Source organism: Pseudomonas delhiensis, assembly GCF_900187975.1.
GTDB lineage: Bacteria > Pseudomonadota > Gammaproteobacteria > Pseudomonadales > Pseudomonadaceae > Pseudomonas > Pseudomonas delhiensis.
Genome location: NZ_FZPC01000010.1, coordinates 55,720 through 169,242, shown reverse-complemented (window position 1 = coordinate 169,242; position 113,523 = coordinate 55,720). Strand labels below are relative to the sequence as shown.

Annotated in this window: 104 protein-coding genes and 1 other RNA gene (2 of these 105 cut by a window edge); 54 read left to right on the top strand and 51 right to left on the bottom strand. The window is 65.4% G+C overall.

Annotated elements, in window-relative coordinates; all coding sequences use genetic code 11:
• Both CHC02_RS11290 and CHC02_RS11285 read right to left on the bottom strand, forming a co-directional pair.
• A protein-coding gene (locus CHC02_RS11290) for an ABC transporter permease subunit (protein ID WP_089391563.1) crosses the window boundary here: on the bottom strand, positions 1-378 show its 5' portion. Its footprint begins 357 nt before the window's first position; only the first 378 of its 735 coding nucleotides appear in the window; it begins with the start codon at positions 376-378; the stop codon falls past the left edge of the window.
• Positions 375-1,298, bottom strand: a complete 924-nt coding sequence (locus CHC02_RS11285) for an ABC transporter ATP-binding protein (RefSeq protein WP_089391562.1) — start codon at positions 1,296-1,298, stop codon at positions 375-377. Before CHC02_RS11285 ends, CHC02_RS11290 begins: the two co-directional genes overlap by 4 nt.
• Before the next feature lie 299 nt (positions 1,299-1,597).
• Between CHC02_RS11285 and plsB the strand changes: the two genes are divergently transcribed.
• The 25 genes from plsB to CHC02_RS11170 all read left to right on the top strand — a co-directional run bounded on the left by plsB (position 1,598) and on the right by CHC02_RS11170 (position 30,219).
• The gene (gene plsB / locus CHC02_RS11280) at positions 1,598-4,090 is read left to right on the top strand and encodes a glycerol-3-phosphate 1-O-acyltransferase PlsB (protein ID WP_089391561.1); all 2,493 of its coding nucleotides are present in this window, start codon (positions 1,598-1,600) and stop codon (positions 4,088-4,090) included.
• Positions 4,091-4,285: 195 nt separating this feature from the next.
• On the top strand, positions 4,286-4,753 hold the full coding sequence (locus tag CHC02_RS11275) for a low molecular weight protein-tyrosine-phosphatase (RefSeq protein WP_089391560.1): 468 nt from the start codon (positions 4,286-4,288) through the stop codon (positions 4,751-4,753).
• A 13-nt stretch (positions 4,754-4,766) separates the two neighbouring features.
• Positions 4,767-6,995, top strand: coding sequence for a polysaccharide biosynthesis tyrosine autokinase (locus CHC02_RS11270; protein WP_089391559.1), 2,229 nt, complete (start codon positions 4,767-4,769; stop codon positions 6,993-6,995).
• Between the two features lie 95 nt (positions 6,996-7,090).
• Positions 7,091-7,591, top strand: a complete 501-nt coding sequence (gene rfaH, locus CHC02_RS11265; RefSeq protein ID WP_089391558.1) for a transcription/translation regulatory transformer protein RfaH — start codon at positions 7,091-7,093, stop codon at positions 7,589-7,591.
• Positions 7,592-7,878: 287 nt separating this feature from the next.
• Positions 7,879-9,150, top strand: a complete 1,272-nt coding sequence (locus CHC02_RS11260; RefSeq protein WP_089391557.1) for a lipopolysaccharide biosynthesis protein — start codon at positions 7,879-7,881, stop codon at positions 9,148-9,150.
• A gap of 15 nt (positions 9,151-9,165) precedes the next feature.
• Positions 9,166-10,164, top strand: a complete 999-nt coding sequence (gene pseB, locus CHC02_RS11255; RefSeq protein WP_089391556.1) for a UDP-N-acetylglucosamine 4,6-dehydratase (inverting) — start codon at positions 9,166-9,168, stop codon at positions 10,162-10,164.
• Entirely contained in the window at positions 10,164-11,324 is a 1,161-nt protein-coding gene (pseC, locus tag CHC02_RS11250; protein ID WP_089391555.1) for a UDP-4-amino-4,6-dideoxy-N-acetyl-beta-L-altrosamine transaminase, read from the top strand. Before pseB ends, pseC begins: the two co-directional genes overlap by 1 nt.
• Positions 11,321-12,022 (top strand): pseudaminic acid cytidylyltransferase, encoded by a 702-nt coding sequence (gene pseF, locus CHC02_RS11245; RefSeq protein ID WP_089391554.1) that lies wholly within the window; start codon positions 11,321-11,323, stop codon positions 12,020-12,022. The genes pseC and pseF overlap by 4 nt, the downstream gene beginning before the upstream one ends.
• Positions 12,022-13,104, top strand: a complete 1,083-nt coding sequence (gene pseG, locus CHC02_RS11240; protein ID WP_089391553.1) for a UDP-2,4-diacetamido-2,4,6-trideoxy-beta-L-altropyranose hydrolase — start codon at positions 12,022-12,024, stop codon at positions 13,102-13,104. Before pseF ends, pseG begins: the two co-directional genes overlap by 1 nt.
• A gap of 12 nt (positions 13,105-13,116) precedes the next feature.
• Positions 13,117-13,626 carry a UDP-4-amino-4,6-dideoxy-N-acetyl-beta-L-altrosamine N-acetyltransferase gene (gene pseH, locus CHC02_RS11235; protein WP_089391552.1) on the top strand — a complete coding sequence of 170 codons (510 nt, stop codon included), beginning with the start codon at positions 13,117-13,119 and terminating at the stop codon, positions 13,624-13,626.
• On the top strand, positions 13,627-14,682 hold the full coding sequence (pseI, locus tag CHC02_RS11230; RefSeq protein ID WP_089391551.1) for a pseudaminic acid synthase: 1,056 nt from the start codon (positions 13,627-13,629) through the stop codon (positions 14,680-14,682). It abuts the gene before it with no gap.
• 30 nt (positions 14,683-14,712) lie between these two features.
• Entirely contained in the window at positions 14,713-16,077 is a 1,365-nt protein-coding gene (locus CHC02_RS29905) for a hypothetical protein (protein WP_139210181.1), read from the top strand.
• The gene (locus tag CHC02_RS29900; protein WP_139210180.1) at positions 16,025-17,305 is read left to right on the top strand and encodes an O-antigen ligase family protein; all 1,281 of its coding nucleotides are present in this window, start codon (positions 16,025-16,027) and stop codon (positions 17,303-17,305) included. Before CHC02_RS29905 ends, CHC02_RS29900 begins: the two co-directional genes overlap by 53 nt.
• Complete coding sequence (locus tag CHC02_RS11225) at positions 17,302-18,450, top strand: glycosyltransferase (protein ID WP_089391593.1); 1,149 nt, start codon at positions 17,302-17,304, stop codon at positions 18,448-18,450. Before CHC02_RS29900 ends, CHC02_RS11225 begins: the two co-directional genes overlap by 4 nt.
• A 92-nt stretch (positions 18,451-18,542) precedes the next feature.
• Positions 18,543-19,643: a glycosyltransferase gene (locus CHC02_RS11220; RefSeq protein WP_089391550.1), complete on the top strand. Its 1,101-nt coding sequence runs from the start codon at positions 18,543-18,545 to the stop codon at positions 19,641-19,643.
• A 74-nt stretch (positions 19,644-19,717) separates the two neighbouring features.
• Positions 19,718-21,127: a mannose-1-phosphate guanylyltransferase/mannose-6-phosphate isomerase gene (locus CHC02_RS11215; protein ID WP_089391549.1), complete on the top strand. Its 1,410-nt coding sequence runs from the start codon at positions 19,718-19,720 to the stop codon at positions 21,125-21,127.
• A gap of 64 nt (positions 21,128-21,191) precedes the next feature.
• Positions 21,192-22,211, top strand: coding sequence for an NAD-dependent epimerase/dehydratase family protein (locus tag CHC02_RS11210; RefSeq protein ID WP_089391548.1), 1,020 nt, complete (start codon positions 21,192-21,194; stop codon positions 22,209-22,211).
• A 38-nt stretch (positions 22,212-22,249) separates the two neighbouring features.
• Positions 22,250-23,665: an undecaprenyl-phosphate glucose phosphotransferase gene (locus CHC02_RS11205; RefSeq protein WP_089391547.1), complete on the top strand. Its 1,416-nt coding sequence runs from the start codon at positions 22,250-22,252 to the stop codon at positions 23,663-23,665.
• A 181-nt stretch (positions 23,666-23,846) separates the two neighbouring features.
• The gene (locus CHC02_RS11200) at positions 23,847-24,119 is read left to right on the top strand and encodes a hypothetical protein (RefSeq protein ID WP_089391546.1); all 273 of its coding nucleotides are present in this window, start codon (positions 23,847-23,849) and stop codon (positions 24,117-24,119) included.
• Positions 24,120-24,258: 139 nt separating this feature from the next.
• The gene (locus CHC02_RS11195; protein ID WP_089391545.1) at positions 24,259-25,365 is read left to right on the top strand and encodes a polysaccharide biosynthesis/export family protein; all 1,107 of its coding nucleotides are present in this window, start codon (positions 24,259-24,261) and stop codon (positions 25,363-25,365) included.
• A gap of 24 nt (positions 25,366-25,389) precedes the next feature.
• Positions 25,390-26,049: a YjbF family lipoprotein gene (locus CHC02_RS11190; protein ID WP_089391544.1), complete on the top strand. Its 660-nt coding sequence runs from the start codon at positions 25,390-25,392 to the stop codon at positions 26,047-26,049.
• Positions 26,046-26,813 (top strand): capsule biosynthesis GfcC family protein, encoded by a 768-nt coding sequence (locus CHC02_RS11185; RefSeq protein WP_089391543.1) that lies wholly within the window; start codon positions 26,046-26,048, stop codon positions 26,811-26,813. The genes CHC02_RS11190 and CHC02_RS11185 overlap by 4 nt, the downstream gene beginning before the upstream one ends.
• A complete protein-coding gene (locus CHC02_RS11180) occupies positions 26,810-28,894 on the top strand; it encodes a YjbH domain-containing protein (RefSeq protein ID WP_089391542.1) in 2,085 nt (694 codons plus the stop codon). Before CHC02_RS11185 ends, CHC02_RS11180 begins: the two co-directional genes overlap by 4 nt.
• A gap of 130 nt (positions 28,895-29,024) precedes the next feature.
• Positions 29,025-29,429 (top strand): YbaY family lipoprotein, encoded by a 405-nt coding sequence (locus CHC02_RS11175; protein ID WP_089391541.1) that lies wholly within the window; start codon positions 29,025-29,027, stop codon positions 29,427-29,429.
• Positions 29,430-29,541: 112 nt separating this feature from the next.
• Entirely contained in the window at positions 29,542-30,219 is a 678-nt protein-coding gene (locus CHC02_RS11170) for a DUF4197 domain-containing protein (RefSeq protein WP_089391540.1), read from the top strand.
• A 285-nt stretch (positions 30,220-30,504) separates the two neighbouring features.
• Here the strand turns inward: CHC02_RS11170 and CHC02_RS11165 are convergent, their stop codons facing one another.
• Both CHC02_RS11165 and CHC02_RS11160 read right to left on the bottom strand, forming a co-directional pair.
• Entirely contained in the window at positions 30,505-31,632 is a 1,128-nt protein-coding gene (locus CHC02_RS11165) for an aromatic ring-hydroxylating oxygenase subunit alpha (RefSeq protein WP_089391539.1), read from the bottom strand.
• Positions 31,633-31,649: 17 nt separating this feature from the next.
• Positions 31,650-32,249, bottom strand: coding sequence for a TetR/AcrR family transcriptional regulator (locus CHC02_RS11160; RefSeq protein ID WP_089391538.1), 600 nt, complete (start codon positions 32,247-32,249; stop codon positions 31,650-31,652).
• Between the two features lie 102 nt (positions 32,250-32,351).
• On the opposite strand from CHC02_RS11160, the gene CHC02_RS11155 reads away from it, so the two are divergent.
• Positions 32,352-33,185, top strand: coding sequence for a crotonase/enoyl-CoA hydratase family protein (locus CHC02_RS11155; protein ID WP_089391537.1), 834 nt, complete (start codon positions 32,352-32,354; stop codon positions 33,183-33,185).
• Between the two features lie 415 nt (positions 33,186-33,600).
• Here the strand turns inward: CHC02_RS11155 and CHC02_RS11150 are convergent, their stop codons facing one another.
• Both CHC02_RS11150 and CHC02_RS11145 read right to left on the bottom strand, forming a co-directional pair.
• On the bottom strand, positions 33,601-36,672 hold the full coding sequence (locus CHC02_RS11150) for an efflux RND transporter permease subunit (protein ID WP_089391536.1): 3,072 nt from the start codon (positions 36,670-36,672) through the stop codon (positions 33,601-33,603).
• A gap of 6 nt (positions 36,673-36,678) precedes the next feature.
• Positions 36,679-37,782 (bottom strand): efflux RND transporter periplasmic adaptor subunit, encoded by a 1,104-nt coding sequence (locus CHC02_RS11145; RefSeq protein WP_089391535.1) that lies wholly within the window; start codon positions 37,780-37,782, stop codon positions 36,679-36,681.
• Between the two features lie 97 nt (positions 37,783-37,879).
• Here CHC02_RS11145 and CHC02_RS11140 point away from each other — a divergent pair, with 97 nt between their 5' ends.
• Positions 37,880-38,512, top strand: a complete 633-nt coding sequence (locus CHC02_RS11140; protein WP_089391534.1) for a TetR/AcrR family transcriptional regulator — start codon at positions 37,880-37,882, stop codon at positions 38,510-38,512.
• A gap of 440 nt (positions 38,513-38,952) precedes the next feature.
• Here the strand turns inward: CHC02_RS11140 and CHC02_RS11135 are convergent, their stop codons facing one another.
• From CHC02_RS11135 to ppc, 7 genes are all read right to left on the bottom strand, one after another.
• The gene (locus CHC02_RS11135) at positions 38,953-39,738 is read right to left on the bottom strand and encodes a class I SAM-dependent methyltransferase (protein WP_089391533.1); all 786 of its coding nucleotides are present in this window, start codon (positions 39,736-39,738) and stop codon (positions 38,953-38,955) included.
• Positions 39,739-39,785: 47 nt separating this feature from the next.
• Positions 39,786-40,613, bottom strand: coding sequence for an isocitrate lyase/PEP mutase family protein (locus CHC02_RS11130; protein WP_089391532.1), 828 nt, complete (start codon positions 40,611-40,613; stop codon positions 39,786-39,788).
• 50 nt (positions 40,614-40,663) lie between these two features.
• Positions 40,664-41,524, bottom strand: coding sequence for a DUF72 domain-containing protein (locus tag CHC02_RS11125; protein WP_089391531.1), 861 nt, complete (start codon positions 41,522-41,524; stop codon positions 40,664-40,666).
• Positions 41,521-41,877, bottom strand: a complete 357-nt coding sequence (locus tag CHC02_RS11120; RefSeq protein ID WP_089391530.1) for a hypothetical protein — start codon at positions 41,875-41,877, stop codon at positions 41,521-41,523. Before CHC02_RS11120 ends, CHC02_RS11125 begins: the two co-directional genes overlap by 4 nt.
• A 64-nt stretch (positions 41,878-41,941) precedes the next feature.
• Complete coding sequence (gene tsaB, locus CHC02_RS11115) at positions 41,942-42,616, bottom strand: tRNA (adenosine(37)-N6)-threonylcarbamoyltransferase complex dimerization subunit type 1 TsaB (RefSeq protein ID WP_089391529.1); 675 nt, start codon at positions 42,614-42,616, stop codon at positions 41,942-41,944.
• An 87-nt stretch (positions 42,617-42,703) separates the two neighbouring features.
• Entirely contained in the window at positions 42,704-43,351 is a 648-nt protein-coding gene (adk, locus tag CHC02_RS11110; protein WP_089391528.1) for an adenylate kinase, read from the bottom strand.
• A gap of 160 nt (positions 43,352-43,511) precedes the next feature.
• Positions 43,512-46,148: a phosphoenolpyruvate carboxylase gene (gene ppc / locus CHC02_RS11105; RefSeq protein WP_089391527.1), complete on the bottom strand. Its 2,637-nt coding sequence runs from the start codon at positions 46,146-46,148 to the stop codon at positions 43,512-43,514.
• 195 nt (positions 46,149-46,343) lie between these two features.
• On the opposite strand from ppc, the gene CHC02_RS11100 reads away from it, so the two are divergent.
• Positions 46,344-46,691: a pilin assembly protein gene (locus CHC02_RS11100; RefSeq protein WP_089391526.1), complete on the top strand. Its 348-nt coding sequence runs from the start codon at positions 46,344-46,346 to the stop codon at positions 46,689-46,691.
• 152 nt (positions 46,692-46,843) lie between these two features.
• Here the strand turns inward: CHC02_RS11100 and cadR are convergent, their stop codons facing one another.
• Positions 46,844-47,311, bottom strand: coding sequence for a Cd(II)/Pb(II)-responsive transcriptional regulator (cadR, locus tag CHC02_RS11095; RefSeq protein WP_089391525.1), 468 nt, complete (start codon positions 47,309-47,311; stop codon positions 46,844-46,846).
• 85 nt (positions 47,312-47,396) lie between these two features.
• Here cadR and CHC02_RS11090 point away from each other — a divergent pair, with 85 nt between their 5' ends.
• From CHC02_RS11090 to lptF, 3 genes are all read left to right on the top strand, one after another.
• On the top strand, positions 47,397-49,655 hold the full coding sequence (locus CHC02_RS11090; protein WP_089391592.1) for a heavy metal translocating P-type ATPase: 2,259 nt from the start codon (positions 47,397-47,399) through the stop codon (positions 49,653-49,655).
• A gap of 183 nt (positions 49,656-49,838) precedes the next feature.
• Positions 49,839-50,240: a DUF4398 domain-containing protein gene (locus tag CHC02_RS11085; protein ID WP_089391524.1), complete on the top strand. Its 402-nt coding sequence runs from the start codon at positions 49,839-49,841 to the stop codon at positions 50,238-50,240.
• Positions 50,241-50,285: 45 nt separating this feature from the next.
• Positions 50,286-51,065: a lipotoxin F family OmpA-related lipoprotein LptF gene (gene lptF / locus CHC02_RS11080; protein ID WP_089391523.1), complete on the top strand. Its 780-nt coding sequence runs from the start codon at positions 50,286-50,288 to the stop codon at positions 51,063-51,065.
• A 510-nt stretch (positions 51,066-51,575) separates the two neighbouring features.
• Here lptF and CHC02_RS11075 read toward each other — a convergent pair.
• From CHC02_RS11075 to CHC02_RS10995, 17 genes are all read right to left on the bottom strand, one after another.
• The gene (locus CHC02_RS11075) at positions 51,576-52,094 is read right to left on the bottom strand and encodes an O-acetyl-ADP-ribose deacetylase (RefSeq protein ID WP_089391522.1); all 519 of its coding nucleotides are present in this window, start codon (positions 52,092-52,094) and stop codon (positions 51,576-51,578) included.
• Between the two features lie 46 nt (positions 52,095-52,140).
• Positions 52,141-52,473: a PA3694 family proteiin gene (locus CHC02_RS11070; protein ID WP_089391521.1), complete on the bottom strand. Its 333-nt coding sequence runs from the start codon at positions 52,471-52,473 to the stop codon at positions 52,141-52,143.
• Entirely contained in the window at positions 52,470-53,390 is a 921-nt protein-coding gene (locus tag CHC02_RS11065) for an alpha/beta hydrolase (protein WP_089391520.1), read from the bottom strand. Before CHC02_RS11065 ends, CHC02_RS11070 begins: the two co-directional genes overlap by 4 nt.
• 52 nt (positions 53,391-53,442) lie before the next feature.
• Complete coding sequence (locus CHC02_RS11060; protein ID WP_089391519.1) at positions 53,443-54,747, bottom strand: flavohemoglobin expression-modulating QEGLA motif protein; 1,305 nt, start codon at positions 54,745-54,747, stop codon at positions 53,443-53,445.
• Positions 54,744-55,307 carry a hypothetical protein gene (locus CHC02_RS11055; protein ID WP_089391518.1) on the bottom strand — a complete coding sequence of 188 codons (564 nt, stop codon included), beginning with the start codon at positions 55,305-55,307 and terminating at the stop codon, positions 54,744-54,746. Before CHC02_RS11055 ends, CHC02_RS11060 begins: the two co-directional genes overlap by 4 nt.
• 53 nt (positions 55,308-55,360) lie before the next feature.
• Entirely contained in the window at positions 55,361-56,074 is a 714-nt protein-coding gene (locus CHC02_RS11050) for a TetR/AcrR family transcriptional regulator (protein WP_089391517.1), read from the bottom strand.
• A 365-nt stretch (positions 56,075-56,439) separates the two neighbouring features.
• A complete protein-coding gene (gene lysS, locus CHC02_RS11045) occupies positions 56,440-57,945 on the bottom strand; it encodes a lysine--tRNA ligase (protein ID WP_089391516.1) in 1,506 nt (501 codons plus the stop codon).
• 116 nt (positions 57,946-58,061) lie between these two features.
• Positions 58,062-59,157, bottom strand: a protein-coding gene (gene prfB / locus CHC02_RS11040) for a peptide chain release factor 2 (RefSeq protein ID WP_109935223.1) whose coding sequence is annotated in 2 segments (ribosomal slippage) — positions 58,062-59,084 and positions 59,086-59,157 — 1,095 coding nt in all. Because the reading frame shifts where the segments join, the coding sequence is not laid out codon by codon here.
• 78 nt (positions 59,158-59,235) lie between these two features.
• Positions 59,236-60,258 (bottom strand): response regulator, encoded by a 1,023-nt coding sequence (locus CHC02_RS11035; RefSeq protein ID WP_089391515.1) that lies wholly within the window; start codon positions 60,256-60,258, stop codon positions 59,236-59,238.
• A gap of 36 nt (positions 60,259-60,294) precedes the next feature.
• A complete protein-coding gene (gene cheB, locus CHC02_RS11030; RefSeq protein WP_089391514.1) occupies positions 60,295-61,302 on the bottom strand; it encodes a chemotaxis response regulator protein-glutamate methylesterase in 1,008 nt (335 codons plus the stop codon).
• Between the two features lie 267 nt (positions 61,303-61,569).
• Positions 61,570-63,849 carry a hybrid sensor histidine kinase/response regulator gene (locus CHC02_RS11025; protein ID WP_089391513.1) on the bottom strand — a complete coding sequence of 760 codons (2,280 nt, stop codon included), beginning with the start codon at positions 63,847-63,849 and terminating at the stop codon, positions 61,570-61,572.
• Entirely contained in the window at positions 63,846-64,514 is a 669-nt protein-coding gene (locus CHC02_RS11020; protein WP_089391512.1) for a chemotaxis protein CheW, read from the bottom strand. The genes CHC02_RS11025 and CHC02_RS11020 overlap by 4 nt, the downstream gene beginning before the upstream one ends.
• Entirely contained in the window at positions 64,507-65,748 is a 1,242-nt protein-coding gene (locus tag CHC02_RS11015) for a CheR family methyltransferase (protein ID WP_089391511.1), read from the bottom strand. Before CHC02_RS11015 ends, CHC02_RS11020 begins: the two co-directional genes overlap by 8 nt.
• On the bottom strand, positions 65,745-66,245 hold the full coding sequence (locus tag CHC02_RS11010; RefSeq protein ID WP_089391510.1) for a chemotaxis protein CheW: 501 nt from the start codon (positions 66,243-66,245) through the stop codon (positions 65,745-65,747). The genes CHC02_RS11015 and CHC02_RS11010 overlap by 4 nt, the downstream gene beginning before the upstream one ends.
• Entirely contained in the window at positions 66,220-67,839 is a 1,620-nt protein-coding gene (locus CHC02_RS11005) for a methyl-accepting chemotaxis protein (protein ID WP_089391509.1), read from the bottom strand. The genes CHC02_RS11010 and CHC02_RS11005 overlap by 26 nt, the downstream gene beginning before the upstream one ends.
• Positions 67,840-68,011: 172 nt before the next feature.
• Positions 68,012-68,755 (bottom strand): YkgJ family cysteine cluster protein, encoded by a 744-nt coding sequence (locus CHC02_RS11000; RefSeq protein ID WP_089391508.1) that lies wholly within the window; start codon positions 68,753-68,755, stop codon positions 68,012-68,014.
• A 101-nt stretch (positions 68,756-68,856) separates the two neighbouring features.
• On the bottom strand, positions 68,857-69,798 hold the full coding sequence (locus CHC02_RS10995) for a class I SAM-dependent methyltransferase (RefSeq protein ID WP_089391507.1): 942 nt from the start codon (positions 69,796-69,798) through the stop codon (positions 68,857-68,859).
• A 213-nt stretch (positions 69,799-70,011) separates the two neighbouring features.
• Between CHC02_RS10995 and CHC02_RS10990 the strand changes: the two genes are divergently transcribed.
• Positions 70,012-72,375 (top strand): DNA polymerase II, encoded by a 2,364-nt coding sequence (locus tag CHC02_RS10990; RefSeq protein WP_089391506.1) that lies wholly within the window; start codon positions 70,012-70,014, stop codon positions 72,373-72,375.
• 204 nt (positions 72,376-72,579) lie between these two features.
• Here the strand turns inward: CHC02_RS10990 and CHC02_RS10985 are convergent, their stop codons facing one another.
• Positions 72,580-74,202, bottom strand: coding sequence for an MFS transporter (locus tag CHC02_RS10985; RefSeq protein ID WP_089391505.1), 1,623 nt, complete (start codon positions 74,200-74,202; stop codon positions 72,580-72,582).
• Positions 74,203-74,319: 117 nt separating this feature from the next.
• Complete coding sequence (locus tag CHC02_RS10980) at positions 74,320-75,978, bottom strand: GMC family oxidoreductase (RefSeq protein ID WP_089391504.1); 1,659 nt, start codon at positions 75,976-75,978, stop codon at positions 74,320-74,322.
• 116 nt (positions 75,979-76,094) lie between these two features.
• Here CHC02_RS10980 and CHC02_RS10975 point away from each other — a divergent pair, with 116 nt between their 5' ends.
• The gene (locus CHC02_RS10975) at positions 76,095-76,988 is read left to right on the top strand and encodes a LysR family transcriptional regulator (protein WP_089391503.1); all 894 of its coding nucleotides are present in this window, start codon (positions 76,095-76,097) and stop codon (positions 76,986-76,988) included.
• A 181-nt stretch (positions 76,989-77,169) separates the two neighbouring features.
• Here the strand turns inward: CHC02_RS10975 and CHC02_RS10970 are convergent, their stop codons facing one another.
• From CHC02_RS10970 to CHC02_RS10950, 5 genes are all read right to left on the bottom strand, one after another.
• Positions 77,170-77,745: a hypothetical protein gene (locus tag CHC02_RS10970; protein ID WP_089391502.1), complete on the bottom strand. Its 576-nt coding sequence runs from the start codon at positions 77,743-77,745 to the stop codon at positions 77,170-77,172.
• An 85-nt stretch (positions 77,746-77,830) separates the two neighbouring features.
• Entirely contained in the window at positions 77,831-78,385 is a 555-nt protein-coding gene (locus CHC02_RS10965; RefSeq protein WP_089391501.1) for a P-loop NTPase family protein, read from the bottom strand.
• Positions 78,386-78,604: 219 nt separating this feature from the next.
• Positions 78,605-79,087 (bottom strand): serine protease inhibitor ecotin, encoded by a 483-nt coding sequence (gene eco, locus CHC02_RS10960; RefSeq protein ID WP_089391500.1) that lies wholly within the window; start codon positions 79,085-79,087, stop codon positions 78,605-78,607.
• Between the two features lie 129 nt (positions 79,088-79,216).
• Positions 79,217-79,942 (bottom strand): DUF533 domain-containing protein, encoded by a 726-nt coding sequence (locus tag CHC02_RS10955; RefSeq protein ID WP_089391499.1) that lies wholly within the window; start codon positions 79,940-79,942, stop codon positions 79,217-79,219.
• 95 nt (positions 79,943-80,037) lie between these two features.
• The gene (locus CHC02_RS10950; RefSeq protein ID WP_089391498.1) at positions 80,038-80,760 is read right to left on the bottom strand and encodes a tellurite resistance TerB family protein; all 723 of its coding nucleotides are present in this window, start codon (positions 80,758-80,760) and stop codon (positions 80,038-80,040) included.
• A gap of 299 nt (positions 80,761-81,059) precedes the next feature.
• On the opposite strand from CHC02_RS10950, the gene CHC02_RS10945 reads away from it, so the two are divergent.
• From CHC02_RS10945 to CHC02_RS10910, 9 genes are all read left to right on the top strand, one after another.
• On the top strand, positions 81,060-81,971 hold the full coding sequence (locus tag CHC02_RS10945) for a LysR family transcriptional regulator (RefSeq protein ID WP_089391497.1): 912 nt from the start codon (positions 81,060-81,062) through the stop codon (positions 81,969-81,971).
• 164 nt (positions 81,972-82,135) lie between these two features.
• Positions 82,136-83,602 carry a gamma-aminobutyraldehyde dehydrogenase gene (locus tag CHC02_RS10940; RefSeq protein WP_089391591.1) on the top strand — a complete coding sequence of 489 codons (1,467 nt, stop codon included), beginning with the start codon at positions 82,136-82,138 and terminating at the stop codon, positions 83,600-83,602.
• Between the two features lie 119 nt (positions 83,603-83,721).
• Positions 83,722-84,867 carry a putative ABC transporter substrate-binding protein YdcS gene (gene ydcS / locus CHC02_RS10935; protein WP_089391496.1) on the top strand — a complete coding sequence of 382 codons (1,146 nt, stop codon included), beginning with the start codon at positions 83,722-83,724 and terminating at the stop codon, positions 84,865-84,867.
• Positions 84,868-84,928: 61 nt separating this feature from the next.
• A non-coding RNA gene (locus CHC02_RS30940) (sX9 sRNA) lies at positions 84,929-85,004 on the top strand.
• Positions 85,005-85,098: 94 nt separating this feature from the next.
• Entirely contained in the window at positions 85,099-86,127 is a 1,029-nt protein-coding gene (locus tag CHC02_RS10930) for an ABC transporter ATP-binding protein (protein WP_089391495.1), read from the top strand.
• A gap of 1 nt (position 86,128) precedes the next feature.
• Positions 86,129-87,079 carry an ABC transporter permease gene (locus CHC02_RS10925; RefSeq protein WP_425262381.1) on the top strand — a complete coding sequence of 317 codons (951 nt, stop codon included), beginning with the start codon at positions 86,129-86,131 and terminating at the stop codon, positions 87,077-87,079.
• The gene (locus CHC02_RS10920; RefSeq protein WP_089391494.1) at positions 87,069-87,875 is read left to right on the top strand and encodes an ABC transporter permease; all 807 of its coding nucleotides are present in this window, start codon (positions 87,069-87,071) and stop codon (positions 87,873-87,875) included. Before CHC02_RS10925 ends, CHC02_RS10920 begins: the two co-directional genes overlap by 11 nt.
• An 86-nt stretch (positions 87,876-87,961) precedes the next feature.
• Positions 87,962-89,386 carry a gamma-aminobutyraldehyde dehydrogenase gene (locus CHC02_RS10915; RefSeq protein ID WP_089391493.1) on the top strand — a complete coding sequence of 475 codons (1,425 nt, stop codon included), beginning with the start codon at positions 87,962-87,964 and terminating at the stop codon, positions 89,384-89,386.
• A gap of 40 nt (positions 89,387-89,426) precedes the next feature.
• The gene (locus tag CHC02_RS10910; protein ID WP_089391492.1) at positions 89,427-89,903 is read left to right on the top strand and encodes an ester cyclase; all 477 of its coding nucleotides are present in this window, start codon (positions 89,427-89,429) and stop codon (positions 89,901-89,903) included.
• Positions 89,904-90,180: 277 nt separating this feature from the next.
• On the opposite strand, the gene CHC02_RS10905 is transcribed toward CHC02_RS10910, so the two are convergent.
• The 4 genes from CHC02_RS10905 to CHC02_RS10890 form a co-directional block, all read right to left on the bottom strand.
• Entirely contained in the window at positions 90,181-91,218 is a 1,038-nt protein-coding gene (locus CHC02_RS10905) for a zinc-dependent alcohol dehydrogenase family protein (protein WP_089391491.1), read from the bottom strand.
• A gap of 77 nt (positions 91,219-91,295) precedes the next feature.
• The gene (locus CHC02_RS10900; protein ID WP_089391490.1) at positions 91,296-91,625 is read right to left on the bottom strand and encodes a hypothetical protein; all 330 of its coding nucleotides are present in this window, start codon (positions 91,623-91,625) and stop codon (positions 91,296-91,298) included.
• 135 nt (positions 91,626-91,760) lie between these two features.
• The gene (locus CHC02_RS10895) at positions 91,761-92,867 is read right to left on the bottom strand and encodes an NADH:flavin oxidoreductase/NADH oxidase (protein ID WP_089391489.1); all 1,107 of its coding nucleotides are present in this window, start codon (positions 92,865-92,867) and stop codon (positions 91,761-91,763) included.
• A 96-nt stretch (positions 92,868-92,963) separates the two neighbouring features.
• On the bottom strand, positions 92,964-93,296 hold the full coding sequence (locus tag CHC02_RS10890; protein ID WP_244160898.1) for a ferric uptake regulator family protein: 333 nt from the start codon (positions 93,294-93,296) through the stop codon (positions 92,964-92,966).
• Positions 93,297-93,493: 197 nt separating this feature from the next.
• Between CHC02_RS10890 and CHC02_RS10885 the strand changes: the two genes are divergently transcribed.
• Genes CHC02_RS10885 through CHC02_RS10875 form a run of 3 tightly spaced genes read left to right on the top strand, consistent with a single transcriptional unit; the run spans position 93,494 to position 95,504 of the window.
• Entirely contained in the window at positions 93,494-94,663 is a 1,170-nt protein-coding gene (locus CHC02_RS10885; protein WP_089391488.1) for a PepSY-associated TM helix domain-containing protein, read from the top strand.
• Positions 94,664-94,668: 5 nt separating this feature from the next.
• Positions 94,669-95,199, top strand: coding sequence for a thiamine pyrophosphate-binding protein (locus CHC02_RS10880; RefSeq protein WP_089391487.1), 531 nt, complete (start codon positions 94,669-94,671; stop codon positions 95,197-95,199).
• Positions 95,196-95,504 carry a hypothetical protein gene (locus tag CHC02_RS10875; protein ID WP_089391486.1) on the top strand — a complete coding sequence of 103 codons (309 nt, stop codon included), beginning with the start codon at positions 95,196-95,198 and terminating at the stop codon, positions 95,502-95,504. Before CHC02_RS10880 ends, CHC02_RS10875 begins: the two co-directional genes overlap by 4 nt.
• 9 nt (positions 95,505-95,513) lie before the next feature.
• Here CHC02_RS10875 and CHC02_RS10870 read toward each other — a convergent pair whose 3' ends face one another.
• Together CHC02_RS10870 and CHC02_RS10865 are read right to left on the bottom strand one after the other, a co-directional pair.
• A complete protein-coding gene (locus tag CHC02_RS10870; RefSeq protein ID WP_089391485.1) occupies positions 95,514-96,263 on the bottom strand; it encodes an AraC family transcriptional regulator in 750 nt (249 codons plus the stop codon).
• A 66-nt stretch (positions 96,264-96,329) separates the two neighbouring features.
• Positions 96,330-97,220: an ATP-binding protein gene (locus CHC02_RS10865; protein ID WP_089391484.1), complete on the bottom strand. Its 891-nt coding sequence runs from the start codon at positions 97,218-97,220 to the stop codon at positions 96,330-96,332.
• An 81-nt stretch (positions 97,221-97,301) separates the two neighbouring features.
• Between CHC02_RS10865 and CHC02_RS10860 the strand changes: the two genes are divergently transcribed.
• The 8 genes from CHC02_RS10860 to cmoB all read left to right on the top strand — a co-directional run bounded on the left by CHC02_RS10860 (position 97,302) and on the right by cmoB (position 105,562).
• On the top strand, positions 97,302-98,108 hold the full coding sequence (locus CHC02_RS10860; protein WP_089391483.1) for an AraC family transcriptional regulator: 807 nt from the start codon (positions 97,302-97,304) through the stop codon (positions 98,106-98,108).
• Between the two features lie 55 nt (positions 98,109-98,163).
• Entirely contained in the window at positions 98,164-100,563 is a 2,400-nt protein-coding gene (gene lon / locus CHC02_RS10855) for an endopeptidase La (protein WP_089391482.1), read from the top strand.
• Positions 100,564-101,167: 604 nt separating this feature from the next.
• Complete coding sequence (locus CHC02_RS10850) at positions 101,168-101,563, top strand: protease inhibitor I42 family protein (protein WP_089391481.1); 396 nt, start codon at positions 101,168-101,170, stop codon at positions 101,561-101,563.
• Positions 101,564-101,660: 97 nt separating this feature from the next.
• A complete protein-coding gene (locus CHC02_RS10845; RefSeq protein WP_089391480.1) occupies positions 101,661-102,323 on the top strand; it encodes a lysoplasmalogenase in 663 nt (220 codons plus the stop codon).
• 7 nt (positions 102,324-102,330) lie between these two features.
• Positions 102,331-103,080, top strand: coding sequence for a substrate-binding periplasmic protein (locus CHC02_RS10840; RefSeq protein ID WP_089391479.1), 750 nt, complete (start codon positions 102,331-102,333; stop codon positions 103,078-103,080).
• 86 nt (positions 103,081-103,166) lie between these two features.
• A complete protein-coding gene (locus CHC02_RS10835) occupies positions 103,167-103,739 on the top strand; it encodes a hypothetical protein (RefSeq protein ID WP_089391478.1) in 573 nt (190 codons plus the stop codon).
• A gap of 117 nt (positions 103,740-103,856) precedes the next feature.
• Positions 103,857-104,597 carry a carboxy-S-adenosyl-L-methionine synthase CmoA gene (cmoA, locus tag CHC02_RS10830; RefSeq protein ID WP_089391477.1) on the top strand — a complete coding sequence of 247 codons (741 nt, stop codon included), beginning with the start codon at positions 103,857-103,859 and terminating at the stop codon, positions 104,595-104,597.
• Positions 104,594-105,562 carry a tRNA 5-methoxyuridine(34)/uridine 5-oxyacetic acid(34) synthase CmoB gene (gene cmoB, locus CHC02_RS10825; protein WP_089391476.1) on the top strand — a complete coding sequence of 323 codons (969 nt, stop codon included), beginning with the start codon at positions 104,594-104,596 and terminating at the stop codon, positions 105,560-105,562. The genes cmoA and cmoB overlap by 4 nt, the downstream gene beginning before the upstream one ends.
• A gap of 295 nt (positions 105,563-105,857) precedes the next feature.
• Here cmoB and pdxJ read toward each other — a convergent pair whose 3' ends face one another.
• From pdxJ to lepA, 7 genes are all read right to left on the bottom strand, one after another.
• The gene (gene pdxJ / locus CHC02_RS10820) at positions 105,858-106,601 is read right to left on the bottom strand and encodes a pyridoxine 5'-phosphate synthase (RefSeq protein WP_089391475.1); all 744 of its coding nucleotides are present in this window, start codon (positions 106,599-106,601) and stop codon (positions 105,858-105,860) included.
• Positions 106,594-107,298 carry a DNA repair protein RecO gene (gene recO, locus CHC02_RS10815; protein ID WP_089391474.1) on the bottom strand — a complete coding sequence of 235 codons (705 nt, stop codon included), beginning with the start codon at positions 107,296-107,298 and terminating at the stop codon, positions 106,594-106,596. Before recO ends, pdxJ begins: the two co-directional genes overlap by 8 nt.
• A gap of 52 nt (positions 107,299-107,350) precedes the next feature.
• Entirely contained in the window at positions 107,351-108,265 is a 915-nt protein-coding gene (gene era / locus CHC02_RS10810) for a GTPase Era (protein ID WP_371921190.1), read from the bottom strand.
• The gene (gene rnc / locus CHC02_RS10805; RefSeq protein WP_089391472.1) at positions 108,252-108,941 is read right to left on the bottom strand and encodes a ribonuclease III; all 690 of its coding nucleotides are present in this window, start codon (positions 108,939-108,941) and stop codon (positions 108,252-108,254) included. The genes era and rnc overlap by 14 nt, the downstream gene beginning before the upstream one ends.
• Positions 108,938-109,315, bottom strand: coding sequence for a DUF4845 domain-containing protein (locus CHC02_RS10800; protein ID WP_089391471.1), 378 nt, complete (start codon positions 109,313-109,315; stop codon positions 108,938-108,940). Before CHC02_RS10800 ends, rnc begins: the two co-directional genes overlap by 4 nt.
• 138 nt (positions 109,316-109,453) lie before the next feature.
• The gene (gene lepB / locus CHC02_RS10795) at positions 109,454-110,308 is read right to left on the bottom strand and encodes a signal peptidase I (RefSeq protein WP_089391470.1); all 855 of its coding nucleotides are present in this window, start codon (positions 110,306-110,308) and stop codon (positions 109,454-109,456) included.
• Between the two features lie 5 nt (positions 110,309-110,313).
• On the bottom strand, positions 110,314-112,113 hold the full coding sequence (gene lepA / locus CHC02_RS10790; RefSeq protein ID WP_089391469.1) for a translation elongation factor 4: 1,800 nt from the start codon (positions 112,111-112,113) through the stop codon (positions 110,314-110,316).
• Positions 112,114-112,433: 320 nt separating this feature from the next.
• Between lepA and CHC02_RS10785 the strand changes: the two genes are divergently transcribed.
• Positions 112,434-113,523: the start of a TonB-dependent receptor gene (locus tag CHC02_RS10785; RefSeq protein ID WP_089391468.1), read on the top strand. 1,400 nt of this gene lie beyond the right edge of the window; the window shows 1,090 of its 2,490 coding nt (coding positions 1-1,090); the start codon lies at positions 112,434-112,436; the stop codon falls past the right edge of the window.

Here is a 113,523-nt window from a genome sequence, read left to right as displayed (position 1 = left end):
CTCGCCCAGGTAGTTGACCGTGAGCACCATGGGGAAGGTCAGCAGCAGGGCGATGCCGGCGAACACCCAGGCGGCGAGGAACTTGCCGGTGACCGCCTCGAAGCGGGTGACCGGCAGTGTCATCAGCAGCTCGATGGAGCCGGACTTGCGCTCCTCGGCCCACAGGCGCATGGCCAGCGCCGGGATGAGGAACAGATAGAGCCAGGGGTGGAAGTTGAAAAAGGCTGTCAGATCCGCCTGGTTACGCTCGTAGAAATTGCCCAGGTAGAAGGTGAAAACCCCTGACAGGACCAGGAAGATGACGATGAAGACGTAGGCCAGCGGGGTGGCGAAGTAGCTCGCCAGCTCGCGCCTGAAGATCACCGGCAACTGCTTCATGCCGCTTCCCCCCTGGTCAGGCTGCGGAACACCTCGTCGAGGCGGCCGCGCTCCACGTCCAGTTCGCGGATGCGCCAGCCACGCTCGGCGATCAGCGCGTTCACCTGCGGGAAGATCACCTCGCCCGGCCTGGCCAGCAGCGTCAGGCTGCGCTCCAGCGGGTTCTCCTCCAGCGCCGCCACGCCCGGCAGGGCGGCCAGGGCCGCGCGGTCCAGCTCGTCGTCGGCGACCAGGGTCACCGCCTGGTGGTAGCGCGAGCGGCTTTCCAGCTCGAAGGGCGTGCCGTCGGCCAGCAGGCGGCCGTTGGCGATCACCACGGCGCGGGTGCAGACCGCGGTGACCTCCTCGAGGATGTGGGTGGAGATGATGACGATGCGGTCCCGCGCCAGGCCGCGGATCAGCTCGCGGACCTGGTGCTTCTGGTTCGGGTCGAGGCCGTCGGTGGGCTCGTCGAGGATCAGCACCCGCGGGTCGTGGAGGATCGCCTGGGCCACGCCGACGCGGCGCTTGAAGCCCTTGGAGAGGGTCTCGATGGACTGCTCGCGGACGCGCTCCAGCTCCAGTTGCCCGACCACCCGCGCCACCCGCTCGCGCTTCTGCGCGCCGCGGTAGCCGCGCACCTCGGCGATGAACTCGAGGAAAGCGCGCACGCGCATGTCGCCATAGCAGGGCGCGCCCTCGGGCAGGTAGCCGATCAGGCGCTGGGCCTGCAGGGTCTGCGTCTGGATGTCGAAACCATGGATGCTCGCGGTGCCCGAGGTGGGCACGAGGAACCCGGTGAGCATCTTCATGGTGGTGGACTTGCCGGCGCCGTTGGGGCCGAGAAAGCCCAGGACTTCCCCCGGTTGCACACAGAAGGACAGGTCGTCCACCGCGGTGTGCTGCGCGAATCGCTTCGTGAGTCTGCTTATTTCGATCATTTCTCTCACCGTTGCGCCAAGAGCCGCCTCGACACTCGCAACACGCAGTGGAGACAGGCTCCTACAAATGCCGCCGGGACTATAGGAACCGACGGATGGCAGTGCAAGATGGAGACTGTGACGAAAAAGTACGTCGTCGTGCATGAAATTTTTTTCAGGAATGCTGCCATCCTTTCAGGCAGAAGGCGCCGCGGCCGGTCCCGGGCCAGCCTCCCCGCCCTTTTGCCGGCGGTGCCGTTGCGGCACACTAGCGTCCGCTTGGTCGCCACCGAGCCCCGTTAAACTGCCTGCGAGCCCGTATGCCCCGTTACCCGTTCCGCCGCTTCGGTTTTGGCGTCCTGCGCCGCCTGCTCTACCTCTGGGTGCGCTCGGAAACCATCAACCAGTCGTCCCTGAGCCTGAAGATCGACCGCAGCAAGCCGGTGCTCTACGTGCTGCAGCAGCCTTCGGTGAGCGACCTGGCGGTAGTCGACACGGAATGCCGCAAGGCCGGCCTGCCGCGCCCGGTGATGCCGGTGGCGGTGGGCAGCAGCATCGAGCCGGCGGCCTTCTTCTACCTGACGCCGGAGCCCGACTGGCTCGGCCGCCAGGACAAGCGCGGGGCGCCGCCGGCGCTGGTGCGGATGCTCGCGGCCATCGGCCAGAACGGCGTGGACGATGCGCAGATCGTCCCGGTCAGCGTGTTCTGGGGGCAGTCCCCGGACAGCGAGAAGAGCGCCTGGAAGCTGCTGTTCGCCGACAACTGGGCGGTGACCGGGCGCCTGCGCAAGCTGGCGCGCATCCTCATCCTCGGGCGCAAGACGCGGGTGCAGTTCTCCGCCCCCATCCACCTGCGCGAGCTGGTCGACCAGGGCAAGGGCCAGGAGCGCACCCTGCGCATGGTCCAGCGCATCCTGCGGGTGCACTTCCGCAACCAGAAGACCGCGGTCATCGGCCCGGACCTCTCGCACCGCCGCACCCTGGTCAAGGGCCTGCTGCGCGCGCCCCTGGTGCGCCAGGCGATCCAGGAAGAGGTCGACACCCAGCACATCACCCAGGAAAAGGCCGAGGCCCTGGCCCTGCGCTACGCCAACGAGATCGCCGCGGACGTGTCCTACCCGGTGATCCGCTTCCTCGAAGTCACCCTCACCTGGTTCTGGAACAAGCTCTACGAGGGCGTGCGGGTCAACCACATCGAGCGCGTGCAGGACGTGGCCCAGGGCAACGAGATCGTCTACGTGCCCTGCCACCGCAGCCACATCGACTACCTGCTGCTGTCCTACCTGCTGTTCCGCAACGGCCTGACGCCACCGCACATCGCCGCCGGCATCAACCTCAACATGCCGGTGGTGGGCTCCATCCTGCGCCGCGGCGGGGCCTTCTTCATGCGCCGCAGCTTCAAGGGCAACCAGCTGTACACCGCGGTGTTCAACGAGTACCTGCACACCCTGTTCAGCCGCGGCTTCTCCACCGAATACTTCGTCGAAGGCGGCCGCTCGCGCACCGGGCGCATGCTCCACCCGCGCACCGGCATGCTCGCCATCACCCTGCGCAGCTTCCTGCGCGACTCGCGCCGGCCGATCGTCTTCGTCCCGGTGTACATCGGCTACGAGCGCGTGCTCGAAGGCCGTACCTACCTGGGCGAGCTGCGCGGCGCGGCGAAGAAGAAGGAGTCCATCTTCGACCTGTTCAAGGTGGTGAGCGCGCTGCGCCAGCGCTTCGGCCAGGTGTGGGTGAACTTCGGCGAGCCGATCCACCTGGACGGCTTCCTCGACCAGCACGAACCCGGCTGGCGCAAGCAGGAACTGGCGCCGGAATACCGCCCCGCCTGGCTGCCGGACGCCACCAACCAGTTGGCCCGCGAAGTGGCCCGCCACCTCAACGACGCGGCGGCCATCAACCCGGTCAACCTGGTGGCCCTGGCGCTGCTCTCCACCAGCCGCCTGGCCCTGGACGAACGCGCCCTGGAACGCGTGCTCGACCTCTACCTGGCGCTGCTGCGCAAGGTACCCTACTCGCCCAGCGCCACCCTGCCCGACGGCGACGGCAAGGCGCTGATCGAATACGTGAAGAGCATGAACCTGCTGTCCGAACAGAAGGACGCCCTGGGCCGCATCCTCTACCTGGACGAGCAGAACGCCGTCCTCATGACCTACTACCGCAACAACGTCCTGCACGTGTTCGCCCTGCCGGCGCTGATCGCCAGCTTCTTCCAGAGCAACGCGCGGATCAGCCGCGAGCAACTGCTGAACTACACCCGCGCGCTCTACCCCTTCCTGCAGCAGGAACTGTTCATCCGCTGGGACCTGGACCAGCTCGACGCCGTGATCGACCAGTGGCTGGCCGCGCTGGTGGAGCAGAACCTGCTGAAGCAGGACGGCGACGCCTACGTGCGCCCGGCCCCCAGCTCGCGCGAATACGTGCTGCTGACGCTGCTGGCCCGCGCCATCACCCAGACGCTGCAACGCTTCTACATGGCCATCGCCCTGCTGCTCAACGCCGGCCAGCGCCAGCTCGGCGCCGAGGAGCTGGAGAACCTGTGCACCGTCATGGCCCAGCGCCTGTCCATCCTCCACGGCCTGAACGCCCCGGAGTTCTTCGACAAGACGCTGTTCCGCAACTTCATCCAGGCCCTGCTCGAACAGCGCGTGCTGCGCAAGGACGAGGCAGGCAAGCTGAGCTACCACGAGAAGCTCGGCGAAGTCGTCGAAGGCGCCGCCAAGCGGGTGCTGCCGGCGGAGATTCGCCTGTCGATCCGGCAGGTGGCGTTGGAACGGCCGCCCCAGGAGGCCCCTCAGGCAAACGCCGAATAGGCATCCCCCCTCCCCGCGGACAGCCAGCCGACAAACGGCTGTCCGCGCTGTAAGGCAGCAATGGCATAGCACATGGCCATGTCTGGAAGAATCTGAAACTCGTCACATTCCGATTGCCAGCCTTGACTCAGAAAGCCCCGACTCTTACATTCCCCGCCTTCATACATGCACGTCTGTAGGATCAAGGAAGTCCCTGTGTTCAAACGGATTCTGGTCGTCTGCGTCGGCAACATATGCCGCAGCCCTACCGCAGAACATCTGTTGCGCCAGCGCCTGGCCGGCAGCGACATCCTGGTCAGCTCCGCTGGCCTCGGCGCCTTGGTCGACAAACCCATCGAAAAACATGCCCTGGCCGTTCTCCAGCAACACGGCGAGGAGCCGCACGAACACCGTGCCCGCCAACTGACGTCCAGCCTGCTGCGCGAATCCGACCTGGTCCTGGTCATGGAAAAGCGCCACCTGCAAGGCGTCACCCAGATCGCCCCGGAAGCCCGCGGCAAGACCTTCCTGCTCGGCAAGTGGCAGGAAGACCTGGAAATCCCCGACCCCTACCGCCAGAGCACCGCCGTGTTCGAGCACGCCTACGCGCTGATCGAACAGGGCGTCGACGCCTGGGCCAAACGCATTCGCCCGAACCGCCAAGCCTCACTGACGAAGAAGTAAAAGAAGCACGCCCATGCAACAGCAAGCCCCGGTAGCCATTCACGACAAAGACGATGACGAGATCGACCTGCTGGGTCTGCTCGGCACCCTGATCGACCACAAATGGCTGATCGCCGGCATCACCGCGGGCTTCATGGCCGTGGGCGTTGCCTATGCGCTGCTGGCTACGCCGATCTATCGATCGGATGCGATCGTGCAGGTGGAGCAGAAAAAGCCCAGCATTCCCGGGCTATCGGATATGGGCGACCTGCTGGGGGCGCAGTCGGAGGCCATTACAGAGATTCAGCTGCTGACTTCGCGCGCGGTCATCGGCAAGGCGGTGGATAATCTCAAGCTGAATATCGTGGTGGAGCCGTCGCGGTTTCCGGTGATCGGGGGCTTCCTGGCCCGACATTTCAGTCCGGAAACTCCGGATGAAATCGCGACACCGCTGTTCGGCCTGAGCCGTTTTGGCTGGGGTGGGGAGGAGCTGAAGGTCTTCCAGCTCGATGTGCCGACTGCTCTGCTGGAAAAAACTCTCACGCTGATCGCTGGCGAGAATGGCACCTATACCCTGCTGGACGATGACGACAATGTGCTTGTCGAGGGCAAGGTAGGCGAAGCCTATGACCAGCATGGCGTAAAAATCCAGGTCGAGGCGCTGCATGCCAACCCCGGCACGCACTTCAATGTAACGCGCGAACGCCGCCTGACCACCATCCTGCGCTACCAGGACAACCTGAACGTCGCCGAGACCGGCAAGGAGTCCGGCATCATCAGCCTGTCGCTGGAAAACGACGAACCGGCCCGCGCCCTGCAGGTACTGGATGAAATCAGCAAGCTCTACGTCCGGCAGAACGTGGAGCGTGCTTCCGCGGAGGCAGCTTCCAGCCTGGAATTCCTGCGCGGCCAACTGCCCGATGTACGCCGCGAGTTGGAAAAGGCTGAGGATGCCCTGAGCGCCTATCAAACCAAGTCCAAATCCGCGGACATCAGCCTGGAAACCAAGGCCCTGCTCGACCAGATTGTGGCGCTGGACACCAACATCTCCGAACTGAAACTGCAACAAGCGGAAATGGACCGCAAGTTCACTCGCCAGCACCCGGCTTACCAAGCCCTGCAGACCCAGATCGGCGAATTGACTTCGAAACAGAACGGTCTCACCCACAAAGTCGAAGGTCTACCGGAAACCCAGCAGGAACTGTTGCGCCTGACTCGCGACGTTGAAGTCAGCACCGCCATCTACACCCAACTGCTGAACAAGGCCCAGGAGTTGGACGTCATGCGCGCGGGCGCGGTAGGTAACGTCCGCATCATTGACTCCGCGGATGTCGATATCACTAAGCCGGTCAAACCCAAGAAAGCCATGATTGTCCTAGTAGCCACGCTACTGGGCCTGTTCTTCGCCGTCGGCCTGGTCCTGCTGCGCAAGGCATTGAATCGCGGTATCGAAACGCCAGACGCCATCGAGCAACTGGGCCTGCCCGTCTATGCCTCGATCCCCTACAGCGTTCTGCAGAAGGCCGAGGAAGACAGACGCGACAAGGGCCGTGGCCGCGCAGCCAAGGCAGCTCCTCTGCTCGCCATCAGCCACCCCACCGACCTGGCCATCGAGTCCCTGCGCAGCCTGCGCACCAGCCTGCACTTCGCCATGCTGGAAGCCGGCAACAACCGCCTGATGATTTCCGGCCCCAGCCCCGCGGTGGGCAAGACCTTCGTTTCCTCCAACCTGGCAGCCGTCATCGCCCAGACCGGCCAACGCGTGCTGCTGGTGGACGTGGACATGCGCAAGGGTTACCTGCACAAGGTGCTCAATAGCGGGGAAGAAAATGGTCTGTCCGACATCCTGGTCAAGCGCTGCGACCTCAATACCGCTGTACGCACCACCGAGATCGAGGGATTCCACTTCATCCCGCGCGGCCAGATCCCGCCGAACCCGTCCGAACTGCTGATGCACCCCAATTTCACGGCCTTCCTCGAAGAGGCCAGCCAGCATTTCGATCTGGTGATCCTGGATACTCCGCCGCTGCTGGCGGTCACCGACGCAGCCATCGTCGGCCGTCAGTCCGGCACCAGCCTGATCGTCACCCGCTTCGGCCTGAACCCGGCACGGGAAATCGAATTGACCATCCGCCGCTTCGCACAGAACGGCATCGAACTCAAGGGCGCCATCTTCAACGGCGTAGAGAAACGTGCCTCGGCCTCCTACGGCTATGGCGGCTACGGCTATTACCACTACGAATACAAATCAGACAAAGCCTGATTGAGGAAAGGCCAGGGAAGGCCTTATCCATATACCCGTCCGCATAGCGGGCATCGGAAAGCCGCAGGAGCAGTCAGTCCTGCAACGAGGGAATCATGCCGGACGCAACCGGAAAACGCTGGTACCTGGTCCAATGCAAGCCGCGCCAGGCCTTGCGCGCCCAAGAAAATCTGGAGCGCCAAGGATATCAGTGCCTTCTTCCATTACTCCAACTGGAGCGACTGCATCAGGGATGTTTGCAGCAGCACTCCGAGCCACTCTTCCCAGGTTATCTCTTCATTCATCTAGATAGGGTAGAAGATAACTGGCTGCCTATTCGCTCTACTCGCGGAGTGAACCAAATAGTCAGCTTTGGTGGTCGCCCGACGCCTGTTCCGGAAGACATCATCGACTCGTTGCGTCAGCCCAGAACGATCATCACGCCCGCTCTCACTCCAGGTGAGCGAGTATCGATCAACGATCCTGGCTTGTCGCACCTGGACGCCATATTTCTAGAAAACGACGGGGAAGGAAGGGTCCTTCTTCTACTCAAGCTGCTTCAGCGCGAAGTGACAATCACTGTGCCACTTTCTCGAATCGAAAAGTCTATCATCTGAGCGGTTAGATGTTCGAGCAGCAAGTTTATCTAATGCAAACCATCAACATTTTTATTTATTCACCGGGAACCTCTGAACAGAAAACCAGATCAGAAATTAGTCGTATTTTCAAATCCTAAAGAGATAGCTCTCTATCTCACTGGTATTCAGGCGCAAGCCCGGCCCGATTGCCGTTACATACCGATATACAGAGTCCTCAGGAAATTGACCAAAAATCCTGGGGCGGTAGCGTGCCAAATCCCTCTGATTCACAATCGGACCTATGCGCAAAATCCGCTGAGATGTCAATGCTGAACGAAAAACTCAAGCGTTTGTGCAACGTGGGGCTTCGCGGCTCGACACTTGCCAGCAAATTTTTACTGGTTTTTTTCCTCGCGCGCCTATTATCGCCCGCAGAGCTAGGGCTGTTTGGTTTGCTCAGTGCAACCATAGGTTATTCACTTTATATACTGGGGTTCGACTTCTACACCTTCTCCACTCGAGAAATATTGAAGGTTCCCAAAAGTCAAAGAGGCTCCATACTCAAGAACCAAGCCAGTATCTTCCTGGTCCTCTACATCATCGCCCTGCCTCTCCTGAGCATTGTTTTTATCAAAGGACTTCTTCCTTGGAAGTATGCCGCCTGGTTCTTTACTCTAGTCGTCCTTGAGCACTTAACTCAGGAGCTTGGCCGCCTGCTCATCGCAGTCTCCGAGCAACTTGCGGCGAGCATTATCCTATTCCTTCGGCAAGGTATTTGGCCAATTTTGGCCGTTGCGGCCATGTCTTTTTCAAAAGATCTACGCACGCTGGATTTCATTCTCGCAGCTTGGTGCATCGGTGCCACATTCGCACTCCTGCTAGGTGTTTTCATACTGTTCAGGGCCGGGTTGAGTGGTTGGTCGGCAAAAGTCGATTGGCAATGGATCTTGCGAGGTCTGAAAGTATCCAGCGCTCTGCTGGTTGCGACCCTGGCCATTCGGGGGGTACTGACTCTGGACCGTTACTGGGTCCAGTCTCTGTCCGGGTTTGAAGTGCTTGGCGCTTATGTGCTTTTCATCAGCATAGGCAATGCCCTGATGTCGTTCCTCGATGCAGGTGTTTTCTCGTTTGTTTACCCTGAACTGATCAAGGCTTGGCATTCCCGTGACATCCCGAAGTTCCGAGCAGAGCTGGCAAAGCTGGCAGGGCAGACCACAATCGTAAGCGCCCTATTCTTCGGCATAGCATTACTGGCTATCGAACCATTGCTCCATTGGCTGGGAAAAGATCTCTACATCACCTATCAATCCATTTTCCCCTGGACTTTGCTAGCCACGACACTCTATGGCGTCGGGATGATTCCTCACTATGCACTATATGCAATGGGGTATGACAGATCGATAATTTATAGCCATCTACTTTCCCTACCTCTGTTCACGGCGAGCGCCTGGTTGAGTTCAAACTACTCAGCAACATTAGCCGTTCCCATATCAGTATGCGGAACTTTCCTTTTCATACTGCTCTGGAAGTCGGCTTCATTATTCCTCCTCAGATACGAAATTTCCTCCCAAAACGCTTCGAACACAGCTAAGGCATAAGCCAAGGATACATAAATGCTCCAAAACAAAACCATTCTCGTCACTGGCGGTACCGGTTCTTTCGGCAATACCTTCGTACCGATGACTCTAGCCAAGTACAATCCCAAGAAAATCATCGTCTTCTCCCGCGATGAGATGAAACAATGGGAAATGGCCAAGAAATTCCAAGGTGACAACCGCGTTCGCTTCTTCATTGGGGACGTCCGTGACAAAGAGCGCCTCTACCGTGCTCTGGATGGTGTCGATTACGTTGTCCATGCCGCGGCCACGAAAATCGTTCCCACAGCGGAATACAACCCTTTCGAATGCGTAAAGACCAATGTCATGGGTGCCATGAACCTGATCGATGCCTGCATCGATAAAGGAGTGAAGCGCGTGGTGGCACTTTCGACCGACAAGGCCAGCAGCCCCATCAATCTGTATGGCGCAACCAAACTGGCTTCGGACAAGCTATTCGTTGCTGGCAACTCCTATTCTGGAGCTCATGACAGCCGGTTCTCTGTCGTCCGCTATGGCAACGTAATGGGATCACGCGGCTCGGTAATCCCGTTCTTCATGTCCATCAAGGACAAAGGTGTCCTGCCTATCACCGACGAGCGCATGACTCGCTTCATGATTTCGCTGGAGGAAGGTGTCGAGCTAGTCTGGCATGCCTTCGAAGATATGGAAGGCGGCGAAATCTACGTGAAGAAGATTCCGTCAATGAAAGTCACCGACCTGGCCCGAGTGGTCGCTCCGGAGGCGACCCAGGAAGTCATCGGCATCCGTCCCGGCGAAAAGCTGCATGAGCAGATGATCAGCGCTGAAGACGCCTATTACACCTACGAATATCCCGAGCACTTCAAGATCCTACCAACGATCAATAACTGGGCGACTTGCGAGAAGCGTATCAAGAACGGCAAGAAGGTGCCCGAAGGTTTCGTCTATGCCAGTGACAACAACTCCGAATGGATGAGCGACGAAGCTCTCAGCGCTTGGATCGACCGCAACTTCGATAAGATCGGGAGTATCTAATGATTCCCTATGGCCGTCAGGAGATAACCCAGGCAGACATTGATTCGGTAATCGAAGTCCTGCGCTCTGACTTTCTGACCCAAGGCCCGATGGTGCCGCGCTTTGAACAAAGCGTGGCCCAGCATGTAGGCGCCCAGCACGCGTTGGCAGTCAACAGCGCGACCTCCGCGCTCCATATTGCGTGCCTGGCTCTGGGGCTGGGTGATGGCGATGTTCTCTGGACGTCTCCTATAACCTTCGTTGCCTCGGCAAACTGCGCCCTGTATTGCGGGGCTCAGGTCGATTTTGTAGATATCGACCCCAGAACTTACAACCTTTGCCCCAAGGCGCTCGCCAGGAAACTCGATCAAGCCGAAGCCGCGGGTAAATTGCCGAAGATTGTGGTTGCTGTGCATTTATGCGGCCAGCCTTGCGACATGGCGGCAATCCACAAGTTGGCGCAGCGCTACGGTTTCAAAGTGATCGAAGACGCGTCCCACGCTATCGGCGGCAAGTACCGCGGCGAGTTCATCGGCAATGGTCGCTACAGCGATATCACCGTATTCAGCTTCCATCCGGTGAAAATCATCACCACAGCCGAAGGTGGAATGGCGCTCACGAACGATGCGCAGCTTGCGCAACGCATGGCCTTGCTGCGTAGCCACGGTATCACTCGCGATCCCTCGCAGATGACACACGAAGCCGATGGCCCCTGGTACTACCAGCAGATCGATCTGGGCTTCAACTATCGGATGACCGAATTACAAGCAGCCCTGGGGGTATCCCAGATGCAACGTCTCGACGGCTACGTCGCTCGTCGACATGACCTGGCTCGCCGCTATGACGAATTGCTGGCGGATCTGCCGGTAGTCACACCATGGCAGCATTCGGATAGCTACTCCGGACTGCACCTCTATGTCATTCGGCTGAAGCTCGAAGAGTGCTCCCAAAGCCATCGGAAGACCTTCGAGAAGCTCAGGGACGCCGGAATCGGCGTGAACCTGCATTACATCCCGGTCCACACCCAACCTTACTATCGCGAACTGGGTTTCAAGTTTGGCGACTATCCGGAAGCCGAGCAGTACTATCGGGAAGCGATCAGCCTGCCGATGTACCAGACTTTGAGCGAAGAGCAGCAGGATCAAGTCGTTGCGGCTCTACGTCAGGCAGTCGGAGCATGAAGCTAGCGGTGATCCCTGCCCGCGGAGGCAGCAAGCGGATTCCAGGCAAGAATATTAAACAATTCTGCGGAAAGCCAATGATTGCCTGGTCGATCGAAGCGGCCATTCGAAGTAAATGCTTCGATAAGATAGTAGTTTCGACCGATGATCCCCAAATTGCTCGGATATCAGTTCAGTATGGCGCAGAAACTCCTTTCATGCGTCCTAATGAATTATCTGATGACTATACCGGCACGACTCCAGTGATCCAGCACGCCATTAAATGGCATCAACAACACGGACTGTTTCCGGATAAAGTTTGCTGTATCTATGCAACAGCGCCGTTTATAAGCCCAATAGACCTGAACAAGGGATTGGAGATATTGGAGCGACAGAAAGTCGAATATGTATTTTCTGCCACAACCTATCCCTTCCCAATCCAGCGAGCGATTCGTTTGGACTCTAACGGCCGAGTAGAAATGCTCAACCCTGATCATTTCAAAACTCGCTCCCAGGACTTAGAAGAGGCCTATCATGACGCAGGCCAGTTCTACTGGGGTCGAGCGAATGCCTGGCTAAACGAACGAATAATCTTCAGCAACACCTCCAAAGTCATATTACTTCCTAGCCATCGGGTACAGGATATCGATACACAGGAGGACTGGTATCGAGCCGAGTGGATGTTTAAATCCTTGCAGGCCGAGACGAGCTCCCCCTGATGAATATTGTCTTTCGTACCGATGCCTCGCTAAAAATGGGCTCTGGACACTTGATGCGCTGTCTTACATTGGCGGATGCATTAAAAGCCCAAGGAGCTCACTGTCATTTTATCTGCCGCGAACATCCAGGTCATTTGAACAATTTCGTCTTAGAGCGAGGGCATAGTCTTCATGTGCTTCCGTTCATTGCCCGGAATATGCTGGATGATCCATTTGTTCCAGTACACGCTGGATGGCTAGGAGCGCCTTGGTACGAAGACGCTGAACAGACTGCCGCTGTGCTCGAAACTGTACAGCCAGACTGGCTTGTGGTCGATCACTATGCCTTGGAAAAACGCTGGGAACAGGAGGTCTCAAGGCACTGCAACCGCCTGATGGCACTGGATGATCTCGCCGACAGAAGCCATTATTGCGATCTACTTCTTGACCAAAGCCTGGGACGAACCTCTGAGGATTATCACGGACTTATCCCTGATGCCTGCCGTTTACTTCTGGGACCAAGTTATGCCCTTTTGCGGCCGAAGTTCAGTGAATTACGTGCCCGAAGCCTAGCAAGCAGAAAGAATCGCTCTTTGAGTAAGATTCTTATCAGCATGGGGGGCGTCGACGCCTCCAATGCAACTGGGATGGTTTTGCAGGTGCTGGGTTCTATTGTCGATCCTAATTGGCAAATACAGGTCGTCATGGGAGCTAACGCTCCATGGCTATCAGATGTCTGCCACCAAGTAGAACTGATGCAATGCTTCACTCAACTGCTGGTCAATACTCCAGATATGGCCAGCCTAATGAGCGATGCGGATATTGCAATTGGCGCTGCAGGGTCCACAAGCTGGGAACGCTGCTGCCTAGGGCTACCCACTATCATGTTGATACTAGCTGAAAATCAACGCTTGATTGGCCAGCGCTTGCACGAAGCGGGTGCAGCATTTCTGATTCCCTCCATTGAACAGATTCCTGCCCTTCTACCGATATATGTGGAAAATCTTCACTCCCCTGAAGAGCTTACACGAGCCTCGAAGAACGCAACTGTCTTTGTCGACGGCATTGGCACACAACGCGCAATAGAAGCAATGATGAAATAAACGGAGTTCTCCATGGAGCGTCTTCGAAAACTAACCGAGGCTGATTTACCTTTAACTTTAAATTGGCGGAATACCCCCTCAATCAATCGATACATGTTCAATCAGAACATTATCGAGATGTCAGAGCATACCCAGTGGTTCCGTCGTGCTATCGAAGACCCAGCACAAACTTTGCTTATATTTGAGCAGCGAGCAAAGCCCGTTGGGTATATGAACTATACCCAACGATCAAAGGGAGCTATCGTAGAATGGGGATTCTATGTAGCGCCTGACGCGACTAAAGGCACAGGGACAAAGATGGCCCTATGCGCACTACAATATGCATTTGAAGAAATTAAACTTCAAAAAGTTTACGCCCAAGTACTTTCTTACAATTATGCGTCAATAAAACTTCATAACAATCTCGGATTTCAAAATGAAGGAATCCTTCGAAAGCAGCACTTCGATGGCGTGAACTATCACGACATCTACTGTTTTGGATTGTTTGCAGACGAGTGGCGGCAAACACAAGGAAGCCATTAAATGAAAGCTATTCCCAATATCAGTATTGCCGGGCGTCGTATTGCTGAGGACTGCCCTCCTTACGTTATTGCAGAACTATCCGCGAATCACAATGGAAAGCTGGAAACTGCATTAAAAATCATAGAAGAAGCACACAAGGCTGGAGCAGACGCAATAAAGCTTCAGACCTATACGGCCGACACAATTACTTTGGATAGTGACGCAGACGAATTTAAAATCCATGGAGGGTTATGGGGTGGAAAAACGCTCTATCAGCTCTATCAAGAGGCTCATATGCCATGGGAATGGCATCAACCGCTATTTGAATATGCACAAAAACTAGGAATCACCATCTTTAGCTCGCCCTTTGATAATACAGCAGTTGATTTACTGGAAAGCCTTAATGCGCCCGCATACAAAATAGCCTCCTTCGAAGCAGTAGACTTGCCACTAATAAAGTATGTGGCGGGCACAGGCAAGCCAATGATCATTTCTACCGGCATGGCTGATGCTGAGGAAATTGAAGAAGCTATTCAGGCAGCAAGAGATGGTGGCTGCAAGGAGCTAGCAATACTGCATTGCGTAAGTGGATATCCAGCCCCCCCAGAAGACTACAATCTTCAGACCTTAGTTGACATGAAAAATCGCTTTGGATTAGTCACAGGCCTTTCAGATCACACTCTAGACAATATCACCGCCATTACAAGTGTTGCCCTAGGCGGATCCATTATTGAAAAGCACTTTACCCTCAACCGAAACAATGGTGGACCAGATGATAGCTTTTCTCTGGAGCCTAGCGAACTTAAAGAACTTTGCAAGAATACCAAAATTTCTTGGTCTTCTTTGGGAAGGATTGATTATGGCCGAAAATCAAGCGAGATTGATAATGTCAAATTCCGGAGATCTCTATATTTTGTAAAAAATTTAGAAGCAGGTGATATGATAACAGCCGACTCAGTCAGAAGTGTTCGACCTGGTTATGGACTTGCGCCCAAGTATATGAAAGAGGTAGTTGGGAAATCTGTGAAAAAGAAAACTCTACCCAATACACCAGTATTACCTGGCGATTACGAATAACCCAACCGACACGGACAGAGTTTTAGCCAAATGAAAGTCTGCTTTATTGCAAACTATCAAAAGACACTATTCTTTTACAAAATATCAGAGCAACTAAAAAAAAATGGAATAGAAATATTCTGGATATCGGCAAATAAACAACAAGCTGTTGAGCTAGAGAAAAACTCTCCCAAAGAAAATATACTCCTCATAGACAAGTCCTTACTCGACACAGAGAATCTTCCTATAGATGACTTTAAAATAAAAGAGCTAGTACATGGAGATCGCTGCTTAAAATATGAAAACTGGGGAATTAACTATCTAAAAAAAATTCAGTCCCCTATATATAATTTTATAAAACAAAAAGAAATAAATCTTGTCATCGGAGAAATCACTTGGGCTCATGAAATACTTATACTTAGAATTATAAAAAGCAGAGAAGAATTAAACGCAAAGTTTTTGAACCCTCACACCATTCGAATACCGTCTGACAGATTTGCCTTCTTTACAGATGAATTCCAGTCAAAAATATTTGAAATAGAAAAAGAAACCTCAATTCATACAACACCAACTGAAATCAAAGTCTCAGCACCAGACTATCTACAATTAAACAATACTCTCCTTAAAAAATCCAGAACCTTTAATCATCGAGCCAAGAAGCTATATAATTTTATAACACGCTGGAAGAAAGACTTTAATGATCCAACCCTTACGACCTCACACTTAAGAACACTAACAAAAAGAATAAAGGAAGAATTAAACAAGGAATTATATAGATTTATACCTAGAAAGAAATTCGATGAAAGCATAAGAAACGAAAAATATGTTCTATTAACCCTTCACAAACAACCCGAAGCATCTATCGATGTTATAGGTCGGTACTATGAAGATCAAGAGGTCAATATAACCAATATATCAAGATCGCTACCAGATAACTGGAAACTTTTAATAAAAGAGCATACGAATGCAATCGGGGATAGAAGTATCTTCTTCTTCACTCGTTTACTTAGAGACCCCGCGATAGTCTTGATTGATGAGAACGAGAGCTCACTAAACATTATTGAGAACGCTCAGTTAGTCATAACTGTATCTGGTACTGTAGCTTACGAAGCAGCTATGAAGGGGATTCCTAGCGCCACATTCGCTGATACATTTTTCAACAAACTAGGTCTTTGTAAGAAACTGACACTAGAAGATCTTAGAAATAGTGATATCCCAGAGCTAATTGAACATATAAAGGAATCAGAGAGTAAATCCCATGAATTCAAGAACTGGATACTAAGAAATAGCTTCGAGGGCATAATATCCGATCCGATATCAAATCCGAAATGTATAACAAGCCACAACATCGAGAAAGTATCTGATGCAATTCTTACAGTCGGCAGAGAAATTATACCCTCAGCACGCATACAATAAAAAACCCAAAACAAAAGTATATCCAGAAGACATTCTTTCGGCCCTTATATTATTATTATCACCAATTGCCAACCTTTCTTTACAAGCAACTTCACTAGGAATATTTGGCGCGTCAGCCTCAGCCCCCTTTGTAGGTCTATTATTTTTATTTATTTCGTATAGAAGCCTAAGCAAGGGAATAATAAGACGCGAAACAGCAATAATTATAACCTACGTCATTGTGATATCAACTTTATACCTGCTATTCACTCCACAACAAACAAAAGATGAAACAACATTACTAAAAGCAATAAAAATACTCATTTTTTACACTCTTAGTACATCTCTAGTGTTAACAAAAAATCGAAATTACTCTATTTTAAAGCTTGGAGCATGGGGCGGGTTACTTTTATGCGTGGCGTCAACGCTACCAACTCTTTCGGATATTAGTTTTCTTAATTACGAAGGGAGCAGTGAAGGCCGCCCAAGGGGGCTTACAATGGAAGCAAGTCATTTTGCTTTTATTTCTGGATCTCTAGCCCTAATAATCTTTTCCCTTGATCCAAGAACTATCAACAAAGTCATTGCCTCTTTAATTGGCGCACTACTTCTGATTTACAGCCAATCGAAAGCTGGAATTGTATTGTATGTCGCTGGTTTTTATATACTACTTACCATACAAGCAAAGAGCAAAAAATACATAGTAATTACATCAGCACTGATTCTCATCACTAGTTATATTGCCATATCCTACATTCTCCCCTACATCTTGGGAAGAATATCAATCGATATGGATAATTATACATCTACAGCAACACGAACCATTGGATTCATGAGTGGGATATATATAGCATTACACAATCCATTCGGCGTAGGTTTTGGTGCCTATTTGAATGAATACCTATCATCTATCCCTTATGTGATCCGCCTAGCCAGACCATATCTTCCATATCTAGATTACTCAGAGGTTATTGGATATACCACACAGCAAACAACAAAATCCATTAGCACAAAATCATTCCTATCAGACTCTATAATATACTTCGGAATCCCTTTCGTTTTCTTCCTTTTACTAAAAACCCGAAAAATAATTTCGAATATACTCAGAAACAGAAAGTCACACCTTATACCTGGATTTTTCTTTATTATTTCTTCGCTCTCATTCTGGAGTACCGGTATAGGCTTTTATCCAGCATTTATATTGATTTCCATCACAATTAATCTCTCTCAGGACAATAATAAATCATGAAAATACTTATTGTTGCTGGCGATTCTCCGTACCCAGCAAATCATGGAGGTCGCGTAGACATATTTGAACGGTTAAAAGTGATTTCAAAAACATACGGAAGAGAAAATATAGACATAATTATAACAGGCAATGAACTTACCACGGAGACAAACAAAGAGCTAAAAAAATATTGTCATGGAATACTGGTCTCACCTAGAAACACTGGCATTAGCGCTACACTTTCCCTAACTCCATTTCAAGGAAAATCTAGAGCATCTCTAAAAGATCTAACCCCCTTACGAGACCAGTATGACATAATGATTCTTGAGGGAGACTATGTTTTTCCCATTCTAGACAACCCTAGAATTAACTGCAAAACCCCCCTGCTTAGAAGTCATAACATTGAAAGCAAATATTTTTATAACTTATTCAAAGCGGACACCACTTGGAGAAAAATATTTTACCTTTCAGAATCAATAAAATTTTACATCCAAGAGAAGAGAGAAACTTACAAAAACATAAAAAAACTCTACATATCGAAAAAAGAGAATCAAATCCACGGAAATAAAGAGTATTGGCTTCCAACACCAGTCGATGTAGATGGTATTTTAGAGCGTACTACCTTCCCACAAGGGGAAGATGTTCTTTACATTGGCTCTCTTTTTATGCCAAACAATATATTTGGCCTTCGCTGGTATCTGGAAAAGGTACATCCAACCATAGAAAGTAGTTTACCTAACTACAGACTTCACATAGCAGGAAATACTCGTGACCATGAGATCACTTGGCTTAAAAATTACAAAAATATAGAAATCTACCCTAACGCTTCAGACGAGATGCTAGAGTCTCTATATAATAAATGTTCACTTTTTGTGTCCCCAATATTCCACGGAGCAGGAGTAAAAATAAAAAATATTAACGCTCTAGCTTCAGGAATCCCCGTTATCACGACAACCGTTGGAAATGAAGGTACCGGACTTTCCCCTAAACATCATATTTTTATTTCGGATACACCAGAAAATTTTATAAATACAACAATTCGGCTATTGACTCAAAAGCAAGAGGCCTATCAGCATCTACAGGCAGCACAGAATTTTATTAAAGAGCACTATGCAGCCCAAAGAATTTCACACTATATAGAGCAAACCACTTCATCAAAGGCGTAATTTTCCAAGTTCAAAATATTTAGATAAAGTCCCATAGAAAACCACCAAGCCATCACACTTCAATTCGCGCCTCACACTCATCAAGGATATAAATGAAAGTCGCAATAGTTCACTATTGGTGGCTCAGTAACCGAGGCGGCGAGGCAGTTTGCTCCGCCATTGCCGAAATTTACCCAGAAGCAGATATATTCATTCATGTCTGCGATGAAGATCTGGTGCGCAAAACGTTACCGAGCAACTTCAAAGGGCAGATCAAGACGACATTTATTTCGCGACTCCCTGGTGCCCGTAAACATTATCAGAAGTACTTACCGCTCATGCCACTTGCCTTGGAGCAATTAAATCTCACCGAGTATGACCTAATCATCAGCAGCGAGTCTGGACCGGCAAAAGGTGTCATTACTCGTCCCGACGCGTTGCATGTTTGTTACTGCCACTCTCCCATGCGCTATGTCTGGGACATGTACCATGAATATCTCTCGGGGACAGGGCGACTCATACGCATGCTGTTCCCAGCTATAGCTCATTGGTTACGAATGTGGGATAAACTTTCAGCAGACAGGGTGGATCACTTCATTGCGAATTCAAGATTCGTCGCATCACGCATCCAGAAGTTCTATCGTAGGCAGGCTGAAGTTATCTACCCACCAGTAAACGTATCTGAGTTCAGCTATTCCGAGGAACGAGGCGACTTTTATCTCTGCCTGGGTCAACTTGTGGCATATAAACGCGCCGACTTGGCCGTAGAGGCCTTCAATAAGTTGGGCTTACCTTTGATAGTGGTGGGAGAAGGCGAATTATTCAACACGTTGAAAGAGATAGCTAATTCTAATATCACGTTGATGGGACGTCAGTCGTTCCCAATTATCAAAGATCTACTTCAGCGTTGTCGTGGTTTAGTATTTCCAGGCTTGGAAGACTTTGGCATCGTCCCCGTCGAAGCAATGGCTGCCGGCGCACCAGTTATTGCTTACGGTAAAGGTGGTGCCTTGGATACGGTAGTCCATGGAAAAACGGGTGTTCTTTTCCATGAGCAGAGCATTGATGCATTAGTCCAGGCAGTGCGTCAATTTGAAGCAGGAAATTTTGAATTCGCCTCGGCCGAACTGCATCAGCATGCAAAAACCTTCGAGAAAAGAAAATTCCAACAGCGCGTCAAAGACTTTATTGACAAGGCCTTGGCCACAACCTGAACCCTTCCTGTCAAGACAATATAAAAATACTCGCCCATACTAACAATGAGTTATGGGACTAAAGGACTATACAGATGATACTCCCCGTCATCATGGCCGGTGGAGCTGGTTCCCGGCTCTGGCCGCTTTCTCGGCAATTAAACCCTAAGCAGTTCCTTCCCTTGGCCGATGCCCAGCTCACCATGCTGCAAGCCACTATCCAACGCCTGAAAGGGCTGGATACCAGCCAGCCTCTCCTGATCTGTAATGAGCAACATCGTTTCCTCGCTGCAGAGCAGATGCGGCAAATAGGAATGGAAAACACTCGTATCTTGCTTGAGCCCGCAGGCCGCAATACAGCCCCCGCGATAGCCCTGGCTGCTCTGCAGATCGTAAGTGAAGCCATTGATCCAATTATGCTTGTATTGGCCGCAGATCACCTAATTCATGATATCGACGCTTTCCAAACAGGAATCCTCACTGCTCTCCCTCTTGCCATCGCAGGTAAGCTGGTCACGTTTGGTATCGTCCCAAGACATCCGGAGTCAGGTTACGGATATATCGAGAAAGGTGACAGGTTGGCTCCAGATGTTTATACGGTCAGCCGCTTTGTTGAAAAACCAGATCTCTCGGTCGCATGCGATTACGTTGCGAGTGGCAACTACTGTTGGAACAGCGGTATGTTCATGTTTCGAGCGGGCCGCTATTTGGAAGAGCTCCAGCGTTTTCAACCGGATATTCTAGAGGCCTGTCGCAAAGCTATCGAGGGCGGTCAGCAAGACTTGCACTTCACACGTATCGACTGCGATGCATTCCTCGCCTGTCCAGAAGACTCGATTGATTATGCGGTTATGGAAAAGACTTCCGATGCGGTCATGGTGCCATTAGATGCGGGTTGGAGTGACATTGGTTCTTGGTCTGCATTATGGGATGTCAGCGCAAAAGATAGTGATAACAACGTTTTCAAAGGTGATGTTCTCGGACAGAATACGCGCGGCACATACGTTTACGCCGACAGTCGTCTCGTGGCAACCGTGGGTGTCGAAGACTTGGTGATCGTTGAGACCAAGGATGCGGTGCTCGTCGCACACAAGGACAAAGTTCAGGAAGTAAAAAACATCGTCGAGCGGATAAAGCGTGACGGCCGCAGCGAGCACATCAACCATCGCGAGGTGTATCGCCCCTGGGGCGTATATGACTCGATCGATAGCGGCCATCGCTACCAAGTCAAGCGTATAACCGTACAGCCGGGCGCCAAGCTCTCCGTACAAATGCATCATCATCGCGCTGAACACTGGATAGTAGTCAGCGGCACGGCGAAAGTTACCAACGGTAATGAAACCTATCTAGTGACTGAAAACCAGTCTACTTATATCCCGATTGGCCAGGTTCATGCTCTTGAAAACCCCGGAGTGATCCCCTTGGAACTTATCGAAGTGCAATCCGGTTCCTACCTAGGTGAAGACGATATCGTCCGCTTCGAAGATAAATACGGGCGAGCCTGATCCAAAGCTCCCAGTCATTACTTAATGCGAGCCGCATAGCTCCCATCACTCCCGCAGGTTCCCAATGCGTAGCGCTGTCATCTTCGGAGGCTCCGGCTTTATTGGCGTTTTTTTCGCCAAGCAATTGCTCTCCACAGGATCCGTTGAAAAGGTGTATTTGTTCGACAAGGAACAGGTCGCGGAAAAACCTTTTGCCTATCGCACCCGGCTGGTGCGAGAGTCTGATGGAATCGTCGAAATTCATGGCGACGTTCGTCATCCCATCAACTGGGTACCGACTGAACCAGTAACACTCATCGCAAACTTCGCGGCCGTGCATCGCGAACCAGGGCATGAGGATATCGAATACTACGAAACCAACCTGCTTGGTGCGCAACACGTCTGTGATTGGGCTGAACAAGTACGTTGCAATGAAATCATCTTCACCAGTTCAATCTCGCCTTATGGCCCAAGTGAAGAGCAGAAAGATGAGTGCTCTCTTCCTGCTCCAGTAACTGCCTATGGTGGTTCGAAGTTGGTCGCAGAAAAGATGCATCAGACCTGGTTAGCAGCTGACATGGAAAGGCGTCATCTCGTCATCGTACGGCCCGGCGTGGTGTTCGGACCAGGCGAAGGAGGGAATGTATCTCGTCTGATCAAAGCGGTGATCCATCGTTATTTCTTCTACATGGGAAATCGTGATACCCGAAAGGCGGGTACCTATGTGAAAGAACTATGCTCGGCCATGTGGTGGATGCTGGAAAGGCAAAAGGCCCAAGGAGAACACTTCTCCCTGTTCAACATGTCGATGAATCCTGGCCCTTCGATCCAAGACTATGTCGATACTGTTTGCCAGGTTGCAAACATAAAACGCAAGATACCAGCGATTCCGTATCCACTGCTCCTAGCTGCTGCATATGGTATCGACCTGGTTGCTCGTCCTCTCGGTATTCAGCACCCCTTCAGCCCGGTTCGCATCCGCAAGCTGGTGCGCTCCAACAATATTCATCCCGGCCGCCTAGTCGAACAGGGTTATCCCTATCAGTATGATCTGAAGTCAGCATTTACTGATTGGAAATCCTCTGCTCCCGAGGAGTGGTACTAATTTCTGATAGCAGAATCGAGTTCCAGAGGAAATCAAAGATGAATGGCATGGACCGTGGAATTCTTCGCCCCCATCAAGCCACTATTTCCGTATTGCAAAAATTGCTCGACCTGTTCGTGATCTGCGCTGGAATGGGTGTCGTGATCATTGCAAATGACAACCCAACGGAAAGTGCCCCAATTATCGCCTCGTTGCTGGCACTAGTGATTTTTTATCTGCTTGGTGACTTCGGGCAGTTGTATGCGTCATGGCGGGGCGAACGAATCCGCGAAGAACTCCGCAAGGTAGGAGGAGTGTGGGCAGTTAGCTTTGTTGGTGTATTCATGGCGGACTACTTCATGGCCGCCCCCCCTCTTCTGAGCGATTCGGCTCTGCTCCAGTGGTTCTCGCTAGTCTTGGCTGGACTATGCGGCTATCGCGTTCTCCTACGCATTGGCCTGCATGCTCTGCGCCGTCGCGGCTTCAACACCCGCTCGGTGGCCATCGCTGGTGCCGGCCCCTTAGGCCAGCGCTTGGCCGCTAACATCGCTGGCGCTCCCTGGATGGGTCTAGATCTGCTCGGTTTCTTCGATGACAAGCACCGCGAGCCGGTTCGTTTAGGCAAGAGCCAAATCAAACTGCCCATTTCGGGCGGACTGGAGGCGCTGGTCGAGCAAGCCCGTGCGGGTGACATTGATCGCGTCTACATCACACTACCGATGCGCAGCGAGGCACGTATCAAGTGGCTGGTGAACCAGCTCAGCGATACCACCGCCTCGGTCTACATTGTTCCCGACATATTTGTCTTTGAATTGCTGCATGCACGCAGCCAAAACATCAACGGCGTACCCACAATCAGCATCTTCGATAGCCCAATGACTGGAGCAAATACCGTGGTCAAGCGCTTGGAAGACATCATCCTGTCGATGCTAATCCTCTGCCTGATTGCCGTACCGATGCTGCTGATCTCCGCCGCCGTGAAGCTCAATTCCCCCGGCCCGGTGTTCTTCCGCCAAAAGCGCTACGGCATCGACGGCCGCCCCATCGAGGTATGGAAGTTCCGCAGCATGCGGGTCATGGAGAACGGCTCCGACATAGTGCAAGCCACCCGAGGGGACAACCGCATCACCTCTGTTGGCGCCTTCCTTCGCCGAACCTCACTCGACGAACTGCCGCAATTCATCAATGTGCTCTTGGGCGACATGTCCATCGTCGGTCCGCGTCCGCACGCCGTAGCGCACAACGAACAATACCGCGGCCAGATTAGCAGCTACATGCTACGTCACAAGGTCAAGCCGGGGATCACCGGCTGGGCGCAGATTAATGGCTGGCGCGGTGAAACTGACACGCTGGACAAGATGCAGAAGCGCGTCGAACACGACCTTGCCTATATCCACAATTGGTCCCTGTGGTGGGACCTGAAAATCGTTTTTCTCACAGTGTTTAAGGGATTTATTCACAAGAACGCCTATTGAGAGAACAGAAGGCTGAAGAGTTCCGGAACTCCCCATTAACCAAACCGTGGATCCTGGAAAGCCGAAGGCTTGGCAGGATTCAATGTCTGCAATGGTGCCGGGCTTTTCTGCTTGCACTGGCTTCGTGCCAGCCTTAACCTTCCTTCTTTACTGAAGGAACGACCCCACAAGGAGTCTTAACGTGAAAAAACTGCTGACGTTCGCCGCCCTGGCGACCCTGAGCACGTCGCTGCTGGCGGCGGAAGCACCGGCCGACGCGCCGGCTTCTTCCGAGCCGCTGACCCTGTCTACCCCGGTTGCCGGCGGTGTCACCGTAGGTGGCGCCATCGGTATCGGTGCTGCCGTAGTGGCAGCCGGCGTTGCCGCTTCCAACAGCGGTGGCGGTGGTGGCCATGACGGCACTCCGGGAACTACTGGCACCACCGGTACCACTGGTACCACCGGCACTCACTGATATCAGTCTGTAGCCGCTGAACCCTGCCGCCACGTCATAGCGGCGGCAGGGTTTACCTCATTCCGTTTCCTATCAATTCCGTTCACGGCTCCCGGTCTTCAGGGTGTTGCCGTCTCGGCTTGCTGCGTAGTTCTTTCCCATGATCCGCTCTTTATCCGTTGCCGTTGTCGCCGCTCTTTCGCTCCAGGGCTGCATGTTCGCCCCTGGCCAGAATATGGACACCAGCCGCATCGTTCGCGATGACTCCGCCGAGAGCAGCCGCGTCGAGCTGGTGCAGATCACCCCCAAGCTGCTGGCGGTGAACGCCGCGACGGAGACTGGGAGCCAGGTGCCGGCCGAGTTGCTGGCCTACCATCCGCAGGACTACCAGATCGGGCCAACTGATGTTCTCTACATCACCGTCTGGGACCACCCAGAACTGACTGCGCCTTCCGGCCAACAACAGCAGATTGACGCCAACGGTCGTCTGGTTCGCCCTGACGGCACCTTGTTCTATCCCTATATCGGCACAGTCAAAGTCGCAGGTCGAACCATCGAGGAAGTGCGCTCGGAAATTTCCAGCCGCCTATCCCAGTATGTGGAAAGCCCGCAAGTTGACCTGGCGATCATGCGCTTTTCCAGCCAGAAGGTGATCCTCAGCGGCGCCTTCGGCAAAGCCGGCCCGCAGGCCATCACCGCTACCCCGCTCAGCCTGATGGAAGCGGTCAGTACCGCAGGTGTCAGTACCGGTTCCGCCGACCTCTCCAACATGGTCCTCAAGCGCGCTGGCCGCGAGTACAAGCTCAACCTCGACGCGCTCAACGACCAACAGCAAAGCCAGCTGTATAGCGTCTACCTGAAGGACGGCGACCAGATCTACCTGCCCTACAACGACCGCAAGAAGGTCTACCTGATGGGCGAGGTGAACAGTCCGCGCGCTATCACCTACAAGACCAAGTACCTGAACCTGGCCGATGCCTTGGGCAGTGTCGGCGGCCTGAACCAGGCCAGCTCCAACGGCAAGGCCGTCTATGTGATTCGCGGCGTCGAAGACCTGGAGCGCGAACCCGCCAAGGTCTTCCAACTGGACGCCCAATCGCCTACCGCTTTCATCCTCGCCCAGCGCTTCAACCTGGAGCCGCAGGATGTGGTCTATGTCGGCCCGGCTGGCGTTACCCGCTGGAACCGCTTCATCAGCCAGTTGGTGCCATCTACCACCATTCTTGGTACTGGTGCCAACATCAAGAACGACCTGAACGACGAATAAACCACCGAACTCAGGTCAACCGACGTGAAACTCCTCCAATTCGCCGCCCTGGCCGGGGCGGCCTTGTCGCTATCCGCCTGCAACCCTCTGATGCAGGCGTCGTGGGACACCCTGCGCGCAGCCACCCAGGGCCCGAAGCCGCTTGAGCTGACCCAGGCCCAGGTGGATGCGGTGCCCTACTACCAGATCAAGCTGCAGACCCAGGGCGGCGAAGCCGTGATGGCGCTGGTGCGCCAGCAGGGCGACCTGCAGTACTGGCTCGCCTCTACCCGCCAGGTGCTGATGATGCGTGACGGCCTGGTGGTACGCACCACCGGCTTTGGCGACAACCTCGCCGGCACGCGTCTGGGTACCGACTCGCCCTTCCATACCGGCCTGCACAAGCTGGCGGATGGGCAGCGCAGCGAGCGCTGGATCGACCTGGCGAGCGGTTATCGCCTGGGTATTCCCGTGCAGAGCAGCTTTCACAAGGTTGGCCTGGAGCGCGTAAGTATTCTCGAGCGCGACTACGACCTGCTGCGCGTCGATGAAGACATCCGCGCGCCCCTGCTGGGCTTCAGCGCCACCAACAAATACTGGGTCGACCCCAGGGACGGCTTCGTGATGCAAAGCCTGCAACAGGTCACACCCGATCTGCAGGTTGCGATCACCCAACTGCGCCCATATCGGGGGGCAGGCAAATGAGCATTCGCCTTCTCGCCCTGATTAGCCTGCTGCTGGTCGGCCCCGCCATGGCCGGCGACTCCGTCGAAGTTCGCGGCGATGCGGCCAAGCCCGGCCCCGTGGCTATCACCCCGACGACCCGCCTCGCCGACGTCTTCCGTGCCACCCAGGTCAATGCCGAGGGCTATTGGCTGGGTGCCGCGTGGCTGCAGCCGAAGCTGCTGCCGGAGCAGAAACGCCTGAAGGCCGGCATTCTGTTCGACCTGTCCATGCTGCAACAGAAAGCCCTGCTGGACGATCAACCCGCGCTTTCCAGCCTGGCCAAGCGCCTCTACGACCAGGTCGCCAGCCAGCCGGTCAGTGGTCGGCGCCTGCACCTGATGGACCCCGTCGAGGTGGAAGTCACCCCGGCGCAGAACAGCCTGGTGTCACCTGGCGACATTTTCATTTTCCCCACCCGGCCAAGTGCGGTCCGTGTGCTGGGAGCCGTGGCGGCCGACTGCTACCTGGCCTATGTGCCGATGCAACAGGCACGGGACTATTCCGCTGCGTGCCCGTCGCTGCCGGAAGCCGATCCCGACTATGTCTATCTGATCCAGCCGGACGGCCAGGTCAGTCACCTCGGCATCGCCCTGTGGAACCTCCAGGACAGCCAGCCCGCTGCGCCGGGTGCGACCATCCTGGTACCGATCAAGGCGGCCGGGCCGGATAGCCCCGTCCCGCAGCTGAATGAAGAAATGGCCCAATTCATCGCCACCCAACCGTTGTCCGAGGTGGCGCAATGAAGCTCCGCTATTCCCTCTGCCTGCTGCTGCCATGGACCATGGCCCACGCGGAGCCTTACCACAGCCGCAACGACTTCGGCGTGATGGGCTTGCTGCAAACGCCTAGTGCACGCATGGCCAAAGCAGGCGAGGTCGCTATTACCGCCAACCGCGTCGACCCTTATTCACGCTACAGCTTTTCGCTGCAGCCTTTCGACTGGCTGGAAACCTCGTTCCGCTATACCTCCATCAGCAACCGCGACTATGGCCCGGAAAGCCTCAGCGGCGACCAGAGCTACAAGGACAAGGCGGTCGACGCCAAGCTCCGCCTGCTCCAGGAAAGCCGCTGGTTGCCGGAAGTGGCCCTGGGTGCGCAGGACATCGGTGGTACCGGCCTGTTCTCCAGCGAATACTTCGTTGGCAACAAACGCTTCGGCAACTTCGACCTGAGCCTGGGCGTAGCCTGGGGCTACTTGGGCAATCGGGGCGACTTCGACAACCCACTGGGCTGGATCGACGACAAGTACGACACCCGTCCGGAAGCCACCGGTACCGGTGACTTCAGTACCAGTTCCTACTTCCGCGGCTCGCCGTCATTGTTCGGTGGCGTACTCTGGCAAACGCCCTGGGATCGTCTGTCGGTAAAACTGGAATACGACGGCAACGACTACAAGAGCGAACCCCAGGACAACAACCAGGACCAAAGCTCCCCCATCAACCTGGGCCTCGTCTTCAAGGCCAGCGACTCAGTAGACCTGACCGCCGGCTGGGAACGTGGCAACACCGCCATGTTCGGCATCACCCTGCACACCAATTTCGCTTCCCGCTCGGCGCCGGCCAAGACCTTCGACCCGCCGGCCGAGCCGCTGCCGGCCAAGGCGCCGGACCTGCATCCGGACCAGGTCGACTGGGCGAACGTGTCCAGGCGCCTGCAGAACAACGCCGGCTACAAGGTCGAGCGCATCGCCCAGCGCGACAAGGAAATCGTCGTCTACGGCGAGCAGACCCGCTACCTCTACCCGCCCAAGGCGGTGGGGCGCGCGGCGCGCATCCTCGACAACAGCGTGGATGACGACATCAAGTACTTCACCGTCGTGGACAAGCGCTACGACCTGCCGATCACCGAGACCAGCGTGCCGCGCGAGACCTTCCGCGAGGTGGTGAACAACGACCGTCCGCTGGACGACCTGCGCCGCGGCACCGAGAGCAACTGGCCGCTGCCGCACCAGGAAAAGGTGCTCTATACGCAGAAGCCGGATCCATTCAGCTACGGCCTCGGCCTGGGCTACAAGCAGAACGTCGGCGGCCCTGACGGCTTCCTGCTCTACCAGTTCTCCGCCGACCTGAACGGCGAATACCGCTTCACCCCGGATACCTGGTGGAGCGGCTCGCTCAGCGCCAACCTGCTGAACAACTTCGACAAGTTCAAGTACGACGCGCCCAGCAACCTGCCGCGCGTGCGCACCTACCTGCGCGAGTACTGGACCACCTCGGACGTGACCATGCCGACCTTCCAGCTGAACAAGGTCAAGCGCCTGGACGAGGACATGTACGGCATGGTCTACGGCGGCTACCTGGAGTCGATGTTCGCCGGCGTCGGTGGCGAGCTGCTGTATCGCCCGCTCAACGAGCGCTGGGCCATCGGTGGCGACCTCAACTACGTGCGCCAGCGTGACTTCGAGCAGGACTTCGGCCTGCGCGACTACAAGGTGCTCACCGGCCACGTCACCGGCTACCTGAAGACCGACTTCCAGGACGTGCTGGCCGCCGTCAGCGTGGGCCGCTACCTGGCCCGCGACTGGGGCACCACCATCGACCTGTCCCGCGAGTTCAGCAACGGCGTGCGCTTCGGCGGCTGGGTGACCCTCACCACCGCCTCCAAGGAAGAATACGGCGAAGGTAGCTTCGACAAGGGCATCTACGTGTCGATCCCGTTCGACGAGATCATGAGCAGCTCGACCATGCGCCGCGCCAACCTGGCCTGGGCCCCGCTGACCCGTGACGGTGGTGCGCGCCTGGGCCGCAGCTACTCGCTGTATACCCTCACCGACGGGCGCAACGTCGACATGTTCGACGGCAGCTTCAGCAAGATCACCGAGTGAGCCCCAGCCCCGCCGCAACGGCGGGGCTGTTTGCCGCAAATCAGCGAAACCTGCGTTTACAACCCCCCTCGCAACCTTTGCGCCTAAGCTGTGTCGGATGACGTCCGTTATATCCGGAAGGAATCCGCCGATGAAGCTCACCGCCCTCCCCCTCCTGCTCATGGCCGGCGTGCTCGCCGCCTGCGCTTCCAACTCGCCTTCGCAGCATGCTTCGCTCAGTGGCGAGGTGTTCTACCTGCAGCGCATCGCGCTGCCGCCGGGTGCGCAGGTTTCGGTGAGCCTGCAGGATGTTTCCCTGGCCGATGCGCCGGCCGTGGAGCTGGCCTCGCAGACGCTGCCCGGCGGCCAGCAGGTGCCGGTTGCCTTCAAGCTCGATTACGACCCGCAGCAGGTCAAGCCTGGCCACAGCTATGCGGTCAGCGCGCGCATCGAGAATGCCGGCAGGCTGCTGTTCATCAGCACCGAGCGCCATGGCGTCAAGCTCGACGGCAGCGATCCGCAGCCGCTGCGCATCCGCGTCGACGCGGTGCGCTGATCCGTCCTCCCGCGGCCGGGTTCCGTTGCCGGCGCGGGCTCGCTAAGCTTGTCCCTTCGTCCTTCGCCGAGGCCCTCGGCGAAGGTTCCGCCCCGCCCCACAAGGAATCCCGATGCTGCGTTTCACCGCCCTGCTGGCCGGCGCCCTGCTGTCCGCCAATGCCTTCGCCCTGTCCCTCGCCAACCTCAGCCAGGCCGACGCCAGCGGCGGCCTCAAGGATGCCCTGAGCCAGGGCGCGCAGATCGCCGTCAAGCAGTTGGGCAAGCCCGGCGGCTTCAATGACGACCCCGCCGTGCGCATCGAGCTGCCGGGCAAGCTGGGCAAGGCCGCCAAGGTGATGAAGCAGTTCGGCATGGGCGCCCAGGTCGACCAGTTGGAAGCCAGCATGAACCAGGCCGCCGAGGCCGCCGTGCCGCAGGCCCAGGCGCTGCTGGTGGATGCGGTGAAGAAAATGACCGTGCAGGACGCCAAGGGCATCCTCGCCGGCGCCGACGATTCCGCCACCCAGTACCTGGAGCGCAGCAGCCGCGAACAGCTGCGCCAGCGCTTCCTGCCGATCGTCAAGCAGGCCACCGACAAGGTCGGCCTGGCCAAGCAGTACAACGCCTTCGCCAGCCAGGCCGCGGCCTTCGGCGTGGTCGATGCCAAGGATGCGAACGTCGAGGGCTACGTTACCGAGCAGGCGCTGGATGGGCTGTTCAAGGTGATTGCCCAGCAGGAGAAGGGGATTCGCGAGAATCCGGCGGGGGCGGCTACCAGTCTGGCGAAGAAGGTTTTCGGGGCGCTCTGAGGCCTGCGGAACTCGCGAAGGGTGTTTCCCGGTTGCATCGTCGTATCGGGTGGCTTCGCGCCCTCACCCCGGCCCTCTCCCGCAAGCGGGAGAGGGGGCTGTCCTGAGTTGCCTGGTAGACAGGCGTCATCCGGTGACGGCTGTGCGTTCCTGGAACCGTAGGAGCGGATTTATCCGCGACAGCCATGCACGGGCTCAGCCCATCGCGGACGGAGTCCTACCCCGCCACCGCTGTCCCACCTGTAGGAGCGCGCCCTGCGCGCGATTCGCGGGCAGGGCCCGCTCCTACAAGCCCTGCTCCAGGCTCTGGTGGAACCACCGCAGCGCCACCTCGTAGGTCCCGTGCCACAGGCGTTCGCTGGCGCCGGCGCGGATGCCGTTCTGCACCCGCGTCGCCATGGCGAAGTCTTCTTCCAGGGCAGCGTAGAGGATTTCGTTGTTCTTCTCGAAATAGCGCTGCGCCTTCTCCGTCTGCGGCTCCTCCGGCAGCAGTGTGTGGCTGAGCACCCGCGTGGCCAGCGGGCCGTCGGGGAATACGCTGGAGAAGTCGATGTGGTCCGGCTCCACCAGCACCAGGGTGTTCGGCCACAGCAGGTACAGCAGGTTGCCGTGGCGGCGCAGGTCCCATTGCTCTTCCGGCTGCCCCTGCAGCTCGCGCAGGTTGCGTTTCACGTAGTAGTTGCGGATGTGCCGGCCGAAGCGCTCGAAGCTGCCCAGGTTGGGCCAGAACAGGTGGTCGATGGTGGCCTGGTGGGCCTTGGCCACGTGGTAGTTCTCCAGGAAGGTGTCCACCGTCAGCTTCCAGTTCACCGGGCGGCGAATGTCGCGCGGGTCGAAGAGCACGTGGTCGTCGATGGCGAAGCTGTCGAAGTCGGCGCACAGCGCTTCGCCGAAGAAGCTGTCCAGGTCCAGCGCCGGCCCGGGTGAAAGGCGCGCCCAGACCGCGCCGAAGCGCTCTGCCACCGGCAGTTCGGTGAGGTTCAGGCAGGCCCTGTCGACGCCTTCGAAGCCGTAGCCGTGGGGAATGCCGCGCAGTTGCCCGTCCGGGTTGTAGGCCCAGGCGTGGTAGGGGCAGACGAACACCCGGTTGCGCCCCGCCGCCTCGCCTACCAGTTGCGTGCCACGGTGCTTGCACACGTTCAGGAAGGCCCGCAGCCGCCCTTGCTCGTCGCGGGTCAGCAGCAGCGGCACCATCAGCTCGCGGGTGAGGAAGGCGCCCTTGGCGATCTCGCTGGAACGCGCCACCAGGACCGGCTCGCGCAGCAGCACCTCGTCGCGTTCGCGACGGTAGCGTTCCTCGTCCAGGTAGGCGGACACCGGTAGCGACGACGGCTCCGCCGCGCCATCGGAAACGCCCCGCTCGGCCAGGGCCAGGACCTTGCTCAACAGCTCCACCTGGGTTGCATGCTGCATGGGGCGACTCCTTCTGTTCAGTTCGACAGGGGCGCCAGCGCGCCGCGGATGAAATGCCACAGCTGCCGCGCCAGTTGCGCGGCCGGCGGCCGGGGCTGGCGCGCCAGGGCTTCCAGCAGGGCCTGGTGCAGGCCGCCGAGGATCATCGCCGAGACCAGCTGCGCATCCAGTTGTGCATTGAGCTGCCCGGCGGCCTGGCCGCGGCGGATGTTGTCGGCGCCCTGGCGGATGTTCTCGGCGATGCGCTGGGCCTCCAGCGCCGCCACCTCGGGTTCGCGCGCCAGGCTGACCAGCACCAGCGGCGCCAGCGGCTCGGCATAGACGAACTCCACCGCGCGGCGCACCCGCTGCTCCTCGCGCTCGCTCCAGTCCTGGGCCTGGGGCAGCGGGTCGGCGGCCATCACCTGGGCCTGGTAGCGGTCGTAGAAGTCCTCCGCCACCGCCGCCAGCAACCCGGCGCGGGAGGCGAAGTAGCGGTAGATCAGCCCCACCGAGACGCCCGCGCGCTCGGCCACCCGCCCCACCTCCAGGCCGCCGCCGAACTCCAGCAGTTCGGCGCGCGCGGCCTCCAGCAGGCTGGCGCGGGTTTTCAGGGCTTTAGCCGAAAGGTCGGGCATGGCGGGGCTCGCGGGGCTGGACAGAAAAAGTGAATTCAGTTTACTTATTTCCGCGAGCGAGCCAAGCCCCCATCCCAGGAAGCCACCACGAGAGCCCCGGCCATGAGCGAACCCTGCGTGCTGTACCGCGTCGACGGACGCGTCGCCACCCTCACCCTCAACCGCCCCGAACGGCTCAACGCCATCGACGACCGCATGCCCGCCGAGCTGGAAGCGGCCGTGGCCCGCGCCAACGCCGACGACGCCGTGCACGTCATCGTCCTCACCGGCGCCGGGCGCGGCTTCTGCAGCGGTTACGACCTCAAGTTCTTCGCCGAGAACCCGCGCGGCGTCTATGGCAGCCAGGAAATGCCCTGGGACCCGATGCTCGACTACGCGCTGATGAAGCGGAACACCGAGCAGTTCATGAGCCTGTTCCGCAGTTACAAGCCGGTGATCGCCAAGGTCAACGGCCCGGCGGTGGCTGGCGGCAGCGACATAGCCCTGTGCTGCGACCTGATCGTCATGGCCGAGGAAGCGCAGATCGGTTACCCGCCGGCGCGCGTCTGGGGCTGCCCCACCACCGCCATGTGGGTCTACCGCCTGGGCCCGGAGAAGGCCAAGCGCATGCTGCTCACCGGCGACCTGGTCGATGGCCGCGAGGCCCAGCGCCTGGGGCTGGTCTACCAGAGCGTGCCGCTGGCCGAACTGGACGCCACGGTGGACGCCCTGGCCGCGCGCATGCAGGGCATCCCGAAGAACCAGCTGATGATGCAGAAGCTGATGATCAACCAGGCCTTCCACAACATGGGCCTGGAGACCACGCAGATGTTCGCCACCCTGTTCGACGGCATCACCCGCCACAGCCCCGAAGGCGTGCGCTTCAAGGCGCGTTGCGAGGAAGTGGGCTTCGCCCGGGCGGTGCGCGAGCGGGATTCGGGGGCGCCGATTCCCTGAGCCGCGACATCCTGCTCGTAGGGCGAATAACCGTCCACGGTTATCCGCCGTCGGCCGTGCTACCGGGGCCGCCCGGCGTGGCCGATGCCGATCGCGGACGGAGTCCTACAGGGAAATGCCACGCCTTCCGGCAACCTGTAGGAGCGAGATTGCTCGCGAACGGACTCCGCAGCAGGGTTTATTCGCGAGCAAGCTCGCTCCTACGAAGAGCATTTCGGCGCGGTGCGCAAGACAGTTGCTCCTACGACCGTGCTTCCCAGGACCGTATCATCCGTCGTTGAAAACGGCGGATAACGTTTCCCGGTGACGTAGGCATTGGGGTCAAGAGCGCCCTCTCCCCAGCCCTCTCCCGCAAGCGGGAGAGGGGGCTGTCCTCTGCAGGAGGAAAGGCCGGCGTCAACCTCACACCTTCGCCCTACGCAGGCTCCTTCTTGACCCTGAACCAGGCGGCGTAGAGCGCCGGCAGGAACAGCAAGGTCAGCGCCGTGGCGACGATCAGGCCGCCCATGATGGCCACCGCCATGGGCCCGAAGAACACGCTGCGCGACAGCGGGATCATCGCCAGCACCGCCGCCAGGGCGGTCAGCACGATGGGGCGGAAGCGCCGCACCGTGGCCTCGATGATGGCGTGCCAGCGGTCCAGGCCGTGGGCGATGTCCTGCTCGATCTGGTCCACCAGGATCACCGAGTTGCGCATGATCATCCCGGCCAGGGCGATGGTGCCGAGCATGGCGACGAAGCCGAAGGGCTTCTGGAACACCAGCAGGAACAGGGTCACGCCGATCAGCCCCAGGGGCGCGGTGAGGAACACCATGGCCATGCGCGAGAAGCTGCGCAGCTGGACCATCAGCAGGGTCATCACCACCACCAGGAACAGCGGGATGCCGGCGTTCACCGAGCTCTGCCCCTTGGCCGAGTCCTCCACGGTGCCGCCCACCTCCAGCAGGTAGCCGTCGGGCAACTGGGCGCGGACCGGGTCGAGGGTCGGCGAGATCTGCTTGACCAGCGTCGCCGGCAGCGAGTCGTCGTAGATGTCCGCGCGCACCGTCACCGTGGGCAGGCGGTTGCGCCGCCAGATGATGCCTTCCTCGAAGCCATATTCCAGGGTCGCCACCTGCGACAGCGCCACGCTGCGGCCGTTGTTGGTGGGGATGGCCAGGCTCGGCAGCTGCGACAGGTCCTGGCGCTCGCGGGCGTCGCCGCGCAGGAGGATCTCGATCAGCTCGTTGTCCTCGCGGTAGTAGCTGACGGTGGAGCCGGTCAGCGAGCTCTGCAGGAACTGCGAGATGTCCCGGGTGCTCACGCCCAGGGCGCGGGCGCGGTCCTGGTCGACGTTGAGGAAGATCGCCTTGCTCGGCTCCTCCCAGTCCAGGTGCACGTTCACCACGTGGGGGTTCTCGCGCATCCTGTCCGCCACCTTGCGCGCCAGGGCGCGCACCTCGGCGATGTGCTCGCCGGACACGCGGAACTGCACCGGGTAGCCCACCGGCGGGCCGTTCTCCAGGCGGCTGATGCGGCTGCGCACCGAGGGGAAGTCCTCGGCCATGCGCTGGATCAGCCACTGGCGCACTTCCTCGCGGCTCTGCAGGTCCTTGGCCAGGACCACGAACTGGGCGAAGCTCGCCGCCGGCAACTGCTGGTCCAGCGGCAGGTAGAAGCGCGGCGAGCCGGTGCCGACGTAGGCCACGTAGTTCTCGATGCCCGGGTGCCCGGCCAGCAGTTTCTCCAGGCGCTGGGCCTGCTCGGCGGTGGCGGCCAGGGAGTCGCCCTCGGCCAGCTTCAGGTCCACCAGCAGTTCCAGCCGCGCCGACGGCGGGAAGAACTGCTGCGGCACCAGGCGGAAGGCGGCGATGGAGCCGACGAAGGCCAGCAGCGTCAGCACTATCACCGTCTTGCGGTAGCGCACGCACCACTCCACCAGGCGCCGGAAGCGCTGGTAGAAGGCCGTCGAGTACGGATCGTGGCCCTGGTCGCTGCCGCCGTGCTTCTCGGCGTAGCGCTTGGCCAGGTCCGGCAGCAGCTTGGCGCCCAGGTAGGGCACGAAGACCACCGCGGCGATCCAGGACACCAGCAGCGCGATGGTCACCACCTGGAACAGCGAGCGGGTGTATTCGCCGGTGCCCGACTGCGCGGTGGCGATGGGCAGGAAGCCGGCGGCGGTCACCAGGGTGCCGGTGAGCATCGGGAAGGCCGTGCTGGTCCAGGCGAAGCTGGCCGCCTTGAGGCGGTCGTAGCCCTGCTCCATCTTCACCGCCATCATCTCCACGGCGATGATGGCGTCGTCCACCAGCAGGCCCAGCGCCAGCACCAGGGCGCCCAGGGAAATCTTGTGCAGGCCGATGTCGAAGTAGCGCATGCAGACGAAGGTCATCGCCAGCACCAGCGGGATCGACAGCGCCACCACCAGGCCGGTGCGCAGGCCCAGGGAGAAGAAGCTCACCAGCAGCACGATGATCAGCGCCTCGGCCAGCACCCGGACGAACTCGCCCACGCCCTCGCGCACCGCCGCCGGCTGGTCCGACACCTTGCGCAGCTCCATGCCCGCCGGCAGGTTCTGCTGCAGGCGCTGGAACTCGTTCTCCAGGGCCTTGCCCAGGACCAGGATGTCGCCGCCGCTCTTCATCGACACGGCGATGCCGATGGCGTCCTCGCCCATGAAGCGCATGCGCGGCGCCGGCGGGTCGTTGAAGCCGCGGTGCACCTCGGCCACGTCGCCGATGCGGAAGGTGCGGTCGCCCACGCGGATGGGGAACTGGCGGATGTCCTCCACCGAGTCGAAACGGCCGGTCACGCGCAGTTGCACGCGGTCGCTGGCGGTCTCGAAGAAGCCGGTGGCGCTCACCGCGTTCTGCTCCTCCAGGGCCTTCTGCACCGCGGCCAGGGGCAGGCCGAGGGTGGCCAGCTTGGTGTTCGACAGGTCGATCCAGATCTTCTCGTCCTGCAGGCCGACCAGCTCGACCTTGCCGACGTCCTTGATGCGCTGCAGTTGCAGCTGGATGCGGTCGGCATAGTCCTTCAGCACCGCGTAGTCGAAGCCCTTGCCGGACAGCGCGTAGATGTTGCCGAAGGTGGTGCCGAACTCATCGTTGAAGAACGGCCCCTGGATGCCCTGCGGCAGGTTGTAGCGGATGTCGCCGACCTTCTTGCGGATCTGGTACCACAGCTCGGGGATGTCCCTGGACTTGAAGTCCTCGCGGGCGATGAAGGTCACCTGGGACTCGCCCGGGCGCGAGAAGGAGACGATGCGGTCGTAGTCGCCGGTCTCCATCAGCTTCTTCTCGATGCGCTCGGTGACCTGGCGCGAGACCTCCTCGGCGGTGGCGCCGGGCCAGTTGGTCTTGACCACCATGGCCTTGAAGGTGAAGGGCGGGTCCTCGCTCTGGCCGAGCTGGGTGTAGGACAGCACCCCGGCGATGCCCAGCAGCAGCATCAGGAAGAGTACGATCGGTCGGTTCTGCAGGGCCCAGGCGGAGAGGTTGAAGCGCATCCTGCGTCACTCCTTCGCCAGCAGCTTGACCGAACGGTTCTCGCGGTCGACCGGGCGTACCTGCTGGCCTTCGCGCAATACCTGGACGCCCGCGGCGACCACCCAGTCGTCGGGCTGCAACCCTTCCAGCACCGGCACCCGGTCCTCGGTGTAGGGCCCGATGCGCACCGGCCGGCGGTGCAGGCTGGAATCCTTCGGGTCGACCACCCAGACGAACGGCTGGCCGCCCTCGGCGCTCACCGCCGCCAGCGGCACGGCCAGGGGCACGGCGCCCTCGTTGTGGATGTAGACGCGGGCGCTCTGGCCCAGCTCGGCCGGCACCTTGGCGTCGTCGAAGGCCACCCGCGCGGCGAAGGTGCGCGACTGCGGGTCGGCGGCCGGCGACAGCTCGCGGATGTGCCCGCTGAAGCGCTTGTCCGGCTGCGACCAGAGCTCGACGCTGACGCCCTCGCCGATGCGGAAGCGCTCGATGGCGTGCTCGGGGAAGCTGATCAGCACCTCGCGGTCGCCGTCGGCGGCAAGGGTGAAGACCGTCTGCCCGGCGGCCACCACCTGGCCCACCTCGACGCGCCGCGCCGAGATCACCCCGTCCTGCGGCGCGCGCAGCACGGCGTAGTCGGCCTGGTTGCGCGCCACGTCGTACTCGGCGCGCACCTGCTTCATGCGCGCCTCGCCGGCGCGGTAGGTGTTCTCGATGTTGTCGAACTGCGACTGGCTGACCAGCTTGCGTTCCAGCAGCGTCTTGTAGCGCAGGTACTCCGAACGCACGGTCTGCAGGTTGGCCTCGGCGGCGGCGACCTGGGCGCGGTTGGCCTCCAGCTGCAGGCGCACGTCCTCGGGGTCGAGCTCGGCCAGCGGCTGGTCGCGGCGCACCCGCTCGCCGGTCTCCACCAGGCGCCTGGCCACCTTGCCGCCGATGCGGAAGGCCAGCTCCGGCTCGTGGCGGGCACGCACCTCGCCCGGGTAGGCCTCGGTGACCGAGCGCGCCAGTTGCGGCTGCACGACCATGGCCGGGCGCAGCGCCGGCTTGGCCGGCTCGCCGTTGCCACAGGCAGCGAGGGACAGGGAGAGGACCAGGGGAGCAGCGACGGACAAGACATGGCGGAACATGATGGATGACCTTTCGCGAAACGCAGTTGAATTTTTATACTTGTCGGTATAGTAAGAATACAAAACCAACCAGTCCAGTATTTGAATTGTAAAAAAAATGTCCCAGCCTCCCCTTTCCAACGGCCCCGGCCGCCCCAAGGACCTGGCCAAGCGCCAGGCGATCCTCGACGCCGCCAAGGAGCTGTTCCTGTGCAACGGCTACGACGGCAGCAGCATGGAAGCCATCGCCGCCGAGGCCGGGGTTTCCAAGCTCACCGTGTACAGCCACTTCACCGACAAGGAGACGCTGTTCTGCGAGGCGGTGCAGGCCAAGTGCGCCGAACAGGTGCCGGAGCTGTTCCACGAACCGCCGGCCGACGCGCCCACCCGCGAGCTGCTGCTGAACATCGCGCGGGGCTTCAACCGCCTGATCAACAGCCCCGAGGCCATCGCCCTGAGCCGCCTGATGATCGCCCAGGGCGGGCAGAACCCGGCGCTGTCGCAGATGTTCTTCGACGCCGGGCCGCAGCGCGTGCTGGACCAGATGGAAAGGCTGATCGCCCAGGCCCAGCGCAAGGGCGAACTGCGCGAGAGCGATGCACGCAACGCCGCCGAGCACTTCCTGATGCTGGTGCAGGGCTGCCTGCACTTCCGCCTGCTGATCGGCTGCGTCGAGCGGCCGCCGGTGGAGGAAAGCGAAAGGCATGTGCAGGAGGTGGTGGAGTTGTTCTTGCGGGCGTATCGGCCCTGAAGGCTCCAGCCTGTAGGAGCGAGCTTGCTCGCGAACGGTGCTCGCCGGCCGCGTCGGTTTCTGGCCTGACTCTGCTCCCTCTCCCTAACCCTCTCCCTGAAGGGAGAGGGGACCGTTCGGAGTGCTCGGATATTTCAGAGTCAACCGGCAGCTCTGCAGTTTCCGGCTAAAGCCATGCTCATCTCGGCACGAACTAGCCCCCTCTCCCTTCAGGGAAAGGGGGCCGTTCGGAGTGTTTGGATGTTCTGGAGTTAGCCGGCAACTCCAGCGGCCTCCGGCTGAAACCATTCCTTGTCTCGGCACTGACAAGCCCCCTCTCCCTTCAGGGAGAGGGCTGGGGAGAGGGGACGGACTTCGACATCGCTCCGGAGCAGGGCCTGACGCCATTGTTCGCGAGCAAGAGCTAGGCGCCCCCCTCGCTCCTACGAAAAACCCGCAGGTCAGGCTTTCAGCGACTTCAACGGGTAGATGTCATACCGGCTCGACTTGCCTTCCAGGCTGTAGCTGGGCTTGGCGCCCTCGATGATCGGCGCCTTGCGCGGGCGCTTGACCACCACGCGGTGGCTGGCCAGGGCCAGCGCCGCCTGGAGCAGCGCCGGGGCGTCCTGGTCGTCGCCCACCAGGGGGCGGAACAGGCGCATTTCCTTCTTCACCAGGGCGCTCTTGTCGCGGTGCGGGAACATCGGGTCCAGGTAGACCACCTGGGGCGCCTCGCCCTGCCAGGCGCCCATCAGCTCGATGGCGTTGCCCTGCAGCAGCTGCATGCGCGCCACTATCGGCGCCACTTCCAGGTCGCGCGCGGCGCGGGCCAGGCCGTCCTCCAGCAGGGCGGCGATCAGCGGTTGGCGCTCGATCAGCTGCATCTCGCAGCCCAGGGTGGCGAGGACGAAGGCGTCGCGGCCCAGGCCGGCGGTGGCGTCGAGCACGCGCGGGCGTACGCCCGGCTGCACGCCCACCGCCTTGGCGATCATCTGCCCGCTGCCGCCGCCGAACTGGCGGCGGTGGGCGGCGGCGCCCTCGACGAAGTCCACGCGCACAGGCCCCGGCGAGTCCGGGCCCAGTTGCAGCAGTTGCAGGCCCTGCTCACCGACCTGCAGGGCGAAGTCCGCCACGCCCTCCTCCGCCAGTTCCAGGCCCAGGCGCTGCGCCCATTGCCCGGCGGCCTCGCGGCAATGCGGCGCCAGGGCCTGGACGATGATGCGGGGGGTGGCTGCGCTGGCGCTCATGCGGGTCGATCCGGTGCAAAAGCGCCGATTCTACCGCAGCCCCGGGCTCAGCGCCGGAACAGCGCGTTGAGGCGGGCGAAGGGCATGCCCTCCTGGGTCGCCTCCAGGTGCCCGCTGGCCAGCTCGGTGGCGGCGTGGAAGAAGGCGCCGTAGGCCACCCGCGCCAGGGACGAGCCCAGGCTGACGCGCTTCACGCCCAGCTCCGCCAGTTCGCTCAGCGACAGTTGCAGGGCCGGCGAGCCGACCAGCACGTTCACCGGCCGCGGCGCCACCGCGCGCACCACCGCGTCGATCTGTTCGCGGGTGGTCAGCCCGGGGGCATAGAGCACGTCGGCGCCGGCCTCGGCGAAGGCCACCAGGCGGCGGATGGTGTCGTCCAGGTCGTCGCGGCCGTGCAGCAGGTTCTCCGCACGGGCGGCCAGGGTGAAGGGGAATTCCAGGGAATGCGCGGCCTGCACCGCCGCGCGCACGCGCTCCACGGCCAGCTCGAAGGGGTAGATGGGCGCGTCCGGGCGGCCGCTGGCGTCTTCGATGGAGCCGCCCACCAGGCCGATGCTGGCGGCCAGGCGAATGGTCGCCACGCAGTCCTCGGGCGCGTCGCCGTAGCCGTTCTCCAGGTCCGCGGCCACCGGCAGCGGCGTCGCCTCGACGATGGCTCGGGCGTTGGCCAGGGCTTCCTCGCGGCTCACCTCGCCCTCGGCGTCGCAGCGGCCAAGGGCGAAGGCCAGGCCGGCACTGGTGGTGGCCAGGGCCTCGAAGCCCAGGCCGGCGAGCATCTTCGCCGAGCCGGCATCCCAGGGGTTGGGCAGGACGAACAGGCCGTCGCGCCGGTGCAGGGCCTGGAAGGCCAGGCCGCGTTCGCGTTGGGTGGTCATGGGCGCTCTCCGTGCCTGAGGGGAGCTTGCAGGTTAGCGCAACCGGGGCCTCAGAGCAGGCCCAGTTGCTCCACTTCCGGCTGCGGCAGCTGCAGCGCCGGCAACCCCGGCAGGCGCTCGCCCAGCAGCGCGTGGAAGCGCTGCGCCTGTTCGGCGGCGCGGTGGTTGTCCGGGGTGTGGAGGAACACGTGGGGCGTCAGGCCGTCCTCGATCCAGCCGGCCACCTTGTCCACCCAGGGCGTCAGGTAGGCCTGGTTGGCGTCCAGGTCCGGCCCGCCGATGAAACGCACCTGCGGGCTGTCGCTGAAGGCCGCCGGGCGCACCGGAATCCTCGGTTTCTTCGATTGCGCGTGGCGCACCGCCGGGTCGTCGGAGCGGCAGGCGAACAGCGCCCGCGAATCCAGGCAGATGCGCTCCACGCCGCGCTCGTGGAGCAGGCGGTTGAGCGCCCGCTCTTCCTCGCCCTTGTCGAAGAACGCCGGGTGGCGTACTTCCACGGCGATGCGCCGGGCGCCGAACTCATCCAGCCAGGCGGCCAGCTCGCCCAGGCGCTGCGGGCCGAAGCCGGCGGAAAGCTGCAGCCACAGCGGGCTCACCCGTTGCCCCAGCGGTGCCAGCAGGTCGAGGAAATCGCCGGTGGCGCCGAACTGCTCGCGCAGGTCGCCTTCGTGGCTGATGTCGCGGGGCAGCTTGGCGCAGAAGTGGAAGTCCGCCGGCATGGTCTGCGCCCAGCGCTCCAGCGTCTCGGCGCTGGGCCGGGCGTAGAAGGTGGTGTTGCCCTCCACCGCGTTGAACACCTGGCTGTAGAAACCCAGGGTGTCGGCCGGGCGCAGGTCGGCGGGGTAGAAGCTGCCACGCCAGGCGGGCTCGTTCCACGACGGGCAGCCCAGGTAGTACGGCAGGGCCATCAGGCGTAGAGGTCGATGCCCAGCACTTCCGGGGCGTCGTAGCCGCCCAGCGGCAGGTTGGCGGTGCTGCTGTAGCTGGCCAGGGCCTGGGCGGCGCGGTTGCTGACCGGGCGCTGGTAGGCCAGGACGTCGCTGAGGACGATGGGCAGGCTGCCGGTGCCGGTGCCGGCGTTGCCCGGCTCCACGTAGCGCGTCTGCGCCTGCTGCTCGAAGCCCTGGCTGGCGGCGATGGACGCCGGCTGCTCGCGACGCGCCTCGGCCTCGCGCATGACCTCGCGATAAGGCGTGACTGCGGTGCCGGAGCGGCTGCCGGAGTCGGGCGTGATGGAGTAGCTGGACAGGCCGTCGATGCGCATCTTTCAGGGCTCAGCGGGTAAGGATTTCACTCTAGCGAGCGCTCCCGGGCTTGGCAATCGCCGGTCAGCCGGCCTTGGGCGTGGCCACGTTGTCGCGCAGGTACACCGGCTGCGCCTGGTCCGCCGGCACGGCATCGCCGCGCTGCCAGGCGAATAGCGCCAGGTCCAGCAGGTCCTGGGCGTTGGGCAGCAGGCTGGCGTCCTCGGCCTGCACCTTCACCGCCAGGCGCTCGCGGTAGCCCCAGCCGGTGCCGGCGCCGAACCAGTCGCCCTGGGCATCGCGCGGCAGCGCCACGTTTTCCGGCGGCAGCACCGCCTCGGCGCCGGCCAGGCGCATCTCGCCCTGCTCCAGGCGGTAGCTGCCCCAGTAGACCTCGTCCATGCGCGCGTCGATGGCGGCCGCCACCTGGCTGGCGCCATGCTCGCGGTGGGCGCGCTGGGCCAGCACGGCGAGGTCGGAGATCGGCAGCACCGGCTTGTCCAGGGCGAAGGCCAGGCCCTGCACCACACCGATGGCGATGCGCACGCCGGTGAAGGCGCCGGGGCCGCGGCCGAAGGCGATGGCGTCCACCGCGCCCAGGGCGATGCCGGCTTCGTCGAGCAGCTCCTGCACCATCGGCAGCAGGCGCTTGGCGTGCAGCCGCGGGATCACCTCGTGGCGGCTGAAACGCCGGCCGTCGTGCAGCAGGGCGACGGAGCAGGCTTCGGTGGAGGTGTCCAGGGCCAGCAGGGTGGGCATCGGGGTCTTCCGGCAAGCTGAAAAAGGGCGGGCATTATAAACGCCAAAGGCCCGCAAGCGGGCCTCTGGTGCAGGTCGGGCGGCGGCTCAGCTGAGCGCGGCCAGGACCTTGGCGGTGATCTGGTCGACCGAGCCGACGCCTTCGACGCGGCTGTACTTCGGGGTGCCTTCGACGGCGGCCAGCTTCTGGTAGAAGTCGACCAGCGGCTTGGTCTGGGTGTGGTAGACCGACAGGCGGTGGCGCACGGTCTCTTCGCGGTCGTCGTCGCGCTGGATCAGGTCCTCGCCGGTGACGTCGTCCTTGCCGGCGACCTTCGGCGGGTTGTGCTCGACGTGGTAGACGCGGCCGGAGGCCGGGTGCACGCGGCGGCCGGCCATGCGGCTGACGATCTCTTCGTCGTCGACGGCGATCTCGACCACGTGGTCGATGGTCACGCCGGCTTCCTTCATGGCCTCGGCCTGGGGAATGGTGCGCGGGAAACCGTCGAACAGGAAGCCGTTGGCGCAGTCGGGCTGGGCGATGCGCTCCTTGACCAGGTTGATGATCAGGTCATCCGAAACCAGGCCGCCGGCATCCATCACGCTCTTGGCCTGCAGGCCCAGCTCGGTGCCGGCCTTGACCGCCGCGCGCAGCATGTCGCCGGTGGAGATCTGCGGAATGCTGAACTTCTCGGTGATGAAGCGGGCCTGAGTACCTTTGCCGGCACCGGGCGCCCCGAGCAGAATCACACGCATCGATATGCTCCTTAGTCTTGTTGAAAGCGAAATCCCGGATCTGCCTTATGGGGCCAATCTGAACATGCTTGAAATGGCGCAGGAATACGCCGAAAGGCTGATCAAGATACACAGCGCACCCTGAGCGCACAAGCCACCGGAAAGTCGTGGTCGGGGCCCCTCAGCCGGTGTTGCGCAGCCCCGCGGCAATGCCCGCCACCGTCACCAGCAGGGCCTGTTCCAGAGCGCCGCAGGCGTCGCCCTCGCAGCGTCTGGAACGGGCCAGCAGCTCCGCCTGGAGCAGGTGCAGCGGGTCCAGGTAGATGTTGCGCACGGCGATGGATTCGCGCGTCTCGGTGGCCTGCGCCAGCAGGCGCTGCTGGCCCGTCAGGCCGAGCACCACGCGCAGCGCCTGCGACAATAGGTCGCGTAAATGCGCACCTAATGGTCGCAGTTCCGATTGCACCAGACGTTCGTCGTAGAGTTGGGCGATCTCGCCGTCGGCCTTGGCCAGGACCATCTCCAGCATGTCGATGCGCGCGCGGAAGAACGGCCACTGCCCGCGCATGCGCTCCAGCAGGCTGCCCTCGCCGCGGTCGATGGCGTTGAACAGCGCGGTCTCCCAGCCCAGCCAGGCCGGCAGCATCAGCCGCGTCTGCGTCCAGGCGAAGATCCACGGGATCGCCCGCAGGCTCTCGATGCCGCCCTGGCGGCGCTTGGCCGGGCGGCTGCCCAGGGGCAGGCGGCCGAGTTCCTGCTCCGGGGTGGCCTCGCGGAAGTAGTCGACGAACTGCGGCGTCTCGCGCACCACCTGGCGGTAGGCGGCCAGGGAATCGGCGGCCAGGCGCTGCATCTCCTCGCGCCAGGCCGGCTCCGGCGCCGGCGGCGGCAGCAGGGTGGCTTCCAGCACCGCGGCCAGGTAGAGGTCGAGGTTCTGCCGGGCGATGCCGGGCAGGCCGAACTTGAAGCGGATCATCTCGCCCTGCTCGGTGGTGCGGAAGCGCCCGGCCACCGAGCCCGGCGGCTGCGAGAGGATGGCCGCGTGGGCCGGGCCGCCGCCGCGGCCGACGGTGCCGCCGCGGCCATGGAACAGCAGCAGTTCGACGCCGTGGGCGCGGCAGATGTCCACCAGCGCTTCCTGGGCGCGGTACTGCGCCCAGGCGGCGGCCAGGGTGCCGGCGTCCTTGGCCGAGTCGGAGTAGCCGATCATCACCTCCTGCGGCCCGGCCAGGGCTTCGCGGTAGGCGTCCAGGCCGAGCAGGCGGTCGATGCAGGGGCCGGCGTTGTCGAGGTCGTCGAGGGTTTCGAAGAGTGGCACCACGCGCAGCGGCCGGCGCAACCCGCACTCCTTGAGCAGCAGTTGCACCGCCAGCACGTCGGACGGCTGGCCGGCCATGGAAATGACATAGGAACCCAGCGAAGCCTGCGGCGCGGCGGCCGCCACGCGGCAGGTGGCCAGGACTTCGGCGGTGTCGGCGCTGGCCTGGTAGTCCGCCGGCAGCAGCGGGCGGTGGTTGCCCAGCTCTTCCAGGAGGAATTCCTGGCGCACCGCCTCGTCCCAGTCCTGGTAGCGGCCCAGGCCCAGGTACTCGGTGATCTCGCTCAGCGCGGCGGCGTGGCGGCCGGCGTCCTGGCGGATGTCCAGGCGCGTCAGGAACAGGCCGAAGGTGGCGGCGCGGCGCAGCGTGTCGAGCAGCGCGCCGTCGGCGATCACGCCCATGCCGCAGGCGTGCAGCGAACGGTGGCACAGCTCCAGCGGTTCCAGCAGCTCGCGGTTGTCCTGCAGCACCGCATCGGGTGCAACCTCGTCCCCGGCCAGCGCGCGTTCGGCCCAGGCCCGGGTGGCCCGCAGGCGCTCGCGCAGCTGCTTGAGCAGGGCGCGGTAGGGCTCGGCCACCGCGCCGGTTTCCGCCAGCAGTTCCTCGCTGGCCTGCTGCATGGAGAGATCGGCGGCCAGGCTGTCGACGTCGCGCAGGTACAGGTCGGCGGCCATCCAGCGCGCCAGCAGCAGCACCTCGCGGGTGATGGCGGCGGTGACGTTGGGGTTGCCGTCGCGGTCGCCGCCCATCCAGGAGGCGAAGCGGATGGGCGCGGCTTCCAGCGGCAGGCGCTGGCCGGTGCCGCCTTGCAGGGTCTCGTCGACGTGGCGGAGGAAGTCGGGCACGGCCTGCCACAGCGAATGCTCGATCACCGCGAAGCCCCACTTGGCCTCGTCCACCGGCGTCGGCCGGGTGCGGCGGATCTCCTCGGTGTGCCAGGCCTCGGCCACCAGCCGGCGCAGGCGCCCGTCCACCTGCTCGCGCTCCTCGGGGAGCAGGTCGGCGTGGTCCTTGGCCGCCAGTTGCGCGGCGATGGCGTCGTACTTCTGGATCAGCGTGCGCCGCGCCACTTCGGTGGGGTGTGCGGTGAGCACCAGCTCGATGTCCAGCTGCGCCACCTGGCGCGCCAGTTCCGCCGGCTCCACGCCGGTCTTGCGCAGGCGCCCCAGCAGCTCGCCCAGCACGCGCTGCTCGAAGGGCTGCGGCTCCTTCGGCCCGCGGCGGCGGATGCGGTGGTACTGCTCGGCGATGTTGGCCAGGTTGAGGAACTGGTTGAAGGCCCGCGCCACCGGCAGCAGCTCATCCTCGCCGAGGCCGTCGAGGGCCGCCGCCAGCTGCCGCGCGCCTTCCGCCGAACCGCGCCGCGCCGCCTTGGCGCCCTGGCGGATCAGCTCGACCTTGTCGAGGAAGGCCTGGCCGTACTGGTTGCGGATGGTCTGCCCGAGCAGTTCGCCGAGCAGGTGCACGTCCTCGCGCAGGCGCGCGTCGATATCCGCCATGACGGGTTCTCCGTGTCTGGTTCTACTTACAGTGCCGCCTGGCGACACCGGCTGACAAGCGTGCGACGAACGCCCGCGATCCTGCTCCGACAGCGTCTAGGCTAGATGTGATCCCGAAGGATTCGGGAAATTCTTCCCGGCGGCCCCAGAAGGGCCGTCTTCCACGCCGGCCACGAGCCGGCCCACGAGGTGAACATGAAGATCCGCGATCTGGTACGCCATTGGGAACAGAACGCCAGGGGGCGCATGACCAGCCACAGCTACAGCATCCCGCTGGACGTGGAAACCGCGGCGCGCCTGGCGGCGCTGCACGACATGTACCCCAAGCGCAGCGTCGAGGAACTGCTCGGCGAGCTGGTCGGCTCGGCCCTGGAAGAGCTGGAGGCGAGCTTCCCCTACGTGAAGGGGCAGAAGGTGGTGGCGCACGACGAGCAGGGCGACCCGCTCTACGAGGACGTCGGCCCTACCCCGCGCTTCCTGCAGCTGTCGCGCAAGTACCTGCACGAGCTGACGGGACACCAGGAAGAGCCGAGCCACAGCTGACCCCATCCCGTAGGGCGCATAACGCCTCCGACGTTATCCGCCGTTTGGCCTTGGTCCCCGGCGGCTCCGGGGCCAACCTTGGCGTTGACTTTGGCCTCGGTGTATCGGCGGATAACCGCGAACGGTTATGCGCCCTACGGCTGGAACGGGCTTCAATGCCTGCCATGCACCCCGGGCACGTGCAGGTGCCCGGCCTCGGCGCAGGCTTCCGGCACCGCCGAGGGCTCGGCGGGCAGCTGCAGCTCGCGGAGGATGCCGCAGTCCTCGCTGTTGCCGCTGCCGCTGCAGCGGGCGCGCAGGTCCTGCAGCTGCTGGCGCAGCGACTGCAGCTCGGCGATGCGCACCTCGACGTGGTGCAGGTGCTCGTCGATCAGCCGGTTGGCGGTGCCGCAGTCGGACTCGGGGCGGTCGCGCAGGCCGAGGAGGATGCGGATCTCCTCCTGGGTCATGTCCAGCGAGCGGCAGTGGCGGATGAACGACAGCCGCTCGACGTGGCTGCCGTCGTACTGCCGGTAGTTGCCGCCGGTGCGCGCCGGCTCCGGCAGCAGGCCCTCGCGCTCGTAGTAGCGGATGGTCTCCACCGGGCAGCCGGTCAGTTTCGCCAGTTCACCGATCTTCATCAGCCTTTCCTCCCGGAACCGCTTGACTCTGTAGTTGCTACAGGGTGTGCAATCGCAAGCACATCGTCAAATGGGAAACGACCTGATGACCGACGCCAACAGCCGCCAGCCTGGATGCGGGCCCTGCTGCCACGCCCCCGCCGCCGCGCACCGCCACGAGCACGGCCACGGGCATGACCACCACCACGAGCGCCCGCGCCACGCCGAAGCCGCGCTGGGCGCCGCCGCGGCCGCCGCCACCGGCGAGCTGCGCTGGAGCAGCCTGCGCATCGAGGCCATGGACTGCCCCACCGAGGAGCGCCTGTTGCGCGACGCCCTGGGCAAGCTGCCGGCGGTGGAGCAACTGGAATTCAACCTGATGCAGCGCCTGCTCAAGGTGCAGCACCGCTTCGACAGCCTGGAACCGCTGCAGAAGCTGGTGGCCTCCCTGGGCATGGAGGCCGAGGCCGTGGAAGACGGCCAGCCGCTGGCCAGCGCGCCGGCGAAGCACAAGCCCTGGTGGCCGCTGGCCCTGGCCGGGGTGCTGGCGCTGGCCGCGGAGGTTTGCGAATGGTTCGCCCTCGGCCCGCAGTGGCTGGTGGCCGGCCTGGCCGTGGCGGCCATCCTCGGCGCCGGCCTGCCGACCTACCGCAAGGGCTGGATCGCCCTGAAGAACCGCGACCTGAACATCAACGCGCTGATGAGCATCGCCGTGACCGGCGCCATGCTGATCGGCCAGTGGCCGGAAGCGGCCATGGTGGCGGTGCTGTTCGCCATCGCCGAGCTGATCGAGGCACGCTCCCTGGAGCGCGCGCGCAGCGCCATCCGCGGCCTGCTGCAACTGGCCCCGGAACAGGCCACGGTGCTACGCGACGGACAGTGGCAGGACGTGCCGGCCAAGTCGGTGGCCGTGGGCGAGCGCGTGCGCGTGCGCCCCGGCGAGCGCATCGCCCTCGACGGCGAGGTGGTCGAGGGCCGCTCCAGCGTCAACCAGGCGCCCATCACCGGCGAGAGCCTGCCGGTGGAGAAACAGGCCGGCGAGCCGCTGTTCGCCGGCAGCATCAACGGCGAGGGCGCGCTGGAGTACGCGGTGAGCCGCGGCGCCGACGACAGCACCCTGGCGCGGATCATCCACGCCGTAGAGGAAGCCCAGGGCTCGCGGGCGCCGACGCAGCGCTTCGTCGACCAGTTCGCACGCATCTACACGCCAGTCGTGATCCTCATCGCCATCGCCACCGCGCTCATCCCGCCGCTGGCCTTCGGCGGCGCCTGGCTCGACTGGGTGTACCGCGCCCTGGTGCTGCTGGTGATCGCCTGCCCCTGCGCGCTGGTGATCTCCACCCCGGTGACCATCGTCAGCGGCCTGTCGGCGGCGGCGCGCGCCGGCATCCTGATCAAGGGCGGGGTGTTCCTCGAACTGGGCCGGCAACTGCAATGGCTGGCCCTGGACAAGACCGGCACCCTCACCGAAGGCCGCCCGACGCAGACCGACTTCCACGGCCTGCGCGGCGACGCGGCGCGCGCCCGTGCGCTGGCCGCCAGCCTGGCCGCCCGCTCCGACCACCCGGTGTCCCAGGCCGTGGCCCGCGCCGCCGAGGCCGACGGCCTGGCGCTGTACGGCGTCGACGCGCTGGAGGCCATTCCCGGCCGCGGCGTGAAGGGCGAAGTGGACGGCCGCCTGCACCACCTGGGCAACCACCGCCTGGTGGAGGAACTGGGGCTGTGCTCGGCGGCCCTGGAAGCCCGCCTGGACGCCCTGGAGCAACAGGGCAAGACCGTCATCGTCCTGCTCGACGACGAAGGCCCGCTGGCGCTGTTCGCCGTGGCCGACGCGGTCAGGCAGACCAGCCGCGAGGCGCTGGCCGAACTGCACGGCCTGGGCGTGAAGACGCTGATGCTGACCGGCGACAACCCGCACACCGCGGCCGCCATCGCCGCCCAGGTGGGCATCGACCAGGCTCGCGGCAACCTGCTGCCCGAGGACAAGCTGCGCGAGGTCGAGCAGCACCAGGCCGGCGGCGCGCGGGTGGGCATGGTCGGCGACGGCATCAACGACGCCCCGGCCCTGGCCCGTGCCGACATCGGCTTCGCCATGGGCGCGGCGGGCACCGACACGGCCATCGAGACCGCCGGCGTGGCGCTGATGGACGACGACCTGCGCAAGCTGCCGCAGTTCATCCGCCTGTCGCGCCGCACCCACGCCGTGCTGGTGCAGAACATCAGCCTGGCGCTGGGCATCAAGGCGCTGTTCCTGGCCCTTACCCTGGCCGGCCTGGGCACCCTGTGGATGGCGGTGTTCGCCGACATGGGCGCCAGCCTGCTGGTGGTCTTCAACGGCCTGCGCCTGCTCCGCCTGCGCTTCTGAAAGCCGCGCCGCAGATAGGGCCGCCCTTCCGGGCGGCCATTTTTTTTGAACCCTCGGACAAGTCCTCAAGTCCCCAGTAGTACCTGGCAACCACGGGACAACGCCGCAGCGCAGGGCTGCGAACGGCCAGGCCGGGCATCGCCCGCTGAGAATCCGCGTTCCCCAGACGAGAGGACTCGACCAATGGAACCGAAAGCACACCAACCCCGCCTCGCCTTCCTGCGCACGGGCCTGCTGATCGGCGCCGGCGCCCTGGTCCTGGCCGGCTGCGCCGGCAACCCGCCGAGCGAGCAGATGGCAGTCACCGAGTCGGCGGTCAACGCCGCGGTCAGCGCCGGCGGCCCGCAGTACGCGCCGGTGGAGACGAAATCCGCCCAGGACAAGCTCGCCCAGGCGCGCATCGCCCTCAACGACAAGGAGTACGAGCAGGCCAGGCGCCTGGCCCAGCAGGCCGAGTGGGACGCCCGCGTGGCCGAGCGCAAGTCGCAGGCGGTCAAGGCGCAGAACGCCGTCAAGGACGCCCAGCAGGGCGTGATGGAAATCCGCGAGGAAGGGCTGCAGAAGCTCCAGCAGCCACAGCAGTAGGCGCCCTTCCCCATTCCCCCCTCCGGATCATTAAGGACGACAGCCATGCGTAAACTCATCGCCCTCCCCGCCCTCTCCAGCCTGGCGCTGCTGCTGGCCGCCTGCGCCCACGAGCCCAACGCCAACCTGGAGAAGGCCCGCAGCGACTATTCCGCCCTGCAGGCGCAACCCCAGGCCACCCAGCTCGCGGCCCTGGAAACCAAGGACGCCGGCGACTGGCTGAGCAAGGCCGACAAGGCCTACCGCGACGGCGAGAAGCAGCAGGACGTGGACCAGCTGGCCTACCTGACGCAGCAGCGCATCAACCTGGCCAACCAGACCATCGCCCTGAAGACCGCCGAAGGGCAGCTGCAGAACACCGCGGCGCAACGCACCCAGGCTCGCCTGGACGTGCGCACCCAGCAGCTCAAGGACCTGCAGGCCAGGCAGACCCAGCGCGGCACCCTGGTGACCTTCGGCGACGTGCTCTTCGACCTCGACCGCGCCGACCTCAAGCCCGAGGCCAGCCACAACATCCAGCAACTGGCCAGCTACCTGCAGCAGAACCCCGAGCGCAAGGTACTGGTCGAGGGCTACACCGACAGCAGCGGCTCGGCCGGCTACAACCAGAGCCTGTCCGAGCGCCGCGCCGACTCGGTGCGCATGGCCCTGCTGGCCCAGGGCGTGGACCCGGCCCGGGTGACCACCCGCGGCTACGGCAAGGACTACCCGGTGGCGAGCAACGCCAGCTCCTCCGGCCGCGCACAGAACCGCCGGGTGGAAGTGACCATCTCCAACGACGCCAAGCCGGTGGCGCCGCGCTCGTCGGTGGATAGCGATTACTGACGCGGCTCTCCATGTAGGAGCGCGCCCTGCGCGCGATTCGCGGGCAGGGCCCGCTCCTACAGGTTACCGTGCAGCACATATCCCACCGTAGGACCTTGTCCGCAATAGCCGGAAATATCGGCGCGATTCGCGGATGAGATCCGCTCCTACACCGCCCCACCCACACCATTCCCATGTAGGAGCGCGCCCTGCGCGCGATTCGCGGGCAGGGCCCGCTCCTACAGGTTACCGTGCAGCACATATCCCACCGTAGGACCTTGTCCGCGATAGCCGGAAATATCGGCGCGATTCGCGGATGAGATCCGCTCCTACACCGCCCCACCCACACCATTCCCATGTAGGAGCGCGCCCTGCGCGCGAATCGCGGGCAGGGCCCGCCTACATTGCCGGCGAGCATGGCTTTTCGTAGGAGCGAGCTTGCTCGCGAACCGCATGGCACCGTGTTTATTCGCGAGCAAGAACTAGGCGTCCCCCTCGATCCTACGAAGAGGACCTCGGGGCAGTCGGCGCCTACGCACCACCCCGCAGCAGGCGCCGGTAGAGTTCGGCCATGTCTTCGGCGAAGGGCACCAGCAGCAGGCGTTGCAGGCTGCTGCCGGCGGGGCGCAGGCGGCGCAGTTCGCCGATGGCGATGCCGGCCGCCGCTTCCAGGGGATAGCCGTAGATGCCGCAGCTGAGCGCCGGAAAGGCGATGCCTTCCAGCCCATGCGCTTCCGCCAGCGCCAGGCTGTTGCGGTAGCAGGCGGCGAGCAGCTCCGGCTCGCCGTGGCCGCCGCCGCGCCAGACCGGGCCGACGGTGTGGATGACGTGGGCGGCGGGCAGGCGGAAGCCGGGCGTGATCTTCGCCTCGCCGGTCTCGCAGCCGCCCAGGGTACGGCAATAGGCCACCAGCTCCGGGCCGGCGGCGCGGTGGATGGCGCCGTCCACGCCCCCGCCGCCGAGCAGCGAGGCGTTGGCGGCGTTGACGATGGCGTCGATGCGCAGGGTGGTGATGTCGCCCTGCCAGACGTGGATTTCGGGGTTGCCCATGGTCGCGCCCTCCGGGTTGCTCCCAGACTAGCCCCGAAGCATGCCGTCAGCGGACTTCCTGCGGGGTTTCCTCGCCGGCGCAGCGCACGGCGTGCTTCCTGTTGTCCACCAGCACGCCGGAGAGGCCCTTCTGGGTGGTGTCGAACAGCACCAGCACGCCGTCGATGCACTGGGCGATCTGGTTGGCCGGCTCCAGGGACAGCTTCACGTCCTCCCCGGGGATGCTCTTGAGCATGGTGAACTCGGCCAGCAGCAGGGCGTCCTGCTCCTTGGCGAAGTGCAGGTAACCGTAGTACCAGAGGGTGCCGACACTGACGATGATGCTGCCGATGGCGGTGAGGATGTACGGGATCATGTTGCGGTCGGTGCTGGTGGTCATGGCTTGCCCTGGGACTGGCTGGCCGGCTCGGCCGGCGGATCGGTGTCGGGGACTTCGGCCAGGCGGCGCAGGCCGCTGAAGTGCTGCGGGTCGTCGAGGAAGCGCAGCATCACTTCGCGCCAGGTCGGTTCGCCGAAGGTTTCCACGTGCCCGCCGCGGGTCAACTGGAAGACTTTCGGCGGCCGCGCCGCCTTGTACAGGCTCAGGCCGTTGTCCAGGGGCACGATGGTATCGTCGATGCTGTGAAAGAACAGCACGGGTGCGCCAGAAAGTCGCGGCATGGCGCGGATGGCGCTGTCGCCGTCGGGCACCAGCCAGGACAGCGGAATCTGCAATGGCCAGGTCAGCCAGGCGGTGCCCAGGGTGTAGCGGGCCACCTCGCGGTAGCTGGCCGGCACGCCGTCGAGCACCACCGCCTTGAGCTGCTTCACCCGTTCGGGGTGCTGCGCCAGGTAGTGCACGCCCATGGCGCCGCCCAGGCTCTGGCCGAGCAGGACCAGCGGCTTGCCCTGGGCTTCCGGGGCCTTGTCCAGCCAGGCGAAGGCCGCGTCCATGTCGCGGTAGACATCCGGCAGGCGCGGCTCGCCCTGGGAATGGCCATAGCCGCGGTAGTCGATCATCAGCACCTGGTAGCCCTGTTCCGGCAGCCAGAAGGTGCCGCCCAGGTGCCAGGCCATGTTGCCGCCGTTGCCATGCAGGTGCAGCACCGTGCCCTTCACCGGCACGCCCGGCTTGGCCGGCAGCCACCAGCCGGCGAGCTTCACGCCGTCGGCGGTGGTGATGCTGACGTCGCGGTAGTCCAGCTTGGCCCGCTGCGGGGTGATGGCCACGTCGGGGCTGGGGTAGAACAGCAGCGAGCTGCAGCCGCCGAGGAACAGCAGCAGGGACAGCGCGGCGGCCTTGAAGCGGTGGGTCATGGTCGGGTCATCCTTGGGGCCGGGAACGCACGGCTTTTCGTAGGAGCGGTCCCTAGAGGATATTCGCGTAGTCCGCCTCGATGCGGTCCAGGCTCAGGTGGTTGAGGAAGTTGGAGAAGCACATCCAGGCCGACAGCGCGTTGAGGTCGCGGAACTGCGGCGGCAGGTACTTCGGCGGCACCACCAGGCCCTCGTCCACCAGTTGGCGCAGGGTGCGCATGTCTTCCAGGGTGGCCTTGCCGCAGAACAGCAGCGGGATCTGCTCCAGCTTGCCCTTGCGCACGGCGAGCTGGATGTAGTTGTAGATGAGGATGAAGCCCTTCAGGTACGACAGGTCCTTGGTGAACGGCAGCCCGGCCGGGGTCGAGCCGCGGAACACCCGGCTGGCGTTCTGGTAGCTGCTTTCCTGGCTGTAGCCCTGCTCGCGGTAGAAGTGGAACACCTCGAGGAAGTCCGCACCCTCCTCGGCCATGTGGATGGCGCGGGTGCGGTTGGTCAGCTTGCGCAGGCGCGTGGGGTAGGAGGCGAAGGCGATCACTTCCATCAGGATGGCCAGGCCTTCCTGGGTCACGGTGGAGGACGGCGGGCCCTTGGCCAGGAAGGTGCAGATCGGCTGGTTCTGCCCGTTCAGGGTGGTGCCCACGTGCACCAGGCCCTCGTGGACCTCCAGGGCGCGCACGTCGCGCTCGTTGAACATGGCGTCCGCCCGCACCTTGATGTAGTCGGCGCCGGCCGCGGCGTCGGCGACTATGCCGTCGGACTCGAACACGCGGATGGTGTCCTCGGCCTCGCCGAAGGTCTTGTTCAGGCGCTCCTGCAGCATGGCCACCGCTTCCTTGGCGGTGAGGGTCTTGGGCTCGTCCTTGAGGTCGCCGCGGTCGGCGATGTTGTTCAGGTAGTCCGAGAGCATCAGGCCGAGGTCGGCCAGGGTCGGGTCGCCGGCGTGGAAGGCGTCGGAGGCCGAGCCGTAGAGCTCCTGGGAGATCAGCCCGAAATCCTGGGTGCCGCGCGCCTCGAGCATGCGGATGACCATGCGGTACTCGCGGCACATGCGCCGCATGATCTGCCCCACCGGGTTGAACTGGCCGAGCTGGCGGGTGATGTCGCGCTCCAGGTTCTGGAATTCCTGCTTCTTGGCGTTGCCGTCGAAGGCCAGCGGGCGGCCGTCGTAGTAGCCACGGTCGACCTTGGGCGCATGCTTGCCGCGGCCCTTGAGGAAGTCCGCGCGCACGCTGTCGTCCCACTTGATGGCGTCGAGCACGCGGATCGGCGTCTGCGCCTCCACCAGGCGGTCGGACAGGCCGCGGATGATCTGCTGGTACTCGCTGGGCGTGGCCTTCTTGCGCCGCGGGTTCATGGGCGTTCTCCCGGAGTCACTCGCTGGAAGCGTAGCGCTTCGCTGAAGACTTCGGCGTTGGCGGGGTCGTCCAGGTAGGCCAGGACGTCGCCCAGGGGGCTGGCCACCAGGGCGCCGGCGCCCTGCTCGCTGTCCACCTTCTGGCCCCGCAGGGTGCCCTTGGCCATGGCCTGGAGGACCTGCTCGACGTCCAGCGAGTAGACCACCAGCTCGTCCTTGTCGGTGATTTCGAAGCCGGCCAGCACGTAGTTGCCGCCCTGGCTCTTGGGCAGTTCGGCGGACAGGTACCAGCGCTGGCCGTGGTGGGCCACGGTGAAGGGCAGGTCTTCGGCGCTGTCGGTGTTGCCGCTGTCGTCGTAGTAGCTGAAGGCGCGGTACAGGCCCTCGCCGGTGCGGCTGATCTCGAGGAACTGTTCCTCGCCGTATTCGTCGATCCGCGACCACTGGCCGAGCAACTGCTTGGGCGCGGCCTCCTTCGCCGGGATCGGCTCCTTGAAGGTCACCAGGCAGCCGCCGAGCAGGAGGATGCTCAACAGCAGCAAGGCGCGCCAGGCTTTCATCGAAGTCTCCTCAGGGGCCGCGGGCGGCACGCCATATGGGGTCGTCGGCGGGCTCAGAGGCCCAGCACCAGGTACAGGTAGCGGGTCAGGATGGCGCGCATCTCCACGGTGTCCAGGTGCTCCACGCCATCCAGCAGGCCCTGATACTCCATCTGCAGGATGATGGCCGTCAACACCTTGGCGTCCTGTTCCGGCTGCTGCGAGCCGAGCACCTCGAAGAAGTGCACCACGCCCAGGGAGAGGATGCGCCTGTGGCTCTGCGCCAGCTGTTCCAGGCGCGGGTTGAGCAGCGCCTCCTGGCGGAACGCCTGCTCGGCCAGCAGGTGCTCGCGGCGCTCGGTGAGCTGCACGCGCACGTACTGGATGGCCAGCTCGGCGATGCGGTCGGCCAGCTCGCGGCGTGCCTCGGGGCTGCCGGTGAGGCCGGCGGCCAGGGCCTGCAGGTCGCCCTCGACGCTGGCCCAGAAGGCCGACAGGGCCTCGGCGCTGCGTTCGACGAAGAGCGCGAAGGTGTCGGTGATGAGGTCGTCGATGTCCTTGAAGTAGTAGGTGGTGGCCGACAGCGGCACGTCCGCCTCGGCCGCCACCGCCCGGTGGCGCACGGCCCGCACGCCCTCGCGGACGATGATGCGCATGGCCGCGTCGAGGATCGCCTGGCGGCGCTGCTCGCTGCCCTGGCGGGCGGCCTTGCGGCCCTGGTACCGGACACTCTCGGCCACCGCACTGGCGGCCTGGGCGGCGCTGTCTCTGGGAACTGCTCGGGGCACGGTGTTTCCTCCGCTCGCGGGCGATGGCGCATTGTTCGGACTTTTGCGCGGGGAATCAATCGGGGGGCCGCCGAGACGTCAGGTGCGGAAGGCGGAGACGATCGCGGACGGAGTCCGCTCCTACGCTGCCCCACCTACGCCATTCCCCTGTAGGAGCGCGCCCTGCGCGCGAAATCGCGGGCAGGGCCCGCTCCTACAAAGAGCACCCCGGCGCGGACTGCAAGACAGTTGCTCCTACATCCGTGCTTCCTGGAACCGCAGGGGCGGACTCCGCCCTACGGGTTGGAAGGAGGCTGTGTCCGCGACCGGCCGTCGCGCGGGCATGAAAAAGCCGCCCTAAGGCGGCTTTTCCACAGCTCCGGCGCTTACGCCTGCGGGCGCATGTGCGGGAACAGGATCACGTCGCGGATCGACGGCGAGTTGGTCAGCAGCATCACCAGGCGGTCGATGCCGATGCCTTCGCCGGCGGTGGGCGGCATGCCGTATTCCAGGGCGTTGATGAAGTCGGCGTCGTAGTGCATCGCCTCGTCGTCACCGGCGTCCTTCTCCTTGACCTGCAGCATGAAGCGCTCGGCCTGGTCCTCGGCGTCGTTCAGCTCGGAGTAGGCGTTGGCGATCTCGCGGCCGCCGATGAACAGCTCGAAGCGGTCGGTGACGCTCGGGTCCTGGTCGTTGCGGCGGGCCAGCGGGGAGACCTCGAAGGGGTACTGGGTGATGAAGTGCGGCTGTTCCAGCTTGTGCTCCACCAGCTCCTCGAAAATCATCACCTGCAGCTTGCCCAGGCCTTCGTGGCCGAGGACCTTGGCGCCGGCCTGCTTGGCGATCGCGCGGGCCTTGTCGACGTCCTGCAGGTCGGCCGCGGTGATGTCCGGGTTGTACTTGAGGATGGCGTCGAACACCGACAGGCGGGCGAACGGCTCGCCGAAGTGGAAGACCTTGTCGCCGTAGGGCACGTCGGTGGTGCCGAGCACCGCCTGGGCCAGCTCGCGGAACAGTTCCTCGGTCAGGTCCATGTTGTCTTCGTAGTCGGCGTAGGCCTGGTAGAACTCGAGCATGGTGAACTCGGGGTTGTGCCGGGTCGAGACGCCTTCGTTGCGGAAGTTGCGGTTGATCTCGAAGACCTTCTCGAAGCCGCCGACCACCAGGCGCTTGAGGTACAGCTCCGGGGCGATGCGCAGGAACATGGCCATGTCCAGCGCGTTGTGGTGGGTGGCGAAGGGCTTGGCCGCGGCGCCGCCGGGGATGGTCTGCAGCATCGGGGTTTCCACTTCGAGGAAACCGCGGTCGCTGAGGAAGCGGCGGATGTGGGCGATCACCTGGGAACGCACGCGGAAGGTGTGGCGGGTTTCCTCGTTGACGATCAGGTCGACGTAGCGCTGGCGGTAGCGCTGCTCGGTGTCGGTCAGGCCGTGGTGCTTGTCCGGCAGCGGGCGCAGCGACTTGGTCAGCAGGCGCACGTCGTTCATGTCGACGTACAGGTCGCCCTTGCCGGAGCGGGCCAGCACGCCTTCGGCGCCGATGATGTCGCCCAGGTCCCAGGTCTTGATCTCGGCCAGGGTCTCTTCGGGCAGGGTCTTGCGGTTGACGTACACCTGCAGGCGGTCGCTGCTGTCCTGCAGGACGATGAAGGAACCGCGGTTGAGCATGATGCGACCGGCGACCTTGACCGGGATGGCTGCGGCTTCCAGCTCTTCCTTGGTCTTGTCGGCGTACTGCTTCTGCAGGTCCGCGAAGTAGCTGTCGCGGCGGAAGTCGTTGGGGAAGGCGATGGCCTTGGCCTCGCGCACGGCGGCAAGCTTTTCCTTGCGCTGGGCGATCAGCTTGTTTTCTTCCTGCTGCAGTTCGTGCTGGTCGAGTTGTTGGTCGCTCATGGTCGTTCTATCTGCCTGGCGTCTAGATCAAATGGGGAAATCGTGCAGGAGCGAGCTTGCTCGCGAAGCTCTTCGACGGGTTCGCGAGCAAGCTCGCTCCTACGGGGTGCGGTTTATTACAGGCCCTGCTTCAGGCTGGCTTCCAGGTACTCGTCCAGGTCGCCGTCGAGCACCTTGTCGCAGTCGCTACGCTCGACGCCGGTACGCAGGTCCTTGATCCGCGACTGGTCGAGCACGTAGGAGCGGATCTGGTGGCCCCAGCCGATGTCCGACTTGCTGTCTTCCAGGGCCTGGGACGCCGCGTTGCGCTTCTGCATCTCCTGCTCGTACAACCGGGCCCGCAGCATCTTCATGGCGGTGTCCCTGTTGGCGTGTTGGGAGCGTTCGTTCTGGCACGCCACCACGGTATTGGTCGGCACGTGGGTGATGCGCACCGCCGAATCGGTGGTGTTCACGTGCTGGCCGCCGGCGCCGGAGGAGCGGTAGGTGTCGATGCGCAGGTCGGCCGGGTTGATCTCGATCTCGATGTTGTCGTCGATCTCGGGCGAGACGAACACCGCGGTGAACGAGGTGTGGCGGCGGTTGCCGGAGTCGAACGGGCTCTTGCGCACCAGGCGGTGCACGCCGATCTCGGTGCGCAGCCAGCCGAAGGCGTACTCGCCCTTGATGTGCACGGTGGCGCCCTTGATGCCGGCGACCTCGCCCTCGGACAGTTCGACGATCTCGGCGTCGAAGCCGTGCTTGTCGGCCCAGCGCAGGTACATGCGCAGCAGCATGTTGGCCCAGTCCTGGGCCTCGGTGCCGCCGGAGCCGGCCTGGATGTCCAGGTAGGCGTTGTTCGGGTCCATCTCGCCGCTGAACATGCGGCGGAATTCCAGCTTCTCGAGGATCTCGCGCAGGCGCTCGACTTCGGTCGCGACGTCGTTGACGGCACCTTCGTCGTTTTCCTCGACCGCCATGTCCAGCAGGTCGCTGGAGTCGGCCAGGCCGCCGGTCAGCTCGTCGAGGGTCTCGACGATCTGCGCCAGGGTGGCGCGCTCGCGGCCCAGGTTCTGGGCGTATTCGGGGTTGTTCCAGACGGCCGGGTCTTCCAGCTCGCGGTTCACTTCGACCAGACGATCATGCTTCAGATCGTAGTCAAAGATACCCCCGAATGGACTGGGTGCGGTCGGAGAGGTCCTTGATGCTGTTGAGGATCGGGTTGATTTCCATGACGGTCAGCACTCACGGGTAATGGCGTGGAAAAACCCGGAAGTATACCCGAGAAAGCCGCCCATGGGCGGCTATGCGTCAGCCGGTCGGGCCGCCGTCCACCCCGACCTGGTTGCGCCCGCCGTGCTTGGCGTTGTAGAGCGCGCGGTCGGCGTGCTCGATCAGCCGCAGGCAGCTTTCGCCCTGCCCCGGGGTGAGGGTCGCCACGCCGACGCTGACCGTCAGCACCGCGCCGGAATCCGGCTCCTCGTGGGCGATGCCCAGGGCCTGCACGGTCAGCCGCAGCTTTTCCGCCAGCAGCCGCGCGCCGCCCGGCGAGGTGCCCGGGAGGATGATGGCGAACTCCTCGCCGCCGTAGCGCGCCGGCAGGTCGGAGGAACGCGCGCAGCTCTCGCGGATGGTGCCGGCGACGCGGCGCAGCGCCTCGTCGCCGGCGACGTGGCCGAAGGTGTCGTTGTAGGCCTTGAAGTGGTCGACGTCGATCAGCAGCAGCGACAGCTGGCTCTGCTCGCGCAGGGCGCGGCGCCATTCCATTTCCAGGTACTCGTCGAAGTGCCGGCGGTTGGACAGCCCGGTGAGGCCGTCGGAATTCATCAGCCGCTGCAGCACCAGGTTGGTCTCCAGCAGCTTCTGCTGGCTCTCGCGCAGGGCGCGGTAGGCCTCGTCGCGCTGCTGCAGGGCCAGGAAGGAGCGCGAGTGGTAGCGCACCCGCGCCACCAGCTCGATGGCGTCGGGCAGCTTGACCAGGTAGTCGTTGGCCCCGGCGGCGAAGGCGGCGCTCTTGACCTGCGGCTCCTCCTTGGTCGACAGGACGATGATCGGGATGTCCCGCGTCTGCGGGTGGCGGCGGTACTGGCGCACCAGGTCGAGGCCGTCGGTGTCGGGCATCACCAGATCCTGGAGGATCACCGTCGGGCGGATCTGCAGGGCCTGCTCGATGGCCTGGGTGGCGTCGGAGCAGAAGTGGAAGTCGATACCGCTGTCGTCGGCCAGGGCGCGGCGCACGGCTTCGCCGATCATGGCCTGGTCGTCGACCAGCAGGACCATGACCGCGGTGTCGTCCGGGGTGATCAAGGGCTTCTCGCTATGCTTGGGATTCATCGTCGTTCTGGCGCCGCTGGCGCTCCCTCCGGAATGTCAGCCGTACAGTTCGCCCAGGCGCCGGGCGATATCGCCCAGGGCGCGGATCTCGGTGGCGGCGCCGATCACCGCGGCGGCCTTGGGCATGCCATAGACCGCGCTGCTGGCCTGGTCCTGGGCCAGCGTCAGGAAGCCGCGCTCGCGCATGTGCTTGAGGCCCTGGGCGCCGTCGCGGCCCATGCCGGTGAGCAGCACGCCGGTGGCCTGGCCCACCCAGTTGTCGGCCACGCTGTCGAAGAACACGTCGATCGAGGGCCGGTAGATGTGCCCGCAGGGTTCGGCGGTGTAGGCCAGCTCGCCGTTGCGTTGCAGGCGGATGTGGTCGTTGGTGCCGGCCAGCAGCACGCAGCCGGGCTGCGGCACCTCGCCGTTGCGCGCCAGGCGCACCGGGATGCTGGCCTGGCTGGCCAGCCATTCGGCCATGCCGGCGGCGAACACTTCGTCCACGTGCTGCACCACCACCATGGCCGCGGAAAAGCTCGCCGGCAGTTTGCCCAGCAGTTCGGCCAGGGCCGCCGGGCCGCCGGCCGAGGCGCCCACGGCCACCAGGCGGCGGGCCTTGGCGGGGTTGTCGCGCACGGCGACCTCGCTGCGCGGCCGGGCATTGCCCGGGGCCGACAGCCAGGCCAGGTTCTGCAGCTTGCGCAGCAGCGGGCGGGCCGCCTCCAGGGAGTCGCCGACGCCCAGCGCCGGGGTGTTCACCGCGTCCACCGCGCCGCAGCCCATGGCCTCGAACACCCGCGAGAGGTTCTGCTCCAGGTCCACGGTGACCACGATGATGGCGCAGGGCGAGGCGGCCATGATCCGCCGCGTGGCCTCGACGCCGTCCATCACCGGCATCAGCAGGTCCATCAGCACCACGTCGGGGGTCTGCGCGGCGCACATTTCCACGGCCTCGGCGCCATTGCCGGCCACCCAGAGCACGCGGTGCGAGGGTTCGAAGGCCAATGCGCGGCGCAATGCCTCCACCGCCAGCGGCATGTCGTTGACGATGCCTATCCTCATCTTAGGGTCGGTTCCCGTTTCGGCGCGAGCCGCGTTGCCGCGACAAATCACGCCAGGCTAGGCGCGGGACGCAGGCAATGGTCGCTCCCTTGGCAAGTCCCGCAACGACGCATGGCGTGATTTGCCGCGCAACCCGAAGGGACGGGCCGCATTTTGCGCAGCGCCGCGTTACTCGTCGTTCATTTGGAATAACCAAACCTCTCTCCTCGCGCCTTGCTCTGCGCAAAATGCGGCTCCGTCGCGGCCGCGCCGAAACGGGAGCCGACCCTACGCACCTCCGATCAGATCGACCACCGCATCCAGCAGAGCCTCGTCATGGAAACTGGCCTTGGCCAGGTAATAGTCGGCGCCGGCATCGAGCCCGCGGCGGCGGTCCTCCTCGCGGTCCTTGTAGGACACGACCATGACCGGCAGGGCCTGCAGGCGGGCGTCGCGGCGGATCAGCCCGACCAGTTCTATACCGTCCATGCGGGGCATGTCGATATCCGTGATGACCAGGTCGAAGCGCTCCGAGCGCAGGGCGTTCCAGCCATCCATGCCGTCCACAGCCACCGCCACGTCGTAGCCGCGGCCGGCCAGCAGCTTGCGCTCCAGTTCGCGCACCGTCAGCGAGTCGTCCACCACCAGCACGCGCTTGCGCAGCATCGCGCCCTGGCGGTTGCCGGCGTCGATGCGTTCCAGGCGGCCGCTGGCCAGCAGCTTGTCCACCGAACGCAGCATGTCCTCGACGTCGAGGATCAGCACCGGGGTGCCATCGTCCAGCACGGCGCCGGCGGACACGTCCTGGACCTTGCCCAGGCGCGCGTCCAGCGGCATCACCACCAGGGTGCGCTCGCCGATGAAGCGCTCCACCGCCACGCCGTACAGGGTGTCGCGCTCGCGGATCAGCACCAGCGGGATGTCGCCTTCCGGCGCACGGCCTTCCGGGCGCTGCAGCAGCTGGTGCGCCGCCACCAGGCCGACGTGCCGGCCCTCGTGCCAGAACTGCTGGCGGCCCTCGATCTGCACGATCTCCTCCGCCGCCAGGCTGCGCATGCGCTCGATGTGCGCCAGGGGGAAGGCGTAGGCCTCGCCGCCGATCTCCACCACCAGGCTGCGCACCACCGAGAGGGTCAGCGGCACCTCGATGTGGAAATGGCTGCCCTGGCCCTGCACCTGCTCCATGCGGATGCCGCCGCGCAGCTGGCGCACCATGTGCTGCACGGCGTCCAGGCCGACGCCGCGGCCGGAGACCTCGGTGACCTGCTCGCGCAGGCTGAAGCCGGGCAGGAAGAGGAAGGCCAGCAGCTCTTCCTCGGACATCCGCGCGGCGGTGTCCGCGGTGGACAGGCCGCGGCGCACGATGCCTTCGCGCAGGCGCTGCAGGTCGACGCCGGCGCCGTCGTCGCGCAGGTCCAGCACCAGCATGCCGGCATGGTGCCGCGCCAGCAGGCGGATCAGCCCCTGCTCCGGCTTGCCGGCCCGGCGCCGCGCGTCCGGCATCTCGATGCCGTGGTCGACGGCGTTGCGCAACAGGTGCGTCAGCGGCGCCTCGAGTTTTTCCAGGACCTCGCGGTCCACCTGGGTGGACACCCCGTCCACCTCCAGGCGCACCGGCTTGCCCAGCTCGCGGCCGAGGTCGCGGACCATCCGCGCCTGGCCGCCGAGCACGTCGGCGAAGGGCCGCATGCGGCAAGCCAGGGCGCTGTCGTAGAGGGTCTGGGCGCGCTGCGAGGTGGTCCAGGCGAACTCGTCCAGCTCGGCCATCTGTTCGCCCAGCAGTTGCTGGCATTCGCCCACCAGGCGCCGCGCATCGGCGAGGAAGGCCTGGGCCTGCGGGTCGAGGGTGGCGCCGGCGGCGTCGCGGGCGCCGTCGAGCAGGCGGCTGGCGGTGGCCTGCAGGCGCTTCAGGCGCTGCATCGAGGCCAGCTGCGGTTGCAGGCGCTGGGAATCGACCAGGGCCTTGCTGGACAGGTCGAGCAACTGGTTCAGGCGCTCGGCGGTGACGCGCAGCACCCGACCCGTGCCCTCCTCGCCCGGGCTGCGCGGGTTCGCGACTGCGGCCGGTTCGGGCGGCGGCTCGGCGGCCTCGGGCGGCTGCGGCACCGGCGGCGCGGCTTCGGCGGGAGCGGGCGGCGGCGCGGCAGGCGGCGCCTTGGCTTGCGCCGTCTCCCCGCCCAGCAGGCCCTGCAGGCGCAGCACCAGGTCCGGCACCGCCGCACGCGCCGCGGCGGCCCGCCCGGGCTGGACGTCGGCGATGTGCAGCAGGATGTCGGTGCCGGCCAGCAAGGCATCTATATGCTCCGCCCCCAGCAGCAGGCGGCCGTCCTGGGCGGCCACCAGGCATTCCTCCATGACGTGGGCCACCTGCACGCCTTCGTCCAGGCCGACGATGCGCGCGGCGCCCTTGAGCGAATGCGCGGCGCGCATGCAGGCTTCCAGCCGGGTGGCCTGGCGCGGCTCGCGCTCCAGCGCCAGCAGGCCCTGGCCGAGGGCCTGGGCCTGGGCTTCGGCCTCCAGGCGGAAGAGCTCCAGCAGCGAGGCGTCCTTCATCTGCTCGGGGGTCATGCCAGGCTCCGGGCGGCGGCGGCCAGCAGGGCCTGGTGGTCGAGCAGGCGCACGCTGCGCTCGCGCCACTTCAGCACGTCATGGGTGAAACGGCTGCCGGCCGCCGCGGCGGCGCGCGCCTGGCCCGGCGCCAGCGGGTGGATGCCGTCCACCTCGTCCACCGGCGTCAGCACCGGCCCGCTGTCGGTGGCCAGCACCAGCATGCGCGGCCGGTGGCGCCCCTCGTCCTCGCGCGGGGCGGAGGGGGCCAGGCCGAGCAGTTCGGCCAGCGACAGGCAGGCGACGAGGGTGCCATGGACGTTGGCCACGCCCAGCAAGACCGGCGAGCGCTGGTGCGGCAGCGAATGCACCGGGCAGTTCGGCGCCACCTCCGTCAGCGCCAGGGTGCGCAGGGCCAGCCATTCCTCGCCGATGCGGAACAGCAGGTAGGCATCTCCCGGCGGCGCCTCCTCGCCGACGCTGGCGACATGCTCGCTCTCCGAGCCCAGGGCGTAGCGGTCCAGCAGGCGCACGGCGGCGCTGGCGTGGACCGGGCAGTTGCGGCAGTGGATGTGCTCGGCCAGCTGCGGGCAGGATTTGTCGCCGCGGATGCCGATGCGATTCCAGCAGTCGTCCACGGCCTGGCCGGCCGCCTCGGGGTGCAGGTGGTAGCGCTGCTCAGGCATCGCGCTTCACTCCTCGCGCGGCGCGCTCCTGCAGGCGCCGCGCGCCTTCCTGGTCGCCGCGGGCGGCCAGCAGGGCGGCCAGGTGCAGCAGGCTTTCCTGGTGGTCGGGCTGCAGGTACAACGCCTTGCGGTAGTAGCCCTGGGCCTGTTCGCCGCGGCCCTCGGCATCGGCCAGCAGGCCCAGCCAGTAATAGGCCTGGGCCGCCGGGCCGTGCTGGGCGAGGTAGGCCTCGCAGGCGGCGCGGGCCTGGGCCGCCTGGCCCTGGTTGGCCAGTTGGGCGATTTCCGCCAGGCCCTGTTCGGCGCCGCTCGGCGGCACTACCGCCGGCCTGGCGGGTGGCGGCGAAGGCGCGCGGCGCGGCATCGGGCGCGGCGCCACGGCGGGCGGCGGCGTGGTTTGCAGGGTGGGGCACGGCCTGGCCGCCGGCACCTCGGGCTGCGCCGCCACGCGCAGGAAGGCGAAGGACTGCGGCACGCCCAGCGCGCGCAGCCCCGTGCGCGACATCAGGCTGGCCTCGGCCGGGCCGATGAACAGCGCGCCATCCTCGCGCACCAGGCGCAGCAGCACCTGCACGGCGCGCTCCTGGGTGTCGCGGTCGAAATAGATCAGCAGGTTGCGGCAGAACAGGAAGTCGTAGGGCGACTCCTCGGCCAGCAGGCCGGGCGCCAGCAGGTTGCCGCGGCGCAGGCGCACGCGGCGGCGCACCCGTTCGTCGAGCCGGTAGTCGGGGCCCTCGGCATGGAAGTAGCGGTCGCGGAAGCCCAGTTCGCTGCCGCGGAACGAATTGCGCCCGTACACGCCATGGGCCGCGCGCTCCAGCGAGGCCGGGCTGACGTCCAGGGCGTCGATCTGGAAGGCCGCCTCCGGCAGCCCGGCGTCGAGCAGGGCCATGGCGATGGAGTACGGTTCCTCGCCGGTGGAACAGGGCAGGCTGAGCAGGCGCAGCGGCCGCGCGCCGGCCAGTTCCAGCTGCCGGCGCAGGGCCAGGCGGCCGAGGGCGGCGAAGGATTCGGGGTAGCGGAAGAACCAGGTCTCCGGGACTATCACCGCCTCGATCAGCGCCTGCTGCTCCTCGGCGGAGCCCTGCAGTCGCTGCCAGTAGGCCTCCAGGTCGCCGCCGCTGGTGCGGTTGGCGCACTGGCGCACGGCGCGGGCGATGGCCGCATCGCCCACCGACTCCGCGTCCAGGCCGATGCGTGCCTTGAGCAACTGGCTGAAACGGGCGTCGCTCATGGCCGCTCACCTTCGGCCAGGAGCCGCTCGCGCACGTGCTCGGGCAGCAGTTCGTCCACCTGCACGCGTTGCAGCAGGCCCTCGGCGTCTTCCAGCACCGGCCCCAGGTAGCGGGCCTCGCCGCGCGCCAGGCCGTAGTCGCGGAAGGCCGCCGGGTCGCGGCGCAGGGTCTGGCTGGCCTGCTCCAGGATCAGCCCCAGGCGCCGCTGCGGGCCGCTGCCGGCGAAACGGTAGTCGACCAGCACCAGGCGCGTGCTGGTGTGCCGCGGCGCCGGGCGGCCGCAGGCGATCTGGCTGAGGTCGAGCACCGGCAGCAGCTCGCCGCGGTGGACGAACAGCCCGGCCACCCAGGCCGGCGCCTCGGGCACCTGCTTGAAGCGCTGCAGCGGCAGGATCTCGACGATCTCGCGCACGTCCAGCGCATAGCGGTCGGCGCCCAGGCGGAACTGCAGGTAGAGCCGCCCGCCGGCCTCAGACCTTGAAGCGGGAGACGCCATTGCGCAGTCCATTGGCCACAAGGTTCAGCTCGTCGATGGCGAAACCGGCCTGGCGCAGCGACTCCACGGTCTGCCCGGTGGCCTCGCCCAGCTGCACCAGGGCCTGGTTGATCTGCTCGGCGCCGGTGGCCTGCGCCTGCATGCCTTCGTTGACCATCTGCACCCGCGGCGCCAGGGCCTGCACCTGGTGGATGATCTGCGACAGCTGCTCGCCGACCTGGCCGACCTCGGCGATGCCGCGGCGCACCTCCTCGGAGAACTTGTCCATGCCCATCACCCCGGCGGACACCGCCGACTGGATCTCGCGGACCATCTGCTCGATGTCGTAGGTGGCCACCGCGGTCTGGTCGGCCAGGCGGCGCACCTCGGTGGCCACCACGGCGAAGCCGCGGCCGTACTCGCCGGCCTTCTCCGCCTCGATGGCGGCGTTGAGCGACAGCAGGTTGGTCTGGTCGGCGACCTTGACGATGGTGGTGACCACCTGGTTGATGTTGCCGGCGCGCTCGTTGAGGATTGCAAGCTTGGCGTTGACCAGCTCGGCGGCGCCCATCACCTGGTGCATGGTCTCTTCCATGCGGGCCAGGCCCAGCTGGCCGGAGCCGGCCAGGGTGGAGGTCTGCTCGGCGGCGCTGGACACCTCGGTCATGGTGCGCACCAGGTCCCGCGAGGTGGCGGCGATCTCCCGCGAGGTGGCGCCGATCTCGGTGGTGGTGGCCGCGGTCTCGGTGGCGGTGGCCTGCTGCTGCTTGGAGGTGGCGGCGATCTCGGTGACCGAGGTGGTGACCTGGATGGCCGAGCGCTGCGCCTGCGCCACCAGGGCCTTGAGTTCCTCGGCCATGCCGTTGAAGCCGCTCTCGATCACCCCGAACTCGTCGTTGCGCGCCAGCGCCAGGCGCGCGGTGAGGTCGCCGCCGCTCATGGTCTGGAGGGTCTTCACCACCTGCTCCACCGGGCCGGTGATGGCGCGCATCAGCAGCAGGCCGAGGACGCCGGCGGCGAAGATCGCCAGCAGCAGCGAGACCAGCATGGTGATCTCGGCCACCTCGACCTGGTGGACGATGCCGATGGCGGCGGAATCGGCGATCTGCTTGTTCAGCGAGATCAGCTCGTTGAGCGTCTGCCGGCCCTTCTCCCAGGCCGGCAGCAGTTCATTCAGCAGGGCGTGGCGGGCGGCCTCGTGGTCCTTGTCGTAGAGGTCCAGCAGTTGCTCCAGCTGCCCCTGGAAGTCCACCGCCTGCTGTTTGTAGCGGTTCAGCAGCTCACGGTCGGACGACTCGTGCACGGTGGATTCATAGGCGGCGATGCGTTGCAGCAGGGTCTCGTGCAGCTCGCGGAAGCCCTGGCGGCCGGCGGCATCCAGCGGCTTGCCGTCGCCCAGGCCGACCAGCGCCTGGGTGCGCAGCATGGTGTCGGTCCAGGAGGTGCGCACCGTGGTCAGGGCATAGGTGCCCGGCATGGCGTCGGAGCTGACGCGGCGCGAATCGCGCTCGACGGCGAGCAGGGTGATGTAGGAAACCACCACCATCAGCAACATGATCGCGATCACGACCGCGAAGCTGGCCAGGATACGTCGGCGGAGCGTCCAATTCTTCACAGTAGTCCCCTGGTGGTGGCCGGCTATCTGACAGGCAAACCTTCAGATGAAGACTGATAGGAGTCAGCCTTCTCTTCAGTTCTAGCGGAAAATGCCGCATATATTATCCGTAACGGCGAATTTTCGGCGTCATTATTCCGAAGCAACTAGTACCCGGCCAGCCCCTCCCCCATCAGGCCGCGCGCAGGGGAATGAAGGCGCAATCATCGGCCAGCAGCGCGGCGATCATCGCCCCGGTTTCCGCCAGTTGGCGGGCCAGGTCGTCGCTGGAGACGTGCAGCTGCCAGTCCGCCGCGGAGCTGGCCGGCGCCTGCGCGCGCACCGCGTCCAGGGCCGCGAGGAAGGCCTTGCGCTGCGGCAGGTAGGCGGTGAAGCCGTCGCCCTTGAGCGCCGAGACGCTGATGCCCAGGCGTTCGCAGATGGCCGCCTTGGCGGCGATCTCCTCGCGGTCGGCCTGGCGCGAGCGCTCGATCAGCGCCGCCAGCCCGGTGTCCACCAGGCGGCCGCCGACGATCAGCTCGGGACCCTCTTCCCAGACCTGCGGCGGGCAGTCCTTGGCCTCCGCGCGCAGGGGGATGTGCGGGTTGATCTCCATGGGGTAGATGCGGCACACCAGCGGCCGCCGCTCGTAGATGCCGCAGCGCATGTCGCTGCCCAGGTGGCGGCAGGCGCCCTGGTTGAAGGCAGCGAAGGTGATCGCCAGGTGCGCCCGGGCACTGCCGCAGCGCACCGGCAGGGAGCGCCGCAGCACGTGCTCGCGCTGCTCCTCCGGCAGGCTGGCGCCATCGTCCAGCACCGCCTCCAGCAGGACGATCAGGCTGCCGCCGTCGGCCACCCAGTCGCGGGATTCGTCGAGGGTCAGGGGTACGTGGTGGTCATGGCAGCATTTGCCGCAACCGTTGCAGGAAAAGCGCATGGGATTCGCTCCGTGGCCAGGGGGTGACGGAAAACCGGCGTTTTCCGTGCCATGGCCGATGCGGAGCAGATTGTGTGCCAGGTGTTGCCCGGGGGCGGGGCTCAGCCCGCACGGGCGAACACCAGCGCCTTGAGCGCCGCGTCCGCATCGACGTCGGCGAACTCCGGCGGGTTGTCCAGGCGCTCGACGAAGGCCAGTTCCGGCGCCTCGGCCGCCATGCCCTCGATGAGGAAGGCCGGGGTCACGGACGGATCGTTGACGCAGGCCAGCACCCGGCCGCCGGGAGCCAGCAGCTCGGGCAGGCGGCGCAGGATGCGCGGGTAGTCCTTGCCGAGGGCGAAGCTGCCCTTCTGGAACGACGGCGGGTCGATGATCACCAGGCCGTAGGGGCCGCTCTTCTTCACCTTGCCCCAGGACTTGAACAGCTCGTGGCCGAGGAACTCCACCCGCGACAGGTCGTGGCCGTTCAGCCGGTGGTTGTCGCGCCCGCGGCTGAGCGCGGCGCGCGCCATGTCCAGGTTGACCACGTGCTCTGCGCCGCCGGCGATGGCCGCCACCGAGAAGCCGCAGGTGTAGGCGAACAGGTTGAGCACCCGTTGCCCGGCGGCCCGGGCCTGCACCCACTGGCGGCCCAGGCGCATGTCGAGGAACAGCCCGTTGTTCTGCTTGCGCCCCAGGTCCAGCAGGTAGCGCAGGCCGTTCTCGCTGACCACGCGTTCCTCCGGCACCTCGCCGAGCAGGGCCTGCATGGCGCTGTCCGGACGGTAGCGGTGCTGCAGCAGCAACGCCTCGGCGCCGCTGGCGCGCCATTGCGGCGACTCGCCGAGGCTCAGCAGCAGGCGCTCCAGCGCCGCCAGCTCGGCGGCTTCCGGCTCGCGGAACAGCGACACCAGCAGCACGCCCTGCAGCCAGTCGGCGGTCAGGTGCTCCAGCCCCGGCCAGCGCCGGCCGCGGCCGTGGAACAGGCGGCGGACCTCCGCGGGCGGCGCTTCCAGCGCGGCCAGCAGGTGTTGCAGGAGGACATCGAGGGCTTGGGCGTTCATGGCGGCGGGGCGGAAGCGGCGAAAGGGGGCGCCATTCTGGACAGGATCGGCGCAAAAGAGAATCGCCGGGCGGCTCTTCGCAGGATGGGTTGGGCCCAGGCGAAACCCATGCGGCCATGGCGATGGGTATCGCTTCGCTCAACCCATCCTACGACGGTGTTTGGTCCGGACCTGTAGAATGAACGCCTGAAAGATTCTTCCCAGGGGTTCCCGGTGGCAGCACAACACGGCTTCGTCCTCACCCGGCACTGGCGCGACACGCCCGCCGGCACCGAGGTGGAGTTCTGGCTGGCCACCGACGCCGGCCCGCGCCGGGTGCGCCTGCCGTTGCAGACCTCGGTGGCCTTCCTGCCCGCCGCCCAGCGCGAGGCGGCGCAGCGCCTGTTGCAGGGCGAGGCCGGCGTGGAGCTGCGCCCGCTGCAGCTGCGCGACTTCGAGCAGCGCCCGGTGCTTGGCCTGTACTGCCGCCAGCACCGCCAGCTGATGGACCTGGACAAGCGCCTGCGCGGCGCCGGCATCGAGCTGCTGGAAGCCGACATCCGCCCGCCGGAGCGCTACCTGATGGAGCGCTTCATCACCGCGCCGGTGACCTTCGACGGCGAGCCCGACGCCGACGGCGTACTGTGCGAGGCCGTGCTCAAGCCGGCGCCGGACTACCGGCCGCAGCTGAAGCTGGTGTCCCTGGACATCGAGACCGACATCCACGGCAACCTCTACTCCATCGCCCTGGAGGGCTGCGGCCAGCGCCAGGTGTACATGCTCGGCCCGGCCAACGGCGACGCCAGCTGGCTGGACTTCGACCTGGCCTACCGCGACAGCCGCGGCGAACTGCTGGAAAGCCTCAACCAGTGGCTGGCCGAGCACGACCCCGACGCCATCATCGGCTGGAACCTGGTGCAGTTCGACCTGCGCGTGCTGCGCGACCACGCCCAGCGCCTGAAGATCCCCCTGCGCCTGGGCCGCGGCGGTGACGAGATGGGCTGGCGCCAGCACGGCAGCGGCAGCAACCACTACTTCGCCGCGGCGGCCGGGCGGCTGATCATCGACGGCATCGAGGCGCTGCGCTCGGCGACCTGGAGCTTCCCCTCCTTCAGCCTGGAAAGCGTGGCTCAGACGCTGCTCGGCGAAGGCAAGGCGATCGACAACCCCTACGACCGCATGGCCGAGATCGACCGCAAGTTCGCCGAGGACAAGCCGGCCCTGGCCCACTACAACCTCAAGGACTGCGAGCTGGTCACGCGCATCTTCGCCAGGACCGAGCTGCTGCACTTCCTGCTCGAACGCGCCAGCGTCACCGGCCTGCCCGCCGACCGCAGCGGCGGCTCGGTGGCGGCCTTCACCCACCTGTACCTGCCGCCCATGCACCGCCTGGGCTTCGTCGCCCCCAACCTGGGCGGCAAGCCGCCGGAGGCCAGCCCCGGCGGCTTCGTCATGGACTCGCGGCCGGGCCTCTACGAATCGGTGCTGGTGCTGGACTACAAGAGCCTGTACCCGTCGATCATCCGCAGCTTCCTGATCGACCCGGTGGGCCTGGTGGAAGGCCTGGGCCAGCCGGACGACGAGCACTCGGTGGAAGGCTTCCGCGGCGCCCGCTTCTCGCGCACCCGGCACTGCCTGCCGGCCATCGTCGAGCGCGTGTGGCAGGGCCGCGAGGCGGCCAAGCGCGAGGGCAACAAGCCGCTGTCCCAGGCGCTGAAGATCATCATGAACGCCTTCTACGGCGTGCTCGGCTCCAGCGGCTGCCGCTTCTTCGATCCGCGCCTGGCCTCCTCCATCACCCTGCGCGGGCACCAGATCATGCGCCGCACCCGCGAGCTGATCGAGGCCGAGGGCCAGCAGGTGATCTACGGCGACACCGACTCCACCTTCGTCTGGCTCGGCGGCACCCACGCCGAGGCGGACGCCGAGCGCATCGGCCGCGCCCTGGTGCAGCACGTCAACCAGTGGTGGAAGCGACACCTGCACGAGGAGTACGGCCTGGAAAGCGCCCTGGAGCTGCAGTACGAAACCCACTACCAGCGCTTCCTGATGCCCACCGTGCGCGGCGCCGAGGAAGGCAGCAAGAAACGCTACGCGGGCCTTGTGCGACGCGCCGACGGCAGCGAGGAGATGGTCTTCAAGGGCCTGGAGACGGTGCGCACCGACTGGTCGCCGCTGGCCCAGCGCTTCCAGCAGGAGCTGTACGAACGCATCTTCCGCCGCCAGCCCTACCAGGACTACGTGCGCGACTACGTGCGCCGCACCCTGGCCGGCGAGCTGGACGACCTGCTGGTCTACCGCAAGCGCCTGCGCCGGCGCCTGGACGACTACGAACGCAACGTCCCGCCCCACGTCCGCGCGGCCCGCGCCGCCGACGACTACAACCAGAGCCAGGGCCGCCCGCGGCAGTACCAGCACGGCGGCTGGATCAGCTACCTGATCACCGTGGCCGGCCCCGAGCCCCTGGAAAACCGCAGCGCCCCCATCGACTACGAGCACTACCTGACACGCCAGCTGCAACCGGTGGCCGACGCCATCCTGCCCTTCGTCGGGGATGACTTCGGGCGGCTGATCGATCGGCAGATGGAGTTGTTCTGAAGTCTCCCGCCGGCGAGAGCCCCAGCCGAACGTAGGGCGCATAACGCCTACGGCGTTATCCGCCGAATCGCGGACGGAGTCCGCTCCTACGTTGCAGGCGAGCATGGCTTCTCGTAGGAGCGAGCTTGCTCGCGAACGGGCCCCGCAGCGGAGTGTGTTCGCGAGCAAGCTCGCTCCTACGAAAAGCCCCCGGCGGCGCCACGCTCAATCGGCATGAATGTCGTTATGCCGCGTCTCGCGCAGGAACAGCAGCGAGCACACCAGGCTCACGCCGGTGACCAGCACGGGGTACCAGAGGCCGTAGAAGATGTTGCCGGTGTACACCACCAGGGCGAAGGAGATGGTCGGCAGCAGGCCGCCGAACCAGCCGTTGCCGATGTGGTACGGCAGCGACAGCGAGGTGTAGCGGATGCGCGTCGGGAACAGCTCGACCATCAGCGCCGCCAGCGGGCCGTAGCAGCAGGTGGCGATGAAGATCAGCGCCACGATGATGGCGATCACCATCGGCCGGTTCACCAGCGAGGCGTCGGCCTGGGCCGGGTAGCCGGCCTCCTTCACCGCGGCGCCCAGGGCGGCGGCGTCGAAGCCCTCGATGCGCTTCTCGCCCACGCTCACCACCAGCTCGCTGCCGGCTGGCGCGGCCTGGGTGCTGTAGGGCACGCCGCCCTTCACCAGCAGGGTCTTGGCCTTGTCGCAGGGGCTGTCGAATCTGGCCTTGCCCACCGGGTCGAACTGGAAGGTGCAGGTGGCCGGGTCGGCCATCACCACCACCGGGGCCTGGCGCGTGGCCTGGTCGATCTGCGGGTTGGCATAGTGGGTCAGGGCCTTGAACAGCGGGAAGTAGCACAGCGTGGCCAGCAGCAGGCCGACCACCAGCACCGGCTTGCGCCCGACCTTGTCGGACACCCAGCCGGCCACCACGAACAGCGGCGCGCCTATCACCAGGGAGATGATCAGCAGCACGTTGGACAGGGCCGGGTCGACCTTGAGCACCTGGGTGAGGAAGAACATCACGTAGAACTGCGCGGCATAGAAGGTCACCGCCTGGCCGGCATTGATGCTGAACAGGGCGATCAGCACGATCTTCAGGTTGCTCCAGTTGGTGAAGGACTCCTTCAGCGGCGCCTTGCTGACCTTGCCTTCGGCCTTCATCTTCAGGAACGCCGGCGATTCCTGCATCGACAGGCGGATCCAGGTGGAGATGCCCAGCAGCACGATGGACAGCAGGAACGGCAGGCGCCAGCCCCAGCTTTCGAAAGCCTCGCCGGTGAACTGGCGGCAGCCCCAGATCACCAGTAGCGACAGCAGCAGGCCGGCGGTGGCGGTGCACTGGATCCAGCTGGTGTAGGCGCCGCGCTTGTTGGCCGGGGCGTGCTCGGCGACGTAGATGGCCGCGCCGCCGTACTCGCCGCCCAGGGCCAGGCCCTGCAGCAGGCGCAGGGCGATGAGGATGATGGGCGCGGCCACGCCGATGCTGGCGTAGGACGGCAGCAGGCCGACGCAGAAGGTCGACAGGCCCATCAGCAGGATGGTGACGAGGAAGGTGTACTTGCGCCCGATCATGTCGCCCAGGCGGCCGAACACCAGGGCGCCGAAGGGCCGCACCAGGAAGCCGGCGGCGAAGGCCAGCAGGGCGAAGATGAAGGCGGTGGTATCGTTGACGCCGGCGAAGAACTGCTTGCTGATGACCGCCGCCAGCGATCCGTAGAGGAAGAAGTCGTACCACTCGAACACGGTGCCGAGCGAGGAAGCGAAGATCACCTTGCGCTCTTCGCGGCCGCTGGAGCGCCCCCGCTCGAACGACTGGGGCTGTGCTAGATCGGTCATTACGGCTCTCCTGCCCCTCGTGGGGGCTCTTATTGTTGTTTCAGCCTCGACCGCCACGGCCCGGGGGCCGCGCGACGCTGTCTTCTGTCGAACCTGTTCGTCCCGCCGGGGTGGCCGTCAGGACAGGGCCTTCTCCTCGCGCCCGCTGATAGGGATGACCTCGGCGCTGCGCGAGGGTTCGGCAAGAATCATCCGCGCCGCCTTCTCGGCGATCACCAGCACCGGCGAGCAGCTGTTGCCGGAGGTGAGCGTGGGCATGATCGAGGCGTCGGCGATGCGCAGGCCGGGGATGCCGTGCACGCGCAACTGGCTGTCGACCACCGCATTCGGCCCCGAGCCCATGCGGCAGGTGCCGGCCGGGTGGAAGATGGTGGTGCCGATGTCCGCCGCGGCGCGGTGCAGGTCTTCCTCGGTCTGGAAGTCCGGGCCGGGCTTGTATTCCTCCGGGCGGAAGCGCGCCAGGGCCGGCGCGGCGGCGATGCGGCGGGTCAGGCGGATGGCGTCGGCGGCCACCCGCAGGTCTTCCGGGTGGCTCAGGTAGTTGGGCTGGATCAGCGGCTTGGCGCGCGCATCGCTGCTGCGGATGCGCACGCTGCCGCGGCTCTGCGGGCGCAGGTCGCACACCGAGGCGGTGAAGGCCGGGAAGGCGTGCAACGGCTCGCCGAAACGCTCCAGGGACAGCGGCTGCACATGGTATTCGAGGTTGGCCGAGGCCTGGCCGGGGTCGGATTTGGCGAAGGCGCCCAGCTGGCTCGGCGCCATGGACAGCGGGCCGCTGCGCTTGAACAGGTATTCCAGGCCCATGCCGACCTTGCCCCAGGGCGTGGCGGCGATGCGGTTCAGCGTGCGGGTGCCCTGGATGCGGTAGATCAGCCGCAATTGCAGGTGGTCCTGGAGGTTCTCGCCGACGCCGGGCAGCTCGTGGCGCACGCCGATGCCCAGTTGCTCCAGCAGGGGCCGCGGGCCGATGCCCGAGCGCTGCAGCAGGGCCGGCGAGCCGATGGCGCCGGCGCACAGGATCACCTCGCGGCGCGCCCGCAGTTCGCGGCGGGCGCCCTGCCAGTCCACCACCAGGCCGCGGGCGCGGCCGTCTTCGAGGATCAGCTGCTGCGCCTCGACGTGGGTCAGCACCATCAGGTTCGGGCGCTGTTCGACCGGGCGCAGGAAGGCCTTGGAGGCATTCCAGCGCACGCCGCCGCGCTGGTTCACCTGGAAGTAGCCGCAGCCTTCGTTGTCGCCGCCGTTGAAGTCGTCCACCGAAGCGATGCCGGTCTGCGCGGCGGCCTCGCGGAAGGCATCGAGGATTTCCCAGGACAGCCGCTGCTGCTCCACCCGCCATTCGCCGCCGCCATGGTGGATGGCGCTGTCGCCGGCGAAGTGGTCCTCCATGCCGAGGAACAGCGGCAGCAGGTCGTCCCAGCCCCAGCCGGGGTTGCCCTCGGCGGCCCAGCCGTCGTAGTCGCGGGCCTGGCCGCGCATGTAGATCATGCCGTTGATCGAGGAGCAGCCGCCGAGCACGCGGCCACGGGGGTACTTGATGGCGCGGCCATTGAGGCCGGGGACGGCTTCGGTGTCGAAGCACCAGTCGGTGCGCGGGTTGCCGATGCAGTAGAGGTAGCCGACGGGGACGTGGATCCACGGGTAGTTGTCCGGGCCGCCGGCCTCGATCAGCAGCACTCGGTTGGCCGGGTCGGCGGACAGCCGGTTGGCCAGCAGGCAGCCGGCGGGGCCGGCGCCGACGATCAGGTAGTCGAACGAGTCCAGTGCCTGGGGCATGGGCTGACCTCTTGTTGTTCTTATCGATGCGTCGCTTGAGGCTAGCCGCTCATTCGCGATAAAAAAACGAACATTTCGAGTCAGCTGCTGATCGTTTTCTAACAACGGAGCCCGCCATGTTCGACTGGAACGACCTGCGCTACTTCCTCGAACTGCACCGCAGCGGCCGCCTGCTGGCCACGGCGCGCAAGCTGAACACCACCCACGCCACCGTGGCGCGGCACATCGAGAACATCGAGCGCGACCTGGGCACCCAGCTGTTCGCCCAGCACACCGGCGGCTACCAGCTGACGCCGGCCGGCCTGGCGCTGCTCAGGCACGCCGAGGCCATGGAGAACACCGCCCTCCTCGCCCAGGAGGAAATGAGCCAGAGCATCAGCCCCCTGGGCCAGGTGCGCCTGGGCGTGACCGAGGGCCTGGGCACCATGTTCCTCGCCCCGCGCCTGGGCGAGCTGATGCGCCAGTACCCGGGTCTCGAGCTGGAACTGGTGTCGGTGCCGCGCTTCGTCAGCATCACCAACCGCGAGGCCGACATCGCCATCACCCTGGAAAGGCCCAACGCCGACCTGGTGATCAGCCGCCGCCTGACGCGCTACCGCCTGAGCCTGTTCGCCAGCCCCGCCTACCTGGACAAGGCCCCACCGCTGCGCGACCGCGACGACCTGTGCAAGCACCAGTGGATCGGCTACGTGGACGACCTGCTGTTCAGCCAGGAACTGATGTTCCACCACAGCTTCTGCCGCCACCCCCAGGTGGTGTTCCGCAGCACCAGCGTGGTGGCCCAGCAACAGGCCGCCCAGGCCGGCGTCGGCCTGGCCATCCTGCCCCAGTTCATGGGCCTGCACGACCCGCTGCTGGTGCCGGTGCTGCCGGAGGAGTTCATCGAGCGGGAGTACTGGATGTGTACGCGAAGGGAGTTGCACCGGTCGGTGCGTCTGAGGTTGGTTTGGGATTTTCTGCTGGGGCTGTGCGAGAGGGAGCAGGGGGTTCTGGTGGAGGGCAAGGCCTGAATGAACCGGAAGGCGGGCGGAACGTTGCGGAACCCGCTTTACCTGGGCGCCCCCAGGCCTTGCACACTCGATCAGACGCTCATGGTCACCATATCGATGCTCCACCTTTGGTACCGGGGTCCGTACCAGGTTGCCAGGACTGCTTTCAGGGTCCGCTCATCCGCGGGGTCGACGATCCGGCTCATTGACCAACCATCCTGATACTGCGAACCACCTCGAGCGCGGTCGACTCCGGCCCCCTCACCTGGATCAGGTCCACATCGTTTTGGCGGAGCACGAGGATTTCGAAGACCCCCTCGGGGCTGGTCAATTCGCGCAGCAGAATCTGAACATCTGCCGTAGCGAACAAACGTACCTGTGATTTGCAGTCGAGCCGGAAGGCCTTACGCAACATATCCAGCTCCTGTGCCTGCGCCGCGGTGAGGGCTGTTGCAGGTTCCACCCCATGAATCAACCGGAACACTTGGGCGACGGATTGGATGTGCGGAAAGAACTCTCGAAACTCCGGGAAAGTTTCTGATGTGATGAGCTGATGACTGACGAATTGCTTGTCAGGATAGGCTGCGATGAATATCCCATTACTGACAAAGGCCTTGGGAGCCCCTGGAAGATCGAACTGAACGCCTCCCAGGAAAACCGGCAGATAGCGTCCCGCCTTGTACTCGAATGGTTCCTTTTTCGGAGGACTGAAAATGCAGTCATTCGCCAGGGCGAATAACGGGAGAAACAGAAGAACGATGCTGGTGATGTATCGCATATGACGCGTCCTTGATCATTACGGGCCTGGACTATTATCGGGAGGATGCCCGCTTCCTCCTGCCTGTAATGCGCACGGAGCTTGCCTATAAGGTGGTATGAGAGCTGGCCGCCGCTGTCGTATCCGTAGTCTGGCCCAGCGTATGGAGAAACTCGCCGACCTCGCGCCGCGAGCGCAGATGGACGATGCGCCGCCCCTGCCGGTGCGCGTCCAGCAACGCCATCACCTTGGGGCGGCTGCGCGTCGGGTAGTTCCATATCCAGCTCAGGAACGCCGGGTCGGGCAGTTGCTCGGGGCAGCCTTCGGCCATGTCGGGGCGGACCTGGCCGCGGTAGCGGAAGCCGCGACGCAGGGCGCGCCACAGGCAGAGCAGAGGTGGCAGGTCGAGGAAGATCACGGTGTCGCAGGCGGCCAGGCGCTGCGCCAGGGTACCGGAGTAGTTGCCGTCCATCACCCAGCGCTCGCCCAGGCAAAGCGCCTCCACGCGCGCCTGCCAGTCAGGCTTTGCCGGCTCCACCCAGCCGGGCTGCCAGTACAGCGCGTCCATGTGGATGACCGGTAGAGCCAGGCGTTGGCCGAGAGCTGCGGACAAGGTGCTCTTGCCGCTGCCACCGGAGCCGATGATCAGGATTCTTTGCACAGAACGCTCCCTGTTGGCCTGCTGTGGGCCGCGTATTGTGCGGCAACCCTGCTGTTGGCGTTAACCTTGTCCGCGAGCGCCGGAGGTTTCGGCGCGGATCGCGGATAAGATCCGCTCCTACGCTGCCCCACCCACGCCATTCCCATGTAGGAGCGCGCCCTGCGCGCGAATCGCGGGCAGGGCCCGCTCCTACAGGATGCATGGGCTAGGTCGAGGGGGTTATTCCGCGCGGGCGTGCTCGACCTTCTCGGACGCGGACCAGATGCGGTAGCGGACTTCGACGTCCTTGGGCGCGTAGATCACGATCGGCAGCTTGCTGTTGTAGCGCAGCAGGAAGCCGTCGCCGACCACCGGTACGAAGTCCTTCCTGCTCTTGCCTTGCGGGCAGGCCATCAGGGTGCTGGCCGGGCCGCTGACCTTGTCCAGGCGGTAATAGGGGTAGCCCCAGCCTTCCAGGGTCTTTTCCTCCAGGCTGCCGCCCAGGCGCTGGCGGTTGCAGTCGACGGTCAGGGTCTTGCCGGCCAGGACCTCGACCTTGAAGTTCTCTTCCTGCGCCTGCCTGGGCAGATGGATGACCTGCCGCACGAAGCCGTCCTCGGCCTTGGGATAAGGCGCTACGTCTTCGAGCTTGGCGGCGTTGGCCAGGGTGGCGGTGGCGCTGAGCAGCAGCGCGGTGGAGAGGGTGAAACGGGTGCAGGGCATGACGCCTCCTTGCCGGTTGAAGGACGAACGCAACGCGCGGATGCGTTCGTCCGGATTGCTTGCGTCCCTTCGACAGCCTGAATGTGCGAATGCTCCTACATGCGAGCCCTCAAGCCTTGCCAAGTTGTTTCAGGCTACTTCACCGCCGCTCTTGGCCTGCTGCTCCAGGTGGGCCTGCAGTTGCGGGTCGAGCTGGAGCTGGTAGGCCAGTTCGTCCAGGTAGTTGCGTTCGCTTTCCTGCTGGTCGTCCACCAGCATCACGCTGGCCAGGTACATTTCCGCGGCCTTGCCGGGGTCGCCCTGGGCGGCCTGGGCCACGTCGGCGGCTTCGAGGGGTTTGCGCACCTCGTTGTCGAGCCAGGCCTGCAGTTCCGGCTCGCCGGCGTGGCGGGAGATTTCCGCGTAGATCGCCTGCTTTTCCTTGTCGTCGATGCGGCCGTCAGCCTTGGCCGCGGCGATCAGGGCGATGAGGATGGCGTGGCTGTGGGCTTCGGCTTCGTCGCCGGAGAGCTGGTCGACGGTGGTCGGCGCCTGTTGCGGCGCGGCGGCCGCCTGTTGCTGCTGCCAGTTCTGGTAGGCCTGGAAGGCCATCATGCCAAGGGAGGCGAGCATGGCGTAGTTGACCCCGCCGCCACTGGAGCGCCCCTGGCTGGCCGGGGCGCCGCCGCCGAGCATGCTGCCCAGCACACCGCCGAGGCCGCCCAGGCCACCGGCCGATGCACCCCCGCCGGTGGCGCCGCCGAGCAGGCCGCCGAGCAGCCCTCCGAGGCCACCCAGGCCGCCTGCGCCGCCTTGTTGCGCCTGCGCGCCCTGGCCGGCCCGCAGCAGTTGTTCCAGCAGATCCGTGGTGTTCATGGCAGCGCCCTCGGCGTGGTTGCGGTCAGGCAACGATAGTCCCGGTGGCGAATTCCGCCAATGCCGTCCGGGACTATTCAGGGGCGCGCTGAGAATCAGGCCGGCAGTGCCTGCAGGGCCTTCTGCGCCTGGGCTTCCAGTTCGGCCTTGAGGCCGGGGTCGAGGCTCAGCTGGCGGGCCAGTTCGTCGAGGTAGGCGCGCTCCATGTAGTTTTCCTCGTCCACCATCAGCAGGCTGGCCAGGTACATCTCGGCGGCCATTTCCTCGCTCTGCGCGGCCCCCGCCACTTCCCGCGGGTCCAGCGGCTTGGCCAGCTCGCGGTCGAGCCAGCCCTGCAGCTCCAGGTCGCCGGTGAGCTTGGCGATCTCGCCGTCGATCAGTTGGCGTTCGCGGGCGTCGATATGGCCGTCGGCCTTGGCCGCCGCCACCAGGGCGCGGAGGATGGCGTGGCTGTGGGCTTCGGCTTCCACCGGCGGCAGGCGGTCGACGGTCTGCGGTTCGCCGCGCGGCGCGCTGGCCTGCTGGCGCTGCCAGTTGCCGTAGGCCTTGTAGGCGATCACCCCGAGGGCGGCCAGGCCGCCGTAGGCGACTACCTTGCCGCCCATCTTGCGCGCCTTCTTGCTGCCCAGCAGCAGGCCCAGCGCGCCGGCGGCCAGGGCGCCGCCACCGGCGCCGGAGAGCAGGCTGCCGATGTCCAGGCCGCCCTTGCCGGCGCCCTGCCCGGCCTGCGGCTGGCCGCCGGCCTGGGCGAGCCCCTTGTTCTGCAGGAGTTCCTGGCCGGATTTGAGCAGTTGGTCGAGCAGGCCACGGGTGTTCATGGCGGTCTCCTGGGTCGGTTGGGGAAATCCCGACTCTAGCGCCCGCCCATGGTGCGCGCAGGCGCAGAGTGCTTCGGGATATTGCTGAATCGGCGCCCCATCTGTAGGAGAGCGCCCTGCGCGCGATTCGCGGGCAGGGCCCGCTCCTACAAGTGCAGGAGAGCCCCATCGCCATGGCCGCATGGGTTTCGCCAAGGCTCAATCCATCCTACGAAGAGCCTCGTTCTTGCGCCTTCCATTCGATTTAAAAGAATGTTCCCATGTATTTTCGATAAAGCACAAAGCCATGGCCCGCCACCATGATGACCCTGCGCCAGATCCGCCATTTCATCGCCGTCGCCGAGACCGGCTCGATCTCCGCCGCCGCCCAGGCGGTGTTCATTTCCCAGTCCACCCTGACGCTGGCCATCCAGCAACTGGAGGAGGAGATCGGCGTGCGCCTGTTCGAGCGCCACGCCAAGGGCATGACGCTCACCCACCAGGGCCACCAGTTCCTGCGCCAGGCGCACCTGATCCTGGCCACGGTGGAGAACGCCAAGCGCAGCCTGCAGCAGAGCACCGACAAGGTCGCCGGCAGTCTGACCATAGGCGTGACCAGCCTGGTGGCCGGCTATTACCTGGCCGACCTGATCACCCGCTTCCAGCGCGCCTACCCCAACGTGCAGACCCGCGTGGTGGAGGACGAGCGGCCTTATATAGAGCACCTGCTGGTGAGCGGCGAGATCGACGTGGGCGTGCTCATCCTCTCCAACCTGGAGGACCGCCACGCCCTGCAGACCGAGGTGCTCACCCACTCGCCGCACCGCCTCTGGCTGCCGGCCCAGCACCCGCTGCTGGAGCGCGACAGCATCGGCCTGGCGGACGTCGCCGGCGAGCCGCTGATCCAGCTCAACGCCGACGAGATGGGCCTGCACACCCAGCGCATCTGGTCGCGCGCCGGGCTGGCGCCGCAGGTGACGCTGCGCACCGCCTCGGTGGAGGCCGTGCGTAGCCTGGTGGCGGCGGGCCTGGGCCTGTCGATCCAGCCGGACATGACCTACCGCCCCTGGTCCCTGGAGGGCGACATCATCGAGGCGCGCCCACTGGTGGACCTGGGCGAGCCGCTGGACGTCGGCCTGGCCTGGCGCCGCGGCACGGCGCGGCCGGCGCTGGTGGACCCGTTCCTCACCGTGGCCCGCGAACAACCCAACGCCAAGCGGCCATCGATCTAGCAGCTTTCGATTTAATCGAATACCGCTTTCAGTATTTAGAATTTGTCGACCTCAAGCCCGGACTCTAGTCTCTCGCTTCATACAAAAGGGCCGGTTCCGGGCAGCCCCTCCGGAGCACGCCAATGGCCCCCGAAAACAAGACCGAGAAGAAAAGAGCCGCGAAGATGAACGCCCTTGCGAGCCCCCCGACTCTGTACACCGAGCTGCTGATCGACGGTCAGCTGGCGGCCGGCCAGGGCCTCGCCGAGGCCATCCTCAACCCCGCCAGCGGCGAAACCCTGGTCAGCGTCGCCGATGCCTCCCCCGAGCAGATCGAGCGGGCCATCGACGCCGCCCAGCGCGCCTTCCCGGCCTGGTCGCGGACCACCCCGGCGCAGCGCTCCGCCGCCCTGCTGGCCATCGCCGACGCCATCGACAGGCGCGCCGACGCCCTCGCCCGCCTGGAGGCCCTGAACTGCGGCAAGCCGCTGCACCTGGCGCGGCAGGACGACATCCCGGCCACCGCCGACGTGTTCCGCTTCTTCGCCGGCGCAGTGCGCTGCCAGCAGGGCCAGCTGGCCGGCGAGTACGTGCCCGGGCACACCAGCATGGTGCGCCGCGACCCGGTGGGCGTGGTGGCCTCCATCGCGCCCTGGAACTACCCGCTGATGATGGCGGCGTGGAAGATCGCCCCGGCCCTGGCCGCCGGCAACACCCTGGTGTTCAAGCCGTCCGAGCATACCCCGCTGTCGATCCTGGTGCTGGCCCCGGCATTGGCCGACATCCTCCCGCCGGGCGTTCTCAACATAGTCTGCGGCGGCGGCGAGAACGTCGGCAGCCACCTGGTCGGCCACCCGCGGGTGCGCATGGTGTCGCTGACCGGCGACATCGTCACCGGGCAGAAGATCCTCCAGGCCGCCGCGCGCACCCTGAAGCGCACCCACCTGGAGCTGGGCGGCAAGGCGCCGGTCATCGTCTGCAACGACGCCGATATCGAGGCGGTCGTCCAGGGCGTGCGCACCCACGGCTACTACAACGCCGGGCAGGACTGCACCGCCGCCTGCCGCATCTACGCCCAGGCCGGCATCCACGACCGCCTGGTGGCCGAGCTGGGCGAGGCCGTGGCCAGCATCCGCTTCGCCCGCAAGCGCGATGCGGACAACGAGATCGGCCCGCTGATCAGCGCCCGCCAGCGCGACCGCGTGGCCAGCTTCGTCGAACGCGCCCTGGGCCAGCCGCACATCGAGCGGGTGACTGGCGCCGCCGTGCACTCCGGCCCCGGTTTCCACTACCAGCCCACGCTGCTGGCCGGCTGCCGGCAGCAGGACGAGATCGTCCAGCGCGAGGTGTTCGGCCCGGTGGTCACCGTGACCCGCTTCGAGCAACTGGAGCAGGCGGTGGACTGGGCCAACGACTCCGAGTACGGCCTGGCCTCCTCGGTGTGGACGCAGAACCTGGACAAGGCCTTCCAGATCGCCAACCGCCTGCAGTACGGCTGCACCTGGATCAACACCCATTTCATGCTCGCCAGCGAGATGCCCCACGGCGGCCTCAAGCGCTCGGGCTACGGCAAGGACCTGTCCAGCGATTCGCTGCAGGACTACAGCGTGGTGCGCCACATCATGGCCCGCCACGGCGACCGGCTGGACTGAACCACCCGGCGGGCCCGCCCGCCGGTACACAAGAAGCGCCCCGGCGGTACGCCGCGCGAGGGCCGTTGCTCGATTGACACTGCCCCACCAATAGAGACAACAAACGAGGGAGACATCGCATGCGCAAGACCGCACTGCTCAGCGCCATCACCACCGCCCTGCTGGCCAGCGCCGGCGTACAGGCCGCCGATGCCATCGAGGCGGTCGGCGCCGGTGAGGGCCGCCTGGACATCATCGCCTGGCCCGGCTACATCGAACGCGGCCAATCCGACAAGGCCTACGACTGGGTCACCCGGTTCGAGAAGGACACCGGCTGCCAGGTCAACGTGAAGACCGCCGCCACCTCCGACGAGATGGTCAGCCTGATGGCCAAGGGCGGCTACGACCTGGTCACCGCCTCCGGCGACGCTTCCCTGCGCCTGATCTACGGCAAGCGCGTGCAGCCGATCAACCCCGAGCTGATCCCCAACTGGAAGAACATCGACGCGCGCCTGAAGGACGCGCCCTGGTACACCGTCGCCGGCAAGACCTACGGCACCCCCTACCAGTGGGGCCCGAACCTGCTGATGTACAACACCAAGGTCTTCCCCAAGGCGCCGGACAGCTGGAACGTGGTGTTCCAGGCGCAGAACCTGCCCGACGGCAAGCCGAACAAGGGCCGCGTGCAGGCCTACGACGGCCCCATCTACATCGCCGACGCCGCGCTGTACCTGAAGAGCACCCAGCCGGAACTGGGCATCCAGGACCCGTACCAGCTGACCGAGGCGCAGTACGCCGCCGTGCTCGACCTGCTGCGCAAGCAGCATTCGCTGATCCACCGCTACTGGCACGACGCGACCGTGCAGATGAGCGACTTCAAGAACGAAGGCGTCGCCGCCTCCAGTTCCTGGCCGTACCAGGCCAACGCGCTGAAGGGCGAGAAGCAGCCGATCGCCACCGTGTTCCCGAAAGAGGGCGTCACCGGCTGGGCCGACACCACCATGCTGCACGCCGAGGCCGCGCACCCGAACTGCGCCTACAAGTGGATGAACTGGTCGCTGGAGCCCAAGGTGCAGGGCGACGTCGCCGCCTGGTTCGGCTCGGTGCCGGCCGCGCCGGAAGGCTGCAAGGCCAGCGAGCTGCTCGGCGGCGAAGGCTGCGCCACCAACGGCTTCGACCAGTTCGAGAAGATCGCCTTCTGGAAGACCCCGCAGGCCGAGGGCGGCAAGTTCGTGCCCTACAGCCGCTGGACCCAGGACTATATCGCGATCATGGGCGGCCGCTAAAAGTCATCCAGATAGCTGCTGCGCGGCCCTGATCCGCGCCCGGGCAGTGCTCGGAATCCTCACGTACTGAAGTACGCTGCGGTTCCTGCGCGCTGGCCGGGCACGGCTGAGGGCCTGCTCGCGACCCTCTCTGAACGACTTTTCATCTTTCCATTTTTATCTGTTTCACCCGAATTCTGATTTCCGGGCAGGGCCTTCGCACGCCGAATTCCTGCCCCTGGAGCGTGCCCCATGACCACCCCCGCTGTTCAATTCACCCAGGTCTCCCGCCAGTTCGGCGAGGTGAAAGCCGTCGACCGGGTGTCCATCGACATCAAGGACGGCGAGTTCTTCTCCATGCTCGGCCCCTCGGGTTCCGGCAAGACCACCTGCCTGCGGCTGATCGCCGGGTTCGAGCAACCCTCCTCCGGCTCCATCCGCATCCATGGCCAGGAAGCCGCCGGGCTGCCGCCCTACGAGCGCGACGTCAACACGGTGTTCCAGGACTACGCGCTGTTCCCGCACATGAACGTGCTGGACAACGTCGCCTATGGCCTCAAGGTCAAGGGCGTGGCCAAGGCCGAGCGTCTGAAGCGCGCCGAAGAGGCCCTGGGCATGGTCGCCCTGGGCGGCTACGGCGGCCGCAAGCCGGTGCAGCTGTCCGGCGGCCAGCGCCAGCGCGTGGCCCTGGCCCGCGCCCTGGTCAACCGCCCGCGCGTGCTGCTGCTGGACGAACCCCTGGGCGCGCTGGACCTGAAGCTGCGCGAGCAGATGCAGAGCGAGCTGAAGAAGCTGCAGCGCCAGCTGGGCATCACCTTCATTTTCGTCACCCATGACCAGGGCGAAGCGCTGTCGATGTCCGACCGCGTGGCGGTGTTCAACAAGGGCCGCATCGAGCAGGTGGACACCCCGCGCAACCTCTACATGAAGCCGGCCACGCCCTTCGTCGCCGAGTTCGTCGGCACCTCCAACGTGCTGCGCGGCGACCTCGCCCAACAGCTCACCGGCAACGCCCAGCCGCTCTCCATCCGCCCCGAGCACATCCGCTTCGCCAGCGGCGAGCGCGCGGCCTGCGACCTGGAGATCAGCGGCCTGCTGCACGACATCCAGTACCAGGGCGCCGCCACCCGCTACGAAATCCGCCTGGACAACGGCCAGAACCTCTGCCTGAGCCAGGCCAACAGCCAGTGGGACGCCGCCGCCGTCGCCCACCAGCCGGGGCAGCGCGTGACCGCGCGCTGGGCGCGCGAGGCCATGGTGGCGCTGAACGAGGGCGCCTGAGATGGAGCTGACGATGAATGCGCAGGCGCCTACGGCCGGCAACGGCCCGCTGCGGCGCCTGTCCAACCTGCTGTACCGCAAGCCGACGCTGTACCTCTCGCTGCTGCTGGTGCCGCCGCTGCTGTGGTTCGGCGCCATCTACCTGGGTTCGCTGCTGACCCTGATGTGGCAGGGCTTCTATACCTTCGACGACTTCACCATGACGGTGACGCCGGACCTGACCTGGGCCAACTTCGCCGCCCTGTTCACCCCGGCCAACTTCGACATCATCCAGCGCACGGTGCTGATGGCGGTGGCCGTGTCCATCGCCAGCGGCGTGGTGGCCTTCCCCATCGCCTACTACATGGCGCGCTATACCAGCGGCAAGACCAAGGCCTTCTTCTACATCGCGGTGATGATGCCGATGTGGGCCAGCTACATCGTCAAGGCCTATGCCTGGACCCTGCTGCTGGCCAAGGGCGGGGTGGCCATGTGGTTCGTGCACCACCTCGGCCTGCAATGGCTGCTGGACCTGCTGATGGACGTGCCCGGCGTGGGCGGCAACACCCTGTCCACCTCGCACCTGGGACGCTTCCTGGTGTTCGTGTACATCTGGCTGCCGTTCATGATCCTGCCCATCCAGGCCTCCCTGGAGCGCCTGCCGCCGTCGCTGCTGCAGGCCTCGGCGGACCTCGGCGCGCACCCGCGGCAGACCTTCTTCCAGGTCATCCTGCCACTGTCGATCCCGGGCATCGCCGCCGGCTCGATCTTCACCTTCAGCCTGACCCTGGGCGACTTCATCGTGCCGCAGCTGGTGGGCCCGCCGGGCTACTTCATCGGCAGCATGGTCTACGCCCAGCAGGGCGCGATCGGCAACATGCCGATGGCCGCCGCCTTCACCCTGGTGCCCATCGTGCTGATCGCCCTGTACCTGTCCATCGTCAAACGCCTGGGGGCCTTCGATGCACTCTGACAAAGCTTCCTGGGGCCTGAAAGCGGCCGCCTGGGGCGGGCTGGTGTTCCTGCACTTCCCGATCCTGATCATCTTCCTGTACGCCTTCAACACCGAGGACGCCGCGTTCAGCTTCCCGCCCCAGGGCTTCACCCTGCACTGGTTCAGCGTCGCCTTCGCCCGCCAGGACGTGCTGGAGTCGATCACCCTGTCGCTGAAGATCGCCTGCGTCGCCACCCTGATCGCCATGCTCCTGGGCACCCTGGCCGCGGCCGCGCTGTACCGCCGCGACTTCTTCGGCAAGGAAGGCATTTCGCTGATGCTGATCCTGCCCATCGCCCTGCCCGGCATCATCACCGGCATCGCGCTGCTGTCGGCGTTCAAGACCCTCGGCATCGAGCCGGGCTTCCTGACCATCGTCATCGGCCACGCGACCTTCTGCGTGGTGATCGTCTACAACAACGTGATAGCGCGTTTCCGCCGCACCTCCCACAGCCTGATCGAGGCCTCCATGGACCTGGGCGCCGACGGCTGGCAGACCTTCCGCCACGTGATCCTGCCGAACCTCGGCTCGGCGCTGCTGGCCGGCGGCATGCTGGCCTTCGCGCTGTCCTTCGACGAGATCATCGTCACCACCTTCACCGCCGGCCACGAGCGCACCCTGCCGATCTGGCTGCTCAACCAGCTGACGCGCCCGCGCGACGTGCCGGTGACCAACGTGGTGGCCATGCTGGTGATGCTGGTGACCATGCTGCCGATCCTCGGCGCCTACTACCTGACCAAGGGTGGCGAGGGCGTGGCGGGGAGCGGGAAGTAGAGACCCCCTCAGGACTGCCGCAAGCGGCGGCCCCATAAAAGAAACACCGACGACTATCTGCAAGCCCTGAACGAGAGGACTTACCAATGCAAACCAAACTGCTGATCAACGGCCAACTGGTCGCTGGCGAAGGCGAGAAGCTCGCCGTGCTCAACCCGTCCCTGGGCACCCCCCTGGTGGAGATCGCCGAGGCCTCTCCGGCCCAGGTCAACGCCGCGGTGGAAGCCGCCGACGCCGCCTTCGACAGCTGGTCGCAGAGCGCGCCCAAGGACCGCTCGCTGCTGCTGCTGAAACTGGCCGATGCCATCGATGCCAACGCCGAGGAGCTGGCCCGCCTGGAATCCAGCAACTGCGGCAAGCCCTACAGCGCCGCGCTGAACGACGAACTGCCGGCCATCGCCGACGTGTTCCGCTTCTTCGCCGGCGCCAGCCGCGTGCTGCAGGGTTCGGCCGCGGGCGAGTACCTGCCAGGCCACACCTCGATGATCCGCCGCGACCCGGTGGGCGTGGTGGCCTCCATCGCGCCCTGGAACTACCCGCTGATGATGGCCGCCTGGAAGCTGGGCCCGGCCCTGGCCGCCGGCAACACCGTGGTGCTCAAGCCCTCCGAGCAGACGCCGCTGACCGCCCTGCGCCTGGCTGAGCTGATCGCCGAAATCTTCCCCGCCGGCGTGGTCAACATGGTCTTCGGCCGCGGCCCGAGCGTCGGCGAGCCGCTGACCACCCACCCGAAGGTGCGCATGGTCTCGCTGACCGGCTCGGTGGCCACCGGCAGCCGCATCATCGCCGGCACCGCCGACACCGTTAAGCGCATGCACATGGAGCTGGGCGGCAAGGCCCCGGTGATCATCTTCGACGACGCCGACATCGACGCCGCCGTGGAAGGCATCCGCACCTTCGGCTTCTACAACGCCGGGCAGGACTGCACCGCCGCCTGCCGCATCTATGCGCAGAAGGGCGTGTACGCCAGGTTCGTGCAGAAGCTGGGCGAAGCCGTCGGCAGCATCCGCTACGGCGAGCAGGACGACCCGGACACCGAGCTCGGCCCGCTGATCACCGAGCAGCACCTGCAGCGCGTCGAAGGCTTCGTCGAGCGCGCCCGCCAGGTGCCGCACATCCAGGTGGTCACCGGCGGCAAGCGCGCCGACCGCCCCGGCTTCTTTTTCGAGCCGACCGTGCTGGCCGGCGCCCGCCAGGACGACGAAGTGGTGCGCCGCGAAATATTCGGCCCGGTGGTCTCGGTCACCGAGTTCGACGACGAGGCGCAGGCCCTGGCCTGGGCCAACGACTCCGACTACGGCCTGGCCAGCTCGGTGTGGACCCGCGACGTCGGCCGCGCCCACCGCCTGGCGGCCCGCCTGCAGTACGGCTGCACCTGGGTCAACACTCACTTCATGCTGGTCAGCGAAATGCCCCACGGCGGCGTGAAGCATTCCGGCTACGGCAAGGACATGTCCATGTACGGGCTGGAGGACTACACCGCCGTCCGCCACGTGATGTTCAAGCACTGAGGCCCACAACCCCGCGGGCGCGCCCGCAACGGAGGCAAGCATGCGTCACCTCGTCAGAGCGCTCTACCTGCTGTCGCTGTTCACCCTCGCCGGCCTGGCCCAGGCCGCGGAGAGCCCTAAACAGATAGTCGACGCCTACATGGCCGCGTGGAACGCCCACGATGCCGAGAAGGCCGCCGGCTACCTGGCCAAGGACGCGGAGTACTTCGACGTCACCGTCGGCACCCCGCAGAAGGGCCGCGAGGCCGCGCGCGACAACGTCATCAAGGTCTTCGTCGGCGCCGTGCCGGACCTGAAGTGGAAGATGAACGGCACGCCCATCGTCAGCAAGGACGGCATCGCCTTCCAGTGGACCTTCAGCGGCACCAACACCGGCGCCTGGGACGCCCAGACCCCGGCGACCAACAAGCCGCTGTCGTTCGACGGCGTGAGCTACGTGAAGGTCAAGGACGGCAAGATCGTGTACCAGGGGGACTATTACGACGCCATGGGGTTGCATAAGCAGTTGGGGTGGTAAGGCTGGCCTGGGGCTGTTGGTGCTATGCCCACCAGCCCTCTCCCCCCGCCCTGGCTGCGCGCCCCGCTCCGAAGGGAGAGGGAGCCTTACGGTTTGAAGCGCAACATCGATGCTCGCCGGCGAGCACCGCCCATTCCCACTGGCACGGACAGCCCCCTCTCCCTTCAGGGAGAGGGTTGGGGAGAGGGAGCGGAGTCAAACCATCACGCCAACATCGCAGGAATGCACGGTTCGCGAGCAAGCTCGCTCCTACGAAAATACGAAAAGCCCCCCGCCATCAAACCTCGATGATCACCTTCAACGCCTTGTTCTGCGCCGCCTTGCCGAAGGTCTCGTAGGCCTGGAGGATGTCGCCCAGGGCGAAGCGGTGGGTGATCAGCTGCTCGGGCTGCAGCTTGCCGGCCTGCACGCTCTTGAGCAGCATCGGCGTGGTCACCGCGTCCACCAGGCGGGTGCGCAGGGTGATGTTGTGCGACCACAGGCGTTCCAGGTGCAACTGCACCGGCACCCCGTGCACGCCGAGCACGGCGATGTCGCCGCCGGGGGCGATCAGTTCCTCGCACAGGCTGAAGGTGCTGGGCACGCCCACCGCCTCCACCGCGCTGTCCACGCCCAGGCCGTCGGTCAGCGCGCGGACCCTCTCCAGCAACTGCGGGTCGCCGGCGTTGAAGCAGTCGGTGGCGCCGAAGCCCCTGGCCACCTCCAGGCGGTTGTCGTCCAGGTCGATCATGATGATCCGCGCCGGCGAGTAGAACTGCGCGGTGAGCAGCGCGGCCAGGCCCACCGGGCCGGCGCCGACGATGGCGACGTTGCCGCCGGGCTGCACGCGGCCGTTGAGCACGCCGCACTCGAAGCCGGTGGGGAGGATGTCGCTGAGCATCACCATGGCCTCCTCGTCCACCCCGGCGGGCAGGTGGTAGAGGCTGGTGTCGGCATGGGGGATGCGCACCTTCTCGGCCTGGGTGCCGTCGATCAGGTGGCCGAGTATCCAGCCGCCGGTGCGGCAGTGCGAGGTCATGCCCCGGCGGCAGAAGTCGCACTTGCCGCAGGCGCTGATGCAGGAGATGAGCACGCGGTCGCCGGGCTTGAACTGGCTGACCGCCGAGCCGACCTGCTCGACCACCCCGACGCCCTCGTGGCCGAGGATGCGCCCGGGTCTGCAGGCCGGCACGTCGCCCTTGATGATGTGCAGGTCGGTGCCGCACAGGGTGGTGCGGACCAGGCGCACCACCGCATCGCCCGGGGCCTGCAGGGTGGGGTCGGGGCGCTCTTCCAGGGCGATGTCGCCGACACCGCAATAGACCAGGGCTTTCATGGCCGGGCTCCTTTCGGGGAATGGTCCGGACAGGCTAGTCCCGCCCCGGCGGCCAGGGCCTGATCCCGATCAAAGGCTCATTCGGCGGTGGGCAACTCGGTGATGTGGATTTCCGTCAGCAGCGGTTCGGGCTTGAGCTGGCTGCGCTTGAGCAGCGGGCAGAAGCGCGCCAGGCTGCCGATCAGCTCCCACTGGGTCTCCAGGTCGCCGGCCAGCCGGGTGATGTCGTTCAGCGCGCGCTGGCCGACCTGCTGCAGGTGCGGGTCGGCGCTGCGGCCCAGCTCCAGGGACAGCTGGCCGATCAGAGTGCTGAGGGCGGACATGTTGCGCGTCGCCAGGGCCAGGATGTTCGCCAGCAGGGCGATCTCCGACTCCGGCACGGCAGAGGGTGAGGTGTGTGCGTCCATGCGTCTACCTGTGGGGAATGCGTCGTCCTGACGCGTCGCGGCGAAGCATAGCAGCAAAAGGCCTGCATGCGATCCATTTCACATTTCGTTGCGGCAAGCCCCGGCGCGCCGCCCGACGGGCGGCGCGCCACGGCCTCAGGCCTCGCCCAGGGGCTTGCGCGCCGGCGTGCCGCGCTGGGCCGCGCGCAGGTACTGCGGCGGCCAGGGCACCTGCTGGCCGCCCAGCTCGTCGGCGGCGTTGAGCGGCCAGTAGGGCTCGCGCAACAGCTCGCGGGCCAGCAGGATCAGGTCGGCCTGGCCGGTGCGCAGGATGTGCTCGGCCTGCACCGGCTCGGTGATCATGCCCACGGTGCTGCTGGCGATCTCGGCCTCCTTGCGCACGCGCTCGGCGAACTGCGTCTGGTAGCCCGGGCCCACCGGGATCTCGGCGTTCACCGCGGTGCCGCCGGAAGACACGTCGATCAGGTCCACGCCCAGGCCCTTCAGGCGCCGGGCCAGTTCCACCGTCTCGTCGGGGTTCCAGCCGTCCTCCACCCAGTCGGTGGCCGACAGGCGCACCAGCAGCGGCAGTTCCTCGGGCCATACCTCGCGCACCGCCTGGGTCACTTCCAGCAGGTAGCGGATGCGGTTCTCGAAGCAGCCGCCGTACTGGTCGCGGCGCTGGTTGGACAGCGGCGAGAGGAACTGGTGCAGCAGGTAGCCGTGGGCCGCGTGCACCTCCACCACCTTGAAGCCGGCCACCAGGGCGCGCTCGGCGGCGCGGACGAAGGCCTGGGTGACTTCGGCCATCTGCTCTTCGCTCAGCGCAGCGGGGGTGGTGTGCTTGGGGTCGAAGGGGATGGCCGACGGCGCCACCGGCACCCAGCCGCCCTCGGCCACCGGCATGCTGCCCGGCTTGCCCAGCCAGGGCGCATAGGTGCTGGCCTTGCGCCCGGCATGAGCCAGCTGGATGCCGGCCACTGCCCCCTGGGATTCGATGAAGCGGGTGATGCGCCGCAGGGGCTCGACCTGCTCGTCCTTCCACAGGCCCAGGTCGCGGTCGGTGATGCGCCCCTCCGGGACCACCGCGGTGGCCTCCACTATGACCAGGCCGGCGCCGCCCACGGCGCGGCTGCCCAGGTGCACCAGGTGCCAGTCGTTGGCCAGGCCGTCCTCGGCCGAGTACTGGCACATGGGGGAAACGCCGATGCGGTTGGGCAAGGTCAGTTGGCGCAGGGTCAGGGGCTCGAACAGCTGGCTCATGGCTACACTCCCTCAGGTTCTTTCAACGAATGATCGACACTTCAACTGTAGACCGGGTTGGCCGGCCGACACGCCAATCGTTCGTCCGCGACCCCTTCAGCCCGGCGCCGGCAGCTCTGGCTCCAGGCCGTAGCGGCGCTGCGCATCGCGGCGCAGCACACCGCTGGCGTGCAGGCGCCGCAGGGTCTGGCGCACGCAGTTGGGCGAGATGGGCGCGGCTTCGTCCAGCAGGCGCTGGTGCAGCGCCGAAACGCTGTAGAAACCGCCGGCGCAGAGCACGTCCAGCACCTTCAGGCGCGGCAGGCTGCAACGCAGGCCGGCCAGTTCGAGCAGCTTGCGCGCCGGGCGCAGCTCGCGGCGCAGCGCCAGCGGCGGGACTTCGGGCCGGCCGCCGGCGGCCGCGTCGGGGAAGCGATGATGGAGGGTCACGAAAGGGTCCTTTTCCGGGCCGCCATTGCGGCTTTCTCCTATAGAAGACGAACGAGCGGGGCAAAACCGGCAACCGAGGCGACGAAACAATTTCTTGCAAAGCCCCATTGCCGGTTTTTCCTTCTCACCCGTCCTACTCCATAGAATCCCTCGCCGAGCGCGAGGCCCTTCCCCGCGTGTAAAGCCCGAAGCCCCCCATGTCCAAGAAATCCCGCGCCAGGAACTGGTTCCTGGTCCACAGCTGGCTGGCCTTGCCCATCTGGTTCTTCGTCTTCCTGGTGTGCATCACCGGCACCCTGGCCACCGTCAGCCAGGAGATCGTCTGGCTGGCCAACCCGGCCATCCGCGCCAACGCGCCGCCGGGCGACGCCCCGCGCCTGGGCTACGACGCCCTGCTGGCCGCCGTCCAGCGCCAGCAGCCGCAGGCCCACGTGCAGGGCCTGCGGGTGCCGAGCGAAGAGCACTTCGCCGTGGAAGCCCAGGTCAGCTACCCGGAAGCGCGCAACGCCACCCTCTACGTCAACCCGTACAGCGGCGCCATCCAGGGCGAGGCGCCGCTGTTCGACTTCCGCAACTTCACCCGCGCCCTGCACGGCTGGTGGCTGGTGCCCTTCAGCCACGGCTACAGCTGGGGCTGGTACCTGGTGACGCTGCTGGGCCTGCCGATGCTGGCCTCGCTGGTCACCGGGCTGGTGGTGTACAAGCGCTTCTGGCGCGGCTTCCTCAAGCCGCGCCTGCGCCTGAACCAGGGCGCGCGCATCTTCTGGGGCGACGTCCACCGCCTGGCCGGCATCTGGTCGATCTGGTTCATCGCGGTGATCGCCGTCAGCGGCACCTGGTTCCTGGTCCAGGCGGTGCTCTACGACAACGCCATTTCCATCTCCAGCGAGGGCGTGCCGGCCATCATCCAGCCCGAGCAGGTACCGCCCGGCGTCGACGGCGGCCCGCCGCCGCGCATCGGCCTGGACCAGGCCGTGGCCGTCGCGCAGCGCGAGATCCCCGGCTTCGAGCCGCGCTACCTGGCGCTGCCGGGCGACGCCTTCGCGCCCATCGGCCTGCTCGGCCACGGCTGGTTCCCGCTGCTGTTCGAGCGCGCCCAGGTCAACCCCTACGACGGCAGCCTGGCCGCCACCCGGCGCCTGGGCGACCGCAGCGGCCTGGAGTTCTTCAGCGAATCCATGCGCCCGCTGCACGTGGGCGACTTCGGCGGGCTGTGGGTGAAGCTGATCTGGTTCGCCTTCGGCCTGCTGCTCAGCCTGATGGTACTCAGCGGCCTGCAGATCTGGAGCAAGCGCACCCTGCTGGCCACCGCCAAGCAGTTGAAGAAGCAACGCGCCCCGCAGCGCACCGCGGCCCTCACGGAGTGAACGCCATGCCCGGACGTAAACCTTCGCGCCTGCGCCGCCACTGGCTGCGCTGGCGCTTCCACCTCAGCGCCCTGCTGGTGCTGATCCCCCTCGGCTACCTGCCGGCGTTCCTCCACGAGGCCCGCGTCGACCGCGGCCTCACCGGCCTGGGCGAGCGCGAGGTCGGCGAGCTGCAGGTCGGCCCCTGGCGCGCCCGCCTGGCCGAGTGGGAAGTCGGCGACCCCGAGGACGAAGGCCGCGCCGGCCACCTCAAGGCCTTCACCCTGGCCTGGTGCCAGGGCTGCGAGCAGCGCATCCGCGCGGCCTACCTGCGCATCGGCCGGCCCTACAGCCTGAGCGCCCCCGGCGCGCTGCTCAGCGGCAGCCCCTACCAGCAGTTCACCGAAGTGGCGGTGCCGCCGCGCGCCCGCGCCGACGACCAGCTGTGGCTGACCGTCGAAGCCTGGGACGGCGGCGTGCACCAGGCCAGCCTGCCCCTCGCCGAGGCCTCCCCGTCGCTGGTGGCCTGGCTCGACCGCCAAGGAGCGTCCCGATGAAAGCCCTGTTGCCCCTCCTGCTGCTGGGCCTGAGCCCGCTGGCCCTGGCCCACGCGCCCTTCCTCGAATGCAAGGCCCTGGACGCCGAGCGCATCCGCTGCCTGGGCGGCTTCAGCGACGGCAGCCAGGCGCCGGGGGTGAAGCTGCGCGTCCTCGGCCACGACGGCCAGACGCTGCTGGAAGAACGCCTGGGCGCCGACTCCAGCCTGACCTTCCAGCGTCCGGCGGTGCCCTACTTCGTGCTCTTCGACGTCGGCCCCGGCTACCGCGCCGAGGTCGACTCCCGCGACATCGCCGGCCCCTGAGGCGGGCGTTCAGCCGCGGCGCAGGGCCCCGGGGGTGAGCCCCAGGTAGCGGCGCATCGCCGTGGTCAGGGCGCTCTGGCTGGAGAAGCCGCACTCCTCCGCCACCCGCACCAGCGCCAGGTCGGTCTCGCGCAGCAGGCGCGCGGCGGCGTCCAGGCGCTGCTTGAGCAGGTACTGGTGCGGCGTCAGGCCGACGCTGTCCTTGAACTGGGCGTGGAAATGGCTGGGGCTCAGGCAGGCCACCTGGGCCAGTTCGGCCACCGTGATGCGCCGCGCCAGGTGGCTGCGGATGTGCCCGTCCAGGCGCTGCATGTCCAGCGGGCCGGTGGCGGGCCGCGGCGTCTCGCCGAACAGGCGCAGGTGCAGGGCGCGCAGCAGCACGCCGCCCAACGCCCTGGCCAGCAGCGGGTCGCTGCCGTAGCGCGCCAGTTCCGCGCCGGCGTAGCCGAGCAGGTTCTGGAAGTCGGCATCCAGCGTCGGGTAGCGCGGCGCCTCGAACAGCCGGGCCAGCAACTCGCGGTCCTCGTCCGACACGCCCTGCGGCGGCAGGTCGAGGATCAGCATGCGGTTGTCGCCGGTGCCGGCGAAGGCATGCCGGGCGTCGCCCGGCACCAGGCAGGCGCGCATGCGGCAGACCTCGCCGCCGCGCCCGTCGACCTCGAACTCGGCGCGGCCGGCCAGGGCCAGCACCAGTTGGTGATGCTCGTGGTCATGGGCGTGGGACTGCTCGGGCAGGTGAGCGAGACGGGCGTGCAGCATCGGCAGGGGCGTACGAGGGTTTCCCGCACTCTAGCGAAGTTGCGCGCCCCTGCCCAGCCACGCCGGTCAGGGCGCCTGGCGCCCGGCGTAGTCGCGGGCGAACTGCGCGGCGATGCGCCCGGAGCGCGAGCCGCGGTGGGTGGCCCAGCGGATCGCCTCGGCGCGGCTGGCCTCGATGGCCTCCTGGCCCAGACCGTGGGACTGCAGCCAGCGCGCCACCGCCTCCAGGTACTCGTCCTGGCTGAAGGCGTAGAAGGAAATCCACAGGCCGAAACGCTCGGACAGCGAGATTTTCTCCTCCACCGCCTCGCCCGGGTGCAGTTCGCCGTTGTCGCCGCGGGAAAAGGCCAGGTTGTCCGCGGCGCGCTCGGCCAGCAGGTGGCGGCGGTTGGAGGTGGCGTAGATCAGCACGTTGCCGGCCTGCCCCGCCACCGAGCCGTCGAGCACCGTCTTCAGGCCCTTGTAGCCGGTCTCGCCGTCCTCGAAGGAGAGGTCGTCGCAGAACAGGATGAAGCGCTCCGGGCGCAGGCGCACCAGCTCGATGATCCGCGGCAGGTCGCCCAGGTGCTCCTTGTCCACCTCGATCAGGCGCAGGCCCTCGGCGTGGAAGGCGTGCAGGCAGGCCTTCACCAGCGAACTCTTGCCAGTGCCGCGGGCACCGGTGAGCAGCAGGTTGTTGGCCGGGCGGCCCTGGACGAACTGGCGGGTGTTGCGCTCGACCAGGGCCTTCTGCCGGTCGACGTTGCGCAGGTCGTCGAAGGCGATCAGCGCCGGCTCCTGTACCGGCGTCAGCTGCGCCTGGGCCACCCCGGCGTGGGGGCGGTATTCCCAGAGGTAGGCGATCACCTCCGGCTGCAGCGCCTGGGCCGGCTCCGGCGGCAGGCTGCGCTGCAGCAGGTCGGCGATGCGGGTGAGCTGTTCGGTGAGCGGTTGCAGGGCACTGGCGAAATCGGACATGGGAAAAACCGGACGCAGGGGGATTGGCGAAGATGCTAGTGAGCGGCGAGACTGGCCGTCTAACGCAAAATGGGCGGTGATATGCGAGAAGCGGACATTCCCTCCATCCACGGCGACGAGCACGCCGCCAATCCGGTGACCGCCGTCGCCCTGGACTACGCCGACGGCCACCAGGTGGCCAGCCACAGCCACCAGCGCGCGCAGCTGCTCTACGCCGTGCGCGGGGTGCTGGTGGTGGGCAGCGCCAGCGGCCTCTGGGTGGTGCCGGACAACCGCGGCCTGTGGATACCCGCCGGCGTCGAGCACTGGACGCGGATGGTCGGCGAGGTGCACGTGCGCACCCTCTACATCGAGCCGGGCAGCGCGCCGCACCTGCCCGCCGAGTGCACGGTGCTGGCCGTCTCGCCGCTGCTGCGCGAACTGATCCTGGCCGCCGTGGGCATCGCCGGCGAGGCCCCGGCGGACAGCCGCGACGGCCGCGTGCTGCGCCTGCTGCTGGACGAGCTGACCAGCGAGCCGGCGCTGCCGCTGCACCTGCCGCTGCCCAACGAGCCGCGCCTGCGCCGGCTGTGCCGGGACATGGGCCTGGACGCCGGGCTCCAGGACTGGGCCGCGCGGGCCGGGGTCGACACCAAGACGGTGCGCCGCTGGTTCCTGCGCGACACCGGGCTGACCTTCGGCCAGTGGCGCCAGCAGGCCCGCCTGCTGCGCGCCCTGGAGCTGCTGGGCAGCGGCGCCAGCGTGCTGGAGGCGGCCCTGGAGGTCGGCTATTCCACGCCCAGCGCCTTCAGCGCCATGTTCAGCCGCCAGTTCGGCCGCCCGCCGATCGACTTCCTGCGCGCGCCGCGGGAAACCTCCGGCAACAGGCCGCGCTCGTCGGGGAATTGAAAGTCGCCGGCCGATTCCCCATCTAGACTGTCATGTTCAATCAGTCAGGTGCCTCATGAGCGACCACGACGAGATCCACGACATCCACAGCGCCGAGGAGGTCAGCACGACCAGCCTCGTGCTGCCCGGCCAGAAGCTGCCGACCACCGTCTACGTCATCCCGATCCACAACCGCCCGTTCTTCCCCGCGCAGGTGCTGCCGGTGATCGTCAACGAGGAACCCTGGGCGGAAACCCTGGAGCTGGTGGCCAAGACCGACCACCACTGCCTGGCGCTGTTCTTCATGGACAACCCGCCGGACGACCCGCGCCACTTCGACCCGGACAGCCTGCCCGAGCACGGCACCCTGGTGCGCGTGCACCACGCCAGCCGCGAGGGCGGCAAGCTGCAGTTCGTCGCCCAGGGCCTGTCGCGGGTGCGCATCCGCGGCTGGATCAAGCGCCACCGCCCGCCCTTCCTGGTCGAGGTCGACTACCCGCACACGCCCAGCGATGCCAGCGACGAGGTGAAGGCCTACGGCATGGCGCTGATCAACGCGATCAAGGAGCTGCTGCCGCTCAACCCGCTGTACAGCGAGGAGCTGAAGAACTACCTGAACCGCTTCAACCCCAACGATCCGTCGCCGCTCACCGACTTCGCCGCGGCCCTGACCACCGCGCCCGGCACCGAGCTGCAGGAAGTGCTGGACACGGTGCCGATGCTCAAGCGCATGGAGAAGGTCCTGCCGCTGCTGCGCAAGGAGGTCGAGGTCGCGCGCCTGCAGAAGGAGCTGTCGGCCGAGGTCAACCGCAAAATCGGCGAGCGCCAGCGCGAGTTCTTCCTCAAGGAGCAGCTCAAGACCATCCAGCAGGAGCTGGGCATCACCAAGGACGACAAGAGCGCCGACGCCGACGAGTTCCGCGCCCGCCTGGAAGGCAAGATCCTTCCCGAGCAGGCGCGCAAGCGCATCGACGAGGAGCTGAACAAGCTGTCGATCCTGGAGACCGGCTCGCCGGAATACGCGGTCACCCGCAACTACCTGGACTGGGCCACCTCGGTGCCCTGGGGCGTGCTGGGCAAGGACAAGCTCAGCCTGCCCCATGCGCGCAAGGTGCTGGACAAGCACCACGCGGGCCTGGAGGACGTCAAGGACCGCATCCTCGAGTTCCTCGCCGTGGGCGCCTTCAAGGGCGAGATCGCCGGCTCCATCGTGTTGCTGGTGGGCCCGCCCGGGGTGGGCAAGACCAGCATCGGCAAGTCCATCGCCGAAAGCCTCGGCCGGCCCTTCTACCGCTTCAGCGTCGGCGGCATGCGCGACGAGGCGGAGATCAAGGGCCACCGCCGCACCTACATCGGCGCCCTGCCGGGCAAGCTGGTGCAGGCGCTGAAGGACGTCGAGGTGATGAACCCGGTGATCATGCTCGACGAGATCGACAAGCTCGGCGCCAGCTACCAGGGCGACCCGGCCTCGGCGCTGCTGGAAACCCTCGACCCGGAGCAGAACGTCGAGTTCCTCGACCACTACCTGGACCTGCGCCTGGACCTGTCCAAGGTGCTGTTCGTCTGCACGGCCAACACCCTGGACTCCATCCCCGGGCCGCTGCTCGACCGCATGGAGGTCATCCGCCTGTCCGGCTACATCGCCGAGGAGAAGCTGGCCATCGCCAAGCGCCACCTGTGGCCCAAGCAGCTGGAGAAGGCCGGGGTGCCGAAGGAGCGCCTGTCGATCAACGACGCCGCCCTGCGCGCGGTGATCGAGGGCTACGCCCGCGAGGCCGGGGTGCGGCAGCTGGAGAAACAGCTCGGCAAGCTGGTGCGCAAGGCCGTGGTCAAGCTGCTGGAGGACCCCGAGACCAGGCTGAGGATCGGCGCCAAGGACCTGGAGAGCTACCTCGGCATGCCGGTGTTCCGCACCGAGCAGTTGCTTTCCGGCGTCGGCGTCATCACCGGCCTGGCCTGGACCAGCATGGGCGGCGCCACCCTGCCCATCGAGGCGACGCGCATCCACACGCTGAACCGCGGCTTCAAGCTGACCGGGCAACTGGGTGACGTGATGAAGGAGTCGGCGGAAATCGCCTACAGCTACATCACCGCCAACCTGAAGAAGTACGGCGGCGACGCCAATTTCTTCGACCAGGCCTTCGTCCACCTGCACGTGCCCGAGGGCGCCACGCCCAAGGACGGCCCCAGCGCCGGCGTCACCATGGCCAGCGCCCTGCTGTCCCTGGCGCGCAACCAGGCGCCGAAGAAGGGCGTGGCCATGACCGGCGAGCTGACCCTCACCGGCCAGGTGCTGCCCATCGGCGGCGTGCGCGAGAAGGTGATCGCGGCGCGCCGGCAGAAGATCCACGAGCTGATCCTGCCGGAAGCCAACCGCGGCGACTTCGAGGAACTGCCGGACTACCTCAAGGAAGGCCTGACGGTGCACTTCGCCAGGCGCTACGGCGACGTGGCCAAGGTGCTGTTCCCGGCCTGAGGCCGCTGCCCCCGTAGTGCGCATGACGCCTACGGCGTTATCCGCCGTTGGCCGTGCCACCGGGGTGTCCGGCGTGGCCGGTGAATCCAATCGCGGACGGAGTCCGCTCCTACGACCGTGCTTCCCTGGAACTGTGGAGCGGACCTTGTCCGCGATAGCCGGACGATCCGGCGCGATTCGCGGATGAGATCCGCTCCGCCGCAGGCCGGGCACGGCTTCTCGTAGGAGCGAGCTTGCTCGCGAACAGACTCCGCTGCGGGGCATCAGGTTCGCGAGCAAGCTCGCTCCTACAAAGAGCATCTCGGCGATTCCCCTCTACCCACGCCATTCCCACTGTAGGAGCGCGCCCTGCGCGCGAATCGCGGGCAGGGCCCGCTCCTACAGGTTGCCCCGAGGCACGGCATTCCTGCAGGAGCGGACCTTGTCCGCGATGGCCGGACATCCCGGCGCGATTCGCGGATGAGATCCGCTCCTACGCCGCAGGCCGGCACAGCTCGCTCCTACGAAGAGCCCCCACCCACGCCGTTCCTTGGGGATGCATGGCCCCACCGCAGCGGACCTTTGCGATATCCTCCCGGCTGTCCGGACCGTCCGAGGAGTCGTCATGCCGTCGCCCCGCCCCCTGCTCGCCCTGCCCCTGCTGTTGCTTGCCGCCTGCGCCAGCCGGCCCGACCCCGTGGTCAGCCTGGAGGACGACAAGGCCTGCAAGCCCCTGGAACTGCACCAGGGCCAGGAACTGGTGCTGATGCTGCCGAGCAACCCCACCACCGGCTTCCGCTGGGAAGTGCGCAACCCCGCCGGCCGGGTGCTGGCCAGCCTGGGCCCGGAGGTCTACAACAACCCCGAGGACAGCGGCCTGGTCGGCAGCGCCGGCGAATCCACCTGGCGCTTCCGCGTCAGCGCCAGCGGCGAGGACCACCTGCAACTGGCCTACCGCCGCCCCTGGGAGGCCGACGTCGCCCCCGAGCGCACCTTCGACTGCGCGCTCAAGGTCCTCTGAGCGCGGCGCCAAATACCACCCGAACTGACGTCCGCGGCCTAGGGCCGCGGCAACGGCTGCGGCACAGTCGGCGCATCTTCCCGCGGAGAATCGACAGATGCGCTGGCTCTTGCCCCTGGCCGTCCTCGGCGGCCTCGCCTGCCTGCTGGGCATCGCCCTCGACCTGCCCTGGCTGCGCATGCTGTGCAAGCCGCTGCCGATCATCGCCCTGCTGGGCTGGGTCGGCGCCTCGCCGGCAACCCCTTACCGCCGCTGGATCGCCCTTGGCCTGGCGCTGTCGCTGCTCGGCGACGTGCTGCTGGAATGGCCGCTCGATGCCTTCGTGCCCGGCCTGTGCGCCTTCCTCCTCGCTCACCTGGCCTACCTCGCCGCCTACCTGGGCGAGACGCGGCGCCCGGCACCCCTGGCCCTGGCCTGCGCCGCGGTGCTCGGCGGCGGGCTGTTCCTGCTGCTCGACCAGCAGGGCCTGGGGCCGCTGCGCCTGCCCATCGCGCTGTACAGCCTGGTGATCGCCAGCATGCTCTGGCGCGCCCTGGCCCGCCTGCCGCAGGCCTCGCCCAGCGCGCGGCTGGCCGCTATCGGCGCCCTGCTGTTCGTGGTCTCCGACGGCATGATCGGCATCAACCGCTTCGTCTCGCCCTTCGCCGGCGCCGGCTACGCCATCATGCTCTGCTACTGGCTCGGCCAGTGGGGCATCGCCGCCTCGGTTAGTGCGCGCCGTACGCCTCTGCCATACTCCCAGGCGAACCCCGCCGCCTGAGGACGACATGCTGCGCTCCCTCCTCACCGCCCTGTGCTGCGCAGCTGCCCTGGGCGCCACCGCCGAGCCGCTGCGCCTGGGCGGCGACGACTGGTGCCCCTACCTGTGCCCGCAGACGCCGGAGCAACCCGGCTACCTGCTCGAAGGCCTGGGCCAGGCCCTGCCCGAGCCGCCGCAGTTCGAGAACCTGCCCTGGTCGCGGGCCCTGCAGATGGCCCGCGAAGGCCTGATCGACGGGGTGATCGGCGCCTACGCCGAGGAAAGCCAGGGGCTGCTGATCGGCCGCGAGCCCATCGCCTGGGCGGACATGCACCTCTACACCCGCGCCGACAGCGACTGGCGCTACCGCGGCCCGGCCTCCCTGGATGGGCTCGCCGTCGGCCTGGTGCAGGGCTATTCCTATGGCGAGCAACTGGACACGTGGCGCGACCGCAACCTGCACGACCACGAGCGGGTGCAGGTCCTCAGCGGCGAGCGCGTGCTCGAACGCAACCTGCAGAAGCTGCTGCTGGGCCGCGTAGACGTGGTGGTCGAGGACCGCCGCATCGTCGACCGCTACCTCAGGCGCCAGGGCCTCGACGGTCAGGTCCGCAGCGCAGGGGAACTGCCCAGCCCGCGGCCGATGTACGTCGCCCTGAGCCCGCACCTGAAGGACGCCGACGCACGCCTGGCGCAGCTCGACGAGGGCCTGCGGCGGCTCCGCGAGGACGACGCCTGGGCACCGCTGATGCGCGAATACCTGGTCTCCGTCGACTGACACATTCGCCCTGCAGAAAAGTCCGGCAGGCGCAGCCGCCATCGTCTATAGATCAAATACCGGGGAGTATCGAAGGGAGAGGTTTCATGCGTGCTGAAGTCCGTCTGCTGGGGATGCTTGGAACCTGTGCGATGCTTTCCGCCTGCGGCAGCCTGCTGCCCAGCGAACGCGCCGAGGTGCAGTCTCCCTTCATCGACTACCAGGACGCCGAGCACCGCTACGAACAGGTGGTGCCGGGCAGGACCACGCGCTCGCAACTGCTCAGCCTGGGCTTCGACCCGCTGACCCAGGGCAACGCCAAGATGCTCTCGTTCATCGACGTGCGCCTGCTCTTCGTGCAGCCGAACATCCCCATCGACTACCTGCCCGACGGCCTGGTGACCTGCCTGCAGGCCAAGGACCGCTGCATCGGCTACTCCTTCGACTTCAACAAGACCGACAGCCAGCGCATCGGCAGCTTCTGGGCCGACATGTTCAACTTCCGCAAGCGCCGCCAGGTCCAGGGCTGGTCGTTCCGCCCGGTGTTCGTGCTGATCGACGACGTGGTGGTGCACAAGGTCAGCAACGGCGAGCCGAACATCCGCCGCGTGGAAGACAAGAAGAACCCCCTGGGCCCGCTGCAGGGCGCCGGCGAATACTTCTCCGACAAGCTCAAGTGAAGCGCCGGGCTCGTCGCCCGGAGGTTGGGGCGCCGCGCCCCGCTCGGCTACAATGCGCACCCCGGCGCCTCAGGCAGGCGCCGGCCGTCCGCACCACCCGTACCGAGGCCCCACCGCGTGAGCGAGTCTGACCGCATCTTCGCCCAACCCCTGGAACACGTCGCCGACTTCACCTTCAACGAGGACGTGGCGCGCGTCTTCCCGGACATGATCAAGCGCTCGGTGCCGGGCTACCCGACCATCGTCGAGAACATCGGCGTGCTCGGCGCCCGCTTCGCCCAGCCGCACAGCCTGATCTACGACCTGGGCTGCTCGCTGGGCGCGGTGACCCAGGCGTTGCGCCGCCACGTCAGGGCCGACGGCTGCCGGGTGCTGGGGGTGGACAACTCCGCCGCCATGCTGGCGCGCTGCCGCGAATACCTCAGCGCCCAGGACGCCATGTACCAGGAACTGCTGCCGGCGGACCTGCTGGAGGCGGACATCCTGCGCCTGGACTTGCAGCCCTGCTCACTGGTGGCCATGAACTTCACCCTGCAGTTCATCGAACCCGGCAAGCGCCTGGAGCTGCTGCAGCGCATCCGCCAGGCCCTGCTGCCCGGCGGCGCGCTGATCCTCTCGGAGAAGCTGCGCTTCAGCGATGCCGCCGAGCAGGAACTGCTGAACGAACTGCACCTGGACTTCAAGCGCGCCAACGGCTACAGCGAACTGGAAATCGCCCAGAAACGCACCGCCATCGAGAACGTGATGCGCCCGGACACCCTGGACGAGCACCGCGAACGCCTGGCCCGGGCCGGCTTCTCCAGGGTGGTGCCGTGGTTCCAGTGCCTGAACTTCGCCTCGCTGGTCGCCCTGCCATGATCGAACGCTTCGCCCTCGACGACCTGCGCCGGGAACTGGCCGGCACGCCCCTGCAAGCCTGGAGCGAGTCCCTCGCCGCGCAGCTCGCGGCCAAGGTGGAGGATGGCCACGGCGACCTGGAGCGCTGGCTGGCCGCCGTCGACCAGTTGCCCGGGCTGCGCGCCGAAAGCGTCGAGCTGGCCAGCCGCTTCGCCCTGGAAGGCCCCTGCGACGACGCCACCCGCGCCGCGCTGAAGACCGCCCTGCAAGGGCTGATCCCCTGGCGCAAGGGCCCCTTCGACGTGTTCGGCGTGCACATCGATACCGAGTGGCGTTCGGACTGGAAATGGGAGCGCGTCTCGCCGCACCTGGACCTGGCCGGCAAGCGCATCCTCGACGTCGGCTGCGGCAACGGCTACTACCAGTGGCGCATGCTCGGCGCCGGCGCCCGCAGCGTGGTGGGGGTGGACCCGAACTGGCTGTTCTTCTGCCAGTTCCTGGCCATGAAGCGCTACCTGCCGGACCTGCCGGCCTGGCACCTGCCGCTCACCCTGGAGGAGCTGCCGGAGAAGCTGGAAGGCTTCGACACGGTGTTCTCCATGGGCGTGCTCTACCACCGCCGCTCGCCCATCGACCACCTCTTCGCGCTCAAGGACTGCCTGCGCCGCGGCGGCGAGCTGGTGCTGGAAACCCTGGTGGTGGAAGGCGACACCACCACCGTGCTGGTGCCGGAGGACCGCTACGCGCAGATGCGCAACGTCTGGTTCCTGCCCTCGGTGGCGGCCCTGGAGCTGTGGCTGCGCCGCGCCGGCTTCGCCGACGTGCGCTGCGTCGACCAGAGCCGCACCACGGTGGAGGAACAGCGTTCCACCCAGTGGATGCGCTACCAGTCGCTGCCGGAATTCCTCGACCCGCACGACCCCAGCCGCACCATCGAAGGCCTGCCGGCGCCGCTGCGCGCCACCCTGGTGGCGCGCAAGCCCTAGGCCGGCGCGCGCCGCCCCCATGTAGGAGCGCGCCCTGCGCGCGAATCGCGGGCAGGGCCCGCTCCTACAGGGGTAGCCCGGGCCGTAGGGCGCATAACCGTTCGCGGTTATCCGCCGATGCCCCGGCGCGGAAGCGACGGCGCGCAAGCCCTGAGCGGCGCATTCCCTCATGTAGGAGCGCGCCCTGCGCGCGAATCGCGGGCAGGGCCCGCTCCTACAGGGGTAGCCCGGGCCGTAGGGTGCATAACCGTTCGCGGTTATCCGCCGATGCCCCGGCGCGGAGGCCGACGAGGGCTCAGCGGTTGGCGGCCGCTACTATCAGCGCCTTCATTTCCGCCACCGCCGCCTTGAAGCCGACGAACAGCGCGTGGGCCACCAGGGCGTGGCCGATGTTCAGTTCGTTGATCCCGCGGATCGCCGCCACGGGCTCGACGTTGTGGTAGTGCAGGCCGTGGCCGGCGTTGACGATCAGGCCGTGGGACAGGCCGGCCTCCACGCCGTCGCGGATGCGCGCCAGTTCCAGCGCGGTTTCCGCCACGCCGTGGGCGTCGGCGTAGCGCCCGGTGTGCAGTTCGATGGCCGGCGCGCCGATGCGGGCGGAGGCCTCGATCTGCCGCGGGTCGGCGTCGATGAACAGCGACACCTCGCAGCCGGCGGCGGCCAGGCGCTGCACCGCGGCGTGGATGCGCGCTTCCTGGCCGGCCACGTCCAGGCCGCCCTCGGTGGTCAGTTCCTGGCGGGTTTCCGGGACCAGGCAGACGTGGGCCGGGCGGATCGCCTCGGCGAAGGCCAGCATTTCCTCGGTCACGCCCATCTCGAAGTTCATGCGCGTCTGCAGCACCTCGGCGAGCACGCGCACGTCGCGGTCCTGGATGTGCCGGCGGTCCTCGCGCAGGTGCACGGTGATGCCGTCGGCGCCGGCTTCCTCGGCGTCCAGCGCCGCCTTGACCGGGTCCGGGTAGCGGGTGCCGCGGGCCTGGCGCAGGGTCGCGACGTGGTCGATGTTGACGCCGAGGAGGATGCGGTTGGCTTCAGTCACGGGGAGGTTCCTTGCGATTCATGAAGAGTTCGCGGCTGACCAGCGGTCGGCCGCCGAGGTGCGGCGCCAGAGCCTGGCGCATCAGGCGCTTGGCCGCGGCCAGGGCGCCGGGGGCGCTCCAGTCGGCCTCGGCCATGGCCAGCAGGTCGGCGCCATGGAACAGGCCCGGCTGGAAGCCGCCCATCGGTTCCAGGCCGGCATCGGGCAGCAGGCGGTAGAGGCCGCCGGGGACGATATCTTGTCCGACGATATCGCGATCGAGGGCGAAACCATAGCCCAGCTCGTCCAGCAGCCGCCATTCGAAGGCTCGCAGCAGGGGCTCCAGCGGGCGCCCGGCGGCCAGCGCCGGCAGCGTGGCGCGGTAGTGCTCGAACAGCGCGGGATGGGCGACCTCGGCTGGCAGCACGCGGATCAGCAGTTCGTTGAGGTAGAGGCCGCTGAACAGCGCCTCGCCGGCCAGCAGGTTGGGGATGCCGGCGGCTTCCAGGCGGCTGACGTTCTTCAGCTCGCCGCGGCCGCGGAACTCCGCTTCCAGCGGCACGAAGGGCCGCGCCAGGGCCCCGGACTTGCCGCGCGCGCCGCGCAGCACGGCGCGCAGGCGGCCTTCGGGGGTGAAGAAGTCCACCAGCGCGCTGGTTTCCTTGTACGGGCGGCTGTGCAGGATGAAGGTCGGCAGGGGGACGCTGACGAGGCTCATGCGCGGGTGCGGCCTTCAGGCGGCCCGCCTCAGCGGGCCGCGCGGGTGGGTGTCAGAGGTCGCCGTAGCCGAGCGAGCGCAGGGCGCGTTCGTCGTCGGACCAGCCGCCCTTCACCTTGACCCAGAGGTTGAGCATGACCTTGGAGTCGAACAGCACCTCCATGTCCTTGCGCGCGCTCTGGCCGATGCTTTTGATGCGCTCGCCCTTGTCGCCGATGATGATCTTCTTCTGCCCTTCGCGTTCCACCAGGATCAGCGCGTGGATGTGCAGCACGCGGCCTTCCTGCTTGAACTCCTCGATCTCCACGGTGATCTGGTAGGGCAGCTCGGCGCCGAGCTGGCGCATGATCTTCTCGCGCACCAGTTCAGCGGCGAGGAAGCGGCTGCTGCGGTCGGTGATCTGGTCTTCCGGGAAGAAGTGCTCGCTTTCCGGCAGGCGCTCGGCCACCAGTTGCTCCAGCACGTCGAGGTTCTGCCCATGCTGGGCGGAGATCGGCACCACTTCGGCCTTGGGCAGCAAGCCGGTGAGCCATTGCAGGTGCGGCAGCAGCTCGGCCTTGTCTTCCAGGCGGTCGACCTTGTTCACCGCGATCAGCACCGGGCAGCTGACGTGCTGCACGCGGTCCAGGACCATCTGGTCCTCGTCGGTCCAGCGCAGGCGGTCGACCACGAAGATCACCACGTCCACGTCCTTCAGCGCGGCGCTGGCGGAGCGGTTCATGTAGCGGTTCAGCGCCTTGTCGTTGTCCTTGTGCAGGCCGGGGGTATCGACGTACACCGCCTGCACCGCGCCTTCGGTCTTGATGCCGAGCAGGGTGTGGCGGGTGGTCTGCGGCTTGCGCGAGGTGATGGCCAGCTTCTGCCCGAGGATGTGGTTGAGCAGCGTCGACTTGCCCACGTTGGGGCGGCCGACGATGGCGACGTAGCCGCAGCGGCTGGTGTCGTCGAGTTGTTCAGTCATGGCCATTCTCCACGCCCAGGGCCACCAGCGCGGCGGCGGCGGCCACCTGCTCGGCGATGCGGCGGCTGCCGCCGTGCCCATGGGTCTTGTCGTTCAGCAGGGCCACTTCGCACTCGACGAAGAAGGTCCGGCAATGCGGTTCGCCCTGGATGTCCACCACGTCGTAGCGCGGCAGCTCGCAGGCGCGCGACTGCAGGAACTCCTGCAGGCGCGTCTTGGGGTCCTTGTTGGTGTCCACCGGGGTCAGCTCGCGCAGTTGCGGGCCGAGCCAGGCGAGGATGCGCGCGCGCGCGGAGTCCATGCCGGTGTCCAGGTAGATGGCGCCGATCAGCGCTTCCATGGCGTCGGCGAGGATCGACTCGCGGCGGAAACCGCCGCTCTTGAGTTCACCCGAGCCCAGGCGCAGGTAGTCGCCCAGTTCGAAGCCACGGGCCAGCAGGGCCAGGGTCTCGCCCTTGACCAGCCGTGCGCGCAGGCGCGACAGCTGGCCCTCGCGGGCCTGCGGGAAGTGGCTGAACAGGGCTTCGCCGATGACGAAGTTGAGGATGGCGTCACCGAGGAACTCCAGGCGCTCGTTGTTGCGCCCGGCGAAGCTGCGATGGGTCAGGGCCAGGACCATCAGGTCCTGGTCCTTGAAGGTGTAGCCGAGCTTGCGCTCGAGTCGATCCAGGGTATTGCTCACGGCGTTCTTACACGGAATTCTTTGTCGAAGTGGACCACCAGGTCGAGGTTCTCGATCAGCGGCTCGCGTTTTTCATACTTCAGGTGCGCGCGGAACTCGTTGTTGTCCTGTTCCACGGTCAGCGCATCCTGCAGCTTCAGGTCGCGGATGTTGTTGATGGTCAGCGCCTTGTCCACGTAAGAGTAGAACTCCGGGACGCTGCGCACATCCGCCGCCTTGTCGGTTTCCACCGCCTTGATGGCCTTCTCGATGGCGTAGTAGTCGAGGTAGTGCGGAATGATCTTGAACGCGGTACTGGCCAGGAAGGCCACAATGGCCAGCACCACCAGCCAACCCAGCAACGACATCCCCTTCTGCGAACCTGCGTACTTCATGCTGACCTCATGTCGGTATGGTTCTCATCCCCCGCCACCGGCGGTTCCAAGTGCAAGCGGGGCGGACCCGCTCCCCGCGCGCCGCCCCGCCCTTCGTTCTAGCACCGACCGGCGGCCGGCGCTCGACGCAGCTCACATTCAGTGAATCACGCCGACCCGCGAGAAGTTCGGCAGGTTGCGCAGTTTCGGGTCCGGCCAGCTCATCCACACGGCGAAGGCCTTGCCGACGATGTTGCGGTCCGGAACCATGCCCAGCAGCGCCTTCGGGATCTTCGGATCGTTCCAGTAGCGGCTGTCGTTGGAGTTGTCGCGGTTGTCGCCCATCATGAAGTAGTGCCCGGCCGGGACCGTCCACTCCTTGCCCGGCTCCACGCGGTAGCGCGTCATTTCCTTGCGGATCAGGTGCTCGGCCTCGCCCAGCTTCTCCTTGTACAGGGTCACGCTGCCCAGGCTGCCCGGCTCCTCGCCGACCAGTTGCTCGGCCACCGGCTGGTCGTTGACGTACAGGCGCTTGTCGCTGGTGTAGCGCACGCGGTCACCCGGCACGCCGACCACGCGCTTGATGTAGTTGATGTTCGGGTCGCTGGGGTAGCGGAACACCATCACGTCGCCGCGCTGCGGGTCGCCGACCGGGATCACCTTGGCGTCCAGCACCGGCAGGCGGATGCCGTAGGCGAACTTGTTGACCAGGATGAAGTCGCCGACCTCGAGGGTGGGCTTCATCGAGCCGGAGGGGATCTGGAACGGCTCGACCAGGAAGGAACGCAGCACCAGCACGATGAACAGTACCGGGAAGAAGGACTTGCCGTACTCGATCAGCACGGGTTCCTTGTTCAGCTTGTCCAGCACCTCCGGATCGGGCTCGGCGACCGAGCCCTGGTAGGCGGAGATGGCGGCCCGGCGGCGCGGCGCGAAGAGCACCAGGTCGACCAGGGCCAGGGCGCCGCACAGGGCGACGGCTATCACCAGCAACAGCGGGAAATTCAGCGTCATAGAATCTAACTGTCCACTTTGAGCACGGCGAGGAAGGCTTCCTGGGGAATCTCCACGCTACCGACCTGCTTCATCCTTTTCTTACCGGCCTTCTGCTTCTCCAGCAGCTTGCGCTTACGGCTCACATCACCACCATAGCACTTGGCCAGCACGTTCTTCCTGAGCGCCTTGACCGTCGAGCGGGCGATGATCTGCCCGCCGATGGCCGCCTGAATCGCGACGTCGAACATCTGACGCGGGATCAGTTCCTTCATCTTCTCCACCAGCTGGCGCCCCTTGTAGGGGGCGTTGTCGCGGTGGACGATCAGGGCGAGGGCGTCCACCTTCTCGCCGTTGATCAGCACGTCGAGACGGACCAGGTTGGCCGGCTCGAAGCGGTCGAAGCTGTAGTCCAGCGAGGCGTAGCCGCGGCTGGTGGACTTCAGACGGTCGAAGAAGTCCAGCACCACCTCGTTCATCGGCATGTCGTAGATCACCTGGACCTGGCCGCTGAGGAAGTGCATGTCGCGCTGCACACCGCGTTTCTCGATGCACAGGGTAATGACGTTGCCCAGGTGCTCCTGGGGCACAAGGATGGTGGCCCGGCAGATGGGCTCGCGCATCTCGTCGATGGACGAGAGGTCGGGCAGCTTGGACGGGTTGTCGACGTAGAGGATCTCGCCGTTCTTCTGCACGATCTCGAAGATCACCGTCGGCGCCGTGGTGATCAGGTCCAGGTCGTATTCGCGCTCCAGGCGCTCCTGGATGATCTCCATGTGCAGCATGCCGAGGAAGCCGATGCGGAAACCGAAGCCCAGGGCCTCGGAGCTTTCCGGCTCGTACTGCAGGGCGGCGTCGTTCAGCGTCAGCTTCTGCAGGGCTTCGCGGAAGTCCTCGAAGTCGTCGGAGCTGACCGGGAACAGGCCGGCGTAGACCTGCGGCTTGATGCGCTTGAAGCCGGGCAGCACTTCCACGTCGGGGGTGGTGCTGAGGGTCAGGGTGTCGCCCACGGGCGCGCCGTGGATGTCCTTGATGCCGGCGATGATGAAGCCCACTTCGCCGGCCTTGAGGTCCGGCGTCTCGGTGTGCTTCGGCGAGAACACGCCGACGCTGTCCACCTGGTGCAGCTTGCCGGTGGACTTCACCAGGATCTTGTCGCCCTTCTTGACGCGGCCGTGCTTGACGCGCACCAGCGAGACCACGCCCAGGTAGTTGTCGAACCAGGAGTCGATGATCAGCGCCTGCAGCGGCGCCTCGATCTCGCCCTCAGGGGCCGGGATGGTGGCGACCAGGCGCTCGAGCACCTCGTCCACGCCCATGCCGCTCTTGGCCGAGCAGGCCACGGCGTCGGTGGCGTCGATGCCGATGATGCTCTCGATCTCGTCCTTCACCCGGTCCGGGTCGGCCTGCGGCAGGTCCATCTTGTTCAGCACGGGCATGACTTCCAGGCCCTGCTCGATGGCGGTATAGCAGTTGGCCACCGACTGCGCCTCGACGCCCTGGCCGGCGTCCACCACCAGCAGCGCGCCCTCGCAGGCGGCCAGCGAGCGGCTGACCTCGTAGGTGAAGTCGACGTGGCCGGGGGTGTCGATGAAGTTCAGCTGGTAGGTCTTGCCGTCCTTCGCCTTGTAGTGAAGGGTGACGCTGTGGGCCTTGATGGTGATGCCCCGCTCGCGCTCCAGGTCCATGGAGTCGAGGACCTGCGCTTCCATCTCGCGGTCGGACAGACCACCGCACATCTGGATGAAGCGGTCGGCCAGGGTCGACTTGCCATGGTCGATGTGGGCGATGATGGAGAAATTGCGGATATGACTCAGGTCACTCACGGCTTGACACACTCGGAAGGCTGAAGGCGGCGATCCGCCGAAAAATAGCCGGGGAGTTTACCTGAATCCGCCGCCACGCGTCACCCTGCGACGCAGCGCAGCCGACGCCCAGTGGCCGCCATCCGGTACGTTGGTACGAGCCGTCCGCCTCCAACGTAGGATTTTCCCACCCCGCCCACGGCCCTAGTGTCCTCCGTGCAGCCGCGCGCCGGCCACGGCCACCCTCCCCACCGAGCGATCCCGCACCTGGCCCAGGCGTGGCGGAGCGATTCGGCCGCGCCGCCCCACAACGCCAACAACAAGAACCAGGAAGCACCGCCATGCCCAGACGCCACCCCTTCGGCCCGAGCGCCCTCGCCCTGCTCGTGGCCCACGCCGCAGGCCTCGCCCTGCCCGCCCGGGCCGCGGACGGCACCGAGCCCCTGTCGCTGGGGCAGACCGAGGTGATCAGCAGCCTGCCGCTGCCCTCCCTGGGCGTTTCCCGCGAGCAGATCGCCGCGCCGGTACAGACCTTCACCGGCGCGGACCTGCAGAAGAGCCAGGCGCTGGACCTGGCCGACTACCTCAAGCGGCGCAGCGCCGGGGTCTACGTCAACGAGATCCAGAACAACCCGCTGCAACCGGACATCAACTACCGCGGCTTCACCGCCTCGCCGCTGCTCGGCACGCCCCAGGGGCTGTCGCTGTACCTCGACGGCGTGCGCATGAACCAGCCGTTCGGCGACGTCGTCAGCTGGGACCTGATCCCCGACAACGCCATCGCCGGCGCCCAGCTGATGCCCGGCAGCAACCCGCTGTTCGGCCTGAACACCCTGGGCGGCGCGCTCGCGGTGCAGACCAGGAACGGCCGCGACGACCCCGGCGGCGCCGTCCAGGCCACCCTGGGTTCCTACGGGCGCAAGATCGGCGAAGCCGAGTACGGCGGCAGCGAAGGGCAATGGGACTGGTTCTTCGCCGCCACCCACTTCGAGGAGGATGGCTGGCGCGAGCATTCCGACTCCGACGCGCAGAACCTCTTCGGCAAGCTCGGCTGGCAGGGCGAGGCCACCGACCTGAAGCTGACCTACAGCTTCGCCGACACCGACCTCAACGGTAACGGCATGGTGCCCGAGAGCTTCCTGCGCCGCGACCGCGACAGCGTGTACACCTACCCGGACAACACGCAGAACACCGCCAGCTTCCTCAACCTGCAGTGGAACCACGACTACAGCGACGACCTGAACGCCTCCGGCAACCTCTACTACCGCCATATCGATACCGACACCTTCAACGGCGACATCAACGACGAGTCCCTGCCCGAGCGCATCGGCGAGCCCGGCCAGAACATCCTGCCGGCGGCCGGCGGCTACACCACCGCGGCGAACCTGGCGGCCTGCGTCGCGCAGTTCGAGCCGGGCGGCGAACCCGGCG

Coding starts and splice junctions, on each gene's coding strand:
- CHC02_RS10955 (WP_089391499.1), bottom strand. CDS start 79,942: ATGAACACCACGGATCTGCTGGAACAACTGCTGCGGGCCGGCCAGGGC.
- CHC02_RS11165 (WP_089391539.1), bottom strand. CDS start 31,632: ATGCAGCATGCAACCCAGGTGGAGCTGTTGAGCAAGGTCCTGGCCCTG.
- adk (WP_089391528.1), bottom strand. CDS start 43,351: ATGCGTGTGATTCTGCTCGGGGCGCCCGGTGCCGGCAAAGGTACTCAG.
- rfaH (WP_089391558.1), top strand. CDS start 7,091: ATGCCGGACGCAACCGGAAAACGCTGGTACCTGGTCCAATGCAAGCCG.
- CHC02_RS11065 (WP_089391520.1), bottom strand. CDS start 53,390: ATGACCCACCGCTTCAAGGCCGCCGCGCTGTCCCTGCTGCTGTTCCTC.
- CHC02_RS11225 (WP_089391593.1), top strand. CDS start 17,302: ATGAAAATACTTATTGTTGCTGGCGATTCTCCGTACCCAGCAAATCAT.
- CHC02_RS11010 (WP_089391510.1), bottom strand. CDS start 66,245: ATGGCGTCTCCCGCTTCAAGGTCTGAGGCCGGCGGGCGGCTCTACCTG.
- CHC02_RS10875 (WP_089391486.1), top strand. CDS start 95,196: ATGAAAGCCCTGTTGCCCCTCCTGCTGCTGGGCCTGAGCCCGCTGGCC.
- CHC02_RS10975 (WP_089391503.1), top strand. CDS start 76,095: ATGTTCGACTGGAACGACCTGCGCTACTTCCTCGAACTGCACCGCAGC.
- CHC02_RS11145 (WP_089391535.1), bottom strand. CDS start 37,782: ATGTTCCGCCATGTCTTGTCCGTCGCTGCTCCCCTGGTCCTCTCCCTG.
- CHC02_RS11270 (WP_089391559.1), top strand. CDS start 4,767: ATGCAACAGCAAGCCCCGGTAGCCATTCACGACAAAGACGATGACGAG.
- plsB (WP_089391561.1), top strand. CDS start 1,598: ATGCCCCGTTACCCGTTCCGCCGCTTCGGTTTTGGCGTCCTGCGCCGC.
- CHC02_RS10905 (WP_089391491.1), bottom strand. CDS start 91,218: ATGAAAGCCCTGGTCTATTGCGGTGTCGGCGACATCGCCCTGGAAGAG.
- lptF (WP_089391523.1), top strand. CDS start 50,286: ATGCGTAAACTCATCGCCCTCCCCGCCCTCTCCAGCCTGGCGCTGCTG.
- CHC02_RS10850 (WP_089391481.1), top strand. CDS start 101,168: ATGCCGTCGCCCCGCCCCCTGCTCGCCCTGCCCCTGCTGTTGCTTGCC.
- CHC02_RS10870 (WP_089391485.1), bottom strand. CDS start 96,263: ATGCTGCACGCCCGTCTCGCTCACCTGCCCGAGCAGTCCCACGCCCAT.
- CHC02_RS10910 (WP_089391492.1), top strand. CDS start 89,427: ATGCGTCACCTCGTCAGAGCGCTCTACCTGCTGTCGCTGTTCACCCTC.
- lysS (WP_089391516.1), bottom strand. CDS start 57,945: ATGAGCGACCAACAACTCGACCAGCACGAACTGCAGCAGGAAGAAAAC.
- ppc (WP_089391527.1), bottom strand. CDS start 46,148: ATGGCGGATATCGACGCGCGCCTGCGCGAGGACGTGCACCTGCTCGGC.
- eco (WP_089391500.1), bottom strand. CDS start 79,087: ATGCCCTGCACCCGTTTCACCCTCTCCACCGCGCTGCTGCTCAGCGCC.
- CHC02_RS11160 (WP_089391538.1), bottom strand. CDS start 32,249: ATGCCCGACCTTTCGGCTAAAGCCCTGAAAACCCGCGCCAGCCTGCTG.
- CHC02_RS11140 (WP_089391534.1), top strand. CDS start 37,880: ATGTCCCAGCCTCCCCTTTCCAACGGCCCCGGCCGCCCCAAGGACCTG.
- pseI (WP_089391551.1), top strand. CDS start 13,627: ATGAAAGCTATTCCCAATATCAGTATTGCCGGGCGTCGTATTGCTGAG.
- CHC02_RS11185 (WP_089391543.1), top strand. CDS start 26,046: ATGAGCATTCGCCTTCTCGCCCTGATTAGCCTGCTGCTGGTCGGCCCC.
- CHC02_RS10995 (WP_089391507.1), bottom strand. CDS start 69,798: ATGAACGCCCAAGCCCTCGATGTCCTCCTGCAACACCTGCTGGCCGCG.
- CHC02_RS11205 (WP_089391547.1), top strand. CDS start 22,250: ATGAATGGCATGGACCGTGGAATTCTTCGCCCCCATCAAGCCACTATT.
- CHC02_RS10845 (WP_089391480.1), top strand. CDS start 101,661: ATGCGCTGGCTCTTGCCCCTGGCCGTCCTCGGCGGCCTCGCCTGCCTG.
- pseH (WP_089391552.1), top strand. CDS start 13,117: ATGGAGCGTCTTCGAAAACTAACCGAGGCTGATTTACCTTTAACTTTA.
- CHC02_RS11170 (WP_089391540.1), top strand. CDS start 29,542: ATGCTGCGTTTCACCGCCCTGCTGGCCGGCGCCCTGCTGTCCGCCAAT.
- CHC02_RS11210 (WP_089391548.1), top strand. CDS start 21,192: ATGCGTAGCGCTGTCATCTTCGGAGGCTCCGGCTTTATTGGCGTTTTT.
- cadR (WP_089391525.1), bottom strand. CDS start 47,311: ATGAAGATCGGTGAACTGGCGAAACTGACCGGCTGCCCGGTGGAGACC.
- CHC02_RS29905 (WP_139210181.1), top strand. CDS start 14,713: ATGAAAGTCTGCTTTATTGCAAACTATCAAAAGACACTATTCTTTTAC.
- CHC02_RS11085 (WP_089391524.1), top strand. CDS start 49,839: ATGGAACCGAAAGCACACCAACCCCGCCTCGCCTTCCTGCGCACGGGC.
- CHC02_RS11150 (WP_089391536.1), bottom strand. CDS start 36,672: ATGCGCTTCAACCTCTCCGCCTGGGCCCTGCAGAACCGACCGATCGTA.
- tsaB (WP_089391529.1), bottom strand. CDS start 42,616: ATGCCCACCCTGCTGGCCCTGGACACCTCCACCGAAGCCTGCTCCGTC.
- CHC02_RS10840 (WP_089391479.1), top strand. CDS start 102,331: ATGCTGCGCTCCCTCCTCACCGCCCTGTGCTGCGCAGCTGCCCTGGGC.
- CHC02_RS11220 (WP_089391550.1), top strand. CDS start 18,543: ATGAAAGTCGCAATAGTTCACTATTGGTGGCTCAGTAACCGAGGCGGC.
- pseG (WP_089391553.1), top strand. CDS start 12,022: ATGAATATTGTCTTTCGTACCGATGCCTCGCTAAAAATGGGCTCTGGA.
- CHC02_RS11075 (WP_089391522.1), bottom strand. CDS start 52,094: ATGGGCAACCCCGAAATCCACGTCTGGCAGGGCGACATCACCACCCTG.
- CHC02_RS11070 (WP_089391521.1), bottom strand. CDS start 52,473: ATGACCACCAGCACCGACCGCAACATGATCCCGTACATCCTCACCGCC.
- CHC02_RS11000 (WP_089391508.1), bottom strand. CDS start 68,755: ATGCGCTTTTCCTGCAACGGTTGCGGCAAATGCTGCCATGACCACCAC.
- CHC02_RS11090 (WP_089391592.1), top strand. CDS start 47,397: ATGACCGACGCCAACAGCCGCCAGCCTGGATGCGGGCCCTGCTGCCAC.
- pseB (WP_089391556.1), top strand. CDS start 9,166: ATGCTCCAAAACAAAACCATTCTCGTCACTGGCGGTACCGGTTCTTTC.
- CHC02_RS11175 (WP_089391541.1), top strand. CDS start 29,025: ATGAAGCTCACCGCCCTCCCCCTCCTGCTCATGGCCGGCGTGCTCGCC.
- CHC02_RS10835 (WP_089391478.1), top strand. CDS start 103,167: ATGCGTGCTGAAGTCCGTCTGCTGGGGATGCTTGGAACCTGTGCGATG.
- CHC02_RS11195 (WP_089391545.1), top strand. CDS start 24,259: ATGATCCGCTCTTTATCCGTTGCCGTTGTCGCCGCTCTTTCGCTCCAG.
- CHC02_RS10920 (WP_089391494.1), top strand. CDS start 87,069: ATGCACTCTGACAAAGCTTCCTGGGGCCTGAAAGCGGCCGCCTGGGGC.
- CHC02_RS11215 (WP_089391549.1), top strand. CDS start 19,718: ATGATACTCCCCGTCATCATGGCCGGTGGAGCTGGTTCCCGGCTCTGG.
- pseC (WP_089391555.1), top strand. CDS start 10,164: ATGATTCCCTATGGCCGTCAGGAGATAACCCAGGCAGACATTGATTCG.
- CHC02_RS11285 (WP_089391562.1), bottom strand. CDS start 1,298: ATGATCGAAATAAGCAGACTCACGAAGCGATTCGCGCAGCACACCGCG.
- lepB (WP_089391470.1), bottom strand. CDS start 110,308: ATGACGCTGAATTTCCCGCTGTTGCTGGTGATAGCCGTCGCCCTGTGC.
- CHC02_RS11180 (WP_089391542.1), top strand. CDS start 26,810: ATGAAGCTCCGCTATTCCCTCTGCCTGCTGCTGCCATGGACCATGGCC.
- CHC02_RS10950 (WP_089391498.1), bottom strand. CDS start 80,760: ATGAACACCCGTGGCCTGCTCGACCAACTGCTCAAATCCGGCCAGGAA.
- CHC02_RS10900 (WP_089391490.1), bottom strand. CDS start 91,625: ATGGACGCACACACCTCACCCTCTGCCGTGCCGGAGTCGGAGATCGCC.
- CHC02_RS10800 (WP_089391471.1), bottom strand. CDS start 109,315: ATGAAGTACGCAGGTTCGCAGAAGGGGATGTCGTTGCTGGGTTGGCTG.
- CHC02_RS11260 (WP_089391557.1), top strand. CDS start 7,879: ATGCTGAACGAAAAACTCAAGCGTTTGTGCAACGTGGGGCTTCGCGGC.
- CHC02_RS11130 (WP_089391532.1), bottom strand. CDS start 40,613: ATGACCACCCAACGCGAACGCGGCCTGGCCTTCCAGGCCCTGCACCGG.
- CHC02_RS10880 (WP_089391487.1), top strand. CDS start 94,669: ATGCCCGGACGTAAACCTTCGCGCCTGCGCCGCCACTGGCTGCGCTGG.
- CHC02_RS11060 (WP_089391519.1), bottom strand. CDS start 54,747: ATGAACCCGCGGCGCAAGAAGGCCACGCCCAGCGAGTACCAGCAGATC.
- CHC02_RS10895 (WP_089391489.1), bottom strand. CDS start 92,867: ATGAGCCAGCTGTTCGAGCCCCTGACCCTGCGCCAACTGACCTTGCCC.
- CHC02_RS10915 (WP_089391493.1), top strand. CDS start 87,962: ATGCAAACCAAACTGCTGATCAACGGCCAACTGGTCGCTGGCGAAGGC.
- CHC02_RS11135 (WP_089391533.1), bottom strand. CDS start 39,738: ATGAGCGCCAGCGCAGCCACCCCCCGCATCATCGTCCAGGCCCTGGCG.
- CHC02_RS10985 (WP_089391505.1), bottom strand. CDS start 74,202: ATGACCGATCTAGCACAGCCCCAGTCGTTCGAGCGGGGGCGCTCCAGC.
- CHC02_RS10980 (WP_089391504.1), bottom strand. CDS start 75,978: ATGCCCCAGGCACTGGACTCGTTCGACTACCTGATCGTCGGCGCCGGC.
- CHC02_RS11035 (WP_089391515.1), bottom strand. CDS start 60,258: ATGAATCCCAAGCATAGCGAGAAGCCCTTGATCACCCCGGACGACACC.
- CHC02_RS11120 (WP_089391530.1), bottom strand. CDS start 41,877: ATGCGCATCGACGGCCTGTCCAGCTACTCCATCACGCCCGACTCCGGC.
- CHC02_RS10925 (WP_425262381.1), top strand. CDS start 86,129: ATGGAGCTGACGATGAATGCGCAGGCGCCTACGGCCGGCAACGGCCCG.
- era (WP_371921190.1), bottom strand. CDS start 108,265: ATGGCCATGACTGAACAACTCGACGACACCAGCCGCTGCGGCTACGTC.
- lon (WP_089391482.1), top strand. CDS start 98,164: ATGAGCGACCACGACGAGATCCACGACATCCACAGCGCCGAGGAGGTC.
- CHC02_RS29900 (WP_139210180.1), top strand. CDS start 16,025: ATGCAATTCTTACAGTCGGCAGAGAAATTATACCCTCAGCACGCATAC.
- pseF (WP_089391554.1), top strand. CDS start 11,321: ATGAAGCTAGCGGTGATCCCTGCCCGCGGAGGCAGCAAGCGGATTCCA.
- CHC02_RS11055 (WP_089391518.1), bottom strand. CDS start 55,307: ATGAAAGCCTGGCGCGCCTTGCTGCTGTTGAGCATCCTCCTGCTCGGC.
- CHC02_RS11025 (WP_089391513.1), bottom strand. CDS start 63,849: ATGACCCCCGAGCAGATGAAGGACGCCTCGCTGCTGGAGCTCTTCCGC.
- ydcS (WP_089391496.1), top strand. CDS start 83,722: ATGCGCAAGACCGCACTGCTCAGCGCCATCACCACCGCCCTGCTGGCC.
- CHC02_RS11020 (WP_089391512.1), bottom strand. CDS start 64,514: ATGCCTGAGCAGCGCTACCACCTGCACCCCGAGGCGGCCGGCCAGGCC.
- CHC02_RS10865 (WP_089391484.1), bottom strand. CDS start 97,220: ATGTCCGATTTCGCCAGTGCCCTGCAACCGCTCACCGAACAGCTCACC.
- CHC02_RS10860 (WP_089391483.1), top strand. CDS start 97,302: ATGCGAGAAGCGGACATTCCCTCCATCCACGGCGACGAGCACGCCGCC.
- CHC02_RS10945 (WP_089391497.1), top strand. CDS start 81,060: ATGATGACCCTGCGCCAGATCCGCCATTTCATCGCCGTCGCCGAGACC.
- CHC02_RS10970 (WP_089391502.1), bottom strand. CDS start 77,745: ATGCGATACATCACCAGCATCGTTCTTCTGTTTCTCCCGTTATTCGCC.
- cmoB (WP_089391476.1), top strand. CDS start 104,594: ATGATCGAACGCTTCGCCCTCGACGACCTGCGCCGGGAACTGGCCGGC.
- CHC02_RS10940 (WP_089391591.1), top strand. CDS start 82,136: ATGAACGCCCTTGCGAGCCCCCCGACTCTGTACACCGAGCTGCTGATC.
- CHC02_RS11015 (WP_089391511.1), bottom strand. CDS start 65,748: ATGAGCGACGCCCGTTTCAGCCAGTTGCTCAAGGCACGCATCGGCCTG.
- recO (WP_089391474.1), bottom strand. CDS start 107,298: ATGAGCCTCGTCAGCGTCCCCCTGCCGACCTTCATCCTGCACAGCCGC.
- CHC02_RS10930 (WP_089391495.1), top strand. CDS start 85,099: ATGACCACCCCCGCTGTTCAATTCACCCAGGTCTCCCGCCAGTTCGGC.
- CHC02_RS10885 (WP_089391488.1), top strand. CDS start 93,494: ATGTCCAAGAAATCCCGCGCCAGGAACTGGTTCCTGGTCCACAGCTGG.
- CHC02_RS11100 (WP_089391526.1), top strand. CDS start 46,344: ATGAAGATCCGCGATCTGGTACGCCATTGGGAACAGAACGCCAGGGGG.
- CHC02_RS11155 (WP_089391537.1), top strand. CDS start 32,352: ATGAGCGAACCCTGCGTGCTGTACCGCGTCGACGGACGCGTCGCCACC.
- cheB (WP_089391514.1), bottom strand. CDS start 61,302: ATGAGGATAGGCATCGTCAACGACATGCCGCTGGCGGTGGAGGCATTG.